This is a genomic window from Myxococcus sp. CA056 (assembly GCF_013336715.1).
Taxonomy (GTDB): Bacteria; Myxococcota; Myxococcia; order Myxococcales; family Myxococcaceae; genus Myxococcus; species Myxococcus llanfairpwllgwyngyllgogerychwyrndrobwllllantysiliogogogochensis.
Genome location: NZ_JABUMT010000001.1, coordinates 399,237 through 514,579, shown reverse-complemented (window position 1 = coordinate 514,579; position 115,343 = coordinate 399,237). Strand labels below are relative to the sequence as shown.

Here is a 115,343-nt window from a genome sequence, read left to right as displayed (position 1 = left end):
GCGAGGCCGCAGGTAGGCCGCGTGCAGCGCGTTGGTGTTGGACACCAGCACCAGCTTCACCCGACCCACCAGGGACTCCACCCGGGGGAGCACCGCGTCGTGGGTGGTGAAGTGGCTGCTCCACAGGGGCGCGAACTCCGCCATGGGCAGCTCCAGGTTGAGCGCCCCGCACACACTGCGGCGGATGCCCTCGGCGTCCAGGAGGCCCTTGTTGGCCGCGGTCCATCCCGCGCCCATCAGCCGCTGGGAGACCTCGTGCGCCTGCATCCGGGCACACGCTCCCAGCCTGGAGAACAGCAGCGCGTTGTCGTGGAAGACGAGGACGTTGCCCAGGTCCAACAGGACCGCCTTCACCGCCGCCATTCATGCTCCTCGTGCCGCGCGGCCCGCGCGGGCCCGGGCGTCGCCCCACCGCTGACGCCCGGACTGCTGTTCCGGAAATTCCGGAAAAGGCCACGCTAGAGGAGGGGAACGCGTTCAGGCAAATCGCGGGCCGGCACGGTGGAGTAGTCGGAGCCCACGTCCAGCAACACCCGCTGTCGGACGCGGGTGCTCAGCGCCTTGCGCAGCCGCCCGAGGAATTCAGGGGGCGCGGCGATGACGAGCTTGTCGAAGGCGTGGCGGTCATGCCCCTTGTCCAGGACGCCGGACAGCTCCCGGGCGAACCGCTCGTGCTCCAACTCCTTGCGGCCATTGGGCTCATTCTCACCGGGGGGCCCGTGCAGGGTGCCGGCGTTGGGGTTGTCTGGCTGGTCGCGCAGGTCATCGCCCTTGGCCCTGCTCTCCTCGTGGTGGAACTCCTCGACCAGACTCCAATCCTTCTCCGCCTTCGCGTCCGTCGCGAAGAGCCTTGCCCGGCTCGCGTTCCCCACAAGAATCCAGAGCTTTGCGTCCGCCATGTGTCACGCCTCCTTAGGATGGGAGATGAGGACCCACGCGACACCCGGCAAGCTTCCGGCCCCGAGCCGCTTCCCCTTCGTGCGCAGGGCAGGCGGCCATGTCGCACAGGGTTGACACCCACCCCCAGACCCACGGTGTCTGGAATCTGACCGATCATTCCGTTGGGAATGGCAAAGGAGTAGAACGGCGGGATGCGCATTCCCGTCGTTCTGCCTGTCGCCATGCTGGCGCTCGCGCTGCTGGCCCGTCCCGCGCGGGCTCAGGAGCAGGGCGGCCTGGGGCTGGACCTCAGCTCAGAGACCTCCTCCCAGGAGTCCCCGTCGGAGCAGCCGGGCGGACAGGACATGGGGTTGGACCTGCGAGCGGAGGACGAGAACGCCGTGTCGCTGACACCGCGTTTCGTCCTGCTCGGGTTGGACACGCCAGAGCGCGCGGGCTCGCAGCAGGCGTCGGTGTGGCTGCGGGAGCTGGCGAAGGGCGCGATGTCGTCCGGCATGGTGGCCTTCGGCGCGGGCCCCCGGGAGGTGCGCGAGCGACTGGAGGCGAACTACGACGCGGCGCTGCGCTGCTCGCAGGCGTCGTGTCTGGCGGAGCCGGCGGAGTCGCTGGACGCGGACCTGCTGACGACGGCTCGGCTGTCGCTGGAGGACGCGGGCTGGACGCTGCGCGCGTGGACGTACGACAGGGACAAGGGCGTGGTGCACGAGGACGTGGTGTCGGGGCGCAACCCGAAGGACGCGGCCTTCCAGCAGGAGGCGGCCACCAAGCTGGGCAATCGGATGATGGCGCTGGGCCGACCGCGCGCGCTGCTGAAGGTGAGCGTCAACGTTCCCACGGCGGTGGTGAAGGCGGGCGAGCGCATCCTCGGTGTGGGAAGCGTGGAGGCGCGCCTGCCGCCGGGCACCGTGCAGGTGGAGGTGTCCGCGGATGAGTATGCGTCCTTCACGCGGACGGTGACGCTCAAGCCCGGTGGGCGCGAGGAACTGGAGGTCCGCATGGAGATCTCCGGCCCGGCGCCGGAGGGTCCCGAGGACGCGGTGGCCCGGCAGGTGGCGAAGCGCGGTCGCGGCACGCCCATCTACAAGCGGCCGGCGTTCTACACCGCGCTGGTGGGCCTGGCGGCGGTGGGCGTGGGCGCGGTGCTGGGCAAGGGCGCCAAGGACGTGGAGGGCCGGGCGAAGGACGCGGATGGAGACGGGATGCTGGATGTGTCCCGCAAGGAGCGGCTGGATGCGCAGTCGCAGGCGAACCTCGCCACGGCGCTGCTCATTGGGGGTGGCGCGGTGACGGCGGGCAGCGTGACGTGGCTCTTGGTGGTGCCCTCGCGCAGCGAGGCGCCGACGCCCGCGGGCACGGTCAGCGCGGGCGCGGCCACGGCGGTCCATGTCGTCGTCGGCGGGAGCTTCTGAGCTTTATGAAGACCTTCAATTCCTGGCTGCGAGCCTTCGCCGCCCTGCTGCTGGTGTCCGGCGCGGCGGGCTGCAAGGTGGAGTTCCCCGACAACGCCGCCTACACCTGCGCGGTGGAAGCGGACTGTGGTGGGGACGGTTATCTGTGTACGGCGCTGCCCAACGGGGGACCCAAGTACTGTTGTCTCCCGGAGCCCGACGAGAAGTGCAACGGCGTGGACGACGACTGCGACGGCGCGGTCGACGAGCTGGAGGCGGCGTGCTTCTCGGGTGCCGCCAACCTGCGCAACGTAGGCGCGTGCCGCGATGGCCAGTCCGTCTGCACCCGTGAAGGCACGGTGGCCTGCGTGGGCGATGTGCTGCCCGCCGGCGAGCGCTGCAACAGCGTGGATGACGACTGCGACGGTCAGGTCGACGAGGACTTCGACCGGATGACGGACCCGTTCAACTGCGGCACCTGCGGCACGGCGTGCACCGCGCAGCAGAACTGCGTGGAGGGCCAGTGTCAGAAGCGCACGGAGCTCGACTGCGGCAACGGCATCGATGACAACCGGGATGGCCCGGCCGACTGCGCGGACCGCGACGACTGTGACAACCAGGCCTGCGGCGCGGGCTGCACCTGCCAGAACGGGAAGAAGACCGAGACCGGCTGCGGCAACGGCGTGGACGACGACGATGACCGGAGCATCGACTGCGCGGACCGCGACGACTGCGACGACCAGTCCTGCGGCGCCGGCTGCGTGTGTGACCAGGGCCGCAAGGCGGAGTCGCTGTGCACGCCCGACAGCGCGGACGAGGATGGCGACGGCCAGCTCAACTGCAACGACACCGACTGCGAGCGCAGGGAGTGCGGTCCCGGACTGGCGTGTCGTGGCATCAATTGTGTCGAGGGCGCGTGCGGCAACGGGAACGACGACGACACGGACGGACAGACGGACTGCGCGGACGTGGACTGTGGCGGTCAGTCGTGCGGCATGGGCTGCACCTGTCTGGCGTCGGCGAAGACGGAGTCGGACTGCACCGACCGCCTCGACAACGATGGCGATGACAAGATCGACTGCTTGGATCCGGACTGTGCCAGCCAGCGCTGCGTGGCCGGTGAAGTGAACGCGGTGTGCATCAGCGAGAAGTGCGCGGAGCAGAACTGCCGCGACGTCACCGACAATGACGGTGATGGACAGATGGACTGCGCGGACCGCGATGACTGCGACTACGTCACCGTGGCCAGCAACGGCGCGACGGTGACGGTGATGTGCACCCAGGGGGCCGCGAAGGAAGTCCAGTGCTCCAACGGCCAGGATGACGACGGCAATGGGGCGATTGACTGCCAGACGGGCAACGCGGACGCCAACTGCGTGAGCGGCGAGTGCGGGCGCGGCTGCAGCTTCCAGAACTGCACGCGCCGGGAGACCCTTTGCTCGGATGGTCGTGACAACGACGGCAACAACGGCCTGGACTGCGCGGACTCCGACTGCAACAACCAGTCGTGTGGCACCGGCTGCGTGTGCAACGGCGGCGCGCGTCGGGAGACCATTTGCAGCGACGGCGTCGACAACGATGGCACCAACGGCATCGACTGCGCGGACTCCGACTGCAACAACCAGTCATGCGGTACCGGCTGCGTGTGCAACGGCACCACCCGCAAGGAGACCGTCTGCGACGACCTCGTCGACAATGACGGCAACAACGGCCAGGACTGCGCGGACACCGCGGACTGTCCGAACAACACGGCCTGCACGCGCATGGTCGGAAGCAACCGCGTGCCGGGTGTCTGTCAGGCGGGCTCCTGCACCTGAGCACCTCCCTGGAGGTGGGGGTTTCCCGGCCCCGCCTCCCGTCTCATCCTTCCTCTCCGCGAGTCGCAGTCGTGATCCTCCCCCTGACGTCCCAAAGCCCGGTGAGCGAGCCTGTCCGGTGGAGGACGGCGCACGAGGCGTGGGCGCGTCCGTGCGGGCTGACTTCCCCTGCGTGGGGAGAGGGGTCTTCGAGGACCTCGGATGCGTCGTCTTCACAGAGAGGGAACGGCGCTGACGTTGGATGGAAGACAGAGGGCCCGGCGTGGGTTGCCGTTGCTCCTGAGCATGGAGAGTTCTTCACACCATGGGCAACGATGACCTCTTCGCGCAGACCCTGCTGTCCGGTCTTGGAGGCTCCATGAGCGGAGAGCCCCGGATGGGCGAGGAGCTGCGGGAGGGCTTCGTGCTGGGCAGCTACCAGCTGGAGACGTTCCTGGGTGAAGGCTCCATGGGGCGGGTGTTCCAGGCGCGTCACGCGCGGCTGGGGCGGCAGGTGGCCTTGAAGGTGCTGAAGCCGGAGCACGCGCGGGACGGCGGCTTCGTGCAGCGCTTCTTCCAGGAAGCCCGCACCGTGAATCAAATCAACCACGAGCACATCGTGGAGATTTTCGACTTCGTGGACGAGGGCGAGGGTGGCCACGTCTACTGCGTCATGGAGCTGCTGCGGGGCCAGGGGCTCGGCGTGCTCTTGAAGCAGGAGCCGCTGTCGCTCGCGCGCATCCAGCGCATCGCCGTGCAGGTGTGCGCGGCGCTGGGCGCGGCCCACCAGGTGGGCGTGGTGCACCGGGACATCAAGCCGGACAACCTCTTCCTCACCCAGCGCGCGGGCCAGCCGGACTTCGTGAAGGTGCTGGACTTCGGTGTGGCCAAGCACCTGTCCTCCGAGGGGGCTCCCACCGGCACGCTGGACGGGACCATCATCGGCACGCCGGCGTACATGTCCCCGGAGCAGGCCGCGGGCCTCTCGGTGGACGCGCGCTCGGACATCTACGCGGTGGGCAACATCTTCTACGAGATGCTCTGCGGGCATCCGCCCTTCCAGGCAGAGGCCTTCGGGCAGTTGGTGGTGCAGATCATCACCCAGCCGCCGCCGCCGCTGCCCTCGCACCTGCCTTCGGGTGAGCCGTTGCCGCCCCAGCTCACGGAGCTGGTGATGCGCTGCCTGGCGAAGGAGCCGGAGGGGCGTCCCCAGTCGCTCGCGGAGGTGACGACGGGGTTGTTGCTGCTGCCCGTCCAGGTGCCCACGTCGCCGGAGGCGGTGGCCGCGATGGAGCTGTCCGAGCGGCCCACGCGGCGGATGTCCGTCGTTGGAGCGGGGCGTCGCCGCGCGGTGATGCTGGCCGGTGGAGGCGCGCTGGCGCTGCTGACGGGCGCGCTGCTGTGGATGGGGCTGGGTGCGGCGGATGCGCCCGAGCTCGCGCAGGCGCCGGTGTCCGTTGTCTCGCCGGAGCGGAGGGTCGAGCCCAGGAAGTTGGAGCTGTTGCCTCCCGCGCCCGTGCAACCCGGTGTGACGCTCACCGTGCACTCCTTCCCGGAGGGCGCGCAGGTGGTTCGCTCGGACACGGGTGAGGTGCTGGGCATCACCCCGCTGGTGCGCGAGCTGCCGCGCCGTGAGGTGCCGCTGAGTCTTCGCGTGGAGCTTGCGGGCTACGTGTCGTCGGAGCGCTCGGTGCGGCTGGATGCTCACACCGAACTGGAAGTGCCGCTCGCCAAGTCCCTCACGGCGCCAAAGCCGGCCGCGAACGCGAAGAAGGCGAGCCGGAACGCGACCGCGCCTCGCAAGGGTGCGCGCGCCGCGAGCGCCGCCCCCGCATCACGTTGAGCGCGGACCGCCGGGCTCCTGCTTCACGCAGCGGCACCGAGGTCTCCCCGCCTCAGCGCGAGGCGGCCGTCTGCGCCAGCACCTGCGCGGCGATGCGGGAGATGCGCTCGTCGAAGCCGCTCGCGTCGTGGAAGGTGAGGCGCACGTCGCCCACTTCCAGCTTCGCGCCCGGACTCAGCACGGTGCCCTCCTCGGGGAGTTCCTGCCCATCCAGCTTCACCGGACGGGCATCCGCCACCCTCGCGACGTGCCAGCCCGCGTCGGGGCGGGGCGTGAGGATGAGCTGCTCCCGCGACACCGTGGCGTCGTTGATGACCAGCGCGTTGTTCGAGGCGCGCCCCATCCGCATGGGGCCTCGCTCGGCCAGGGCCACCAGTTCGAAGCACATGGCGTCCCCGGCGGGCAGGCAGTCCCGCAGGTCCGTCAAGGGCAGCCGAGTGGCACCCACGTTCCCCTCCGTCGTTTCGGGGACGTTCCACGCGCCTGCCTCCCACACCAACCAGGGGTGTGGGTACTTGGCGCGAAACTTCTCCTTGAGAGCCATGTGCTGCCTCACGAGCAGCGAGAGCAGCAGAGCGCGTGCCATGGGTAACTCATAACCTCTTCGGGGCCCGCCAGGCGCGAGAAGGTGGGTTTGGGTGTCCACGAATGGTCGGAATCCAGGCGAGGAGGCCCCTCTCGCGCCCGGGCGGGAGCCTGTAGTACACCCGCGCCCACATATGTCTGGAGGTCCCATGCGTCGCCTGCTGCTCGCCCCGTTGTTGCTCCTCGTCCCCGCCTGCAAGGGTGAAACCGCGAAGGACGTCACTGCCGCGGTGGTGGGCAAGACGGTGGAGGTCGCCAAGGGCGCGGGCAGCGGCGTGGTGGAGGGCATGAAGGAAGGCCGCAAGGGCGCGGTGAGCACGGATGGCTCGCGCACGCTGTCCGCGGCCGACGAGGTCCACGCCAACACGGAGCTGTCCGTGCTGGAAGTGAAGGCGTCCAGCGGGGGCGGGGTGGAGGTGGTGCTGGCCGTGACGAACAAGACGGCCGAGCCGCTGCACCTGCTGGGCCTCCAGGAGGGTGGCGGCGCGCAGTTGCTGGACAAGGACGGCTTCGCCACGCCGCTCCAGGCGCGCTCTCCGGGACAGGCCGCGGACTCCATCAAGGTGCCGCCCTCGGTGAAGGTGAAGGCGAGCGTCTTCTTCGATGGCGAGGCCGACAAGGCCGCGAAGGTGCGGCTGTGGGGGCGCGAGTTCACGGTGTCGGGCACCGCCACCGCCGCCACGCCCCAGCCCTGACGCTGGTTCCCTCCAGCCACTGGAGACGTTGATGCGCCGTCTGTCCGCCGTCCTGCTGTGCGCGACGCTGCTGTCCGCCTGTGATGACTCCGAGGGCGCGGCGTACGTGCCACCTCCGCCCTTCACCCAGACGTATCCGGATGGGGGCGTCTCGCCGGACGGCGGCTCGGGGCCGGAGACCTGGGCCTGTCAGCGCTCGGCGGTGGTGCGCGGCGCGCCCATCTCCCTGTGGGTGAACCTGCAACTGGCGATGAGCCGCGCCACCTCACCCGAGGTCCGCACGGCGGCCATCGACCAGTTCGTGGCGGATGTGGCGGCGCAGGGCGGCACGCCGCTGGTGAGCGATGCGCGCTCGGGCCGGCAGCGGGTGGTCTTCTTCGCGCGTGGCGACTCCGCGCGCGACACGTCCGTGGCTGGCGACTTCAACGAGTGGTCTCCCACCGCCACGCCGCTGGCGCAGGTGCGTGACACGGACCTGTTCGTCGCGGAGGTGGACATCCCGCGCACGGGGCCGCACCCGTACAAGTTGGTGAAGGGTGGAGGCTTCTTCGAGGACCCTCGGGCGAAGCACGTGGTGTGGGACCGCCTCAACCGCAACGCGGTGGGCCAGTTCAACTCGCTCGTCTATCCGGACGCGCAGGACGCGACGAAGGGGCGGCTCACCGCCTGGTACGGCGTGCGCGCCACGGTGCTCGGGGATGCGCGCGACGTGTTCGTCTACACGCCGCCGTCCTACGACGGCCCGGAGTGCCCGACGCTGCCGGTGATGTACGTGCACGACGGCAACGAGAGCATCACCCGCGAGTCCTTCGTGGACGCGGCGGACGCACACTACAAGGCGCGGCCCCAGGACGCGGCGGTGCTCGTCTTCGTGGCGCTTCCCACGCAGGACGTGCGGCTGGCGCAGTACACCTTCGCGCCCGCGCGCGCCCCGGGCTGGCCCGCGCCCAAGGGTGATGAGTACCTGGCCTTCCTGAAGGATGACCTGATGCCTCGCGTGGAGGCGGGCTTCCGGGTGAAGACGGGTCCCCGGGACACGGGCATCTTCGGCGCGTCACTGGGGGGACTCATCTCCGTGTACGCGGGCTTCCAGTTCCCGGAGAAGTTCGGCTTCGTGGGCACCCAGTCGGGGACGTTGTTCTGGCCGCACGACGGTGAAGTGGACCGGGACGACGGCAACGCCATGGTGCTGCGCGCGGGGCAGGAGCCGGTGGTGCCGGTGCGCTTCTACGTGGACCACGGCTCGCCGGCGACGGGCTGCACGGACGACGGCGAGCAGGGCTCCGACGACTGTCAGTCCAACCTCCAGTTCCTCGCGGCGCTGAAGAGCCGGGGCTATGACGTGGCCCACGTGCACGAGCCGAGCGGGCAGCACGACTGGTCCTTCTGGAAGAAGCGCCTGCCGAAGCTGCTCTGCGTGTTCCGCAACACCGACGCGAAGGTGTGCGGCCTCTAGGGCTTCAGAGTCTGGCGGCGATGGCTCGGGCCAGTCGGCCTGGGGCCTCGGGGTCCAGTGACAGGAAGAGGGAGGGCTCGGTGACTTCCACTTCCTGCAGGCGCGTGACGCCTTCGTTGTCAGTGGCCACGTCCACGCGGGCGTAGAGCAGCGGCTGGCCGATGGCCTCCAGCACGCGCTCGGCCAGGCGTGACTCCTCGCGATTGTCGGGCGTGAAGACGGTGGGCTGGGCGAAGCCCCGGGGCGCGGACTTCAGCGTGGGGGGCCGGCGCACCGCGTGGCTGAAGGCGCCGTCGAAGGAGATGTAGCTGCGCTCGCCCTCTGTTTCGAAGGCGGTGAGGTAGGGCTGCACCATGAGCTCGCACTCGGCGGCCAGCTCCGTCACGAGCTGAGTGGCGGCGGCGGCTTCGGCGCGCGGAAGAATGTGTGTCTTGAGTGCGCCCGCGGACACGGCGGGCTTGAGGACGACGGCGTCCCAGCCGCGCGACTTCACCAGGGCGCCGACGTCGAGCGTGCCGCCGCGCTCCACCCAGACGGTGGGCGTGACGGGGATGCCCTTGGCCTCCAGCTCGCGCAGGTAGAACTTGTGCGTGTTCCAGCGCAGCACGTCGGCCGGGTTGTGGAGCTTCGTGAGGCGGCCGACCTTCTGCGCCCAGGCGACGAAGGTGTCGCGGCGCAGGTGGCTGTCCCAGGTGGTGCGCACGACGGCCATGCGCACGGTGCGGAAGTCCACCGTCGGGTCGTCCCACACGACAGGCCGCGCATCCAGTCCCAGCGCATTCAGGGCGGGAAGCAGGGGAGCGTCGAAGGCGTCGAGCTCCGGCAGGTCGGCATAGGTGAGGACGGCCACGTCCATGGTGTGTTGCTCCCGGTGAGGCGTGCGCGCCCTAAGTAGCGCGAAGGTGCCGAGCGCGCAGGGATTTTGAGTGAAGGGGAGGCTGTCGCACGGCGATGCCTGGAGCGTGGTTGCTCGAGCAGGGAGGCTGCGAGCGCGGTGGCGCGATGCTCGGCGGGGGTGGGCCTCGGGGATGGCTGTGCCGGGCGCGGTGGCTGGTCGCGCCTCGACGTGCATCAGGCCGGGCGAGCGGTGGCGGGGGCACGAGGCGGCGCCTGTCCGCCCGCATCACTGGCCTTGTCCTTCTGGTTGCGTTCTTGCGCCTCACGCAACGCGTGCGCGAGCAGCGCCTGTCCTCGGGGATAGGGCGCGGCCTCACCGCCTATCGCGAGCATTTGCTGTCGCAGCAGCGCGCCGCTGGCCGTGCGTTGCTCGGGCCGCTTCTCGAGCAACCCCATCACCGCCGCGTCCAGCTCGGGCGGCACCTCCGGGTTGAAGTGCGAAGGCGGCGCCAGCTCCTGGTCCAGCGTGGCGCGCAGCAGCGCTTCCTGCGTGGAGCCCTGGAGCGCGCGTCGGCCCGTGAGGGCCTCATGCAGCGTCAGTCCCAGCGCGAAGAGGTCCGCGCGCCCATCGAACGGCCGTCCCGCCGCCTGCTCGGGCGCCATGTAGCCCAGCTTGCCGCGCACACTGCCCGCCGCCGTGAGCTGCGAGCGCGCCGAGTCCCGCGCAATCCCGAAGTCCGACAGCTTCGCTTCCCCGAAGCGGGACACCAGCACGTTGGGCGGGTTGAGGTCCCGGTGGACCAGCCGCAGCGGCTGTCCATCCGCGCCCGTGCGGCGGTGCAGATAGTCGAGCGCCGCCGCCAGCTCCGCGCCCAGGAAGGTCACCGCCGCCACCGGCAGCGGCCGGCGCGACAGCCCCCGCATCAGCGAGCTGAGCGGCATGCCATCCACGAACTCCATCGCCAGGAAGTACGTGCCGCCATGCCGCCCCAGGTCGAACACCTGGACGATGTTGGGATGGTTGAGCGACGAGCACAGCTCCGCCTCCCGGCGGAACATGGTGACGAACTCATCGTCGTCCGCGAACGAGGGGAGGATGCGCTTGAGGGCCACCTGCTTCTGGAAGCCACCCTCCGGGCAGTACGTGGCCCGGTACACCTCCGCCATGCCTCCGGCGCCCACGCGCTCGTGCAGCACGTACTTGCCCATGACCTCCTGCTCACGCAGAGCGGACAGCGCCCCCCGTGTCAGCTGGAGGAAGTGCCTCGCCAGCGTGGCGGTGAAGACCCCCGCGGCCACGAAGAAGAAGGCCCGCGTGGCGATGAAGCGCGGCGTCAGCGTGATGAGCGCCGACTCCGGCAACAGCGGCTGGACGAAGAGGAAGTAGATGCCCAGGTACTCGGCGGCCACCAGGATGCCCGCAGCCAGCGCCAGCCGGGGATTGCTGCGCAGCGTCGCGAGCGTAATCAGCGTGGGCCAGATGACCAGCGTGGGCGCCGTGAGCGCGTAGATGGGCCCCTGGAAGCGCAGGTCGAACGCCAGCACCACCGCGGGGATGCTGACCTCAATCGCCACGTTGAGCCAGGGAATCGCCGGGTGGAACGCACCCGAGCGCAGCACGCGCCACAGCGCCGTGTAGTAGAGCGCCAGCACCGCCGACAACCCCATGAGGGCCTGCGTCAAGCCCCAGCCAATCGAGGGCCCCAGCGCCGCGGCCACCACCACCGACGCGCCCGACAGGCCCGCCATGAAGCGCGCCACCGACAGCTCCCGGGCCTGCGCATCGCGTCGTAGGTGTCCGTCCAGGAAGCGGGAGACGGGGCTCGTCAGGGTGTGCGCGGTCATCGGTCGTCCCACTCTACAAAAAGCTGGGAACTCGACACGGCCCCCCAGCCCTCCAGCCCGCATCTGGCTCGTGGGGTCGTCCTGACTACAGGTATTTCGCGGCGGGGCCCCGGGGTCGCCTGTCGCTGAAATGTTTCACGAGCTACTCTCCGCGCGTGTCGAGGACGTACCGCCTCACCCCAGGCCGGTGTCCCCGGGAGACCCACGAGATGCGAAAGTTCCCTCGCTTGCTGCTGGCCGCGCTCGCCGCGGTGTTGCTGTCCCACGTTGGTTGCTCTGGCGACGACAGGCCGGAATGTGAGGGCGCGAGCTGCGTCGCCCCTGCCGTCTGCGGCAACAGCGCCAAGGAAGAGGGCGAGCAATGCGACGACGGCAACAGGGTCAGCGGCGACGGCTGCGACGCGGACTGTACGGTGACGCCCGAGGTGGAGAAGCCCGTCTGTGGCAACGGGAAGCTGGAGGGCACGGAGACGTGCGACGACGGCAACGCGGCGGACGGTGACGGCTGTCAGGTGGACTGCTCGCTGACGCTGACCCGCTGCGCGGCGGCGGACGTACCCCCGCTCGCGGATGGGGCCACGTGCGCGGTGACGAAGGCCGGCAATGGCGCGCGCCTCTTCACGGGCGTCGTGCTGAAGGACGGCGAGACGCTGGTGGGCGGCCAGGTGATGGTGAACCCCCAGGGCGTCATCACCTGCGCGTCGTGTGACTGCTCCACCGAGGATGGCGCCGCTGAAGCCACCCACATCTCGTGCCCGACGGGTGTCATCTCCCCGGGCCTCATCAACCCGCACGAGCACGTCACCTTCCAGAACGGCCCCTACGCGTGGACGGACGAGCGCTACGAGCACCGGCTGGACTGGTTCCGGGGCCTGGGCAACCACACCCGCGTCGCCAACAGCACCCGGTCCGCCGCGGACTCGGTGGGCTTCATCGAGCTGCGCCACCTGCTCTCGGGCACCACGTCCATCGCGGGTGTGGGCGGCGTCGCGGGCCTCCTGCGCAACCTGGACCAGGTCCCCGTGACTCGTCAGGAGGGCATGGACATGTGGGTCGCGGTCTCGGACACCTATCCGCTGGGGGACCAGGAGACGGACCTGAGGGCGGATGACTGTACCTATGCGCGGATGCCGAGGACGTCGAGCCTGTCCAAGGTCGCCGCCTACCTGCCGCACCTGGGCGAGGGCATCAGCACGGAGGCCTACAACGAGATTCGCTGCGTGTCCGTGGCGCCCAATGACGTGCTGCAGCCGCGCACGACGCTCATCCACGGCATCGCGATGACGGCGCGCGAAATCACGCTGATGGCGGACCGGGGCACGGCGCTCATCTGGTCGCCGCGCTCCAACCTCACGCTGTACGGCGACACCGCCATGGTGTCCGCGTACAAGCGGCTGGGCGTGAGCATCTCGCTGAGCACCGACTGGGCCCAGTCCGGCTCCATGAACATGCTGCGCGAGCTGAAGTGCGCGGACACGCTAAACACCGTGCAGTTCGCCCGGACGTTCAGCGACGTGGACCTCTGGAAGATGACGACGGCCAACGCCGCGGAGGCGGTGGACATGCAGAGCCGCGTGGGCCGCCTCGCGCCGGGCAAGCTGGGCGACCTGGCCATCTACTCGCTGCGCACCCACGCCAGCTCGCCGCACCGGGCGGTCATCTCCGCCGAGCCCGCCGATGTCGTGCTGACGATGCGCGCCGGCAAGGCCCTCTACGGCGACCAGACGCTGGTGGGCGCGCTGAAGGCCGAGGCGGAGGCGTGCGACGCGATGGACGTGTGCGGCACCGCCAAGACCGTCTGCCTCCAGTCGGAGCTGGGCAAGAACCTGGAGGCGCTCAAGGCCGCCAACCCCGTGGGCTATCCGCTGTTCGCCTGCGGCGTTCCCCAGGGCGAGCCTGTCTGCGTGCCCCGCCGCATCTCGAACAACCCGGACTTCCCGGCGTCGGTGCGCGGCTCGAACGTCTACTCCGGTGAGAGCAAGGTGGATGACCCGGATGGCGACGGGTTGCGCAACTCCATCGACAACTGCCGCACCATCTTCAACCCCATCCGTCCCATGGACGGCGGCAAGCAGGCCGACTCGGACAACGACGGCGTGGGCGACGCGTGCGACCCGTGCCCGCTGGCGGCGAACACCTCCGCGTGTACGCACGTCGTCGTCGGCGATGATGACCAGGACGGGTTCCCGACGTGGCAGGACAACTGCCCCTTCACGTCCAACCAGGACCAGGCGGACCAGGATGGAGATGGCAAGGGCGATGCGTGCGACGTGTGCGCCGCGACGCCCAACGCGGGCCACCTGGGCTGCCCGTCCAGCATCCATGCGCTGAAGACGCGGGAGGATGGACGCCTGCCCCTGGAAGGGCGGCCGGTGTCGTTCAACGACGTCATCGTCACCGCCGTGGTGAAGGGCGCCGCGACGGTGGAGGGCTACTGGCTGCAGGTGCACCCGCTGCCGTCGGGAGCGAGCGTGGAGAACTCGGGCATCTACGTGTACGCGCCCAAGGGTGACCTCGCGGTGGGAGACCGGCTGGACATCGTCACCGCGACGCTGACCCTCTTCAACGGGCTGCCGGAGCTGGTGGACGTGAAGTACGTCCGGCGCAGCGCTGGCAACCCGCTGCCGGCGCCGGTGCCCGTCACCACGGCGGACATCCGCACTGGAGGCCCGAGGGCCGAGGCGCTGGAGGGCGTGCTGGTGGAGGTGTACGACGTGAGCACCACGAGCACGGTGGACAACTTCAAGCAGTTCTTCGTCAACGAGAGCGGCAACACGTCGCAGCCCGGGCTGATGGTGGACGACCTGGCGTACACCTACGCGGACCCGACGCTGGGGACGCGGTTCGGCGTGCTGCGCGGTGTGCTGACGTTCAGCTTCAGCGACTCCAAGGTGATGCCGCGCAGCATCGCGGACCTGAAGCCGCCCATGCCGTCGTTGACGGGCTTCGGGCCGGGCGACGGGTTCGTCCGCCTGGGCGAGACGGGCGCGGTGAGCACCTTCCCGCAGGCGCTGACGGTGACGCTGTCCGGCACCTACTCGGAGCCGCTCGACATCTTCATCACCTCCAGCGACAGCAGCGCGCTGCGCGTGGCCAACGGACGGGTGACGGTGCCCGCGGGTCAGAGCGCAGTGGAGGTGAAGGTGGAGCCCCTGGCCCCGGCGGCGAACGTGACGCTGACCGCGTCGCTGCGAAACACCACCCGCCAGGCGTCGTTCCGGGTGCTGGGCGCGACGGAGCAGCCCGCCATCACCGGGCTGACGCCTTCCGAGGCGACGGTGGTTCCGGGGGGCTCGGTGAGCTTCGCGGTGGCGCTGGACCGTCCGGCCCCCGCGAACTCCACCATCGCATTGACCGTGAATCCCACGTCGGGCTTCGGCACGCTCACTCCGGTGGATGGGGCGCTGACGGTGGCGACGAACGCGATGGAGGCGACGTTCACCCTTACTGTCGACGAAACGGCCACGGGCCCCACGGGCACCGTGACGGCGGAGCTGGGCGCCAGCAGCGCGAGCTCCACGGTGACGGTGGACCTGGTCTCCCCGAGGTTGTTGGGCATGACGCCCACGGGGCCGGTGGTCGTCCGGTACGGGTTGACGCAGGAGTTCCGGGTGACGCTGTCCTCGGCGCCGACGGCGGACCTCGCGGTGGCGCTAGCCGCCACGCCGGGCGCGGGTGTCACGCTCTTCGGCACGGTGCCGGCCACGGTGACGGTGCCCGCGGGCGCGACGGAGGCCACGTTCCTCTTCACCGCGGATGCGCGGGGTGAGGGCGAGGGCACGGTGTCCGCGTCGCTGCTCGGTGTGCGGCGGACGTCGGCCGTCACGGTGACGCCGCCGCCCGCGCAGCTCGCCTCGCTGACGCCCGAGACGGCGTCGGTGTACTTCGGGGCGAAGCAGGCCTTCACGGTGACGCTGGACCGCAGGGCGGGCGTCGGTGGCGCCGCCGTCACGCTGGCGGTGTCCTCGGCCACGCTGGGGTCGCTGCCCGCGGCAACGGTGACGGTGCCGGAGGGACAGACGAGCGTCCAGGTCCTCTTCACGGCGGGGACCGAGGCCCTGAGTGGCACCGTGTCCGCGACGTACGAGGGCGTGACGAAGACGGCGGCCATCACCACGGTGCCACGCCCGGCCATCAACCACCTGGTCATCAACGAGGTGGACTACGACCCGAAGGGCACGGACACGACCGCGAACAAGGAGTTCGTGGAGATCTACAACCCCACGGCTTCGGCCATCTCCCTGGTGGGGGTGTACCTCGTGTTCGTCAATGGTTCGCCAGCGGTGCCGGCGAGCTACGAGAAGATCGACCTCGCGAGCGTCGTCACGCTGGCGCCGGGTGAGTACCTGGTGGTGGGCCCCGCTGCCATCGTGGATCCGCTCGCGGGTCAGGCGGGAATCAAGACGCTGCTGTCGACGAAGGCCATCCAGAATGGTGGCAGCAACTCCACTCCCACGGCGGACGCGGTCGCCCTCTTCGACAGTGCCACGGAATCCATCCTCGATTCGCTCGCCTACGAGGGGCCCGTCAATCAGGGCACCATCGCGGGCGTGGCGAACAAGCGGTTCGACTTCACGGAGGGGCCGCGGAGCACGGCGGCGTTGGCGGACATCGACACGACGGAGGGGACGCTGGCGCGCGGCGCGGACAGCTCCGACACGAACGACAACCTGGATGACTTCAGGTTCACCACCACGCTGACCCCCGGCAGGCAGAACATCATCACCCCACTGCCGTGACACCCCGCGCGGCGTCGAGCCGCGTGACACGGTGAGAAGTTGCTCGGGCGGCTCCCGCGATGTCGGGGCCGCCCGAGCCTTTTCGAGGGACGTGGATGGCCACGTCGAGGTTCTCAGGGACGAGGCGCGGGAGCGACAGCGCCGCCCCTGGTGGCGCTTCTGGGGTTGAGCAGGGCGCTACGGCGCCTTGCGTACCAGCGCGCCGTCCATCAGCAGTCGGTCCAGCGAGGCGGCCATCGAGTCGTAGTCGAGCGTGGCGCGGAAGAGGTTCTGGTACATCAGCGCGCCCAGGTAGCCACCGAAGACGCCGTGGGCCGCCAGCTCCGTGTCCACGTCCTGACGGAACTCGCCGGTCGTCTGCCCGTGACGGAGGATGCCGCCCAGCACCTTCGCGTACAGGCCCAGCTTCTCGCGGATGGCCTCCGCCACCCGCTCGTTCGAGTCCGCCGCTTCGGCCGCGAGCATGCCGAAGAAGATGCCGTACTCGCGATGCTGGCCCAGGAAGGAGTGCGTGCCGCGGGTGAAGGCCTGGAGTTGCTCGCGAGCGGACAGGCCGCGGTGCTCGTCGAGCAGGTCCACGAAGCCACTCAGGTAGCGCTGGTGCAGCTCCTCGATGGCCGCGAGCAGCAGGTCTTCCTTCGTGGGGAAGTGCCAGTACAGCGCTCCAGGGGTCATCCGGATGGCGCGCGCCAGGTCCGCCATCGTCGTCGCCAGGAACCCTCGCTTCGCGAACAGGGTGATGGCTGCTTCGAGGATGTCCACGCGTGTGCGCGCGGAGCGTTCCTGCTTGAGCTCTCTCTTCGCCGGTTCCTTGCTCATGGCAACGAAAACCATACCCCAGTCCCGCGGCGACACCCGGGCGTCATTCTAACGCGTTGGCGGCTCATGGTGCCCGGAGCGCGCACCAACAGGAGTCAAGGGTTGAACCTGTGTCTGTCTTTCAGGCCGCCAGCAACGTCACCTTGACGATTTCCGGAGGAGCGCCGACGCGCAGGGGCGGCCCCCAGAAGCCCGTGCCCCGGCTGACGTAGAGGTGCTTGTCGCCCTCCTCGAAGTGTCCCGCGTCGTGCTCCCAGATGGCCGACACCGCGAGCGTGAACGGAAAGAACTGTCCCCCGTGCGTATGCCCGGACAACTGCAACCCCATGCCCGCTTGCGCCGCCACGCGCCAGTTGGAGGGTTGGTGCGCGAGCAGCACCGCCGCCCGCTCCGGCTCCCTCCCCGCCACCGCCGCCTTCAAGTCATAGCCCTGCTTCGCGCCCGACAGCCCCGCCGACCAGTCATCCACGCCCACCAGGTCGAACGAGGCCCCCGCGTCTCCAATCCGCACATGGCGATTGCGCAGCACCCGCACCCCCATGCCCTCCAGCGCTCCCGCCCAGGCACCCGGGTCCCAGTAGTACTCGTGGTTTCCCGTGACGAAGTACGTGCCGTGCCGTGAGCGCAGCTCCCGCAGCGCCGCCACCGAGGGCCCCAGCGAGGCGACCTTCCCGTCCACCAGGTCCCCAGTGATGGCCACGAGGTCCGGGCGCAACGCGTTGCACCGCGCCACCAGCTCGTCCATGAACTTGCGCTGGATGACGGGGCCCACGTGGATGTCACTCAGTTGCACCAGGGTGAAGCCATCCAGCTCCCGAGGCAGTCCGGGCAGCCGCACCGCGACTTCATTCACCACCGGGGGATGGAACGCGCTCCACGTCCCGTAGCCCGTCAGGCTCCCCGACGCGAGCAGCGCGCCGCCCGCCGTGGCTCGCGCGAGGAAGCGCCGCCGCGCCACATCCACTTCCGGCACCTCGACCTGACTCGCCGCTCCAGCCGGACTCGTGGAGAGGTCCACGGAGGACGCTTGCGTCATCGCCACGGCGCCCGCACCCCCAAGCGTGGCCAGGCTCACGCCGTCGGCCGTGGCCGCCCGGGCCCGCGTCAGCCTCCGCGACAGGGCGCGCACGCCTCCAATGGCCCACAGTGCGAACAGCAGGTACGTCGCCGCGCCCATCCACATCCACACGGCCGTGGCCACCGCGAACGTGGCGTCCATCGGCAGGAAGCGCGTCACCGACCAGGACAGCACCAGCAGTGCGCCCAGCACCGTCATCACCGCCATGCCCACCCGGCGCCAGCTCCGGTCCTCCGACGTGTCCGCGAACAGGCGCCGGTACAGGTAGATGTGGACCCCCACGGTGATGAGGCTCGTGAGGACCGCGAAGATGATGAAGCGCGCCGGTGAGTCCATGGTCGTCCCAATACTCGCCCGGCCTCGACGCGCCGCAACGCATTCCTCGTGAAGAAACGTGAATCGCCCCGTGCGTGCACCCCGCCTGCCTGGCCGTGGAGGAGGCTCCCGAAAGGGTGTGACTCAGGCGTCCCGTGCGGGGTCTTCCCGTCGCGCCGTCCTCCTCCTGGTGCGCGTGCCCGTGCACGACGCTTCTCATCCGCCAAGGACACGAGGTATGGACGGCCGCTTCTCGCGCTGGAGGCGAAGTGATGCGGATGGACAACTTGAAGGCGGGGCAGAAGTTCCCGCTGGTCTTGGTGCTGAGCGTTCTGCTCACCGCGGGGTGCGAAGGATTTTCCACGCCCGTCGCGCCTGTCGTCCCGACGGAAGCGGTCGCCACGCGCTCGCAGGCCCTGGCGGCCGCGGCCCCCAGGTTGGCGGCGGGCGCGCAGCACTCGCTCTACGTCACGCCGCTGGGCACCGTGTGGGCCTGGGGTGGCAATGCCTCCGGGCAGCTGGGCACCGGCGACAAGTCCTTCCAGCGCGTCCTCGCCGGGCAGGTACCGGGACTGAAGGACATCACCCACGTCGTGGCCGGTGATTCCCACTCCCTCGCGTTGCGCTCCGACCGCACGGTGTGGACGTGGGGCAGCAACTCCTCCGGGCAGCTGGGTGACGGCACCACCGTGGACCGCGCCACGCCGCGCCAGGTTCCCGGGCTCGCAGACGTGGTGTCCGTGGCCGCCGGTGAGTTCCACTCGCTCGCGCTGCGCTCCGACGGCACCGTGTGGGCATGGGGCAGCAACTTCTACGGCCAGCTCGGTCGCGGTAACACCCAGCAGGCGTTGACTCCGGCCCCGGTCGTCGGCCTGACGAACGTGGTGGCCCTCGGTGCTGGCTTCGACTTCTCCCTCGCCGTGCGCGCGGACGGCACGGTGTGGGCCTGGGGCGCCAATGCCTCCGGACAGCTGGGCGACGGCACCTTCACCCAGCGCCTCGCGCCGACGCAGGCGATGAACCTCGGGAACGTCACCGCCGTGTCCGCGGGCATCTACCACGCGCTCGCGCTGCGCTCGGACGGCACGGTGTGGGCCTGGGGTGGCAATGCCTCCAGCCAGTTGGGTGATGGCACCTGGACGGACCGTCCCACGCCGATGCAGGTCGCGGGACTCTCGCGAGTGACGTCCGTGGCCGCGCAGGACGCCGGCTCGCTGGTGCGCGTCGAGGACGGCACCGTGTTCGCCTGGGGCCGCAACACGCAGGGGCAGCTCGGCGACGGCACCACCACCGACAGCAGCTCTCCCGTGCAGGTGCGGGGGCTGGGCTCGGTGACGGCGCTGGCGGCGGGGACGCAGCACGCGGTGGCGCTGCGGGCCGACGGGACGCTGTGGTCCTGGGGGAATGGGACCTCCGGCCAACTGGGCAACGGCAGCTCCGAGCGGCTGCTCTCTCCAGAGGTCGTCACACGCCTGTCCGGAGTCACCTCGGTGGCCTCGGGCAGTTTCCACTCGCTGGCCGCGCTGTCGGACGGCTCGGTGTGGGGCTGGGGGCGCAACTACTACGGGCAGCTGGGAGACGGCACCGCCGCCGAGCGTCACGCGCCGGTGCGGGTGTTGGGCCTCGGCAACGTGCGCTCCGTCACGGCGTCCGGACACCACTCGCTCGCGCTGCGCAGCGACGGCACGGTCTGGGGTTGGGGACGCAACGCGAACGGGCAACTGGGTGACGGCACCACGAAGGACCGTCTCACGCCGGTGCAGGTGGTGGGCTTGAGTGGCGTGACGTCCCTGGCCGCGGGAGGCAGCCACGTGGTGGCGCTGCGCGGTGACGGCACGGTGTGGACGTGGGGCTACAACGGCGTGGGCCAGCTGGGTGACGGCACCACGAAGGACCGCCTCACGCCGGTGCCGGTGAAGGCCCTGTCGAATGTGGTGTCCGTGGCGGCGGGGACCTACTTCTCGCTCGCGCTGCTCGCCGACGGCACGGTGCGGGCCTGGGGTGACGGCTTCGAGGGACAACTGGGGGATGGCGGCGGCGTCCAGCGCGAGTCACCCGTGCCGGTGCTGGGGCTGACGGGCGTGAGGGCCCTGGCCGCGGGCGCGGCGCATGGGCTGGCCGTGCTCGAGAGCGGCGCCGTGTGGGCGTGGGGCGACAACGCGGAGGGGCAGCTGGGCGATGGCTCCTGGGTCGACCGGTTCCGCCCCGTGCAGGTGCCGGGGTTGACGGGGGTGTCCTCCGTCGCGGGAGGTCTGTACCACTCCATGGCGCTGGGCCTGGACGGAACGCTGCGCAGCTGGGGCGCCAACATGTATGGGCAGCTGGGGGATGGCGGAGTCACTTCGCGCGTGGTGCCCGGCGTGGTGCCCGGTGCCTCCGGCATCAAGCTGCTGGGTGGCAGCTACCTGCATGTGCTGGCGGTGCGCCAGGACGGCATGGCGTTGGCGTGGGGCTACAACCGCTTTGGTCAGCTCGGCATCGGGGCGGCGGGCTGGAGCGCGCTGCCCGTGCAGGTGCGCGGGCTGGGACAGGGACGGCGGCTCGCGGCGGGGAGCTCGCATTCGATGCTCGTGCGCGCCGACGGCACCGTGCTCGCGTGGGGACAGAATGCGTCGGGGCAGCTCGGAGATGGCACCGCCACCTACCGCGCATCGCCCGTGCCCACGCAGGGCCTGCCGTGCGCCCGCTCCGTGGCGACGGGAGGTCAGCACTCCCTGGCCCTCGCCTGCGACGGCACGGTGTGGACATGGGGCGCCAATCAGCGCGGGCAGCTCGGGGATGGCACCGTCAAGCCGCGCCTCCTGCCGGCGATGGTGGAGGGATTGTGGGGCGTGGTGGCCGTGGCGGCGGGGGGCGACGCCTCGATGGCCCTGCGCGTGGACGGCACGGTGTGGACGTGGGGCGCCAATGGCAGCGGGCAGCTGGGTGAAGGAGGCCTGGTGGACCGCGCCACGCCCATGGAGGTGAAGCGCTTGTCGGGCATCGCCTCCGTGGTGATGGGGGAAGCTCATGCGCTGGCGGTGGGACAGGACGGCGCGGTGTGGGCCTGGGGCGCGAACGAGAAGGGCCAGCTCGGGGACGGCACCACGACGGCGAGCACGGTGCCGCTTCGGGTGACGGGGCTCGCGGGCGCCGTGAGCGTGAGCGTCGGCCGGGCCTACTCGCTGGCGGTGCTGCACGACGGCACGGTGTGGAGCTGGGGCGCGAACAACTCCGGGCAGCTCGGGGATGGCACCAACATCCCGAGGAGCACGCCGAAGCCGGTGCTCCTGCCGACGAACATCAAGGCGGTGGCCGCGGGCCCGCACCATGTGCTGGCCGTGCGTCAGGACGGCACGGCGTGGGCCTGGGGTGACAACGGTTACGGACAACTGGGCGACGGCACCCACTACCTGCGCTTCACGCCGGTGCAGGTGTTGGCGCTCACGCAGGTCGCGGAGGTGGCCGCGGGCGAGCAGCACTCGCTGGCGCTGCTGGACGACGAGAGCGCTCGCTCCTGGGGCAGCCACGAATACGGCCAGCTCGGCGAGGTGGAGTCGGGGCCGAGGACGGCGCCGGTGGCGGTCAAGCTTCCGACGTCGAAGGACTTCGCTCCCGTGCTGTCCCTGCGGGCCTGGTACCAGCACGCGGTGGCGCTCCTCGAGGATGGCACCGTGCAGACGTGGGGCGGCAATGGCTACGGGCAGCTCGGCGACGGCACCATCGAGAGCCAGGCCATGCCCACCACGGTGCAGGGGCTGCCGAAGATGCAGGCGGTCTCTCCTGGCGCGTGGCACACGCTGGCGCTGGCCGAGGACGGCACGGTGTGGGCGTGGGGCAACAACGTCTTCGGGCAACTGGGTGACGGCACCACCACGCCGCGCCCGCGGCCCGTCCAGGTGGTGGGGCTCGACAAGGTGGTGGCCCTGTCCGCGGGCAGCTACCACTCGCTGGCGGTGCGGGAGGACGGCTCCGTGTGGAGCTGGGGTTACAACGTCTTCGGGCAGCTCGGCGACGGCACGCTGGTGGCGCGTCAGGTCCCCACGCGCATGGTGGGGATGGAGGGCGCGGTCGCGGTGTCGGGCGGTGAGCACCACACGCTGGTGTTGCGCGCGGACGGGACGCTCTGGGCTTGTGGCCACAACGCGCATGGGCAGTTGGGCGAGGGGACGGCCACCAACCGCACCTCACCCTTCCAGGTGCTGGGGCTCGAAGGGGTGAAGTCCGCGCAGGCGGGGGGCTACCATTCCGTGGCGCTGCGCGACGACGGCACCGTCTGGACCTGGGGCAGCAACGACCATGGCCAGCTGGGAGATGGAGGGTTGTCCACGCGCATCTTCGCCTCGCCGGTTCCGGGACTGGCGGGCGTGGTGTCGCTGGGCGTCGGGGCCAGCCACACCTTCGCCGTGGGCTCCGAGGTCTGGGCCTGGGGGCGCAACTCGCACGGACAGCTCGGCACCGGAGACGGCTCCCCGCGACTGGAGCCGACGCGGGTGAAGGGCCTTCGAGGCGCGAACTCCGTCTCCGCCGGCACGGACTTCTCCGTCGCGCTCGACGGTGAAGGGACGGCGTTGAGCTGGGGCACCAACTTCCACGGGACGCTGGGCGTGGGGGTGCCAGGGCAGCGTGCCGTGCCGGGGGCCGTGGCACTGCCCTGAGGCCGCGCTCGGTTCCGGGGCGATGACGGCATGACTGTCTTCGCCCCGGTGTACCGGGCTGCGCGCCGCTCAGAGTCGCAGTCCGGCACCCAGTCGCTTGACGAGCGGGCCGAGCTCGTCGCGGTCCAGGCCCATCTCCATCAGCTCCAGGCGCCGCAGCTTCGGCAGCGCCTTGGCGGTGCGGAACGCGAGCGCGCCCTCTTCGCTCAGGTCGTTCTGCGACAGCTCCAGACGTTCGAGGCCGGTGAGGCCCTTGCTCTTCGCGAGCGCCTCCGCGGCTTCGTCGCTCAGCTCGTTGCGGTTGAGCGTCAGCCACTGGAGCGCGCCCAGGCCCTTCGCGCCCGCGAGCGTCGCCACGCCCTCGTCGGACAGGCCGGAGCCGGACAGGTAGAGCCGCTCCCACACGAGGGTCGCCTTCGCGAGCACCTCCGCGCTCGTGTCCGTCAGCGCGCTGCTGGAGAAGCTGACGGAGCGCAGCGCGGGCAGGGCCTTGCTCTCGACCAGGGCACGGACCGCGGTGTCCTTCGCGCCCGCGAGCACCAGGCCCGACAGGTTTCCGGCCCGAGGTGAGGCCGCGAGGGCCTTCGTCGCCGCATCGACGCCGGAGCCCTCCAGGCGGAGCCAGCGGACCTGGGAGAACCAGGGTTGCTCGGCGGCGTGCTCCAGGCCCTTGCCGTCGCGCGTGTCCACGCACAGCCGGGACACGGGCTCCAGCGCGAACAACTCCGGGCCGTGCTTCGCGAGCCGGTCCTCCGCGAGACTCAGCTCCTCGATGAAGCCCCGGTGGTAGCGCGGCTCATGCACCTTCGCGTCGCGCAGGGGCTTGAGCCAGGCGCGGCCATTCGCGTCCATCAGTTCCCGCACGCGCGACTGGAGCGAGCGGCGTCGAGCCGGGTCCATGCGCCCGGGCAGGGCGAGCTGCACACGGATGAACTCGGCGCGCGCGGCATCCACGGTTTGAAGTGCATCCGCGCACGCCAGCCTCGGCGCGTCGTTGGTGGGGTCCGCCACCACCTTCGCCAGCAGTGCATCGAGGTCGCTCATGAGGTCAGCAGCTCCTTCACCTCGCGCTGCCAGCGCGCGCCCAGCTCCGGATGCACCATGCGCACGTAGGCGGCGTAACCCTCCAGCCAGGCCGGGAAGTTGGGGCGGCCTCGGGACTGGGACTCCACGCCGTGCTTGCGGCAGTTGGCGAGGATGGCCTTGAAGCGGCGGCGCTCCTCGCGAGGGATGGCCACCCGTTGGTTGACGGTGAGGCCCGTCACCCGCTGGCGTCCTCCCTGGCGCATGACGCGGCGCTTGGCGCCGTTCTCGGAGAAGCCCTCCTGCTGGAGGATGGCGTTCACCCACCAGAGGAAGCGGCCGAGCCGCTCCGGAGGACTGGCGAAGGAGAAGGACAGGTCATCCGCGTAGCGGGTGTAGGAAGCGCCCGCCTTCTTCGCGAGCGCGTGCAGGCGCGCGTCCATGCGGCGGCAGACGAGGTTGGCGATGGCGGGCGAGGTGGGCGCGCCCTGGGGAAGCACGCCGGGCCACACCACGGTGCCGTCCGGGAGCTTGGGGCGCCAGGTGGTGAGGCCCGCGAGGGTGGAGGACACCTCGTCGTTGTAGCCGTGGGCCTCGAAGAAGCCCTTCACCCGGCGGTAGTGCACCGTGGGGAAGAAGTCCTCCAGGTCCACGCGCACCACGACGTGGGCGCCGACATGTGCCTCGGCGTTCGTCACCGTGGAGCGGCCGGGCACGAAGCCATGCACGGCGGGGTGCGTGGGCAGGTGCGCGAGCAGTCCCTCGAGCAGGGCACGTTGCGCGGCCTTGAGCTTCGCGCGGGGAGCGCAGATGCGGCGCACGCCGCCGGAGCGCTTGGGCGTCTCGAACTCCACGTAGCCGGAGCCCGCGCCGGAGCCTGGGCGCATCAGCGCGTCCAGCTCCGCGACGTCCACGCCCACCAGCTTCGCCACGTCCTCGCGGGATTGCAGTGGGGGCAGGTTCTCGGTGGCGGCGGGCTTGCGCTTCACCTCGTCGTCGCGCAGCCCCGGGTAGAGGCCGAAGAGCCAGCCCGTGGGGTTCCAGCCTCCCACGGACCTGGGGCTCGGGCGCCTCGGCGGCTCCACGCGGCTGTCGGGAAGCGACACGTCCGCGAGGCCCAGCTTGCGCACGGCGGCGCGCGCGGCGGAGGCCACGCGGGAGTCAGCGTCCTTCACCCGGCGGCGCAGATGTCCGGCGGCGGCGACGCGGGGAAAGAGCAGGGGGATGAGGCGCACGGCCTGGAGGCGCTCGCGGGGGTCCACGCTGCCCAGGCGCCGCGCGACGGTCTCACTCCAGTGGCGGCTGACGTAGAAGCGGGCCACTTCGTATTCGGCGAGCCCCTGGTGACGCTCCAGCAGCTCGGCGATGCGGCTGAAGTGCGCCTCCGGGTCCTCCATCAAGGGCTTGAGCTCGAGGAGGAGTGAGACCAGGTCCATTCAGCGCTCCAGGGCCACCGGTGCGGTGGGAACCACGAGCTCCTGGGGACGCCGCCACCTGCACGGCAGAGGCGGACGAGGTCGGGGAAGCCCGCCAGGCGGACCTCGTACCGCGTCGTCCTTCAATGGGTGTCATCGGCAGCCGCGACGTGACATCGCGGACGAAAGGCTGGCTGCACGCGGCCCCAGGAGCGGAGCGAAGCTCACCACATCCTTCACGTTGAAGAAAGGTCGTCGAACTCCGCGAGCCCATCTTCTTCCAGTAGTGCGAGCAGGGCTTCCCGAGGCCCTCCGGGCGCACGACGCACCAGGGTGTCGAGCTGTCGCCCTTGTGCTCGCACGCGCTCGCCGTGGGCGAGCATGGCGGACAGGGCATCTGGCTCCATCCAGGGGCGGGACAGCACGTCGAGGTTGTGCAGCAGCTCGCGGCGGTTGCGTGGCGCGGTGAGGCTCGCGCTGACGCCGGGTTGGGAGAGCGAGTAGCGGTAGCAGTCCACCGCGGAGGGGAGGGTGGTGTCCTGGGGTGCGCCGGGGACGGGGCGCAGGAGTCGGCCGTAGCAGGTGGTGGTGAAGGTGAGCACGCCGGTGCCCTGGCGCTGGGCCTCGGGGAGGAGCGCGGCCTCGGCGCCCGGGTGCGCGGCGCTGTGGCGGGTCATCACGACGGGCCAGGGCTGTCGCGCGAGTGCGGCGCGGGCGAGGTCTCGCAGGTGCGTGGAGAAGCCGAAGGCGCGCAGTTTGCCTTCGGTGCGCAGGCGCTCCAACGCGGAGTAGTCCTCGTCGGAGAGTCGCTCGGGGGCGCGGACCCAGAAGAGGAGGAAGACGTCGAGCCAGGAGGTGCGCAGGCGCCGCAGCGCGGACTCCACGTCGCGACGGATGGCGCCTGGGCCCGAGTGGTAGGTGCCCGCGACGATGACGGAGCGCTCGCGAGGGCCGCGACCGCTGCGCAGGAACTGGGTCAATGCGGCGTAGCGGGGTTCCCAGAAGAACGTGTTGATGCCGGCCTCATGCGCCTCGAAGAAGGGCTCGCGCGTGGTGAGGTGCGCGCCCGAGAGGACGAGCGGCGAGACGTTCAGGCCCGTGCGGCCCAGGGAGCGGGACGAGGCTCGCGGCGGAGGCGCTGGGCGCGGGGATGGGGTGGTCCGCTGACGCGGGGCGGAGGTGGGGCGGAGACGCGCGAGCTCGGGCTCGGCGGTGAAGCGCGCATCGGGGAAGGTGAGCGACAGCGCTTGCAGATGGGTGACGACGCGAGAGGGCTCGGCGTGGGCGAGCAGGGCGTCACGGAGTCGGGCGAAGGCGTTGTCATCCGCGCGGCGCAAGCGCCAGGTCCATGCGGCAATGCGCAGGTCCGTGTCGCTGTCGGGAGCGGGCTGGCGTGGTGGCACTGCCTGTCGCGTGTCGCGTGTGTCGAGTCGCTCCAGTGGCGAGGCGGGCACTGTGTGGAACTTGTTGGGAGGGCTGTCCGACTCGACGCCTCGCTCCAGTATCGAGGCCTCGGGTGTGGGCAACTTGTCGTGAACGGCTTGGAGCGGTGGAATGTCCGGCCGCGCGTTGGGCGCAGCGGTAGCCGACAATCCCAGCAGGGACTCCAGTCGTGCATCGAGTGTGTCGCAGTCTTCCAGCGGAGAGGCCGCAGCCGTGCGGACCATCAGCTCGGTGTCGCGCGACAGGCGCAGCAGGGCGCGCAGCTCCGCGTCACCGTTCTCGGGACGTAGCTGCTCGGCGGCGCGGGCTCGTATCCACGGGTCGGGAGAGAGGGCGCAACCGAGCGCGAGGGTGGACTGGAACGAAGGGTCCTCCGATGCGAGCGCGCGCCCGTGCGAGAGGGCGAGCTGCAACGCCATGCGCCGCACGCTCGGGTCTGAGTCCGCGAGGCAGACCTGGGCAGCGCTGTCGAAGTCGAGCACGGCGGCGCGCAGCCACGGGTCCTCGTGGGACTCGGCGTGCTGTCGCTCGGTCTCCGTGAGCCAATCCAGGGACGCGAGGGCTTGCAGTGCCACCGCGCGCACGGAGGGGTCCTCGTCTTGAGAGGCGTGGAGGAGTGGCTCGGAGGCTTCCAGGTACGCGGCGGCTGTCGCGACGGCCCGCCGCTCTCGGGGAGAGGTAGCGCGCGGCGCGAAGGCCACCAGCGCCGAGGCGAAGTCCTGGACGGCGGCGGTGGACCGGGGCCGGCGCTCCCATGCGCCGATGACCTCTGCGCGCACGGCGGTGTCCTCGTCGTCGAGAGCCTTCAACACGAGGCTTCGACTGTCCGGGTCGAATACGAGCGCGGAGAGCGCCGCGCGGCGGATGGCGGCCTCGGGGTGACTCGCCAGCGTGCGCACCCGAACGAGGAGTGTCTCGTGTCCCTGTTTCACCGCGACACGCGCGGCCCAGGCCAGTGAGCCCGGACGAGGGAGCGCCGCGAGGACGCGGGTCGCGAGGTCGACCTCGTCCACGTTGAGACGCTCCAGCAACGCGCGCGCTTCGTCCTGTGCGTGTGGTACGCGCGGCTCGTCCAACCAGTGCATCGCGAGGCGCAGCGCTTCCGAGTCCTTGCGCTCGAGGAGTCGCCGACGCGCGAGAACGCGAAGAGGTTCGTGCGGATCTCCCAGCCACTCCACCAGCTCCCGCGCGGAGAGGGACCCGGCGGGTCGAGCCTCCAGTCTCGCGGTGGTGACCGCCGGGTCCTCACTGGTGAGCCCTGCTTCCATCTCCGTGGATGCGGTCGCGTGAGAGTGCTCTGGCGGGCTGGGTGGACCCTCGCTGCTGACCTGACCACCTGATTGCGGAAGCGCCGTCGATGCAGTCGTGTCGCCTGCGCCCGTGTCCTCGGTCCGGGAGTTCGCCGCGGTTCCCACGGCGACGCGCTGCCGTGTCGCGGAGCCCTCTGCTTCAAACGGACGAGGACCCGCTTCACCCGAAGCCACGGCGCGCCACTCGGTCTCAAGCCACGCCACCGCCGAGCGCATCGGACCGTGGGCCTGTTCCCCCGCCTCCGCGGCCCGACGCACCTGTTGCCGCAGGTCCTCGTGCTCCGCTCCCAGCCACGCCAACGCCTGCACCGCCGCATGACGCACGCGCCAGAACGGGTCTTCCAGCGCGGCGAGCAACACCCCCACCGCACCCGTGCCCGCGACGGAGGCCGAGGCCCGCACCATCGCCCGTCGCACCCACCACACGGACTCCTGCCGCACCGCTCGCGCCGCGTGAGGCAGCAGCGCCTCCGCGCCCAATCGCGCCAGCGCCCGCCACGTCCTGTTCCGCACCATCGGCATCGGGTCGTCGAGCGCTTCGAGCAGCGCGGAAACGAAGCGCCCATCCCGCGCATCACCGAGCCGCCGCGCCGCGATGGCCCGGACCTCCGCGTCCTCATCCGTGAGCAGCGCCTGCCTCAGCGCGTAGCGCCCCACCAGCTCGGAGGCATCGACCGCGCTCGCCGCCTCGCGCCGCACCGTGACGTCCTCATCGAGCAACCGCACGGTGGCCAGGTCCAGTTCGAGCATCGCCAGGGACTCTAGGCGCCCTGCTACACTGCGGACATGCCCGACATGCTGGCCATCATCAGCAAGGCGATTTTCGAGAAGGAGGCCACCGGCCTCTCACCCGGCCAGGTGTTGCCGACGGACCGTTACCGCAGCCAGAGCAGGCACCTGTCCCCGCTCGAAGACGGTGGACGCCTCTTCCTCGTTACGGTGCGCCCGCCCAACGAGTCCCTCTGGCTCGTCGCCGTGCTGGAGGGCCTGTCCTCCGATGACGAGGGCTGGGTCGGTCGGAAGAACCGCATCCCCATCACCGACGTCACGTCCGCCATTCCCACGCTGCGCTTCGAATCAGGCAAGGGCCTCCAGGCCGCGAAGGGCGCGCTGGGCATGTCCCTCCAGACGCCTCGCGTCCTCACCTCGACGGACGCGGAGCTCCTGCTCGCGAGCGCGGGAGGTGGCCCCATCAACTTCACCGCGCATCAGGAACACTCCGCGCTGCCCTGCCTGTGCAAGCAGTGCTTCCCCCGAAGCCCCGAGCGCGCGGAGGCCCAGGGCATGCGCTTCGTCCGCGCCCAGGTGGAGACGAGTGGCCGGCTGCTCTACTACTGGCTGCCCGAGGAACTCGCCGGTGACGCGCGCGCCGTCGCCCAGGCCGTTCGAGGCGCGCTCATCGGGCGGCTCGGCGCCTGACACACGTCCACCGTCTCCATGGGCGACTCACCCATGGCGCGAACATTGGTGGAACGTCAGTGGGAAGCTACGGCTTGCTCGGGCCCGCGTCCGACGTGGACAGCTCGGAGCCGATCTGCTGCCACTCCTGGGCGTAGGCGCCCCGGGTGAAGGTGCGCAGGTCGTCGCTCGTCACGGTGCCTCGCGCCATCGCGGTGTCGAGCGCGCGGACGACGGCGGCGCGGTGCGGCTGCTCCACGTAGGGATTGCCCTCGCGGAACACCTCGCCAAACAGCGACTCCAGCCGGCCGTCCTGCTTCAGCCGCTCCACGATTCGCGCCTGCGAGGCGGGCTCGTCCGCGTGCGCATGCAGCATCGCGGAGGCGAGGCCACCCTGGGCGTCGGCATCGGGGAACTCGGAGAGCAGCTCCAGCTCCGCGTCCGCTCCGGCGATGGCCGAAGCCTCCGAGGCGGCGGGCGCCAGCGCGGCGTTGATGGCCGGCGTGGCGCGCGGTGTCGGACGACGGTCCGGCTCGAAGTCGCTGCGTCCCTGGAACGGCCTCACTGCTTGGTGTGCTGGGAGGTCCTTTTTTCCGGGGCTCTGCTGCGCGCCCTTGGAGGCGGAGTCCGGCCGCTCCGTGCTGGAGCGCTCCGAGACGGAGCTCTTCGGCGAGGACGAACGGTTGCCACCATCAATGCGCGACATGAGTGCGCTCCAGGAAGACTGCGAGCCGGTGCGGGCATGGCTCCGGGAAGTCTCAAGGAAGTTATCGGACGCCCCCGGCGCCAGTTGCGTCCAGTGCAAAGGTGAGGTGGCACACGCGCGAGTGCAGCGCTGATGACCGCCAGAAGACACTTGAAGAAGCGCAGCAACTACCGGCGCTTGGCCGCGGGCCGCGGGGGAAACAGCCACTCCAGCCCACGCACCACGTCATCCCGCCAGGCCGGGTAATTGTGCCCGCCGCTGTACTCCCGGTACTCGACCCGGTGTCCCGTGGCCTTCAGCAAGGGCCCCAGTCGCTGGTTGCCCTCCAGGAGCACCTCGAAGCGCCCGCAGCTCATCCACACCTCCAGCGGGCGCCGGGGCACGTGCCGCGCCAGATCGAACACGACGAACTCGTGGTTTTCCACGATGAACGCCCCCGACTGCGACAGCACCCGCCCGAAGGTCTCCGGCGCGCGCAGCCCGATGAAGAGCGACATCAGCCCGCCCAGCGACGAGCCCAGCACCCCATGCACCCCCGGGTTGTGTCTTTCGTCCACCAACGAAAGGTGTTCCCGCGCCAGGGGCAGCACCTTCCACAGCAGCAGGGCCACGGTGTACTCGCTGCACGCGTACTCCACGCCGCGCGTCAGGCCGCCGTTGGAGACGAGCGCGAGGGCGACGGGCTGCATGCGGCCGTCGGCGACCAGCGTGTCCACCAGCTCCGGCAGGCGCACGCGGCGCAGGTAGTCGTCTCCGTCGAGCACGACGAGGAGCGGCACCGGCTCTCGCGTCGGCGGGGCGTACAGGTGCACGGTGCGCTGTCCATCCAGGCCCACGTCGGACATGTCCACGCGGTGGCGGGTGACGCGGCCGCGCGGCACGCCCCGGGGGCGTCGCAGGGGCAGCGAGGGCCCGCCGTCGGGCATGTAGAAGGCGTGGTTGACGTCGCCGAAGCCGTTGTCGGAGACGCGGGTGTTGAAGTCGTCCTTCAGCCGTTGGCCGTGCGCATCGAAGAGGGCGTATTCGACATAGGCGTCGCGGGGCAGCGCCAGCGAGCGCGTCCACAGGCCGGGGGCCACGCGCTCCAGCGCAAGCGGCTCGCCCCTCCAGTCCTGGAAGTCACCCTGGACGAAGACGGGGCCTCGCCCACGCCACACGAAGGTGGCCGTGTCTCCGATGATGACGGGTGTCCCCTCGGCGCGCGCTCTTGCTTCCAGCTCCTTGGCGTCCATCCCGTGTCGCTCCCTGGTGGGTCCAGGGAGCGCGTTCTAGCGCGAGACGGCCACGCGGGCGCGCGCCGTGCTCCGGAGTGTGTGGTGGCCCCGGAGCGCGGGTGGACTCAGCCGACGTTGTCGCGGTGGCGGGCCTGGATGTCACCCGGGAGCGGCTTGCCGGGGACGTGCAGGGGGCCCAGGTCCTCCGCGAGACCGCCGAGCCCTCGCGGGGCGTTCTTGGTCAACGTCAGGATTTCGGCGACCTCGGCCGGGTCCTTCGCGTTGGCGAGCTTCTGGACGAACTCGAACTGGTTCGTCGCCATCTTTCCCGAGTGGCTCTCCCACCGGGACTTGAAGTCGCGGGCGCGATCGGCGAGCTCGGTGAGCTGGTCTCCGGAGAACGTCAGCTCGATGTCCTTCTTCTTGTCGAAGTCGTGCTGGTCGACGTTGTACTGCTGCGCGAACGTGTACTCGGCGCCGCCGGACAGGCCCTCCATGAACATCTTGTATTCGAACTTGTCCTTGTCGAAGACCTCCTTGCCGTCCTTGTCGAAGCTGCGCTTGTAGTCGAGCCGCGTGCCGTCCGCGTCCTTGGTCTCCAGCACCGTGTCCCGCGAGCCATCACCCTTGGTGGTGATGGTGATGCTGCCGCCGTTCTCGGGGACGGCCTGGAACTCCTTGCTGAGGGGGCCCAGCTCCAGCTTCACCTTGGCGTCCGAGGAGAGCTCCAGCTTGTCGACGGTGGCGGAGTCGGAGACGCCCGCGCCGTCCTTCTCCGGCAGCTGCTTCGTCTTCGCGAACTGCTCGAAGGCGTCCTTGCCCTCCTTCGTGTTCACGTCGAACGTGGCGGTGCGCATCTTGTAGTCGGTCAGCTCGGTGCTCCCGTTGAGGGAGACCGTGGCGCCCGCCGCGCCGACGCTGACGGAGGCCCCGCTCTTGATGAGGTCGGTGGGGCCCGCCGTCACGGTGACCTGGCCCTTGTCATCCTTCGAGGTCTCGAAGGAGACGCCACGGCCCTTCTGGATTTCCTCGCCGAGGCCCAGGTCGACGCCCTTCACGTCCACGCTGCCGTTGTAGGAGAAGCCCTTGAGCTCGGCGGCGTCCATCTTCACCGAGGCGCCGTTCGGAATCGTCTCCGGCTTGAGCGGATGCGGCGGCGCGATTTTGCCCTGCTTCAGCTTCTCGAAGTCCTCGTCCTTCATCTTCACTTCGTATGTCTGGGTGTTCGCGCGGGAGACGCCTCCGCCCACGGTCACCTTCTTCATGTCCAGCTCGGCGTTCGCGCCCACCGACATCTCCGCGGAGAGCTCCACGGTGGTGTAGCCGTCCGCCTTCTTGACCTTCTTGTCGAGCTCCGCGCTGAACTCCAGGCCCACCGAGCCGTTCTTTCCCACCGGCACCGTGAGGGGCGGAAGGGGGAGGGAGCCGGTGGGAGCGTTGGCGGCGTCGGGGGCCTGCGAGGGAATGGTCGGGTCGGCGACCATCATCTTCTGCAGCTCGGGTGACACCTTCCCGTCGCTCAGTGCCTGGGCCCGCTCGGGCGAGCCGGCCTCGGTGGCCAGAATCTTCGCGGCGGTGGTGCCCGGGATGGAGCCAGCCTCGGAGTAGTGCGGCTGCTCCTTGAGGTAGCTCTTCATGTCCTCGTAGCTCTTGCCGTTGCTCGGGTCGAGCACGCGCTCACCCTGCCGCACGACGACGTGGCCCGCCTGGCCCTCGGCGCCCGTGCGCGAGTCCTTGAGGAACACCAGGTCCGAGCGGCCCTGCAGCTCCGGCGAACTCTTGCTGACGAAGTCCGCGGCCTTGTCCAGGCAGTTGACCTTGCTGTCCTGGCTGTTCTCCGTGAACAGCGAGGTCGCCGGCGCGGAGCCCTTTCCATCCAGGTTCAGCGTGTTCTTCGCGCCCGCGGCCTCGAAGGTCGACTCGTCCTTCTTGGCTTCCTGCGCCTGGCGCGCGGCCTCGGCGGCCTGACGCGCGGCCTCGGCGGCCTGGCGCGCTGCTTCCGCCGCACGGCGCGCCGCCTCTTCCGCCGCGCGTCGAGCCGCTGCCTCCGCCGCGCGTTGTGCCGCTTCGGACGAACCACCACTGCCTACTCGTTCCACAGTCATCGTCGACTCCTCGAGCCTGAAGGGGGGTGTGGGAAGGCTCAAGTCATGTTGTCTTCTGAATTCTCAGGAGTCGATGTCTGAAGTTGCGCGCGCGTCCCCTTCGGCTCGCGGATGCTTGAAACACACACACCGGGTACATGTGCGCAAGGCGTCAGGTGACGCCTCGGTACGAACAATCGTTCATGCGAGCAGGTGTTTCAGCGCGGCCTCCAGCTCCGGGAAGCGGAAGGTGAAGCCCGACTCCCGCGCGCGCTCGGGCAGCACCCGCTGGCCCTCCAAGACGACCTTCGCCATCTCCCCCATGGCCGCCTTCACCACGAACGCGGGGATGTGCATCACCGAAGGGCGGCCCAGCGCATGTCCCAGCGCATGGGCGAAGGCCGCGTTCGTCACGGGCTCCGGGGCCGTCGCGTTCACCGGGCCGTCTTCCAGGGTCGCGTGCTCCAGCGCGAAGCGCAGCAGCGCCTGGGCGTCCTCGCGGTGAATCCAGCTCACGTACTGCCGGCCGCTGCCCACCGGTCCCCCCGCGCCCATGCGAAAGGGGGGCAGCATCTTGTGCAGCGCGCCGCCGTCCGGGTGGAGCACCACGCCCATCCGCACCACCACCGTGCCGATGCCCGCCCCGCGCGCGCCCCACGCCTCCGCTTCCCAATCCACACACACGCGCGCCAGGAAGTCGTCCCCCGGCGGGCTCTGCTCCGTCAGCGGCTCCGCTTCGCGCGTGCCTCCGTAGTAGCCAATGGCCGACGTGGACACGAAGCGCTTCACCGTGCCCGCCGCCTTCATCGCCTCCACCAGCGTGCGAGTGCCCTGCACCCGGCTGTCATGGATGCGCTGCTTCGCATCCCGGCTCCACCGCTGCGCCACCGGCTCGCCGGCCAGATGGATGACCGCGTCCGCGCCCGCCAGCGCCTCCGGAGCCAGCGCCGTCCGCCCGTCGAAGGGCGCCCCCGTCACCCCCGGAGGCAGCTTCTCCAGCGCCCGGGCCACGTCCCGCGTCAGCACATGCACGCCATGGCCCTGGCTCAACAAACCCTGGACAAGCCCCGTGCCGAGAAAGCCCGTGGCCCCGGTGACGGCCACCTTCATGGCGCGGCCTCCGGGGCCTTGGGGGCCGCGGGCGTGTTGAGGTCCACCCCCACCAGCTGGCTGAGCGCGGAGAAGAACGCCACCTGCTCCTCCGGTTTCATCTTCCCGGAATGCCGGTAGACCAGGGCGCCCTGGGCATCCAGGAGGAGGATGTTGGAGGTCTTCATTGGCAGGCCCCAGGGCGGCGCGCCCAGCGTCCCGTCCATATCCACCAGGATGGGCACGCCCACCTTCTTCTCCTCGTCCCGCACGTAGGACAGCGCAATCTGTCGAGCGGGAAAGAAGTCGAACTTCCTCAGATTCGCCACCGCCACCACCCAGGCGGAGCCCAAGAGATTCCGCTCCTTGCCGCGCGCGAAGAGCTCTTCCTTCATCCCCGCGTTGAGCGTCGTGGAGTCCTTGTCCTCATAAAACAGAATTACCGGTTTTCCGCGCCAGCGAGAGAGGCGGACCTCATCTCCGCTGGAACTCCGTAACGTGGCGTCGAGCGGGCCGTCTGCTGGGCTGGAAGCCAACGCGCCCTGCGTGAGCAGGGCCGCCGCCAGTGTGCTTGTGATCCACATCCTCATGAGGTGACCCCCGGTGGACAAGGTTCTTACAAACCCTGTACATAGCCTTGACAAGCCCTCGACGCAAACGCTACGTCTGGGGGGCAGGAACGTCCTGAATCTGGAGGATCACCCCATGGCACTCCCGCGTCCCGCTGCGCAGCCGTTGCCGGGCGAGGTCCCCCTGGAGCAGGCGTGGCTGGGGCTGGTGCACGCGGAGGTGGAGGCGTCGCTGTCGGAGCTGTTCGAGCTGCCGGACGAGGCGGGCCTGGACGCGCGGTGGACGCGGGCGCTGGAGGAGGCGCGGCTGTACGCGCTGCGGCCCGCGAAGCGGGTGCGGCCGGCGCTGGTGATGGCGGGGCACTGTCTGGCGAAGGGCACGCCGGTGGTGCCCTCGGAGCTGTGGCGCTTCGCCGCGGGGCTGGAGCTGCTCCACACCTTCCTCCTGATTCATGACGACGTGGCGGACCGCGCGGTGCTGCGGCGCGGGAGCGCGGCGTTGCACCACCTGCTGGCGCCGGGCCGGACGGGCGAGGACCTGGCGGTGGTGGTGGGCGACCACCTCTTCGCGCGAGCGCTGGAGGCGATGCTGGAGTCGGAGCTGCCGGGCGTGGCGAAGGTCGTCCGCTACTACCTGTCGGTGTGCCGGCACACGGCGGCGGGCCAGTACCTGGACCTGTCGCTGGAGCGCGCGCCGCTGTCGGAGGTGTCGCTGTTCCAGGTGCTGCGCGTGGCCTATCTCAAGACGGCGCGCTACGGCTTCTGCGCGCCGCTGGTGTGTGGCGCGATGCTGGGCGGCGCGAGCCCCGCGCTGCTGGAGGGGTTGGAGCGCGTGGGCCGCCAGGTGGGGCTCGCCTATCAGCTCCGCGATGACCTCATCGGCCTCTTCGGTGACTCCAGCGTGGCGGGCAAGTCGTCGGATGGCGACTTCACCCAAGGCAAGCGGACCTTCCCGGTGCTCGCGGCCTTCGCGCGCGCCACGCCCGAGGGACGTGAGGAACTGGAGGCGCTCTGGGCCCTGCCGGAGTGTGAGAAGGACACGGTGGCCCTGGCGCGTGCTCGCGCCTTGGTGGAGGCGCATGGCGGCCGTGCCGCGTGCGAGCGGATGGTGGAGCGCGCCTCTCGCGCGGCTCGCCGCACCCTCCAGTCGTTGCCCAACCCCAACGGCGTGAGGGATTTGATGGACGCCCTCATCGCGCGGCTCGCGCATCGCGCGGCCTGAGGAACACATGAGCCCGCGGACACAAGGCAGACGTGTGGTGGTGGTGGGCGCCGGTGTTGGAGGTCTGGCCGCCGCGGCGCGACTGGCGCACCAGGGCTTCGACGTCCAGGTCGTCGAGAAGACGGTAGGACCCGGAGGGCGCTGCAACCGGCTGCGGGTGGATGGCTTCTCCTGGGACATCGGTCCCACCATCGTGCTGATGCCGGAGGTGTTCGAGGAGACCTTCCGCGCGCTCGGCCGCCGAATCGAGGACTACCTGACGTTGCTCAAGTGCGACCCGAACTACCGGGTGCACTTCCGGGACGGCTCGGACGTGACGTTCACCTCCGAGCTGTGCGCCATGGGGCGCGAGCTGGAGCGGGTGGAGCCCGGCAGCTACGCGCGCTACCTCGCCTTCCTGGCCCAGGGGCGTGTCCAGTACCGCACCAGCCTGGACCATCTGGTGGGCCGCAACTACGCGGGCATCACCGACTACCTGTCCCCGCGCGTGCTGGCCCGCATCTTCCAGGTGCGCGCCCACCGGCGCATGTACCCGGACGTCAGCCGCTTCTTCCGCGATGACCGGCTGCGCGCGGCGATGACCTTCCAGACGATGTACCTGGGCGTGTCGCCCTTCGAGTCGCCCGCCGTCTACGGCCTGTTGCCCTTCACCGAGCTGGGCGTGGGCATCTGGTTTCCCAAGGGCGGGCTGTACGCCATTCCGCAGGCGCTGGAGCGGGTGGCCATCGAGGAGGGCGTGCGCTTCCATTACGGCACACCGGTGGAGCGCATCCTCACGGACGGCGGCCGCACCACCGGAGTCCGACTGGAGGGCGGCGAGGTGCTGGAGGCGGACGCGGTGCTGTGCAACGCGGACCTGCCCTACGCGTACGAGAAGCTGCTGGACCCCCAGGCCACCACGCTCAAGCGCCGCGAGTCGCTGCGCTACACCTCCAGCGGCTACATGCTCTACCTGGGCATGCGCCGGAAAATCCCGGGGCTGTTGCATCACAATGTCATCTTCGGCCGCGACTACCGGGGCTCGTTCGAGGACATCTTCAAGCGCTTCCGCGTGCCGGAGGACCCGAGCTTCTACGTGAATGCGCCCACGCGCACGGACGCGTCGCTGGCGCCCGAGGGCAAGGATTCGCTCTACGTGTTGGTGCCCGTGCCGCACCAGCACCCGTCGCTGGACTGGAAGACGGAGGGGCCGGCGCTGCGCGCCAAGGTCTTCGCGCGCCTGGCGGAGCTGGGCTTCCCGCGCCTGGAGTCGGACATCGAGGTGGAGCGCGTCTTCACGCCGGACGACTGGGCGGGGACCTTCAACCTGGCGCGAGGCAGTGCCTTCGGCCTGGCGCAGAACTTCCTCCAGATTGGTCCGTTCCGTCCGGCCAACCAGGACGCGAAGGTGAAGAACCTCTTCTTCGTCGGGGCCTCCACGCAGCCGGGCACGGGGCTGCCCACGGTGCTCATCTCCGCGCGGCTCGTCACCGAGCGACTGGGAGACTGGGCGCGCCAGCAGGGCGTGAAGCTGGCGCCGCGCGCGGCCCCGGTGAAGGTGGCGGAGGCGGCATGAGCGTGTCCGACGAAAGGGCGCTGGTGCGCCGGGGATACTGGCTGGCCCGGCGGGTGACGCGTCACCACGCCAAGAGCTTCTTCTTCGCCTCCTATCTGTTGTTCGGCCAGCGTCGGAAGGCGGCGTTCGCGCTGTATGCGTTCTGCCGACGGCTGGATGACCTGGTGGATGAGGCCGGCTCCGGGATGGAGGAGTTGTCCGTGCGACTGGGGCGGGCGCGGCGCATGGTGGCGGAGCTGTATGTGCCCATGCCGGAGCTGGCGTCGCGGGAGCTGGGGCCGCCGGGTGGGCGGTTGGAGGGCGCGGCGGCGCGCTCGCCGTGGGACGCGGGAGAGTTCGCCGCGCTGGCGCACACGGTGCGCCACTACCGGATTCCTGAGCAGCCCTTCCAGGACCTCATCTCCGGCATGGAGATGGACCTGACGAAGCACCGCTACGACACGTTTGAGGAATTGGACCTCTACTGCTACCGCGTGGCGGGCGTGGTGGGGCTGATGCTGACGCCGGTGCTGGGGTGCTCGGACGAGGGCGCGCTGCAACCGGCGGCGGACCTGGGCCGGGGCATGCAGCTCACCAACATCCTGCGCGACGTGCGCGAGGACCTGGAGCGGGGGCGGGTGTATCTGCCCTCCCAGGAGCTGGCGTCCTTCGGGTTGTCGGAGGACGACTTGCGGCAGGGGAAGGTGGACGCGCGGTGGCGTGACTTCATGCGCTTCCAGGTGGAGCGCGCGCGGACGTACTACGCGCGCGCGGCGCGGGGCGTGCCGTCGCTCACGGGCTTTGGCAGTCAGCGGATGGTGCGGCTGATGGGCGCCATCTACGGCGACATCCTCCGTGACATCGAGGCGCGCGACTACGACGTGTTCAGCGCGCGGGCGTATGTGACGACGCGCCGCAAGCTGTCGCTGGCCGCCGCGGCCTTCATCCGACCCAAGTCCGTGTTGCCCTCGCTTCCGGGCGAGCCGCGAGTGCCACTGCTGCCGAGCGAAGTGGGGGGACAGCGCCATGGGTGACGCGTGTGCGAAGGCCGGCTCGAGGTCGCTTGAGCGCGGGGGTCGATGGAGGAGCGCGAGTGTCCTCCAGGACACCGAGGTGGCGTGGCGAAGGCGGGGGCCATGAGCACGACGCGTGTCGCGGTGGTCGGCGGAGGAATTGGGGGCCTCACCGCCGCGGGTCTGCTGGCGAAGGAAGGCCACGCGGTGACGCTCTTCGAGGGCGGGGCCTCACTGGGTGGCAAGGCGCAGGCCGTCACCGTGGATGGCGTGACGCTGGACACGGGCCCGACGTTGCTGACGTTGCCGGACCTGGTGCGTGGGACGTTCGAGCAACTGGGCGCGCTCGACCTGATGCCGCCCCTCACCGAGCTGGAGCCGCAGTGCTCCTACCGCTTCGGGGATGGGTGCGCCTTCACCGCGTACAAGGACATGGACCGCACCGCGGACAGCGCCGCCGACGTGAAGCCGGTGGAGCGCAGGGGCATCCGCGGCTTCTACGCGGAGGCCGCCGCCATCTGGGGCGCGGCGGGTGAGCCGTACCTGGAGGCGCCCTTCGAGGGCATGGCCGGGTTCATGGGGCGCGTGGCTCGCCGGGGGATTGGCGCGGTGATGGCGGGCATGCAGTTGTCGTCCCTGCACGGGCTGGCGGTGAAGCACCTGCGCACCGAGCACCTCCAGCAGTACGTGGGCCGCTTCGCCACCTACGCGGGCGCGTCTCCCTACGAGGCGAGCGCGGCCTTCGCGCTGATTCCGCACATTGAGCGCGCGTACGGCGTCCACCATGCGCGGGGCGGCGTGGGCGCGCTGGTGAACGCGTTGGGACAGGCGGTGCGCAGGCTCGGCGTCACGGTGCATCTCCAGACGCGCGCCCGCTTCGCGCACACGCGCGATGGCTACCGCGTGGGACCTGGTGAGGACGCCGCGTGCTTCGACAGCGTGGTGGTGAACGCGGACCCGATGGAGTCCCTGAGTCGTGGAGAGGAGCCGTTGGCGCTCTCCGGCTTCGTGTTGTTGCTGGAGGTGGAGGGGCGTCCCGCGCTGCCCCACCACGCGGTGCTCTTCGGGAGGGACTACCGGCGCGAGTTCGACGAACTGTTCAGCGGGCAGCTCGCGTCGGACCCGACGGTGTACTTCTGCAACCCGTCCGCCACGGATGCCACCATGGCGCCTCCGGGACGCACGGGTCTGTTCGTCATGGTGAACGCGCCGCCTTTGCCCGTGGATGCCGCGGAGGCGGACGTGGCGACGCGTGCCTGGGAGCTTCAGGCCGAGCAGGTGAAGGCGCAGATGTTCGAGAAGCTCGTCGCGCACTTCCCGGAGCTGAAGGGTCGCGTGCGAGTCATCGGCCAGCGCTCGCCGGTGGACCTGGCCGCGCAGGGGGCACCGGGTGGGTCCATCTACGGCTTCCTGCCGCACGGCAAGCTGGGGCCGTTTCGTCGTCCGCGCATCCGGGGCAACACGCCGGGCCTGTTCTTCGCGGGAGGAGGGACGCACCCGGGTGGGGGCGTGCCCCTGGTGATGCTGTCCGGCCGTTTCGCCGCGGAGATGGCCTCCGTGCACCTGCGGAGGGGCGAATGAACACCTTGCGAGACATTCCCGCGCTGCCCATCGAGGCGGGGGCCTATCGCTGGTTCTACGCGGACGTGACGGCGGGGCCCTACAGCGCGGTGTGTATCTTCATGCTGGGCTCGCTGTTCTCCCCGCGTTATTCGGTGGCGGCGCGACGGGGCGGCCGGCCCATGGAGCACAGCGCGGTGAACTTCGCGCTGTACCACGAGGGTGTGCGCCGCCTGTGGGTGTTGAGCGAGTACTCTCGCGCGGAGGTGGAGTCGGCGGGGCGGTTGCGGATTGGACGCTCGACGCTGACGTATGGAGAGGGCGGAACGGTGCGCATGGACGTGGAGGACTGGACGGCGCCCTGGGGTCGGCCCGTGAGTGCGCGCCTCACCCTGGAGCCGCTGACGCCGGTGGGCGAGGTGGTGCGGTTGATGCCGGAGCTTCCGCACTACTGGCAGGCCCTGGCGCCTCGAGCGCGTGCGCGACTGGAAGTGTCGTCGCTCGGCGTGAAGGCGGAGGGGTTGGGCTACCACGACACGAACCACGGTGAGGAGTTGCTGGGCGAGCGGCTCGCGGGCTGGCACTGGGCGCGCACGCATCGCGGGGATGCGACGACGGTGGTGGACTACCACCTGCCGGATGGTGTGGCGCCGCTGCGGATGACGGCGTGCGAGCAGAGCGTGCGTTGTGAGCGGGGGCCGGGGCCGCAGACGCGTCCCACTGTCATCACGGGCTGGGGCCTGCGCGTGCCCACGCGTTTGCAGACGGGCAATGTGGAAGTGGGTGAGGCACGGCTTCTGGAGTCCTCGCCGTTCTATGCGCGGCTGGAGGCTCGCAAGGGCGCACTGGACTGCATGGGTGAGGTGGCGGACTTCCGCCGCTTCCACTCGCCCTTCATCCGCTGGATGGCGCACTTCCGGACGCGGCTGGGGACGGCGGCATGAACGCGCCCGTCCTCCTGTGTCTGGGCTGGGCCGTGCTCGCGACGGGCTTCAGTGGCGTCGCGCTTGCGCGCCTGCTGCGCGTGCGCAGAGGCGGCTCGTTCATGGGGGCACGGCCAGCGCAGGGGCTCCGCGGTTCGATGGAGACGTCCTCGCTTCGGAGCACGGAGCAGTCCGCAGCGGTCCTGCGTGCTCAGCCCGCGCGGAGTCACCTGCATTCAGAGGATGTGCTCGCACCTCGGGATGAGGAGCCGCCCACCGAGGACCTGCGCCCTCAATCAGCGAAGAGTCCCCTTCATCCTGAAGAGGCGCTCGCGCTTCGGAGCCAGGACGTGCCTGTCGAGTCCCCGCGCACCACTCCTTCGGTGCTGCTCCTGCGCCCGGTCGATGCGCCTACGCCTCGAGAGCTGGAGAACCTGGCGCTGCCCATCGAGTACGCAGGCGCGCTGGAGCAGGTGGTCGTGTCTCCCTATCGGCCTCGGCTCGCGCCCGGCGTGCGCTGGCTGCCGAGCGACCCGCTCACCCCCAACCGCAAGGTGGGCCATCTTCTCTATGCTTTGGAGACGCTCCCCACCGAGGGCCGCGTGGTCCTCTCCGTCGACGCCGATGTCGCGGTGACCGGCGCGCTGGTGGAGGGACTCGTGGCTCCTCTGGTCCGAGGTGCCGCGCTGAGCACGGCCGCCCCCACACCCGTGGACGTGCGTGACGGAGCCGGCCGCGCCATGGCCGGATTGCTGCGCTACACGCACCACAGCTTCCTCGCGCTGCACGCGATGAGCGCGGGCGCGAAGGCCGTGTGTGGCAAGGCCCTGGGCCTCTCCCCCGAAGCCATGGAATCGCTCAAGTCCCTGGCCGACCACATCGGCGAGGACCTGGAGCTGTCGAAGCGCCTGCATGCCCGCGGTCTGGACGTCGCGCTGAGCGACGCGCCCGCGGTGGTTCCCCTGGGCGACATCGGCGCTTGGGAAGTCCCACTGTCCCGCTTCACCCGCTGGATGCGCGTGCTGGCCAGTCACCGCCCCGCGCTGTACCCCACGGTGCCGCTGCTGTTCACTCCCACCGTGCCACTGGTGTTGCTGGCGGCGCTTCTGGGCTCGCCCGTGCTGTCGCTCGCGGTGGTGTCGCTCGTGGGTGTGCGCTCGCTGCTGGCGCTCCGACTCGCGGTGCTCGGCGCGCCTCGCGCGGCGGGTGTTCGCGACGCGAGCCTGGGACATGCGCTGACGGACTGGCTCCTGGGTGAGATGTTGTTGCTGACGGCCTTCGTCATCTCCCTGGGTCGCCAGGGGATGGTGACCTGGCGGGGGCGCACGTACGCGCTGCTGCCGGGAGGCCGCATGGTCCGGGTGTCGCCGGAGCTGACGGGAGGACCTGGATGACCTACGCGCGTTTCCTCGGGCTGTTCGTCGTACTGCCCATCTTCTTTCTGCTGTGGCGCTACCGCCGCACCTTCACGGCCCGAAGCCTGGCGCCCATGGGCCTGCTGCTCGTGGTCGTCTACGCGGCGACGTCACCCTGGGACAACCTGGCGGTGAAGTGGGGCCTGTGGGGCTTCGATGAGACCCGCATCTGGGGCATCAAGCTGGGCTACCTGCCACTGGAGGAGTACCTGTTCTTCGGCCTCCAGACGCTGCTGGTGGGACTGTGGGCCCGGGCCCGGCTCGCCCGCGCGCTGGCTCGGCCCGTGACGACACCGGCGTCGGCTGCGGAGTCCACGGTTTCCTCCGAGCGAGCCCTGTCCCCGAGCGAGGTGTCCTCATGATGGATTCGCGCTGGGCCTACCTCATCCATCTGGTTGGCTGGACGCTGCCGCTCATCGTGTTCCAGACGGTGGTGCTGGTGCGCCACTACAAGGAACGCTCCGGCGCGGTGCTGCGCGCGGTGCTGCCGCCCGCGTTCATCATCGGCATCTATCTAGCGGTGGCGGACCACCTGGCCATCTCCACGGGCATCTGGAACTTCGGCGAGGGCCTGCACCTGGGCATCTACGTGGGGCTCGTTCCCCTGGAGGAAGTGCTGTTCTTCCTGCTGACCAGCGTGCTCGTGTCGTTGGGCCTGGCCCTCTTCACGGGGCTGGTGGAGCTCTTGACGAAGAAGGAGGCCGGGGCGTCGTGATTCCCGCCGCCAAGGGAGGCCCCTTCGGGTGGGCGCTGGACGCGTACATCGGGTGGAAGTTCCGCTCGGCGTTCCGGGGCCTGTGGGTGCGCGGTGAGCTGCCCGCCGCCGGCCCTGGGAGGCTGGTGTACCTGAACCACGCCAACTGGTGGGACGGCTTCATGCTGCACCAGCTCTCCCGGGTGGCGGGGTGGGACGCCTACTGCCTGATGGACGAAGAGAACCTGCGCCGCTACCCCTTCCTGGCGCGCATCGGCGCGTTCAGCATCCGCCGCAAGGACGCGGTGTCGTCGGTGGAGTCGCTGCGCTACGCGAAGGACCTCCTGAAGCGTCCGCGCGCGGCGCTGTATGTCTTTCCCGAAGGCGAGCACCGTCCCTTCGGCGAGCTGCCGCTGCGACTGGAGCGCGGCGTGGAGCTGCTGGCGCGCGTGGCCAAGGTGGAGTGCGTGCCCATTGGCGTGCGCTACGCCTTCTTCGAACACGAGCGCCCGGACGTGCTGCTGGAGGTGGGCACGCCGCATCCGCCCGGCTCGCTGGCCGTCTTCCAGCAGGGCCTGGAGTCGGTGGTGCGAAAGCTGGCGGCGGTGACGACGCTGGAGGGCTTCACGCGCAAGGTGTCGGGCGCGCGGGGCGTGGCGGAGAAGTGGGATGCGGCCCGGGGAGTGGGGCCATGATGTTGCGCATCCGCACCATCGCCCGGCTGACGGGCATCCGAGAGGCGACGCTGCGCGCATGGGAGCGGCGCTACGGCTTCCCGCGTCCGATGCGCTCGGAGGGCAACAACTACCGCGTGTATTCGCGCGAGGAAGTGGAGGCCATCCGTCGCGTGGCGCGCCTCATCGAACTGGACGGCCTGGCGGTGAGCGAGGCCATTGCCCAGGTGGTCGCCTCCCCCGTGAAGACGATGCCCCGCGCGGAGCGGCACCAGGAGCGCTTCTGGGCCGCCGTCATACTGCTGGACGGGGACGAGGTCTCGCGCGTGCTGGACGAGGCGCAGGAGGCGATGGACGTGGACACCTACTGCGACGGCTTCCTGATGCCGCTCCTGCGGGAGATGAGCGCGCGGCTGGATGTCGCCCGCGAGCACCTGGCGTCCGGGTACGTCCGCCAGCGGCTGCGGCAGGTGCTGTCGAGCCTGGAGAGCACGGCGAACGGGCCCCGCGCGCTGCTGGCGTGCCCGGCGGGGGACTTCCATGAAGGGGGCCTGCTGGGCCTGGGGGTGCAGCTCAAGCGCAAGGGGTGGCGGGTGACGATGCTGGGGGCGGATACCCCGGCTGACGCGCTGCGTGCCGCGTGCGAGCAGCTCCACCCGGACATGGTGGCGCTGTCCTTCGTGCAGCGGCGCGAAACGGACGAATTCGCAACGCTGTTGTCGGATGCGCTGCGAGCCTGCGCCCCCTCTCCGGTCGTGGTAGGAGGGCCCGGCGCGCGCGAGCACCTGAAAACCACCTTCACACTGGGTGCGCAGTACGCGGAGTCCTCGCAGGAGCTGATTGCCCTCTGGAGCCAGGTGCGAACCGCGCATAGTCGCCCCTGACCCGTATCGCCCATGGCCGAGCGCACCTACCGAATCCACGTCGCCGCGGAGCTGTCAGGGGTTCGGGTGGAGCTCATCCGGGCCTGGGAGCGGCGGTATGGCGTGCTCCAGCCCTTGCGCACGCCCGCGGGCTACCGCGTCTACACCGAGCGGGACGTCGCGCTGCTCAAGCGGCTGAAGAAGCTGACGGACGAGGGCGTGGCCATCAGCGAGGCGGCGAAGCTGCTGCCTCAACTGCTCGAGGAGCTGGACGCCGCGCCCACCGCCACCGAAGACGTCCAGGGCTCCAGCACGGGCCTGGAGTTCTGGCGCGACGCCGCGCTGCTCGCCGCGGAGGCGTATGACCAGGGCGGCGTGTCGGCGGTGGTGGACGAGGTGCTGTCCGCGCTGCCCCCGCTCAAGGCGTTCGAGGGCGTGCTGGCGCCGCTCCAGCGCGAGGTGGGCGAGCGCTGGCACACGGGCGAGCTGTCCGTGGCGCAGGAGCACCTGGTGACGCAGGTGGTGCGCGCCCGGCTGGTGAGCCTGCTGCACGGAGCGCCGGACAGCGGGCGACGCCACGCGGTGCTGGCGTGCTTCCCGGATGAGGAGCACGAGCTGGGGCTCTTGGGCGTGGCGCTGCGCCTGCGCCACGCGGGCTTCCGGGTGACGCTGCTGGGACAGAGGGTACCCGCGCTGGATTTGGGGCGGGCGGTGGCGTCGCTGAAGCCGGAGCTGGTGGGGCTGTCCGCCATCACCAATCACGGCGTGGAGGTGTTCCGCGACACGCTCTCCCAGCTCATCCGGGCGCTGCCGGACGGCGTGCCCGTCTGGGTGGGCGGCGCGGCTGCAGTGGCCCACTCGGACACCGTCGTCCGACTGGGCGCGCGCCTGTTCAGCGACGAGGACGACTGGGTGAAGGTGCTGAAGGAGTAGGCAGCGGCGCCCGCACGCGCTGGAGCATCGCGATGATTCCCGCGTCTCCGACGGCCCACACGCGCTTGCCGGTGAGCGACGCGGACACGGCATGGAAGCCCGTGGACCCCAGCGACTGCCAGCTCCGCGCGCCATCCGCGGACATCTCCGAGCCAGAGGGCCCGACGGTGACGAGCGTGGGCCCTGGCGCGCCGTGGACCTGCGCGACGCAGGAGCGGTAGCCCGCGGGCCTCGCTCCCCCGGGCACGCTCCACGTCTTGCCGCCGTCTCGCGTGAGGGCCAGGTTGCCCGTGGCGTCCGTGGGGAGCTTGTGGTTGCCGCCCACCGCGATGCCGTCGCGCTCGCTCCAGAAGACGAGCGAGAACACGCCGCCGCCCTCTCCCGTGGCCAGGGGCGTGGTCGCGACACTCCACGACTTGCCTCCGTCCGACGTGCGGAGCACGCGCGCCGCCGCGCCCCCCAGGCCGAACCACGCCTGCTTCGGTGCTCGCACGGCGATGCTGGTGCCGCTGGCCGCGAAGCCCGCCTCGCCGGGGAGCGCTGGAGGAAACGCCTGGGCGGGCAGGGGCGTCCAGGTGGCTCCGCCGTCCGAGGTCGCGACCACGAGGAAGCGGCCCTCCACCGGGTCGCTGAAAGCGAGGCCATGCTTCTCGTCCCAGAACGCCATGCCGTCGAAGAACGCGCCCGGCGTCGGGTTGGTGAACTGGAGCGTCCAGTGCTCGCCGCCGTCCACCGTCTTGTAGATGCGGGACTTGTCACCCTCGCCGATGGAGAGCAGATACGCGGTGGTGTCGCTGAAGGCATCCACGTCCCGGAAGTCGAGCGTCTCCGCGCCGGGCACGGTGCCCGCCTTCCACGTCTGACCTCCGTCCGTCGTCCGGACGAAGGTCCCCTTGTCTCCGCTGGCCCAGGCCACGCGTCCGTCGACGGCGCTGACGCCTCGCAGGCGCACGGTGGTGTGGCTGTCCTGGGTCACCCACTTCATCTCCGCGCTCCCCAGTGACAGCAGCGCTGTCAGCCAGATGGCTCCCGTCATCATGCCGCGTCCTCCTCGCGGCCCGGGAGGCTAGCTCAGGGTTGGGGATTGGCGAGCTGCTCGTTGGCCAGGGATTTGTTGAAGACGAGGCTCTTGAAGAGCTGCTTCGCCTCCTCGGCGTTGTCGCAGATGGGTGAGCACTTGTACGCGCCCGCGACGTTGTGCGGGTCCCTGCAGTCGTTGATGACGTGGCCGTTGGAGTCCTCGATGGGCGGCTGGAGCGTCACGCAGCCGGCTTGCAGGTGCTTCCAGCGCCAGTGGCTCAGACACGCCGGGCCGCCCGTGTCCCATCCCGCTTCGAACTGCATGCCCGACGGGCCCGAGCCCTCCGTGGGCGGGGCGATGATGTTCGGCGTCAGCGCGTCCCACGGCTGGATGAGGGTGCCATCCTGGGTGAAGGACGCGCCGCTCCCGCAGTAGTCGGCGCGAGCCATCCGGGTGCAGGCCCAGTGGGTCTTCGTCACCACGCCGGGGTTCGCGCCATCCAGCCACGGCTTGTAGCCCCAGCGGTAGCACTTGGCGAGCACGCCCGGGTCGCACGCGAGCGTGAAGGCGTTGGTGCTCTCCTCGCGCTCACCCGCCTTCGAGAAGAGGCCCTCCAGGGGGAGCGTCCACGCCCAGCCCACGGCGGGGTCCGCGCCTGTCTGGCACAGGTCGATGGGCGACCCGCTGGTGGGCCTTATCTGCAAGCGATAGAGGAAGGTGTCGCCGCTGACGTCCCAGATGCCGGGTGACTCGGGGATGGTGACGTTGGCCGCGTTGGTCGCGTCCTTGACTTCCAGGACGGTGCCGTAGCCGGACGGCGACGAGCTCAGCATCCGCGCGCCGATGAGCTGCTCACCCCTCAGGTCCTTCACCGTCACCGGGAAGCGGCCGGCGGTGGAGCGCAGCGTCACGCTCGCGCTCTGCGTCGTCGTATAGGGGCCCGTCAGCACGGTGAAGATGCCGCTCTTGGGGCAGGTGAACTTCACGGCGGGGCAACTGGACGTGCTGCACTGAAGGTCGGGCCCCGCCGTCCCCACGCCCGAGCCCAGGTAGCCCGTGCGCTCGAACTCGCAGGGGCTCTCCCCCGAGCAGACGCGCAGGATGGGGCGGCCCGTGCAGCTCCCCGGTGCTCCCGAGCATTCGCCGCTGGAGACGGTGACCAGCGTGTTCGGCGAGCAGGTGCCCTGGCCCTCGACGCTGAAGCCACAGGTTCGGTCGGCGCCTGTTCCACGCAGGAGGCACGGGACCAGGCTGGGCGTGGCGCCCGTCACCGACAGGTTGATTCGGGCGACCAGCTCACCCTTGTAGATGCGCAGCGTCGCCGCGCGGCGGACGCCGTCGTGCAGCACGGACGCTCCCGTGTAGGCGGCGGACGGGATGTGCGAACCGTGGAGCTGCGTGCCCTGGGAATGGGAGTCGTCGTTTCCAGCGGAGAAGGCCTGGGACTCCAGGGGAGGCGTCGCGTCCTCGGGGGCCAGCGGCCCGCATGCGGCGAGGAGACAGAGACAGAAACTGGGTAATAACAGTCGCGAGATGGCGCTCATGTGAGGGACCTCGGTTTCGTTCAAGGCAGACCCAGGTCCCTAGAGCATGTCGTATGCCACGGACACGTCCGCGCACACCTTGGGGGGAGGGTGGGCGGGGCCTCGGGGAGTGGGGTGAAGTGGCGGTTCTGGCCGGCAAGACTTGCCGGGGTCCGGCGAGGGTTGCCGTTTCAGGGGCGCGGCGTGGCGCAGACGCGCAGGCCGATGAGGGCCTCGCGCTGTGTGGGCTCCACTCGGTCCCGGTTGGCGGAGTGCGCGGTGAGGTCGCTCTGGTACCAACTGCCGCCCTGCGCGGACGGCTTGGTGGGGTCCACGCTGGAGCGGGTCCACTCCCAGACATTGCCCGCGAGGTCGTCCACGCCGAAGGGGCTGCGCGAGCGCGGGTGGCTGCCGACCTCGTCGGGTCCGAAGCCTCCGGGCTCTCGGCCGTACGTCACGTCGTGGTTGGCGTCGTCCGGGGACAGCCAGTCGCCCCCCGGGTAGCGTCGTCCGTCGGCGCCCCGGGCGGCGCGTTCCCACTCGTGCTCCGTGCAGATGCGCGCTCCGGGGACCTGGCCGGTGTGGTCCAGCCAGGCCACGTAGGCCTCCGCGTCCACGAAGGAGATGGCCGACACGGGGAAGCGCAGCCAGTCCTGTTCGAGACGTCGGTCTCGCTTGCCGTAGCGCAGGCGCTCTCCGTCGAGCACGCTGTAGCTGGCGGAGGCCGGCCGCAGGTTGAGGCGCCACCGTCCGTCCGGCTCCTGGGCCAGGTCCACCACCGTGAGGCGCCGCCGCGAGCCCGGCATGCGCGCGGTGCGCTCCTCGGGCGAGAGGGTCTCCAGGAAGGTGATGTACTGGCCGAACGTCACCTCGTGCCGGGCGATGAGATAGGCGCCGGTCTCCAGCTCGTGCAGCGGGGGCGAGAAGAAGAAGGCCCGGCGCAGGAATTCGCTCTCGGATGCGCCCTGGAGGAAGCGGCCGGGGGGCACGTACACGAAGCCCTCGGGGACGGCGGAGGCTTCGGGCAGCGCGAGGTCCAGGGAGAGGGTTTCGCCCGGGCGCACCAGGATGGGGGCTCGCACGGGGAAGCGACCCGGTGCCTCCACCAGAATCAGATGAGAGCCCGCGGGAAGCTCCAGCTCACGCAACGGCGTCTGTCCCAGGTCTTGTCCGGAGGATGCCGGTGGCGCAGGTGAGTCCGAGGGCCGCGCCGTGTCGCTCGTTGGAGAGATGTCGGGGGTGGCTTTCAGCAGTCGCACCCGTGCGCCCGGAGGCGAGGTGCTGATGGAGACGCGCGCGGGTGCCACCAGCTTCTGTTGTCGCAGGCCCGATGTGTCGTAGGCGGCGAGGCGCGTGAGCAGTTGGGTGCGCAGCTCAGGCTGTCGCTGTCGGTCGGCACGCTCCGCGCGCTCCGCGAGCAGGTCCGCGAGGGGCTCGTTCACCCGAGGGCTCCCCGGGTCCAGGCCCCAGGCCGTCTCCAGCGCGGCCTGGGCTCGCAGCGAGAGGGTTTCGACTGCCTGCTCCTCGTCTCGGACGCGCGCCCACAGCGTCTCGGCGGCTTCGCGCCGCTCGGGGCCCGGCGTGTCGAAGAGGGCGAGGGACTCCTGGCGCAGTCGCCGCGCCGTCGCGTCCTTCTCGCGGGCATCGTCGTGGTGTCTTCGTGCTTCGTCGAGGTGCTGCGCGATGCGGGCTTCCAGTTGCGCGCGCGACTGCACGCGAGTCACCGCCACCACCGCCAGTAGCGCGAGCGGCGCCGCGATGGCCACCGTCCAGCGTGCGGCCCGGCGACGACGGGCCGTCTGGTGCGAGCGGGCGAGGAAGTCCTCCTGGCCTGCTCCCTCGGGAAGCACTCCGGCGGCGCGCGCCTCGGTGAGCTGTCGCTCCGCGTAGAGCAGCTCGGAAGGTTGGCCCAGTCGTGCCCATTCGGTGGCGGCGCGAGCGAGGCGGTGCCGTATGGCGCGGCGCTGCTCATCCTGACCCAGCCAGCCGCGCAGCGTGTCCCAGCCCGTGAGCAGGCTTTCGTGCGCGAGCGTGTAGACACCCTCGCCGCTCTCGGCCTCGCCCGCCGTGAGCAGGCGACCGCGCACGAGGCCATCCAGCACCGCGCGGCCGTTGTCATCGTCGGGCCCTCGCAGCAACTCCTCGCGAGTGCGGCGCAGTCGCGTGCCCTCGGGAGTGACCAGCTCCAGCAGCAGCTCCCGTGCGCGGGGACGCTGTTCCGGTCGGAGCTTCTCCACCACCGCGTCCGCATGACGGGCCAGCGCGCCCTCCACGCCGCCGAGTGACGCCAGCGCCTCGGCGGGAATGGTGCCTCGCGCGACGTCGCGTGCCTCCCACAGTGCTTCCAGCGCGAACTGCAACAGCGGAAGTCCGCCGTCGGCTCGCGCGGCGGAAGTCACGAGTGTGTCGACCAACGCGGGGGACTCGAAGCGAACGCCGAGTGCGCGGGCGGGACCTTCCACGGCCTCGCGCAGTCCTCGCTCGGACAGGGCTCGTACGAGGTACAGCGCGCGGGGAAGCTCGTCTCCCAGGCCCGGCAAGGCGACCAGGCGGGTGAGGCAGTCACTGCGCGCGGTGGCCAGCACGCGGATGCGCGGAACCCGGTGCAGCGCCAGGGCCAGCTCCTCGGCGAGCCGCGTGGCCTGGGTGGGCTCGGAGAAGGTGACGAGTTCCTCGAGTTGGTCGATGAAGAGGAGCACCGGTGGGGCGCCCGAGGGGCGACGGCGCAGGGCTCGGGCGAGGGCTCCGGGTTCCTCGGTGGCCACTTGCGAGAGGAGCGCATCGGGGCCTTCCTCGAGCACGGGCGCCAGGGCTTCGGCCAGCGCCTCCAGTGGGTGCCTTCCGGGAGTCCACGAGACGATGGTCCACGCGGGGTTGTCGTCGCCACGTCCGGCGCTGGCGATGGCGGGCAGCACTCCTGCGCGACACAGCGACGACTTGCCGACGCCCGAGTCTCCCGCGAGCAGGACGAAGCGCTCGCCGCGCAGCCGGTCCAGGACCTCACCCAGCTCCGTCTTGCGGCCGAAGAAGACGCCCCGGTGCTCGGCCTCGAAGGTGCGAAGTCCCCGGTAGGGATTGCCGGAGGGCAGGGGAGAGGTGTGAGCGGAGTGGGCCAGGGCTTCCAGGGCCTCGCGCAGCGCGTCTCCGGATTCGAAGCGTTGCTCGGGGGCCAGGGCGAGGCAGCGGTCCACCACGGCGGCCAGTCCGGGAGGAAGGTCAAGGTCCTGCTCCACGAGCAGGCGAGGGCGCTGCTCCAGCACTGCGCGCCCGAGGTCGGACAGGGGCACGTCTTCGTGGGGCGCGGTGCCAGTGCACAGCTCGTGGAGGAGCACACCCATCGCGTAGATGTCGCTGGCTCGGCTGGCCTGCTCACCGCGCCAGAGTTCGGGTGCGAGATAGAGCGGCGTGCCGGGCACGGTGAGCGGGAGGGGCGAGGGTCCTCGGTGCGCGGGGGGCACTCCGTCCCAGGGCCCACCGGGAGACGAGTCGTCGCGAGGGCTCGCGACCTCGCGATGGTCCGTCGTCGGCCGTGGTGCTCCGCTTCGTTCTCCGTGCGCCGAGGGAGCCGAGTCTTGCGACGTGCTTGATGGATGCTCGTTCGCGAGAGCATCTCGTGCATGCGGCGCTGACGGAGCGGCGAGTCGCGGGCGCGTCTCCGCTGGTTGCCCTGGCGCGATGTCCTCGACGGGAGGCCCTACTGGACGCGTCTCCGCGGGCTGCCCATGCGCGACGTTCTCGCCAAGAGGCGCCACTGGACGGGTCTTCGCTGGCTGTCCTGGTGCGACGTTCTCGCGAGGAGGCGCCATGGGACGCATCTCCGCTGGCTGTCCTGGCGCGGCGTTCTCGCCAAGAGGCGCCATGGGACGCGTCTCCACCCGGGACGTTGGCGAGGTGGCGTCGCCAGGAGGCGTCATGGGCCAGGTCTGCACCAGCGCGTTGAGCGGGGTGGCGTCGCCAGGTGGCGTCATGGGACGCGTTTGCACCTGTGCCTTCGGCGTGGTGCCCCCGCCAACATGTGACACCAGGCGCGTTTCCACATCGGGCTCCGTGCCCCCACGCGCATCCTCCCGGCCAGCTCCCCGTCCCGTGTCGAGCGTCTCGCGAGGTGCCTCTCGTTGTCCCGTGTCGCGCGTCGCGCGCGGTGCCTCTCTCCGTCCCGTGTCGAGCGGCGCCTCTCGTCCCTCGTCACGCGCGTCTCGAAGACCCGCTGTGCTCGCGCCCCCCGTCCACACCAGCGCGCGAGGACCGTCCTCGCCCGTCCACGACTCCGCGAGCCCGAAGTCGAGCAGCTTCACCTCACCTTCTTCGGAGAGGATGGCGTTGGCGGGCTTGATGTCGCGGTGCAGGACCCCGCAGCGGTGCGCCGCCGCGAGCCCGCGCGCGAGTCCAATCCCCAGCACCAGCACCTGCCGCCCGTCCATCGGACGCCGCAGCGTGTCCAGCGGCTCGCCTCGGATGAGCTCCGACACGAGATACGGCTGGCCGCGCACCTCACCCACGCGGTGGATGGCCACCACGTTGGGATGCTGGAGCCGGGCAATCGCCCGCGCCTCCTGGAAGAACCGCGCGCGTGCCACCGCGTCCGGCAGTCGCCCCGCGGGCGTCGCGATGAACTTCACCGCCACCAGCCGGTCCAACAAGGTGTCCCGCGCGAGAAAGACCTGTCCCATGGCGCCACGCCCCAGGGGGCGCAGCACCTGGTACTCCTCGAACTCGCGGGGGGGCTCCAGCAGCCCGGGTGGCGCGCTCATTCCGGCGAGGTGCCTCGGCGCGCGGAGCGAGGTTGCAGTCCCAGTTGCTTCAGCTTGAACGAGAAGGTCCGGATGGGCATTCCGATGAGCGCCGCCGCGCGCGTCTGCACGCCCTCCGCCGCCTCCAGCGCCTCCTGCATCCTGCGTCGCTCCAGCTCCCGAATCTCCTGCGCCAGCGGCAGCCGGGGCCGATGCGCCGGAGCCAGCGCATGCTCCGGTTCCGGCTCCACCACCTCCGCCTGCGCTACCGTCCGCCCGCTCGACATGCGCGCCGGCAGGTGGTGCGGCTCCACCACGTCGCCCGTCACCGCCGCCGCCACGTAGTCCATCAGGTTGCGAAGCTCGCGCACGTTGCCCGGCCAGGTGTGCCGCGACAGCGCATGCAACGTGCCCGACGCCAGCTCCAACTCCCCACGCCCCAGCGCCACACAGGCCCGCTCCAGGAAGTCACGCGCGAGCATGGGCACCTCGCGAGGCCGCTCCCGCAAAGGAGGCAGCAGCACCGTGGCCGCGCCCAGCCGGAAGTACAGGTCCTGCCGGAAGCGCCCCGCCGCGACTTCCGCCTCCAAATCCCGATGCGTGGCGGCCACCACGCGGATGTCGATGGGCCGCTCCCGCGTATCTCCCACGCGGGTGATGCGACGCACCTCCAGCGCGCGCAGCAGCTTGGCCTGCGCGGACGCGGGCAGCTCGCCCACTTCATCCAGGAACACCGTGCCGCCCTGCGCGCTCTCCAGCAACCCCGCGCGCGACGTGGTGGCACCCGTGAACGCGCCGCGCTCGTGGCCGAACAGCTCGCTCTCCACCAGGCCTTCGGGAAGGGCCGCGCAGTTGACGGGCACGAACGGACCGGAGGCGCGACGAGACCAGTGATGCACCGCGAACGCGGCGTTCTCCTTGCCCGCGCCCGTCTCTCCGCACACCAGCACCGGCAGCTCGCTCGCGGCCAGCCTGCGCAAAAGCGCGTAGAGCTGCGCCATCGCCGGGTCCGCCACCAGCACCGTGCGCTCGCCCAACGACACCCGGGTGATGTCCTCCGCCGCCGAGGCGAAGCCCCCCGGCGCCGCCGTCCGCGCCGCCGTGCGCGCCGCGGCCACCAGCGTCTCCGCGTCACAGCCATCCGACGGACACGTGGCGGAGCCCAACCGCGCGCGAGGGCACGCACTCAAGAGCGCCTCCACGCGCTCCCCCATCCCCTCCTCGCCTGGATCTCCCGACACCTCGGGCAACAGCCACAGCAGGTGCTCACCGTCCAGCCAGCCCGCCGCCTCCGCGGGCCCCGCGTCCGAGCCCAGCACCGCCTCCACCGCCTCGCGCTCGGAAGCGCCCTGCTCGGCCAGCGCGAGCGTCAGCACCGTGAGCGGCCGGCCATAGCGCAGCGCGCGTTCCACCTCCTCGCGCAGCTGCCCCATCAACCGGTCCGCGTCGAGCGCCCTGCGCGCGGGCATGGGCCGGCGCTTCGCCCGCACCACCGCCACCACCGCGCCGAAGGAGAGCACATCTCCCGACAACAGCGGCCGCGCATCCTCGAGCTGGCGGCCGTTGATGGACGTCCCATTCTGGCTGCCCAGGTCCACCACCCGCGCGCCCTCGTCCGTCACCAGGATGCGCGCGTGACGGCGCGACACGCTCTCGTCCTTCAGCTTCAGGTCCGCCTTGTCGTCGCGGCCCACCAGCACCACGCCCTCGGCCGGCAGCGGGAAGCGCCACGACGACTCGCCCTCCAACACCAGCAGGTACGCCGCGCCCGTCCCGGAAGGCTCCGAGGGGGTGCCGATGGGGCGGGTGTCTCGAGCACTGGGAGGCGGAGCGGACATCGAGCGGTCGTCCATGCTGGCACGCCCGCGTCGAGTCGAGCAACCCAGGGGTACCCAGGAAACAAGGAGCCGCTTGGGACCCGAGCGAAGGATGCTCACTTGCGCAGCGTCATGGGCAGACGCTCTCCCGCCCGGGAGAGGTAGACGCGCGAGCTTCGGCGGCCCCCTTCGTTCTGGGGACGTACGACGGCCTGCCCCCGCAGGCCCTGTACGCGCAACAGCGAGGTCAACAGCTCCGCCTGGGCATCACCGTTGTCATGCTCCACCTCCAGCGTGCACAGGTGGGTGCGGCACTCCACGCGGGTGAGCCGCGAGCCCGTGAAGTCCGGGCCCTGAAAAGACCTGGTGACGAGCGACTCGGTGGGGACCGCCCACTGCGTGTCCCGAGGCTCCGTGTTCGCGGCGGCCTCCAGCTCCGCGTCCAGCTCCATCACCCGCTCCCGCCGACGCTGCTCCTGCGCCGCCTGCTCGGCCTCCTTCGTGGGCGCGGTGTCCGGGCCCTCGGAGCCCTCCTCCTTCGCGGTGACGCTCCCCCCCGGAGGCGTCGCCGGTACATGGGGCTGCTGCTCCAGGCGGCCCTGTGCGCGGCGCAGGGCCTCCAACTCCGCGCGCAGCGCGCGCACTTCCTGCTCCAGGTCCGCTGGAGGTCCGGTGTGAACTTCCGCGACGGCCGGAGGTGTCGCGCCCTGCATGGGCACATCCCCCCTCAGACTCCACACTCCGGCGACGGCCACGGTGGCTCCAGCCAACCCCAGGACTCCCCAGCGGACCTTGGACATGGTGGCTACTCCGAGATGTAGAAGCTGGAGAGCGTGGACTGGAAGCCGGAGTAGGGGCCCGGCAGCTCGCAGCGCAGGGCGATGTAGCCGTTCACGGACGCGAAGGCCGTCGCCAGGTTCAGCGAGATGGTCTTCGGGTTGGCGGTGTCGGCGCCGGCGGTGCAGCCGGAGTCAGCGGTGATGGCCGTCCCGTCGGGCTCGGTCAGCGTCGCGGTGCAGCAGACGTTCTCGGTGAGGTGCGGGTCTCGCGCGGTGATGAGGAAGGAGACGTTCTCGTTGAACGAGGGGGCGACGACGTTGCGCTGCACGGGACAGACGACCTCGATGGCGCCGCCGGTCTGGTTGATGAGCCGGCCGCTGCGGAAGATGCTGGGCGCGGCGAAGCCCGACACGGACGTGCACAGCGCGCCCGCGTAGGTCGCGGGACCGGCGACCGCCGGCAGGGCACCGAGCAGCGCGAGCGCCGCCACCGACTTCTTGAACGTGTTCTTCGTCATGGGATTTTCCTTGTCCTGCGCGCCACCCCCGAGATGTCGCGTCATGCGCAAACCCGGGTGGCGTGCTGGGACAGGGAAGAGCAACGAAGATGCCAGCGCCTGTCGGCCCGCCTTTCGAGGGAGGGGACGCGCGCCCCCGGCAGGAGTTGCCGCACGGCGCGGTCTTCGGACCGGCAAGGCTTGCCGTCCCCGGCGAAGCTTGCCGGGGTGTGAATGACGAAGCCCCGGCCACCCTACGGGCGCCGGGGCTCAGGCTCACGACAGGGGTTGTCGCGCGCTACTTCGCGGCGTCGAGCTGTGCGACCTTGCTCTGCGTCTGCAGCGCCGGGGGCGAGGCATTCAGCGTGCCCAGGTACAGCCGCCCGTGGAAGCCGTCCGGCCGCGCGGCGTCGAAGAGCTGCACGCCCTCGTTCACCTTGGAGAGCTGCAGCGCTTGATTCGTCGGGCTGATGGCGAAGACGTTGCACTCCACGTCCTCCCAGACGCTGTAGCGACAGGCGAACTGGGTGCCGCGCTTGAAGCCCACATCCAGGGCGCGCACGGACGAGGGCAGGGCCCGGGCCACGCGCGCGCCGAACGGCTCGAAGTCGCCGTCCCAGCCCACCTTCGCGGTGCGCGCGTGCACGCTGCCGGTGAGCACCAGCGTCCAGGACTGGGCGCGCTTGGACTGGAAGGCGAGCAGGTGTTTGGCCATCTGCGCCTCGCGCTCGTTGCCCTGCACCTTCTCCCCGTCGATGGCGGCCAGGGCCACGTCCTTGCCGGAGACGCGCAGGCGGCGCACCTGCTCGACGAGCCAGAGCATGGCGCGGCTGCTGCGACCGTCCTGGTACACGCGGCGCCAGAAGGCGCTCTCCGACAGCAGCTCCTGCGCGTCCTCGGACGTGCCCTCACTGGCGAGGTAGCGCTCCAGCAGCGGCTGCTCGGAGATGGGCGCCGACAGGGCCAGCGTCACCGGCAGCCCCTTCGACGTGGCCTCGCACAACATCCGCAAGGCGGTGGACGGCACCTCCTGGGTGCCCAGCGGGTCCGCGACGAACAGCACCTGCCCCGCGGCCAGCAGGGGGCTTGCGCCCTCCACGGGCTCGCCGCACTCCGCCGCGCGGACCGTGCCCGCTTCGCCCGTCTCTCCCCAACCCTCCATCATCACCGAGCGCATGGGCACCGGCGCGTTGCCGCCCACCAGCTCCAGCGCCGGCACCATCTCCAGCCGCTCGAGGAGCTGCCGCTCGATGCCCAAATCGCGCACGCCGTGCACCATCCGGAAGCGCTCCATGCCCGGCGCGTTCGGGAACGGGTCCTCGAGCGCGACCTGCCGGCGGAAGCCCTGCGCGTTGGTCTCGGTCCGGAAGGCCTCCAGCCGCGCATCCAGGGGGTTCGAACTCTGGTCGGAGAGCAGGTCCCTGTTTATCGAGCCCGCCACGCGAGGCCCCTGCTCCACGACGTTCTCCATCTCGTTGTAGCTGAGCCGGAAGACGCGGACGAGCGTCTTGCGAGGCCCCAGTCGCTCGCCCTTGACGTAGTAGCGCTCGAGGGTGCGCAGGTTCTTGTTGTTCTTCCCGGGCTCGTGCGCGGAGGAGAACAGCTCCAGTCCGCCGTCCTTCTCCAGCACGTCGTAGCGCTCCGACTCCAGGATGCGCCGGGCCGTCATCATCGCGTCCTCGACGGGCACCAGGTACACCGTCTCCTCGACGGGGGTTTCGAACTGGCCTGTCTCCGGGTTGATGTTCGACCCGAGCGGACGGGTGAGCGACGCACACCCCGTGAGCATCAATCCCAGCAGCAGTCCGTACCGGCGCATCTTGGCTCCCTGTTCCAGGCGTGAGCTGCCCGGCGCGTCACTCCCACGCAAAACGCCCGGTGGCCGGCGAGTATATCGCGGCCTCCCGCACGGCTCAGTGCGTCGCCCGCGCGGGTGTGTCGACAGGGGCACGGGCCTGGGCGTGCAGTGCGGGCGGCGACGCACTCAACGCGCCCAGATACAGCCGGCCGTGGAATCCCTCCGGAAGGGGCGCGCCGAACAGCTCCAGGCTCGCGGGCTGGCCCACGGGGTGTCGCGTCTGTTTCGAGGGGCTGATGGCGAAGACGTCACACTCCACGTCCTCCCAGACGCTGTAGCGACAGGAGAACTGGGTGCCGCGCTGGAAGCCGATATCGAGCGCCTGGACGGAGGGCAGCTGACCTGCGAGCCGTGCGCCCAGCGGCTCGAAGTCGCTGTCCCAGCCGACCTTCTGCGTGCGCGTGTGTGTGCCTCCGGCGAGCACCAGCGTCCACGCGGGGGCGTGCTGGCGCTGGAAGTCGAGCACGTGCCGGGCCATCCACGCCTCGCGCTCGTTGCCGCTCGCCTTGTCGGCGTCGAAGGCCACGAGCGACACGTCCTTGCCGCTGGCGCGCAGGCGGCGCACCTGTTCGATGAGCCACAGCATGGCGCGGCTGCTGCGGCCATCCTGATACACGCGTCGCCAGAAGGAGCCGTTGCCCAGGAGCGTCTGCGCGTCGCTCGCGAGTCCGGCGCTGGCCAGGTAGGCGTCGAGCAGGGCCTGCTCGGTGGAGGGAATCGACAGGCCGAGCACCACGGGAAGTCCCTTCGCCGTCGCGTCACAGACCAGCCGCAGCGCGGCCGAGGGCACCTCGCGCGTTCCCAGGGGATCCGCGAGCAGCACCGTGGCGCCCGCCGTCATCACCACGTCCGTGCCGGCCAGGGGCGCGCCGCACTCGGGTTCGGGGACGGACGCCGGGGCTTCCTCCGCCCACTCCTCCATCATCACCGAGCGCACCGGCACGGAGGCGTTGCCGCCCACCAGCTCCAGGGAGGGCACCATCTCCAGCCGCTGGAGGAGCGTGCGCTCGATGCCCAAATCCCGGTTGCCGCGCGCCAGGCGATAGCCCTCCACCTGGGGCGCTCCGGCGAAGGGGTCTCTCTTGAAGGGATTGTCCACGCCGTCCGCGTTCCGGTGCGCTTCTTCCCGGACACCGGCGGCCAGGGGCGGCGTCTCCGCCACGGTGTCGATTTCGCTGTAGGAGAGTCGGAAGACGCGGACCAGCGCCCTGCGCTCACCCAGCTTCTCGCCCTTCACGTAATAACGCTCGAAGTTGCGGGAGCCGGCGCTGCCCTTGCCGGGCTCATGGGCGGAGGTGAACAGCTCCAGGCCGCCTTCCTTCTCGAAGACGTCGTAGCGCTGCTCCTCGAGGATGTTGCGTGTCATCGCCAGTGCATCGGCGAGGGGGACCAGGTAGACGGTCTCCTCTTTCGGCGCGGGTTCGCCCGCCTCGTCGATGGGGACGCCCAGGCCCCGCGAGAGGACCGCGCACCCCGAGCACACCAGCCCTAGCATCACCGCCATCCAGCGCATGGGAAGCCTCCATGGGCGCCCGGCCGCTCGCGACTCCCGGCCGCTCGCCTGTCACTCGACACGGAACGCTCCGGCGCTCCGGCTATATCGAGACGCGAGGGGGTGGGTTGGTGCCGGGGCCGTGGCTGTAGTGAACTGCGGTCCGTGCCCGCTCCCCTCGCTGTCTCCGCCGCGTCTCAGGAACGGACGGTCGGTCCGCTCCAGCTCCTCGCCCTGGGCGTCAACGGCATCGTCGGTGTCGGCATCTTCTTCGCGCCCGCGGAGGTCGCCGCGACAACGCCGGGCATGGGCGCGGTGCTGGCCTTCGCGCTCACGGGGCTCTCGCTGATTCCCGTGGCGCTGGCCTTCGCGGTGCTCGGTCGTCGCTTCGACGCGGATGGGGGGCCCGTCGTCTTCGCGAGGGCGGCCTTTGGCGAGCGCGTCGCCTTCCTCGTCGGCTGGGTGGCCTACGTCAGCGCGTTCCTGAGCACGGCCGCCGTGGTGGCGGGACTGTCGCAGGCGGTGGCGCCGTCGCTGGGGCTGGAGGGGCCGGTGGGGCAGCGCCTGCTTGCCTCCGCGCTGGTGACGGCGCTCGCGGCCATCGTCGCCTCGGGCATCCAGGTCTCCGCGCGGACGTGGACGTCGCTCACGGTGCTGAAGCTGCTGCCGCTGGCGGCGCTGCTCATCGCGTTCTCACTCGCCTCGGGGCCCCGGCCCGTCATCGCGCCCACGTCGGGGCTCGCGGATGGCGCGTGGCTGCGCGCGGGGCTCACGGTGATGTTCGCGTACCAGGGCTTTGAAATCGTGCCGGTGATTGCCGGACAGGTGCGCTCGTCGGAGCGCAGCGTGCCGCTGGCCACGGTGGGCTCGCTCTTGGGCGCGGTGCTCTTGTACGTGGGGCTCGTCTGGGCGTGTGTCGCGGCGCTGCCGGAGCTCGCGACGAGCGCCGCGCCCCTGGCCGCGGCGGCGGGCGTGTGGGGCGGGACGGGCCTGTCGAGGGTGGTGTCGGCGGGCACCAGCGTGTCCGCGCTGGGCATCTGCGTGGGGATGATGGTGACGACGCCGCGCTACCTGTCCGCGCTCGCGTCGGGAGGCCGGTCGCTGTTGGGACTGGAGGGCATGTCACCCCGGGGCGTGCCCCTGCGGGCGCTGGCCGTCACGTGGGGCGCGGTGCTGCTCTTCGTCAATCTGGGGAACCTGTCGGAGCTCTTCGCGCTCTCCAGCATCGCCGTGCTGATGCAGTACGGCGTCACGGCGGCGGCGCTGGCGTGGCTCTCGTGGAAGCGTCAGCGGGGCCTGCGGCCGGTGCACGCGATATTGGCGGTGCCCACGCTGGGGCTCGGCCTGACGCTGGTGGCGTTCGGCGCGAGCCTTCGGGAGGCCGCCACCACCGGAGTCGCGGTGGTGGCGGGCCTGGTGCTGCTGGGGCTGTCCAGACCGAGGGCCTAGAACTGGCTCCAGAGGTACTGGTTGGTGATTTCGTGGTGGAACTGGATTTCGGACGTCTTCACGCGGGCGCCCAGCTGCTTGGGGCAGCGCTCGGCGGAGGCCGTCTTCAGCTCCGCGAACTTGGACTGCACGTTCTCACCGAGGATGTTGGCGATGAACGAGCTGCCCTTGAAGAGGCGGATGGCGTCGAAGATGTTGTCCGGCAGGAAGCGGGTGCGGCTGCGCTTGGACTCCGCGTCCTCCTGAGGCTGCGGGCCTTCCAGGCCGGTGCGGAGCAGGGAGTAGAGCACCAGGTAGGGGTTGGCGTCCGGGGCGACGGAGCGGCACTCGACGCGCGCCGAGCGCTCGTTGCCGTAGGGGATGCGCACCATGGCGCCGCGGTTGTTGGCGCTGGCCTTGATCTGATTCGGGGCCTCGTAGTGCGGGTCCAGGCGGCGGTACGCATTCACGCTGGAGTTGAGGACCAGGCAGATGTCGTTGGCGTTGGTGAGCAGCCGGTCGATGAACTCCCAGCCCATGGGGCTCAGGTTGTCCTGGCCGGCCTTGTCGTAGAACAGGTTCTTGTTGTTCTTCGACAGCGACATGTTCATGTGCATGCCGTTGCCGTTGACGCCCGTCACCGGCTTCGGGAGGAAGCTGGCGGTGGTGTCCATCTGCGCGGCGACCTGGCGGCACAGGAGCTTGTAGAGCTGAATCTGGTCCGCGGAGATGAGCGCCTCGCTGTACGAGAAGTTCATCTCGAACTGGCTGGGGGCGACCTCCGGGTGGTCCTTCTCGTTCTGGAAGCCCATGGCGCGCTGGGCCTCGGCGGCCTTGTCGATGAAGGCGCGCAGCGGGTCTCCGGGCAGCGAGTGGTAGTAGCCGCCGGTGGAGATGAAGTCGAACTTGCTCGTCTCGTGGTAGTGGCGCTCGGCGTCACGGCCCTTGAAGAGGAAGCCTTCGACTTCGGGCGCGGCGTGGAAGACGGTGCCGTCCTTCTGGTACAGCGCCTCGGTGATGCGCTTGAGCTGGCCGCGCATGTCCGCGTGGTACGGGCTGCCGTCGCGCTCCAGCACTTCGCTGAACACCAGCACCTTGCCGGGTCCGAAGATGTCGGAGGGCAGCCAGTAGAAGGAGCCCCAGTCGATGTTCAGCCGCAGGTCGCTCTCCGACTGCTGGGAGAAGCCGCGGATGGAGGAGCCGTCGAAGGTGAGGTTGTCGGCGCTCTTGAGCAGGAACTTCTTGTCGTAGTCCAGCATGTGCAGCCGACCCTCGAGGTCGGTGAAGCACACGGTGACGGCCTTCAGGTTGCGCTCGTCGGTGAGGTACTTGATGCGCTCCTCGCGGACCTTGTCGGCGGCCACGTGCTGGACGCGCTGCTCCTTCACCTTGAGGTTGCGCTCCTCCAGCTCGTCGTAGGGAATCTCCAGGAAAGTCCGCAGCCCCTTCGTCTCCATGTGTCCGTGCCTCCAGGCCGGTGACCGCCGTCAAACGGCGGCAGCGAATCCGTGGGCGCAGGTATTTACATTTGGCGACGGGAAATCAAGCCTAAATTTAGGCGAGTGAAGGCTAAATCCTTGGTCTAAAAACGTTTAAAGCCCGTTTGGCAACACTTGGGAGGGCCTCCGGGAGGGTGGGAGTGACGTCCGAAGGACACTTGGACGCCCTGGGAGCTTGCCTGCCCGGGAGGGCCATGGACGGGGTGGAGCCAAGCTACAGTCGGCTGTCTTCGGGGACAGGTGGAGGTGGAGGGGCGGGATGTTGGGTCCAAATGACATCAAGGAGCAGCTCAGCATCGCGTACGTGCATGCCGTCGCGGCCCGGGCTGGCTGCTCGGTCGAGCGGGTGGGCGTGGATCGGGACAGCATCGACCTCAAGGTCTGCGCCCGGGGGCTGCTGGGCGCCCACGCGGTGCTCACGTCGCCGGAGCTGGCCATCCAGCTCAAGGCCACGGCGAAGGCGTCCGCCATGGCGGAGGCTGACGAGGGAGGTTTCTCCTTCCCCCTGTCGCGGAAGAACTACAACGACCTGGTGGCTCCCTCGCTGGTGCCGCGCATCCTGGTGGTGTTCGTGATGCCGGAGGCGCAAGACGAGTGGCTCACGCTGACCCCGGAGTCGCTCACGTTGAGGCGGTGTGCCTACTGGACATCGCTGCGAGGCCAGCCCCTCACCGCGAACGAGACGCGGAAGACCGTCCTCCTGTCGCGAGAGAAGCGCTTCACCCACGACACGCTCCGGGAGTTGCTGGAGAAGGTGGCCCGCGAGGAGGATCTCCACCCATGAGTGGCGAGCCACTGCTTCGGCTGGGAACCCGGGTCGACTACCTGGATGTGAGGGCCTACCTGGAGGCGCGTGGCTGGAGTCGCGTGCCTTCGCGGCGCCCCTATGCCGCCATCTACCGGAGCGCCCACGAGCCCCTCGTGGAGGTTCAGGTCCCCCTGGACCGTGACCTCGCCGACTACGGCGAGGCGATGGTCGTCATCGCCCGGCGCGTCTCGGAGTGGGAGGGGCGGTCCGTCGAGTCCGTCCTGCATGACCTGCTGCAACCTCGAAGGGACCTGCTGCGCTTCGGGCTGGAAGGCGACACCACACGAGACGGCGGCGTGAGCCTGGCGGATGGTCTGGACCTGGCGAATGGCGTGCGCAAGGCACTGCTGGCCAGTGCGTGCAGCGTGAAGCGGCCCAGGGCCTTCCACCCGCGCATGGGGCTGGCGGAGGCGGAGAGCTTCGTCCGCCAGTGTCGTCTGGGGCAGACGGAGGTGGGCAGCTTCGTGCTCACGGTGGAGACGCCACTCGACATCGGGCTGCAACAGTCCTCGGGTGTCGAACCGTTTGGTCGGCAGACGGCGTCGCTCCTGCTGCGGTCCGTGGCCCATCTGGCGAGGTGGGTTCGCGCGGGAGAGCCGCAGCGGATTCTGGAGTCCGAGGAGGGCGCGCCGAGGGTGAGCGCCAACCTCTGCGAGGCCCTGGTCGAGATGATGCCCTCCGACGAGTCCGCGGACCTGCGCTTGCGCGGCTCCTGGTCCCCGCTCCTGCCCGTGGCTCCGGACATGCCGTCTGAAGTCCATGTGGACCGGAACATGTATGAGAGCCTCGAGCGCATCGCGCATCAGCTCCGGCCCACGCGAGAGATGCAGCCCGCCCAGTTCGTGGGACAGGTCAGTGAGCTGATGGGCGCACCTGGGGAGCAGGGCGGTGTCGAGGGGCCGGTGGTCCTCCAGGTGCAGGTGGATGACGAGCTGCTCAAGGCTCGCGTCATGCTGGGCGCGGTGGAGTACCGACAGGCCGCCGCCGCGCATCTGGAGCAGCGCTACGTGACGGTGCGCGGAGTTCTCCGACGAGGACCGCGCATCCATTGGATTGAAGCCGCGTCGGGCTTCGGAATCGTCGGTGGCCCATCTGGAGGGGTGGCATGAGCTCGCTGTGGATTCTCGAGGAGGCGCCTCCCGCGCCGGATGCACGCATCAGCTATGGCCCGGGGCCGCACCACTTCGGGGAGTTGCGGCTTCCGTCGGGTCCGGGGCCTCATCCCGTCGTCGTGGCCCTCCACGGGGGCTTCTGGCGCGCGAAGTATGACCTCGCTCACCTGGGCCACCTGTGCGCCGCGCTCACCGCGAGCGGCTTCGCCACCTGGAGCCTGGAGTTCCGACGCATCGGCCACGAGGGCGGTGGCTATCCCGGCACGTTGGAAGACGTCGCGCTCGGCGCGGACTTCCTGCGCACCCTCGCGCAAGCGCATCCCCTGGACCTCTCCCGCGTCGTCTTCCTGGGACACTCCGCGGGCGGCCACCTCGCGCTGTGGCTCGGGGCACGTCACCGGATGCCCGTGGGAAGCGCGCTGCGCCGCGAGGACCCGCTGCGCCCTCGCGGAATCGTCTCCCTCGCGGGCCTGGCCGATTTGACGCGCACCTACGAACTGGGGCTGAGCGACCGCGCCGCGGAGCTCCTCCTCGGCGGCTCCCCCTTGGAAGTACCCCTGCGCTACCAGCGCGCCTCGCCCGCCGCGCTCCAGCCCCTGGGCGTTCCCCAGGTCATCCTCCACGGCTCCGAGGACGACACCGTCCCCGTGGCGATGAGCGCGGACTACTGTGCCCGGGGCCGCGCGCATGGCGACGACGTGCGCTGTGTCGTGCTGCCCGGCGCGGGCCACTTCGAGGTCGTCGACCCACGCTCACGCGAGTGGCCCCAGGTGGTGGACGCCGTGCGCTCGCTGCTCTGAGCGCCGTCGTCCCCAGGCCCATCTGGAGTCGAGCGCGCCCTCATCGCCTTGTCGGCATGAGCGGCGCGCCCTGTCCCGCCGCTAGTTCACGTCACCGAAGACGAGGCCGTAGCCCACCGAGTTGGGCGTCCCACCATCCGGGCCTCCGGTGCCCGTGGTCATACACGTGAAGGTGCTGGTCGCGTCGTCATACGCATACGTGTACGCGGTGGGGCACGCCTTCTTGAGGAACGCGAGCCACGGCTGGACGTTCTGCGCCCACGTGGTGTTGTTGTTGATGCACTGCCCCTGGGCTTGCTGGGCCGGGTTGTTGCCGGCCTCCAACGTGGTGGGCCAGAAGCCGCCCGCGGGGTTGCCGGGGAACGTCGGGCAGCCGCAGCAGGAAGGGGTGTTGCCCGCGCTCGAGTTGTAGCAGGACTGGCCGAAGTTCCCCGCGCACTGGAAGAGGTTGTTCAGCGTGTCCGTCACCGTGCCCGCGCTCATCGGCTGTGCGCAGTTGAGCGGGCCGTAGCTGAACGGAGGCATCGCCGCGCAGAGGTCCTCGTAGGACCACCAGCCGATGGACTGGCCACACGTCTGGATGAGCGGCGTCATGGTGTTGACGCCCGGAAGGAAGGCCGTACCGCACGTCGGCGTGCCCCCGTCATCCAGGCCCGCGCAGTCGCTGTTCGACGCGCAGGTGCTGCAATAGCCGGCGGCGGGGTTGTTGGGGTTGCTGCACACCGCGTTGCCCGCGCAGTACGGCTCGGTGAGGGCGCACTTCGTCAGCGTGGGCTGGCACACGCCGCTGATGCAGGTGGTGCCCGCTCCGCAGTCGCTGTTCTGGCCGCACGTCGGCAGGGTGATGGCGCGCAGCAGGGTGGAGTAGTCGGCCGAGAGCCCGGCCGTCGTGTCCGGAGTGAATTGCCACGAGCACGCCTCCAGTGTCCCCGCGTCGGGAACACTCTGGGCGACGCGCGAGCCCGCGGTGCCACAGTTGTAGGGCGACGGCTGGGACGCGGGCGCGAAGCCGCCGTCATTCGTGGGGCCCATCTGGATGCTGACGTTCGCGCCGTTGATGACGGTGACGTCGTAGAAGTCGGACGCATTGGGTTGGAGGGTGAACTCCGCCGCGGCGAAGGGATTGGTGCCGCCCTTGCCGAGCGGACACGGCATTCCGGGCCCGTTGCCGCAGTCCGCGCTCTGGCACTTCGTTCCGTCAGCCTGACACCCCGTGCGCCCGAAGATGCCGCCGCTCCAGCCGACGACGGGGCGACACAGGCACGCGGTGGAGCCCGCGTCCTGGGGACAGTCCGTGGGCGGGTTGGTGATGTCGGGGCCGCTGGCCACCAGGCAGCGGTTGCTCTGGCATTGCGAGTCCTGGGTGCAGGCCGTCAACTGGGGTTGGAGGTTGGCGTAGGCGGGCGGAAGCGAGGACGGCATGCACAGCGTGGCCGTCTCCTGGGGCGTCAGCTCCAGCGCATCCAGGGGCACGCCGCCATCCGTGCGCGAGTACTGGCACAGGCCCAGCTCCACGTCGCACGTCTGTCCCGTCGGACACGTGGTGTTGCCCGAGCCGCAGGCCTGGTTCTCACCGGGGACCACCTGCTGGAAGTAGCAGGTGCCGCCGTTGGCGAGGCTGCACTCCTGTACGGTGTTGGCGCACGTCGTCCCGGTGGGGCACACGCCCTGGCCACCCGTCGCGCAGTTGCACAGGCCCGTGGTGGAGTCACAGCCCTCGGAACCGCAGCCCGCGCAGGCCGCCACCTGTTTCGCACCCGTGCACTGCATGGAGGGAAGATTGACGGTGACGATGGGCGCGCCACCGTTGCACGCGCTGCCAGTCGCCACCATGCACTGGCCCGTGTTCGTGTCACACATGTTGCCGGCGTTGCAGTCGGCGCTGCTGGTACAGCCCGGGTTGTTGCACTGCTGATTCGGACCACAGTCCGTGTCGGTGGTGCAGGCGAAGGGCGGAGGCGCGGCGCCCGCCGTCTGTCCAATCCACACCGTCTGGCTCGCCTGGTTCGTCAGCGTGAAGGGACGGAAGCCCGGAGGGCATGTCACGGGCGGCGAGGAGTCCGCGTTGGTGCGAAGTCCGGTGCCCGTCGTCCTGCAGCCATTGCCCACCGCGAGCACCAGCACGAGCGCGGACAAGCTGAGCGACACCACGGGTGCAACCAATCGACGCGAAACCATGAAGGGGGACTCCGAGGCAGGTTCGCCCAGGGACCGTACTGCGGGTGAAAAGGCGCACCAAGGATTCGGCGCGTCGGATGCGCGCATGCTCCAGGGCGTACCCGCCAAGGGAGTGCTCCCGAGCTTTGTGCGGAGCGCTCGCGAAGTCCCTCGGCGCACGAGCACGCGGGCCGTCGTCGCGGCCCCGCCGTGCGCGCGTTCTGTCGCGAGGGACTTGCGCGCGACAGCGACCTTGATTATCACTGAACCATATGGTTCAGTTTAATTCGCAGCTCGATTTGGCCTTCGGAGCGCTGGCGGATGCCACGCGTCGGGGCGTGCTGGAGCGGCTGGGACGTGGCGAGGCGTCCATCAGCGAGCTGGCCGGGTCCTTCGACATGACCCTGACGGGCATGAAGAAGCACGTGCACGTGCTGGAAGAGGCGGGGCTGGTCTCCACCGAGAAGGTGGGGCGGGTGAGGACCTGCAAATTGGGACCGCGTCGCCTGGAGGACGAGGCGGCGTGGATCGCCGGCTATCGGCGGATGCTGGACGCTCGGCTCGACAGGCTGGGCGAGTTCCTCGCGCGAACGAAAGATGAGGAGGAGTCATGAGCAAGTCTTCACAGCAGACGTCCAGGGATGCCGTCGTCACGCAGCCGTCCGACCGGGAGATTCGCACCGAGCGCATCTTCGATGCCCCGCGCGAGCGCGTCTGGAAGGCGATGACGGACCCGAAGCAGGTGGCCCAGTGGTGGGGCCGTGGCAACAAGCTCGTCGTCGAACGGCTGGAGGTCGAGCGCGGAGGACACTGGCGCTTCGTCGAGCACGCCGAGGGCGACGCTCACGGCTTCGAGGGCCGGTTCCGCGAAGTCACGCCGCCCGAGCGGATGGTGCAGACCTTCGAGTGGGATGGCATGCCGGGCTACGTCATCCTGATCACGACGACGCTCGAGGACGTGGGTAACGGCCGCACGAAGCTGGTGGCGACGTCGCTCTTCTACACGACGGAGGAGCGCGACGGCATGGCGTCTTCCGGCATGGAAGGGGGCCTCAACGAGAGCTACCGCGCGCTGGACGCGCTGTTGGCTCGGGAGGCGTAGGCGCCGTGACTTCCGAGGGGATGAGCCCTGCCCGCTCATCTCCCTCGGAGCCTTCGTCGCTTCAGAACCCGCGCTGCGCGCCGCCGTCGACGACGATGGACTGGCCGGTGATGTACGAGGCCTGCTCGGAGGAGAGGAACGCCACCAGCGAGGCCAGCTCCTCGGGACGACCCAGGCGCCGCGCGGGAATCTGCGGCGCCACCTTCTCGTCCGTGAGGCCCAGCTGCGTCATCCGCTCCGTGGCGTGGAAGCCCGGCAGCACCGCGTTCAGCGTGACGCCGTGCTGCGCCACTTCATTGCTCACCGTCTTCACCAGCCCGAGCAACCCGGCGCGCAGGCCGTTGGAGATGGTGAGGTTGGGCATCGCCTCGCGCGCGGCCAGCGACGTCACCAGGACGATGCGGCCCCACTTGCGCTCCTTCATCCCCGGCAGCGACGCCTGGATTCCATCCACCGCCGCCATCCACAGGCTCTGGAAGCCGAGCTGCCACTGCTCCGCTGTCAGCGACTCGAAGCCGCCCGCCGGAGGCCCGCCCGTGTTCACCACGAGCACGTCCACGCCGCCCAGCTTCGCGACAACCTCGTCTACCAGTCGCTTCGCCGCGCCTGGCTGGTTCAAGTCACACGGCACCGCGAGCGCCGCGCCCAACTCCTTCGCCGCGCGCTCCAACTTGTCGCCCCCGCGCGAGCAGATGGCCGCCGTGGCGCCTTCCTTCACCAGCGCCTGTGCCGTCGCGTAGCCCAGCCCCGCCGATGCGCCCATGACGAGCGCGCGCCTACCCTTGAGTCCGAAATCCATCCGCGTGCTCCTTCATGAATGGCACCAGTCGCTCCTGGATGAGCTGCTTCGCCCGCCCCAGGTCCACGTCCTCGGCGCGCGTCAGCCCCTCGGACAACTCGGAGACGATGCCGCCGGCAATCGCCCCCACTTCATAGGCCAGCCGGTACGGCACGCGGCTGAAGCTCACCATCGAGTAGCGACTGACGAACTCGCCCGGAAAGGCATTGAGCAGCGCCTTCTCCACGGCCTTCTCCAACAGGAAGCGCGGGCTGCCGGTGCTGTCGCGCATCTCCACGAAGTTCTCCACCGCCATGTCCGCGATGGCATCCGCGTTCGTCTTGCGCAGCCGCTCCAACGTCCCGAAGACGTCCGCCCACGTGCCGTGCTGCTCCAACAGCCCATCCAGCACCGTGCAGTCCTCGAAGCCGCAGTTCATCCCCTGGCCGAAGAAGGGGACGATGGCGTGCGCCGCGTCGCCCAGCACCAGGGCCTTGTCGCCCACGCGCCAGGGCGCGCACTTCACCGTCACCATGCCGCCCGTGGGCCGCGCGAAGAAGGCCTCCGTCAAATCCGGGATGAGCGCCTTCGCGTCGGGGAACTGCTCCTCGAAGAACGCCTCCAGCTTCGCGGGCGAGTCCAGCGACTCGAAGCTCACCGGCCCCTTCCACGGCAGGAACAGCGTGCACGTGAAGCTGCCATCTTCATTGGGCAGCCCGATCAGCATGTACGTGCCACGCGGCCAGATGTGCAGCGCGTGCTTCTCCATCTGGAACGCGCCGCCCGGGCCCGCCGGAATTGTCAGCTCCTTGTATCCGTGCCCCAGTTGCTCCTGCGTCGCCGCGAAGCCCGGCACCTGCTCCATCGCCTGCCGCACCGCCGAGCCGGAGCCGTCCGTGCCGAACAACACTCGGCCCGCTTCCTGGCGCTCCTGCCCCGAGGCCTCGTCCAGCACCGTGAGCGAACCCGTCGCGAGGTCCGCCTGCGTCACCCGCTGATTGAAGCGGATGCGCACCTTGCCGGTGGCCTCGGCCGCCGACATCAGGAACTTGTTCAGCCACGCCCGCGACAGCGAGTTGATGTGCTGCGAGTCGTCCTTGCCATAGGGCTGGTACGCCAGCGCCCCCTTCGGCGGGTGAATCATCCGCCCGCGCATCGGGATGGCGTGCTTCAGCGCCTCTTCCTCCAGCCCCACCTGCCTCAGCGCGTACAGGCCGCGCGTGGAGATGGCGAGGTTGATGGAGCGGCCCGCGTCGATGACCTCGCGGCGCATGTCCGGACGGCGCTCCAGCACCTCCACGGAGTAGCCCCGGCGCGCCAGGAACACGGAGAGCAGCGAACCCACGAGGCCCGCGCCCACCACGGTGACGGCTTCGTTCCGCTCACCCACGGGCATGGCCCTCCAGCGTCTTCACGAAGCGGTAGACATCGGTGAAGTTGCAGTACAGCGGCGCGGGCGCCGCGCGGATGATGTCCGGCTTGCGGAAGTCGCAGACGATGCCCGCATCCGACAGTCGCTTGAGCATCCCCTGCGCCTCGCCCTTGAAGCGCAGTGAGAGCTGAGCGCCGCGCTGCTTCGGGTCCCTCGGCGTGGTGATGCGCACGAAGGCCGGCGGCAACTTGTCCAACAGGAACTCCAGATACCCCGTGAGCCGCTCGCTCTTCGCGCGCAGCGCCTCCATGCCCGCCTTGTCGAACAGCTCGAACGACGCGCGCAGCGCCGCGAGCTGGAGGATGGGCGGGTTGGACAACTGCCACCCCTCCGCGCCTGGAATCGGGTCGAAGTCGGGCCCCATCTGGAAGCGCGTCGTCTTGTCGTGCCCCCACCAGCCCTCGAAGCGGGGGATGTCCCGCGAGCGCGAGTGACGCTCGTGGACGAACACGCCGCCCAGGCTCCCCGGGCCCCCGTTGAGGTACTTGTACGAGCACCACACCGCGAAGTCCGGCCCGTCGTCGTGCAGCGACAGCTTCAAGTTCCCCGCGCCGTGCGCCAGGTCGAAGCCGACGAGACACCCCTTCGAGTGCGCCGTGCGCGTAATCGCCGCAATGTCGAACGCCTGGCCCGTGAGGTAGTTCACGCTGCCGAGCAACACGAGCGCCACCTCATGCCCGTGCTGGTCCAACGTGGCGAGGATGTCCTCGGTGCGCAGCGTCTCCTCACCAGGGCGCGGCTTCAGCTCCAGCACCGCTTCGCGCGGGTCATACCCGTGGAAGCGCGCCTGGGACGCCACCGCGTACTGGTCCGACGGAAACGCGCCGCCCTCGACGAGGATTTTGAACCGCTCGCGCGTGGGCCGGTAGAACGACACCATCATGAGGTGCAGGTTCACCGTGAGGGTGTTCATCACCACCACTTCTTGCGGCTTCGCGCCCACCAGCCGCGCGGCCTGCTCGGTGACGAGCTCGTGGTAGTGCAGCCACGGGTGTCGCCCCTGGTGGTGCCCCTCCACGCCCAGCTTCGCCCAATCCTCCAGCTCCTCCTGCACGTAGCGCGCGGCGTTGCGCGGCTGGAGCCCCAGCGAGTTGCCCGCCAGGTACACCACCGGCTTGCCGTCCGGGGCGGGAGGGAAGAGGAACGCGTCGCGGAAGGTGCGCAGCGGGTCCTCCGCGTCGGCGCGGCGCGCGAAGTCCTCGGAGTCCTCGTAGGGAAGCGTCGTCGTCATGGTGCGAAGTCCTCGCGAGAGCGCCCCAGCCACGCCAGGGCGTTCTTCCAGAGCAGTTGCTCGCGCGCGTCGGGCGCCAGCTCGCTCATCGATTCGATGAGAGTGCCCGGGCGCAGCTCGCCCAGGGGGAAGGGATAGTCACTGCCCAGCGCCACCTTGTCCGCGCCGAACAGCTTGACGATGAAGCGCAGCGTCTCCGCGTCGTGCACCAGCGAGTCCACCCAGAAGCGGCCCAGGTAGTCGCGCGGCGGCACCTTGTTGTCCACGGCCACCAGGTCCGGACGCGCCTCGAAGCCGTGCTCGATTCGCCCCAGCGTCCCGGGGAACGAGCCGCCACCGTGCGCGAAGGCGAAGCGCAGCCTGGGCAGCCGCTCCAGCACGCCGCCGAAGATGAGCGAGCACATGGCCAGCGACACCTCCGCGGGCATGCCCACCAGCCACGGCAGCCAGTACTTCTGCATCTTCGCCTCGCCCATCATGTCCCACGGGTGGACGAAGATGGACGCGCCCAGCTCGCTCGCGGCCTCGAAGAACGGGAACAGCTTCTCGTCGGAGAGGTTCCAGTCGTTGACGTGGCTGCCAATCTGCACGCCCGCCAGCCCCAGCTCCTTCACGCACCGCTCCAACTCGCGAATCGCCAGCTCCGGCGACTGCAGCGGCACGGTGCCCAGGCCCACGAAGCGCTTGGGGTGCTCACGCACGACGGAGGCGACGTGGTCGTTCAGGAAGCGCGACAAATCCAGCCCGTGCTCCGGCTTCGTCCAGTAGCTGAACATCACCGGCACGGTGGAAATCACCTGGACGTGCACGCCCGCCGCGTCGCACTCCTCGATGCGCTTCACCGGGTCCCAACAGTTGCTCTCCACCTCGCGGAAGAACTTCCCGTCGTCGCGCAGCATCCGCGCGCGGCACGGCTGGTGATGGTCCAGCGTGATGAAGCCGCCATAGCCATAGCGCTCCGCGAAGCGCGGCAGCTTCTCCGGCAACAGGTGCGTGTGGATGTCGACCTTCAACGCTTCGGCCCTTCCTTGGTGACCTTCGTCCCGCACTTCTTGCACGTGCAGTTGTCCGGGTTGCCGTAGAAGTGCTCGAAGATGGGCGGCAGCTGCGTCACCAGATTGGTGACGTGCACGAACTCCTCGTAGAGCTTCTCGCCGCACGTGGGGCACAGCCACATGAAGCCATCCAGCTCTCCGGGAAGGCGGCGGCGCTCCAGCACCAGGCCCACCGTGCCGGCGGGACGCTGCGGCGAGTGCGGCACCTTGGGCGGCAACAGGAAGATGTCCCCTTCGGAGATGGGGATGTCCACGGGCTTGCCGTCGTCGAGCACGCGCAGGTTGATGGTGCCCTCCAACTGGTAGAAGAACTCCTCGCCCTCGTTGATGTGGAAGTCCGTGCGCGAGTTGGGGCCGCCGACCACGGTGACCATGAACTCGCGGTCTGCCCACACCTGCTGGTTGCCGACGGGCGGCTTGAGCAGGTGGCGGTGCTCATCAATCCACTTCTTGAAGTTGATGGGGGTCAGGCGGCCCATTCAGTCGTCTCCGATGGTGGCGATGCACTTGAGCTCGATGGCAATGGGCGTGGGCAGCCGATTGATTTCGAGCGTCGTCCTGCACGGCGGGTTGTCCTTGAAGTACTCCGCCCACAGCCGGTTGTAGGTGGGGAAGTCCTTCTTCATGTCCGTCAGGTACACCGTGACGTCCACCAGCTTTTCCCAGGACGAGCCCGCGGCCTCCAGGATGTAGCGGACGTTGCGGAACACCGAGTGACACTGCGCCTCGATGTCGTACGAGGTGATGTTGCCCTCGGCGTCCAGCTCCACGCCGGGAATCTTCTTCACCCCGCGCTCACGCGGGCCCACGCCCGACAGGAACAACAGGTTGCCCACGCGGCGCGCGTGGGGGTACAGGCCCACGGGCTCCGGGGCCTTCTGGGAATCGACTCGCTCACTGGTGCTCACGTCGTGTCTCCGTCCAGCGCGTCACAGCTTGATGCACACGTTCTTCGGCTCGGTGAAGAAGCGCAGCGCTTCCCACCCGCCCTCGCGTCCCACGCCCGAGTCCTTCACTCCGCCGAACGGCGTGCGCAGGTCTCGCAGCATCCAGCAGTTCACCCAGACGATGCCGCTGTGCAGTCGGGACGCGAAGCGGTGCGCCCGCGTCACGTCCTTCGTCCACACGCTGGCCGCCAGGCCGTACTTCGTGGAGTTGGCCCACGCGAGCACCTCGTCCTCCTGGTCGAAGGGGATGATGCTGGCCACAGGTCCGAAGATTTCTTCCTGGTTGGTGCGGCACGCCGCGTCCAGGCCCTCGATGAGCGTGGGCTCCACGAACCAGCCCTCGCGGCAGCGGCCGGACAGGCTCGCGCGCCGGCCTCCCGCGAGGATGCGCCCGCCCTCCTGCTTCGCCAGGTCGATGTAGCCCATCACCTTGTCGAAGTGCTGCTGTGACACCAGCGCGCCCTGCTCGGTGCCGGCCTCCAGCGGGTCGCCGACCTTCAGCGCCCGCGTGCGCGCCACCAGCGCGTCCCTGAAGCGCTCGTAGAGGGGGCGCTGCACGAAGATGCGCGGGCCGCACAGACAGATTTGCCCCTGGTTGGAGAACGACGAGCGCACCGTCGTCGCCAGCGCCTCCTCGAAGTCGCAGTCCTCGAAGATGACGTTGGGGTTCTTCCCGCCCATCTCCAGCGACAGCTTCTTGAAGTGGGGCGCCGCCACGCGCGCAATCTCCGAGCCCACGCGGGTGCTGCCCGTGAAGGAGATGGCGGCGATGTCCGGATGCTGGCTCATGGCGGCGCCCACCTTGGGGCCCAGGCCATGGACGACGTTGAGCACGCCCGGCGGCAGGCCCACTTCGCGGCAGACCTGGGACAGGAGATACGCCGTCATCGGTGTGACTTCGGAGGGCTTGGCCACCACGCAGTTGCCGATGGCCAGCGCGGGCGCGAGCTTCCACGTCAGCAGGTACAGCGGCAGGTTCCACGGGGAGATGCAGCCCACCACGCCCAACGGAGAGCGCAGCGTGTAGTTGAGCGCCACGCCGTCGGTGGCGTGCGCCTCACTGGAGAACTGCGTCACCGCGTCCGCGAAGAACTCGAAGTTGAGGATGCTGCGCGGAATGTCCACGCTCGACGCCACGGACAGCGGCTTGCCGGAGTCGATGGACTCCGCGCGGGCGAAGTCGGCCAGGCGGCCCCGGATGGCGTCGGCCAGGCGACGAATCAGGCGGGAGCGCTCGGCGGCGGGCGTGGCGGACCAGGCCGGGAAGGCGCGCGTGGCGGCCTCCACCGCGTGCTGGATATCCGTCGCGTCCGAGTCGGGCACCTGGGCGTACGTCTTCCCCGTCGCGGGCTCCGGCTTGTCCAGCCACTGGCCACCGCGGGCGGGCAGCAGCTCCCCACCGATGTAGTTGAGCACCTTCTCCATGGCTGGACCCTCCGTGCGTGCCCGCACCACGAGTCGCTCACGGGCGCCCGCCTCCTCGGTTGCCGAGAGGGAGGGGGACCGCGGGAACCCCGGTCGAACGGCGCGCAATGTACGCAACCGACGGAGCCGTCACCAGCATCACGGCAGGCGCACCCCACCATGTCGTCCGCTCGCGTCAAACGCCTGACGGCCCAGGCTGTCCGGAGGGCAGGGGAGCAGTGAAGGCCCACGGGTGGCCGGAGGGGGTGAGGGGCCGGACGGGGTTGAACCCAAGGGGAGTCGAACATGCCGATGGAACCTGTCGCGCCCATGTCGCTGGAAGAGGCTCGCGCGGCGGAGGATGCGGACTCGAGGCAGCTCCTGTCGGCCGCGACCGTCGAAGAGGCGCTCGCCGTGCTCGTGGAGATCGCCCGCCGTCTGACGCGCGCCCACCAGGCGACCGTGGTGATGACGCCCACCGTCGGGAAGACGCGGGGGGCGAGCGTCACGTCGCTCTCACGGGCCTACGAGGTCTGGGGTGGCTACGCGGTGCCCTCCAGCGACGAGCCGGGTCGCACGGCGAGGGAGCGTCGCAGCGCGCGCGCGGAGCCCCGCGGCCGAATATCCGCCTCGCTGCCCTCGGACGCCGGCGTGCTCTACCTCTTCGACCGGGAGGTGGGCGACTTCAGTCGCGAGGACGAGTTGGCCCTGCATCGACTCGCCCGGCTGGCGGGACTGGCGCTGGAGTCCGCGCGCCTGTTGCGTGAGGAGCAGCAGGCACGCTCGGAAGCGGAGGCCGCCGAGCAGCGCGCGGCCTTCCTCGCCGACGCCAGTCGCCTCCTGGCGTCATCCTCGCTGGACCCGAAGGCCACGCTCGACACGCTGGCCCGGCTCTGCGTGCCCATCCTCGCGGACTGGTGCTTCGTCGACATCGTGGACGAGTCGGGCACCGTGCAGCGCACGTCGGTGGCGCACGCCGAACCCGGCCTGGACGCGCTCGCCCGGCGCGTGCGGGACTTTCCTCCCGGGCCCGAGGGCAGCGCGCACCCCACCACCCGCGTGGCCCGTCAGGCCGAGTCCCTGCTCGTGGACAACATCGACGACGCGTGGCTGCGCGCCGTCTCCGTGAGCGAGGCCCACTTCGAGACGATGCGCGAGGTGGGCTTCCACGAAATCCTCGCCGTGCCGCTGCTCGCGCGAGGCCGCTCACTGGGCGCGCTCACCTTCCTCGCGGTGCGCCCCTCGCGCCACTACAACCCGACGGATTTGGAGACGGCGCAGGACCTGGCCCGCCGCGCCGCGCTCCTCGTGGACAACGCCCGGCTGTACCGCGAGGCGCGCCGCTCCGTGCGCCTGCGCGACGAGTTCCTCGCCGTGGCCAGTCACGAGCTGAAGACACCCCTCACCCCGCTCCAACTGCGCCTGCAGTGGCTGCGGCGGCAGACGCGCAAGGACCGGCCCTTCCTCCCCACGCCGCTGGTCGTCTCGCAGCTCGACGTCGTGCAGCGCCAGGTAGACAAGCTGTCGGGGCTCGTCCACGGACTGCTCGACGTGTCGCGCCTGTCCAGCGGTAGGCTGACGCTGCATCGCGAGGACGTGAATCTGGAGGCCGTGGCGCGCGAGGTGAAGGACCGGCTGGCGGTCCCCGCGAGTCAGGCCGGAAGCCCCGTGTCGCTGTCCCTCCAGGGCGACCTGCGCGGGCACTGGGACCGTGTCCGCCTGGAGCAGGTGCTCACGAACCTGCTCGCCAACGCGCTGAAGTACGGCGCGGGCCAGCCCGTGCACATCGCGCTCCGGGGAGAGGCGGACCGGGTGCTCTTGCGCGTGGAGGACTCGGGCATCGGCATCGCGCGGGAGTACCAGTCGCACATCTTCGAGCGCTTTGGCCGCGCCGTCAGCGAGCGCCACTACGGGGGACTGGGCCTGGGGCTCTACATCACCCGGCAGATTGTCGAGGCCCACGGCGGCGAAATCGGCGTGCGCAGCGAGCCGGACATGGGCAGCCGCTTCGAGGTCAGCCTCCCCCGGCACGAGAGCACCGCGTGAGTCCTCCCGCGCTCGGCTATAAAGGCGCTGGGAGGAAAAAACATGTCACGCAAGGTGGCCCTCATCACCGGAGCCTCGGCTGGCCTCGGAGTGGATTTCGCGCGGCGCTTCGCCCGGGACGGGCACGACGTCATCCTCGTCGCGCGCGGAGCGGCGCGGCTGGAAGCGCTCGCCGCGACGCTGGAGAAGGAGCACGGGGTGAAGGCCCACGTGCTGCCCACGGACCTGTCCCAGCCGGACGCGCCCGAGCAGCTCTTCGCGCAGGTGGCCGAGCGCGGGCTGGAGGTGGAGTTCCTCGTCAACAACGCGGGCTTCGGCTCCTCGGGCCCCTTCCTGGACCAGGACGTGAAACGCGAGGCGGAGATGGTGCAGGTGAATTGCACCGCGCTCCTGACGCTCACGCACCTGTTCGCCCGACCCATGCGTGAGCGCGGCCACGGGCGCATCCTCAACGTGGCCTCCACCGCCGCCTTCCAGGCCGGGCCCTACATGTCCACGTACTACGCGACGAAGGCGTTCGTCGTGTCGCTGTCGGAGGCGCTGGCGTACGAGCTGAAGGGCACCGGCGTGACGGTGACGTGCTCCTGCCCCGGCGCGACACACACGGAGTTCGCGCAGAAGGCGGGCAATGACAAGAGCCGCCTGTTCCAGCGCTCCGGCGTGGCGAAGCCCGAGGACGTGGTGGAGCACGCCTACAAGGCGATGCTGCGCGGGCGGGTGCTGGCCATCCACGGCGCGCTCAACGGGCTGGCCGCCTTCATGGTGCGCTTCAGCCCGCGCTCCGCCGCGCGCGCCATCGCCGCGGGGCTCAACCAACAGGCCTGAGCACACTCACGCCGATGGAGGGGCCGTGACACTTCCGCGAAGCGGCGGCGTCACGGCCACCCGTCCCACGGTCAGTTGAAGGTGGCGGTGAAGAGCAGCGAGAAGTGGGTGACGTTCCAGTCGTCCCCATCATCGTTGTCGCTGCGGATGCGGCCCAGCGCCACCTCGCCGCCGATGCCCACCGCCCAGTTGTTGCTCACCCACCACTCCTTGCCCAGGCCAAAATGCAGGCCGACGCCGGAGTCCGTCTCCGCCTCGCGCTCGCCGTCCTGGGTGATGCTCAGCTGGTTGGCCACCACCGCGCCGGAGATGTAGAGGTTGACGGGCATGAAGTAGTACGTGGCGCCCACGCCGAGCGCGGCGTAGTTGCTGCTCACGTCGCCGTCGTCGTCACCCTCGATGGTGGTGTCGCCAAACTGGATGTCCGGGTTCGGCGTGGAGGTGCCGAAGAGCTTCCCGTAGATGATGAAGTTCTCGATGAGCGCGTAGCCCAGCTCCAGGTTGATGGTGGCGCCGGCGCCCTTGAGCGCCAGGTCAATCTCCTGCGCCTCGGAGTGGGTGTAGGCGATGCCGAGCTGACCGCGCAGGTAGAAGCCGTCGTGGGTGTGCCGCCCTGGGGTTTCGTCCGCGAACGCCGCCGAGGTCGGAAGAAGCACTGCCGCGAAGAGCCAGAAGAGTCGCATGATGGGAGTCCTTGCTTCGGAGGCCCGCCCCGGCCGGGGGGCTGGAACCGGGGTTATGCAGCACGTCGGCCCGGTGAATCCAGTCCCCGGAAGCCCCGTGCTTCCGGTGCGCGCGGCTAATACCCCGACGCGGGACAACCTGCGCATCAGCCGCCTCGCCTGGGACCCCTGGCCGTGCTCTGCTGCGCCGCCCGGCGCGTCTGTCCGCGCTGAACCGACCTGGAGAGGGATGCAATGACGCAGACCGTGGACCCCTCGGAGCTGGCCCGACGCCTCGACGCCGCGCGGCGAGAGCGGCGCGAGGTACCGCCCCTCACGAACGAGCTGCCGAAGCTCACGCTGCCGGAGGCGTACGCCGTCCAGGAGGCGGGCCTCCAACTGCGCCTCGCCGACGGTGAGCGCGTCGTCGGCCTGAAGATGGGCCTGACGTCCGAGGCCAAGCGCCGGCAGATGAACCTGGACTCGCCCGTGTACGGCGTCCTCACGGACCGGATGCGCGTGGCGGCGGACGGAGTCATCGCCCTGGGCCAGGGCATCCACCCGAAAATCGAGCCGGAGATTGCCTTCCGCACCGCGCGCGAGCTGCGCGGGACGGTGACGCGCGAGGAGGCGCTGGACGCGTGCGAGTCGGTGTTCGCCGCGATGGAAATCCTCGACTCGCGCTACCGCGACTTCAAGTACTTCTCCCTGCCGGACGTGGTGGCGGACAACTCGTCCTCCTCGCTGTTCGTCCTCGGGGAAGAGGAGCACCCGCCGCGCTCGCTGGATTTGACGCGGCTGGAGATGAAGATGTCGGTGAACGACGCGCTGGCGCAGTCGGCCCGCTCGGACGCCATCTCCGGGGACCCGGTGCTGTCGGTGGTGCAGTTGTGCGAGCTGCTCGCGCTGCGCGGCCAGGTGCTCCCCGCCGGCAGCATCGTCCTGGCGGGCGCCGCCACGGCCGCGCACATGCTCCAGCCCGGAGACCGGGTGCGGCTCATCGTGGAGGGCCTGGGCTCCGTGGCGGTGTCGGCCGCGTAGCTCAGTGCATCCAGGACGACACGCCCGCGCTCGAGTGGCGCGGGCTCGTGTCGGCCTCCTCCCAGCGCACCGGGTAGCGGTCCCCGTGCTGGCGCAGGAACGCGTCCAGGCGCTTCAAGTCCAGCCGCTCCGGCATCGGGTAGCGCGCGGCCATCGCCTGCTTCACCGCGGGGTGGTAGCGGACGACGGCGGCGAAGTCGCGCGGATACTCCTGCTCGTCCACGCCCAGGAACTCACCCCGGTCCAAACCCCGGGAGAGCAGCTCCCGCCAGCGTTGCAGCGGCGCAAGGCCAATGGACTCCACGCCTCGGGAGCAGAGCATGAGGTACAGCGCTTCCCACGGCTCGGACGCGTCCAGGTAGTGCTCCAGCGCGCGCGCCGAGGGCCGCGTGTTGAGCACCATCCAGAACGGCACCGCGCCGCCGCGCAGCGCCCACCAGGGCTCCATCAGAATCGACGACTCCACCAGCAACCGCCCCAGCGGCATGTGTCTGTCGCGGTACCAGTGCCGGTACAGGTCCGCCACCAGCGGGCTGAGCGCCTCCGGCTCCGGATAGACGATGCGCCGCAGTCGCCAGCGTCGCTTGCGCGCCAGCCGCTGGAGGTCCTCGCTCAGCGCGGGCTCGTAACCCCACTCCGCTTCCGGGCTGTCGCTGTCCGGAGGCGGCGTGGGCCAGCGCGGACGCGGCGATCCCTGGCGCCGCAGGTACTCCTCCACGCGCGGGCCGCCCAGGTAGTACTCGTCAGGGCTCGCGCCGCCGAGCGCCCCGTGCTGGAAGACGTGCCGCTCGCCCTGTCGCAGCGTCGGCCAGCGCAGCTCGCACTCGGACACGAAGAGGGTGGCGCCGGGCTCCAGCACGTCCTCCAGGAAGCGGACGTAGGCGATGCCCAGGCGTCGTCGCTTCACCCGGAAGTGCGTCAGCCCTCGCAAGAGGAGCCGGTCGTGGTTGGCGTCGTGCGTGTGGTGCAACTGGAGGTCTGGATGGGACTCCAGCAAATGGCGCGCGGGCTCTCTCGCGAAGTCCAGGTGCTGGAGCGGCTCGTCCACGGGCACGCGCCCGTCGTGACGCACGGCGAGCAGTTGCGTCTGGGGCAGCCACGGAATGCCCAGCGCCGCGCACAGGTGGACCAGGGCGCCGTTGGAGGAGCCCACCACGGCGGCCGGATAGCGTTGGCGCGGATAGCGGGCCACCACCCAGCGCGACAGGGCCTCCGCATCGAAGTGCGTCAGCGCGCGCGGCGTGAGGGCCTCGGCCAGTCCACTGCGGACATAGGCGGCCTCGCGCCTCGGCACCGGGAGGCGGTTGACGACGGGGAGCAGCGCCTCGAACAGCGGGCTCGTGTGGCGGTGCGTGCCCAGGGCGGGGAAGTCGCGGCCGTGCAGGAAGCCCGCGAGCGCGCGCAGCATGGCGGCCGACGAGTCGAAGTCCGCGACGAAGCGGCGCGCCATCATGGCGGCCCCGCTTCACACCCGGAGCGCTTCGGCGGATCCCAGCCGGGACTCCTCGCGTGCGGCAGGTCCATTCCCCCTCCAGGGCGATGACGCGTCCATCAGGAAGGTAGGCCCTGAAGGGCACCCGAGCAGGCCGCCGACACCGGCCTGCCCGCCCGAGGGCCCAGGAGGCGTCCTGGCGTCGCTCAGGGCTTGGGCTGGCGCGCGGTGAGCGGCGGGTCCGCGGTCACTCGCAGGCCGTGGGCCGCATGGGCGCGCGAGCACGGCTGGAGCCGGGCCTCCGTGGGGCCCAGCGTCTCGAGCACGAAGGAGGAGTCCTTGTGCCGGGGCGGCGACTCCGGCCAGTGGCCCCGCTCGGCGCGCGCCAGGTCGACCTCCGCCAGGGTGATGAGCGCGTCGTGCTGGAGCTTGCGCAGGTCCAGCCGCTCGGCGTACTCGCCGTAGGTGGCGACGTGGGGCCCGTGGATGGAGCCCAGTTGCTCTTCCTCCTCGCTGGCTTCCATGAGGGCGAAGGCCCGCCGGCGCGCCGGAGTGGGCAGGTCCGCCGCGGTCGTCAGCGCGTCGAAGCCCTCCACCAGCGTCCACCACGCGCGTCGCGCCGCAAGGGGGCCGTCGTCGGAGGCCTCCGCGTCCCGCAGCTCCGGCGGCACGCAGTCCTGACTGCCCGAAGGCAGCGCGGCCAGGGCCTCGTCGGACAGCAGCCCCCGGAAGTGGACCAGCTGCACCAGCGCCGACTCGTGCCGCAGCGTCATGGAGAAGGGCGCGAAGCCCTCGGCCAGCTTCACCAGCTGCGAAATCGCCAGCCGCTTGCGCTCCGTCGGCGCCGCGTCCAGCGCGTCCGCGCACGGCCGGTAGAGCACGCCGTGGCCCGTGGCGGAGAGCAACTGCCCCTCCATCCCCCCGCCCAGCTCCAGCTCCCGGCTCAGCGCCAGCGCGTCCAGGCACGTGTCCAGCGCCGCCAGGGGCCGCCCCTCGGCGAGCTTCAGCCGCGTGTCCAGCGCGGCCAGGTTCACCACGTACATCAACGCGAACCTGCCGTTCGCGCGCGCCTGGGTGAAGGGCGCGAGCACCCCCAGGCTCCGCGGCAGCCCGCCGACCTCCGCGTGGGTCGCCGCCAGCACCTGCTCCAACAGGGGCCGCGCCCGCTCCAGCGTCTCGGCGCACGCCGAGGACAGCGCCGACGTCGGCAGCTTCCCGTCCGCCACGTCCCGGCAGGACTGCCCCAGCGTGGAGTCCGGACCCGTGCCCGACTTCTGTCGCTCCTGGTACAGGTGCAACACGTCATCCAGCAGCGGCTCCAGGTGGCGGGCGAAGGTGCCCGGCCTCGGCGGATGCGCGTGCGAGGGCCGCGCATACCGCGCCTGCGTCAGCTCGTTCACCTCGCGCACCAGCCGCGCTTCCAGCGGCCCCGTGCGCAACTTCACGTACGCCAGGCCCCCCGCGCAGGCGAGGAGGACGGCGAACACGCCTCCAGCGACTGTGACGAGAGAGCGGTGAGAAGTCATGAGGGGGAGTAACGCGGGCCGAAGCCTCGCACGAAACCCCGGCTCCAGGGATTTCCACCCATCCTTGGATAGGCTTCACTGCCAGTCCGGGCTCAGCCGGCGCTGCGGCGGGGGGCGACGAAGCCGTGGCCCAGGCGTTTGAGGAGGTGTTCGGCCAGGGCACGGGCCTGGGTGCGAATCTCCGGCACGGCCGTGGTCTCCCACAGCTCTCCGCGCCGCAGGGGGCCCAGGGTGAAGAGGCGGCCCCCGGCATGTCCGCGCGCGTCCAGCAGCGCCCCGTGGCGGTCGGTGTCCAGGCCCAGGCCGAGCGCATCCGGGCGCACCCGGCCCGCCTCCGCCAGGTGCTTGAGCAGCGGGTGGCCATGGCGGGTGACAGAGCCCTCCGGCCCCGTGCAGTTGACCACGTGGTGGACCTGGAGCTGCTCCTCCCGCCGCTCGCCCCGGCGCCGCACGCTCACCCGCACCGTGCCGGAGTCGTCCAGTTGGAAGCCGCGCACCCGGGCCGCGGACAGCGCGAGCCGGCCCTGGGCCCTGAGCCGCTCCACCCCGTCGCCGACATCCGGCGCCATCCGGTGGCGGTGCACGTCCCAATAGGCGCGCAGGTGCCGCAGGAAGCGCTTGCGCTCCCCGTCATCCAGCCGCTGCCACAGGGGCACCGTCACGGGCCGCAGCGCGTCCACCACCGCGCGCCAGCTCGCCCCGGCCTGGGTCGCCAGCCGCACCTCGTGGCGGAGGACGCGCAAGAGCGCGCGCACCCTCACGGGGATGGGATGGGAGGGCTCCGGAGCGCGCAGTCCCTCGTGGCGCAGCGCGCGCAGCACGTCGCGGATGCCGGGCGACGCATACGTCCCCGGGGCCGTCGCGCGCGGATGACGGTGCGGCAGGAGCCCGTGCCGCGACAGCGCGTGCAGCGGGCCCTGGTGCCCCATCTCCTCCAGCGACAGCACGGCGTCCACCATGGTGAGGCCCGTGCCGATGAGCAGCACCGCGTCGTGCTCGCCGATGCCCGCCAGCGCATCCGGTGCCCACGGCGAGCGGTGATAACGCGGGCTCGCATACAGTCCGCCGTCCGCCACGCGCAGGTCCGCGGGGCTCGCGTTGCCCAGCGCCAGCACCACCGTCCGCGCGACGAGCTCTCCGCCGCTCCGCGTCGACAGCGTCACCAGTCCGCCATGCTCCCGGGTGGACGTCACCTCGCCTGCCAGCGTCTCCAACTGGACGCCCGGCGGAGCGCGCGCGACGGTCTCCTTCAGCACGGCCTCCAGGTACTGGCCGTAGCGCAGGCGGGGGACGAAGTCGCCAGCCTCCGTGTCGGGAGTCTCCTGGCGCAGCCAGCGCAGGAAGTGCTCGGGCTCGTCCGCGAAGGCGCCCATCCGCGAGGCGGGGACGTTGAGCAGGTGACGCTGACTCCGGGTCGAGTAGGCAAGCCCCTGTCCCACCCGCCCGCCGCGCTCCACCAGGAGAATCCGGAACGGCGCGCGTGCTTGCCGCAAGAGGTGGATGGCCAACAACGTTCCGCTGGCCCCGCCCCCCACCACGGCCACGTCCCAAGGGCTGCTCTGAACTTGCACGCCGCAATCCTATGTCTGCTCCCGTCCAGCGGCATCCGTGGATGTGCGTGGACAATCGAATGCCAACCCCTGGTCGCGGTACGAGAGCGTGTCCACACTCCCACGCACATGCCGGGAGGAGCCATTGCGCGAGCGCCCCAATGAAGACTGGGACGGAGAAGTCCCGGACGCGAGAAGCCTGCTGGGCTGGCCCCTGCCTGAGCGACGCGGGTCCATTCCCTCGCTGTCGTGGCTGGTGGAGAGGCTTCGCGACAGCCGGCCGGACTGGAGGCTGCTGGAGTCGTTCGTCGAGTTCGACCCCGCGCGCTACGTGCGCAAGACGCTGGCGAAGACGCGGGCGTGCGAGCTGCTGCTGGTGTGCTGGGGCCCGGGCCAGGGCTCGCTCGTCCATGACCACGGAGGCTCGTCGGGTGTGTCCCTGCTGGTGCGAGGCGAGCTGCGGGAGACGCGCTACGCGTGGGCTGGAGACAGGCTGGTGCCCGACGTGTCCGTGCGCGCGGCGGAGGGAGACCTGCTGCTCGAGGAGTCGGACACCATCCACCGCGTCCTCAACACGTCGCGACACGGCGCCGTGTCACTGCACCTCTATGCGCCGCCGATGGAGGGCATGACGCCCTACGACGACCAGGTGGCGTCGCTCAAACCGCCGCGTCCAGCTGACGTGGGGGCTGGGCGAAGGCGCCGGCCACGGGCAGGGTGACGCGGAAGATGCTGCCCTGACCGGGCGCGCTCTCCACCGTCAGCGTGCCGCCCAGGGACGTGACGATGCCGTGGCACACCGCGAGGCCCAGGCCGGTGCCCACGCCCAGGGGCTTGGTGGTGAAGAACGGGTCGAAGATGCGCTCGCGGTGCTCGGGGGAGATGCCGCAGCCGGTGTCTCGCACCTCGACGGCGACGCGGCCGGGCATCGCCTCGCGCGCCACGACGCGCACCTCGTTCACCTCCACCTGACCGGGGACGATGGCCTGCGCCGCGTTGAGCAGCAGGTTGAGGAACACCTGCCCCAGCCGCGAGCCGTTGCCCTGCACGGGCGGCACGCCGTCACACTCGACGACGAGTCGCGCGCGGTGCCGCAGCTCATGCATGGCCATCTTCGCCGCCGTGCGCACCACCGCGCCCACGTCCGAGGGCCCGCTGCCCACGTCCTCCGAGCGCGACAGCGTCTGCAAATCACGCACGATGAGGCGGATGCGCTCGGCGCCGTCGCGCGTCTCCGCCAGCGCCTCCAGCACCTCCTGGCGCTCGCGCTCGGGGAGCTGCTCCTTCTGCTGGAGCTCCTGGTGGATGTACTCCAGGTTGCTGAGGATGAAGGCGAGGGGGTTGTTGATTTCGTGCCCGACACCCGCGGCGATGCGGCCCAGGGCGATGAGCCGGTCCGCGAAGAGCAGCTGAGCCTGGGTGGCGTGCAGCTGCTCCAGGCTGCGGGACAGCTTCGCGTTGGCGGCCTCCAGCTCCGCGGTCCGCTCCCGCACCGTCTCCTCCAACCGCCTGCCCGACTCGCCGGCCTCGCGGGTGAGGTCCGTCCCTGGACGCTCCGCTCCGTGTGGAAATCCCGCGCGAGTCTGGAAGGCGCGGCGCAGCGTGCCGCGCCGTTGCGCCACCGCTGACATCAACAGCACCCTGGCTCGTAGCGTCATCACGTCGCGGTCCCGGCGTCAGGTGTCCGTCCCGAGTGCTGCGCGCGGAGGCGGAGCGGACCTTCCCAGTCAACACCGCCGGGCCGTGTCGGGCAAGGAGCCGATGTCGGCCCGCGCGAGGGTGGGTGCCCGTCCAGATGGTTAGTCGACGCCCGCGCTCCCGGCGGACTCCGACAGCGTTGGCGAGTGGAAGGTCCGCGTGTCACCGCGCCGGTGTGGGTGCTTCTCGGAGGTGGGGATGGGAGGCCCCGCTCTGCTCCGGCGCTCGCGCGCGACTGCTCAACGTCACCGCGAGCACCGAAGGCAGCCAGCGCCGCGCCCACCACCCCACGCCGCCCACCAGGCAGACCCCCACGCCCAGTGCCAGCAGGGCGCGCGGTAACTCGATGGCGCGACGCGTCCGCGTCACCGGCCGCGCCCGGACCACGAGTCTTGGCGGCTCCGCTTCGGCCAGGGGCTCGACGGTCTGAATCGCGGGCAGCCTCCCGGAGTGGCTGGAGCGCCGTCCTCGCGACGGGGTCCGCGGGCTTGGGCCGTCGGGTGGGAGCTCGGCGGCGTCCGGGAACAGCGGCTGCTCCCACGCCGCGTCGGCGCTGGCGAGCGCGGTCTCCAGGGCCTCGCACCAGGTTCTCGCGGTGCCCCGGCGCCAGGGCTGCTTGGAGAGCAGCCGCAGACACAGCTCGCTGAGTTCCCACGGCACCCGGGGGTTGAGCACGTACGGTGTCACCGGAGGGTGGTGGATGACGGCCAGTTCTCCCTCGGGTGTCTCGACCTGCTCGAAGGGGTAGCGCGCGGTGAGCATCCAGTAGAGGACGACTCCGAGCGCATACAGGTCATCCGCGCTGGTGGCCGGGTACACGCCGTCGCGGCCCTCGCGGCGGAAGGCCAGGGCCTCCGGGCTGCGGTAGCGCGGGGTTCCGGGGGGCAGCACGCCGCGCGGCAGTCGGGGCGCTCCGGAGTAGTCCCCCACGCCGAAGTCCATCAACACCGGCGTGCCGTCCTCCTCGCGCACCACCACGTTGGCTTCCTTGATGTCGCGGTGGAGCACCTGCGCCGCGTGCGCGGCCTCCAGTCCTCGCGCCATCCCCAGCGCCAGCCGCGCCGCGCTCCGTGCCCCGGGGTTCTCCTCTTCCACCCACTGGGCCAGCGGGCGCCCGCGCACGTACTCCATCGCCAGATAGAGCCACTCGGGCGCCTCCGGCGGGAACAGGCCGCCGTCGCGGAAGCCCACCACGTTGGGGTGCGCCAGCCGCGTCAGGATGGCCACCTCGCGCCGGGCCCAGCCGCCCAGCTGCGCCAGCGACTGGAGCTTGAGCGCCACGGCCTGTCCGTCGCGAGTGGCCCGATACACCACGCCGCAGCCGCCCGCGCCCAGCAGTCCTTCCACCGTGTAACCGGCGATGTCCGTGCCCTCGGGCGCGTCCAGGACGTGAAGACCGTTCATGCCACCTCCCGTGTCCGGCCCGACCTCGGGAATGGGGAGAGATTAACACCACCCATTGGGATGTCCCCACCGGCGGGGGCCCGGGGGCCCGACACGCCGGCGCGGACTGTGTCGTGGAAGACCAACGGTCCGCCCTCAGGGGCACGTGCCACAATCCGCGCGGCAGCTCAACGCGGTGGTGTCCGTGCCGCAGCGCTCGGTGAACTGACAGATGCCGTCGCCGCAGCGATAGATTTCCTGCGAGCGAATCCGCGCGGTGATGGGGCGGTACGACTTCCCGTTGTACGCGCAGCTCTCGTAGTAGGGCTGGGGCGTGGTGCCGACGACCGCGGGCTGGCACAGCGTGGCGCACATGCCCACGTGGGTGATGGGAGGGCACGCCTGCGTGGGGCCCGACGCCAGTCCACACGTGCGCGGGGTGCTCTTGTCCGCGGACAGGTAGGGCTGGTCATTGGCCGCGAAGACGCCGGTGCCGTCGAACAGGTTGCCGAAGAAGCACGCCTCCTGCTGGTTGTACGTGGCCAGCTCCTCCGCCGTGTAGGGGATGGGCGCGTTCGTTTCGGACGTGGTGAGGCCCAGCACGGAGATGGGCACGTGGAGGCCGTACTTGTTCGCGTGCGCCGCGAGGCAGGCGGAGACCACCTGCTGCTCCACCTCCGTCGCCGGCAGCCCCGAGGCCCAGCGCGGCGCCAGCCCCAGCGCTCCGAGCCACATGTGTGTGATTCCCGTCACCGGATTGGTGAACTGGCGCGCCACCCCCGCCTGCACCGCGCACGTCACCACGTAGGCCATCACCGAGTCCGCCGTCGCCGGATCCTGGTTGAACCAGGTCACGAAGCCATTCGTGGACAGGCCATTTGTCGACAGGCCATTCGTGGACAAGCCATTCGTGGACAGGCCATTTGTCGACAGGCCATTCGTGGACAGGCCATTTGTCGACAGGCCATTCGTGGACAGCTGGCCTTGTCGCAGGTGCCCGAGGTCATCTCCCACCGGTTCCACCCCCACGCCACAGGCCCCCGTTCCAAGCGCCAGACTCAGGAGCCCCGCGAGCCATCCCCGGGCGTGGAGTTGGAGAGCGGTGGTGTGACGACGCGACGGCGAAGCTGGTGTGCGGTGCATGCTTTTCCCCCGTGTGTGGCAGTCAGCGTTCGCTGACCACCTTGCCGCCCACCTGTTTCAGCACTCCCAAAGAATGCCGCTGTAACTGATGGGTTCGACAAGATTTGCCGGGGTTTCAGGCTTTTGCATGCCGCATGGGAAATAATTTTCCCATGGAAGCTGAATCACAACAGTCAGGCTGTAAGGTCCAGGACTCAGGCAGTCCTGGATGAAATGGAATCAACGGATGTCTGTGATTTCCGGGAGGCCTAGATTGGTTCCGGGAATTCCAGGGACAAGGCCGCCGCGGGGGTGAGGGCGAAGCCCTCGGGTCCGCGCAGTCGCCAGGCGCCCACGTCGGTGACGGGGCCTCCCACGACTTCGGACTCTCCGGTGTCGCCGCGCGTCTCGGCCTGGCCCAGGTGCAGGCACAGGTGGACGCGGGCATCCACGGGGTCGGCGAGCTTCTGCGCGGCCTGCTGGAGGATGCGCAGGGAGCGCTCGGCCTCGCGCAGGTACGCGGTGCGCTCCGGCGTGGGCGCCCCGTTCTCCAGGGGGCGCACGGCCAGCAGGGTGGTGCCGGACTGGAGCGCGAGCAGGAAGCCGCCGCCGCGCAGGCCCTGCTCGAGTCCGTCCAGCACATCCGCGAGCACGGCGTACATCGCGTCGTCGTCCTGGGCGGCGGAGGGCAGCATCACCTCCGCGTGGACGGCGAGCGCCAGCCGGGAGCGGTTCGCGGGCTGCACGGGCTCCTCCGCGGCGTCGGCGAGCGAGGCGAGGAAGGCGCCCACGCTGCTGAAGCGCCGGCTGGCGTCCTTCTCCAGACAGCGCAGCACCACCGCGTCCACGGCGGGGGACACCGGCGCGATGGCGCTGGGCCGGGGCGCGGGGGCCTCCAGGTGCAGCCGCTCCAGCTCCATCCGGTCCTCGCAGAGGAACGGGTAGCGGCCGGTGAGCAACTGGTGCAGCAGCACGCCCAGCGCGTAGATGTCCGTGTACGGGCCAATGGTGGAGCCGCGGAACTGCTCGGGCGCCATGGCGTGCGCGGTGCCCAGCCGCTGGCCGGCGATGGTGAGGCCCTCCTGCGAGGGCTCCGCGTGCATCAGCTTGGCGATGCCGAAGTCGAGCAGCTTCACCCGGGGCTTCTCGCCCTCCTCCACGACGAGGATGTTGCTGGCCTTCAAGTCGCGGTGGACGACGCCGGCGCGGTGCGCGGCCTCCAGCGCGCCGCACACGGGCTCCAGGTAGGCGCGCGCGCGGGACGCGGAGAGCCGGCCGCGCTCCTGCACCACCTGGCCCAGCGTCCGGCCCGCGAGCAGCTCCATGACGTAGTAGGGGCTGCCGTCCGGCATCAGCCCGAAGTCATAGACATCCACGATGTTGGGGTGGCGAATCTGGTTCACCACGCGGGCCTCGCGCACGAAGCGCTTGAGCATCTCGCCCTGATCCGCCAGGTGCGGATGCAGCACCTTCACCGCGGCGCGGCGGCCCAGAATCCGGTGCTCGGCTTCGTAGACGCTGCCGTGTCCACCGGAGGCGAGCAGGGCCTTGAGGATGTACTCGCCCGCAAGCGTGCCAGGGCCCCGTTCACCTCGGCCCGCATCGCCACGACCTCGCTCGGAGCCATGCAGATCCGCCCGTGCCTGGATGCGGAACGTGCTCTCGGAGTCGGCCGCCATGTGTGGTCAGCACCCTACCACCCACCCTGGAGCCCTGCTGCATGCCCCGGGCCCGAAGCGACCGCCGCGTCGCGCCAATCCCCGCCATGCGTTCACCACCCATCACCTCGGGTGGGGTGCGCGGGGGCAGATGTTGCCTTGCGAATGCTCGGACGCCCCAACACCCCGGGTGGTTGGACGCCGTGGCTGGGGACTGCTGGATTCTCGGGACGTGACATCACGCGTGCGAGTCGGGGCAGGTCGGGTGGACGGAAGCGGCGCGTGGTGCCGGGGGGCCTCTTGATGACGACATTGGATGACCTCACGACCTGCGCCGGCATGGCGCTGGCTCCGCCTTCCTCGACGGGTGCCTGCCTCATCCTCATCAGCACCACCACGCCCGCGGCCATCGGCAAGGCGTACCGGCTGGAGCCCGGCGAGCACATCATCGGCCGAGGCTCCGAAGCCACGGTGCGCATCGACGACCACGGCGTCTCGCGAAAGCATGCCCGCATCATCCGCGCGCTCGACGGGGGCTGCCACGTCACGGATTTGGAGTCGACCAACGGCACGCTGCTCAACGGCACTCCCATCGCCACGGCGGAGCTTCAAGAGGGAGACCGGCTCCAGATTGGCACCGTCACGGTGTTCCGCTTCTCCAAGCGGGAGCTCCTGGAGCAGCGTGAGGAGCAGCTGCGGCAGGCGTTGTCCGCCGCGCGCGTGGGCATCTGGGATTGGAACGCGCAGAGCGGCCGGGTGACGTGGAGCGAGCAGGTGGACCGGCTGTTGGGGCTGGCGGTGGGAAAGCTGTCCGGCCGCGCCATGGAGCTGGAGGAGGTGGTGCACCCCGGCGACCTGCCGCGCGTGCGGGAGGCCCTGTCCACCGCGCTGGAGAAGAAGACGCAGGTGGATGTGGAGTACCGCATCGAGCCGCAGGGCAGCGGGTGGCGGTGGATTTCCTGCAAGGGTGACGTGCTGTGCGACGCGTCGGGCATGCCGGCGCGGGTGACGGGCACGGTGATGGACATCACCGCGCGCAAGCAGGCCGAGCAGGAGCTGAACCGTCAGGCGCTCATCTTCGAGAGCATCTACGACGGCGTGGTGATTACCGATTTGGGCGGCGGCATCATCGACTGGAACGCCAGCGCGGAGCGGATGTTCGGCCGCAACAAGACGGAGGCGCTGGGACAGACGCTCTTCCGCGTGCTGCATCCGGAGGAGCCGGACCGGCTCACCGGCATGGTGCTCGCCGCGCTGGAGAAGCAGGGGCGGTGGACGGGGGAGCTGGAGTTCAAGCGCCACGACGGCACCACCTGCTGGTGCGAATCCGTCGTCGTGCCGCTGCGCGACAGCGAGGGGCGCACCATCGCCAACATCATGGTCCACCGCGACACGTCGGAGCGAAAGCAGCTCCAGGCGCACCTCGTCGTGGCGGACCGGCTGGCGTCGGTGGGCACGCTGGGCGCGGGCGTGGCGCACGAAATCAACAACCCGCTGGCCTACATGCTCGTCAACCTGCACCTGGTGCGCGAGGGGCTGGAGCGGATGGAGAGCCAGGTGCCCGCGGCGGCCATCGCCTCGCTCCAGCAGTTGGTGCGCGAGACGACCGAGGGCGCCGAGCGCATCGCCACCATCGTCCGCGACTTGAAGGTCTTCGCGCGCGGCGAGCAGGAAGTGCGGCTGATGCCGGTGGACGTGCGCCGCGCGGTGGAGCTGGCGTGCAAGATGGCGGACAACGTCATCCGCCACCGCGCGCGGCTGGTGACGGAGTTCGAGCCGGTGGCCCCGGTGGAGGCCAGCGAGTCGCGGCTGTGCCAGGTGTTCCTCAACCTGCTGCTGAACGCGGCGCAGGCGATTCCGGAGGACCGCTCGCCGGAGCACGAGCATGAAATCCGCGTCGTCATCCGCGCGGGAGACCGCGGCCGGGTGCTGGTGGAGGTGCGGGACACGGGCATGGGGATGTCGCCCGAGGTGATGGACCGCATCTTCGACCCGTTCTTCACCACGAAGCCCGTGGGCGTGGGCACGGGGTTGGGGCTGTCCATCTGCCACGGCATCATCGAGTCGATGGGCGGCTCCATCCATGCGGAGAGCGACCCGGGCAAGGGGAGCACCTTCCGCGTGGTGTTGCGCGCGGCGACGCGGGAGCTGGAGGTGTTGCCGAGGCTGACGGCGGTGGTGGCCGTCAATGCGCGGGCGCGCATCCTCGTCGTGGATGACGAGCCGAACGTGACGTTGGCGCTCCAGCGCTCGCTGGCGGCGGACCATGAGGTCGCCACGGCGAACAGCGCGCAGGCGGCGCTGAGGTTGCTCAACGAGGGCAGCCGCTTCGACCTCATCCTCTGCGATGTGATGATGCCGGGGATGACGGGCATGGACCTGTACCACGAGCTGGGGCGCAGCGTGCCGGAGCAGGCGGGCCGCATGGTGTTCATGACGGGCGGCGCCTTCACCCCGCGCACGGTGTCCTTCCTGCGCGACGTGCCCAACCTGAAAATCTCCAAGCCGTTGGACCTCACCCAGCTCCGGGAGTTGGTGGGTCGTTCAGCGGAGGCGGGCAGATGAGCAGCCCCCTGGAGCCCATCGTGTCCTCCACTCCTGTTGTTCCCGAGGTCGCCGGCGAGACGCGTCTGGCGGTGGTCTCCGATGAAGCACCGTCCCCTGTCCGCGAGCCGAGGGAGGGGACCGCGCGTGCGCTGGGGATGGGGCTCGTCGTCGGCGCGCTCCTGGCTGTCACCAACGTGTCCATGGGGTTGAAGTTGGGCTGGTGGGAGAGCGGCTCCGTCACGGCGGCGGTGCTGGGCTTCGGTGGCCTCGCGGCGGTGTCTCGCAGGCGCGGCTCGCCGTACACGCCGCTGGAGAACAACCTCACGCAGGTGACAGCGGTGTCGGTGGGCGCGATGCCGGCGGCCGCGGGGCTCCTGGGGCCTTTGCCCGCGCTGATGCTGCTGGGGTTGGACGTGCCCGGCGTGGGAGTAGCGGTGTGGAGCGTGGCGCTGGGGGTGCTCGGTGTGCTGGCGGCGCACCTGTTGCGGCGGCGGTTGATGGAGGAAGAGGCGCTGGCCTTTCCCACCGGCATCACCACGGCGGAGCTCATCACCGCGATGCATGCCTCTGCGCCCGAGGAGAATCGCGGGCGCGGGGTGTGGTTGGCGGTGGCGGCGGGGGTGTCCGCGGCAATCACGGCGGTGCGCGATGTGCTCCAGAAGCTGCCCGGTATGGTGGCGGCGCCGGGCTCGGTGGGCGGGGTGTCGACCGCGTCGCTGACGTGGGGTCTGGCGTGGAGCCCCATGCTGCTCGCGGTGGGGATGATGGCGGGGTTGCACCTGGGCTTGAGCATGCTGGCCGGGGCGCTGGTGGGGTGGGGCGTGCTCGCGCCGTGGCTCTTGAATACGGGCGCGGTGAAGGACGCGACCTATGACTCCCTGCTTGGCTGGCTCACGTGGCCGGGCGTGGGGTTGCTGGTGGGCTCGGCGGTGGTGTCGCTCGCGGCGCAGGCTCGGGACTTCTGGGGCGCGGCGAAGGATTTGGGCTCACTGAAGCGGAGTGGAACGCTCCCTCGGTGGGCGTGGCTGTGCGGCGGCGCGGCGGCGGTGGTGACGCTGGCGCTGGGCGTGGGCCTGTTTGGGATGAGCGTGCCGCAGGTGTTGCTGGCGCTGGTGGTGTTGCTGCCGCTGTGCGCGGTGTGCGCGCGTGGCGCGGGACAGGTGGATGTGTCGCCGGTGACGCAGGTGGGGCAGCTCTCGCAGGTGGCGGCCGGGGTGCTGCTGCCTGGGGCGGTGGCGCCGAACATCGCGGTGGGCGGTGTGGTGTCCGGGGCGGCGGCGCAGACGGGCGTGAGCATGTGGGCGCTCAAGGCGGGGCACCTGCTGGGGGCCTCGCCACGGAGGATGCTCGGGGCGCAGTTGGTGGGAGTGCTGGCGGGTTCGCTGGTGAGCGTTCCGGCGTATCTGCTGCTGACGCGAGCGTATGGATTGGGCTCGGAGGCGTTGCCCGCGCCGTTCTCACATCAGTTCCGCGCGGTGGCGGAGCTGGCGGTGAAGGGGCTCGCGGGCCTGCCGCCGAACGCGGCGCTGGCGGGAGGCGTGGCGGCGGGTGTCGGCGCGCTTTTGACGCTGTTGGCGCGCGGTCGGGCGGCGCGGTGGATGCCTTCACCGGTGGCGATGGGAATCGGCTTCATCCTGCCCGCCTACTTCGCGGTGACGCTGTGCCTGGGTGGAGCGATGGCGGCGGTGGCGCGGTGGCGTTGGCCGCACGCGACGGGGCGCAATGTGCCCGCGCTGGCGGCGGGAGCGATTGCCGCGGAGTCGCTCGTGGGCGTACTCATCGGCGCGCTCAAGTTGCTGGGCTTCATGGCGTAGCGGACACTTCACGTCGGAGGGGCGTTGTCCCGAGCACGCTCCAGCGAGCGGCGGATGCGCGCTTCCATGAGATTGGGCAGCCGTGAGGCGAGCTGAAGCGCGTCCGTCAGGATGCGGATGGCTTCCTCTCGCTCACCCCGGCGCAGCGCCGCCAACCCCATCATCTCCAGCACCTCGAGCGGCTCCTGCTCCACGGACACCTGGGCGGACCACTCCCGCAGCGTGTGCCATGCCTCCGCCGTGGCGTCGCGCGTGGCCAGTTCCACCATGGCGAAGAGCACCTCCTCCGACGGACTCAGCTCCACCCCATTGCGGCCCTCCGACAACACCTGTCGCACCTGCGCGAGCAACTCGCGGGCCCGCGCCTGCCGTCCCAGCCACGCCATGGTGCGCGCCTGGAGCAGCAGTGCCCACGGACGTGGCGCCACCTCCGGGTGCCGACGCTCCAGCGTGATGGCCCGGGTGATGTGCGGCGTGGCCGCGTCGACGTCTCCCGCCTGGTAGTGCAGCTCACCCAGGTTGTGCTCGGCGAAGTACTCCCAGCCCACCATGCCCAGCTCGCGTCCCAGGTGCATGAAGCGCTCCTGGTCCTTCAACGCGTTGGCCAAATCCCTGCGAGCCACCCACAGGTTTCGGCGGTTGTTGATGGCGCTGCCCAGGTGGAACAGGTCGCCACGCTCGGTGCACGCGGCGACGACCTCCGACAGCACCCGGTCCGTCTCGTCGATGTCGCCCAGGTTGGGGAGCATCACGGCCAGCAGCAACTGGGACACCACCTGTGTCTCATAGCCCGCGTCGCCCAGGCGCCGGGCAATCTCCGCCGCCGCCTCCAGGGGCTCGCGGGCTTCCTGCCACTCGCCCTTGCGGAACAGCGCGCGGCCCACCGCCAGGAGCAGCCGGCCCTGCACATAGGCCGAGCCCACGCGGGCCGCCTTCGCCTGTGCCTCCAGCGCGCGAGCCTCGCTGGCGGGATAGTCATTCACCCAGTCCAGCGCCATGGCCTCGTCGAGCAGCAGCTCCACCTCCGTGCGCGTGTCACCCAACCGTTGGGCCCGCTCCCGAGCGGCGGCGAAGTCCGCCAGCGAGTCGTCATACCGACCGATGCGGATGCGCATCAGCCCGCGTCCTCGCAGCGCGGTGAGGCAGCGCAGTTCGTCTGTGCTCTCCAGCAAATCCAACGCGCGCGTGTACATGGCCTCCGCGTCGAGGAACGCGTGGCGTCCGCGTGCGGACTCGGCCAGGTCGATGGAGAGCGCGGCGGCCTCGTCGCGCAGGTCCGCGGCGGCGGCATGCAGGGCCAGCCGAGGCAGGCGCTGCCGCTCGCTGGCCCCGGTGGGGCCCAGGAAGTAGCGGTACGCGGCGCGGTGGATGCGCTGGCGTTCGGCGGCGGGGAGGGTGGCGGCGACCGCGTCGCGCAAGAGCTCGTTGCGGAAGCTCAGTCCTTCCAGGCGGTGGGACACCAGCAGTCCGGAGTCGAGCAACCGGCGCGTCGCATGGCCCGCATCCAGCGGGAAGCCACCGGCCGCGCCGTCGCGCTCCAGCTCCCGCACCACGCCCTCCGCCGTGGCGGCGGTGAAGTCCGTGCCCAGCAGGGCGCACAGCCGGGCATGCGCGGCCAGCGTCGGCGGCAGCGCCCCCAGCTCGCGGTCCGCCAGCCACTCCACGAGCCGCAGCTCGGGCACCTTCTCCACGCCGTCCGTGACGAGGTACCAGCTCCCGCCCGGAGCGCGCTGGCGCACCAGTCCCTGGCGCTTGAGGCCGCGCACCAGCTCCACCATGTAGAGCGGCACGTGCTGGGCGCGCTCGACGATGCGGTCCACCGCCTGCGCCGGCACGTTCTCCACCGGCTTGAGGAGCATGCGGCACAGCTCCTGCGCCTGCTCCGCCCCCAGCGCGCGCAGGGTCACCGTGGACTGTCGGGCCGCGCGAGTGCCCCACAGTGGCCGGCTCTTCTCGAACCCCGGGCGCGCCAGCACACACACCCAGATGGGGACGCTCGCCTCGGCGAGACACGCGTACTCCAGCGCATCCAGCGCCGTCTCCTCCGCGAAGTGCGCGTCGTCGATGACCAGACACAGCGAGCGCTCGCGTGCGGTGGCGGCCAACAGCTCACCCGTGGCGCGCATGGCCAGGGAGCGCAGCGCACCCGGCGCCGCCGCCCAGCTCTGCAGCTCCGGCCCGCCCGGCGCATACCACCCCAGCGTCGCGGCCACGCCCGGCCACAGCTCCGTGCCGAGCGTGGGCCCCAGCCGCTGCATGATGGACGCGCGGCCCTGCTCCTCCGTGTCCGTGTTGTCGCTCTCGAAGGCGTTGAGCGCGCAGCGCAAGAGCGTGCGCAGCGTACCGTCCGGGTCGCCCTGGACCGGCTCGCGTGAGCGCGTGGTGTAGATGCGAGTCAGTGGCAACTGCATCTGGAGTTCGCGAGCGAGCGCCGCGGCGAGGTGGCTCTTGCCCAGCCCTCGCTCGCCCATGACGGTGACCAGCGTCGGGGCCGCTTCGCCCACCGCCGCGCGGGCGCTGTCCAACAGCGAGGTCAGCTCCGCCTCGCGGCCGACGAGCACCTCGCTGCCCAACTGGAGCACGGTGATGTCTGGGCGAGGCGCGGCGCCAGGGGACGCGGGACGCAGCAGTCCGGGATGGCCGGGCACCTCCGTGCAGGGCACCTCCGGCACGGCCTCCGCGGCGGCGGGAGACAGCAGGAGACCGTGGGTCTCCGGGCCAATGGGGTAGCGGTCCGCGCGGGAGAGGATGGCGCCCAGGTAGCGAGGGGTGCCGGTGGGACGGCGCTGGACGGTGACGGCGGACACGTCCACCAGGGCGCTTGCGGCGAGTCCCCGGTCGGCCAGTCCCTCCGCGGCGCGCATGGCCCGGCGCACGGGATTTTCTCCCACGTCCGGGTCGAACACGGCGGCGATGCGCGGCCCATCCGTGAAGGCCAGATGCCCACCGTAGGAAGCGAGCCCCTTCTGCAGGCTGACGGGGTTGGCGCGGGACGTCAGGAAGAGCACGGCGACCGAGCGGCGCACCTGCGCGGGCCGAGGCTCACCGGGCGCGGTGGGCCGGGGCGTGACGGGCTCGTGGGGACGGTGCGCGTGGGTGAAGGCCTCGCGCAGCGCGGTGCCGAGCGCCGTGGCGTCCTCGGGTCTGCGCGCGCGCTCCTTGGCCAGACACCGCAGCACGACTTCCTCCAGCGCCGGAGGCACGGGCGCGAAGTCGGAGGGTGGAGGCGGGCGCAGGGCCAGGTGTGCCTGGAGCACGTCCGGCGTGGGGCCGAAGAAGGGCGGCCGACCGGTGAGCATCTCGTAGAGCAGCACACCCAGCGCGTACACGTCCGTGCGCGCGTCCACGTCCGAGTTTCCCGCGCACTGCTCCGGCGCCATGTACTCCGCGGTGCCGGCGAAGCCAGACGAGTCGCTCGTCGTCGCGCCCTCACCGGGCAGGGCCGAGCCCTCCAGGGGAGAGGTTCCGCGCACCAGGCCGAAGTCGAAGACACGCACCTGCCCGCCGCCGTCCTCGTTCAGGAAGAGGTGCTCGGGCTTCAAGTCGCAGTGCGCCAGCCCTCGCGCGTGGACGTGGGCCACCGTGTCCGCCACGGACAGGGCCAGGGCGGCCAGCTCCTGGGCCGGCACGGGCCCCGCGGCGCGCGCCAGCCGCTCCGCCAGGGTGGGCAGCGGGACGTGCTCCATGACGAGGAAGCGAATGCCTCCGGAGAGCACGCCCACCTCGTACAGCGCGGGCACGGTGGGCGGCCCCAGGGTGCGCAGCGCCTCCGACTCCCGGACGAGCTGCGCGCGGGCCAGGGCATTGCCGGTGCGGGCCAGCTTGATGGCCACGCGTTGCTGGTCCGTCTCACGCCGGGCGCCCAGCAGCACGCCGAAGCCGCCGCGCGCCAGCACCCCTTCGACGAGGTAGCCGGGGATGAGCGGTGGAGGGGGCTCGGCGGACGACGCACGTCCCGCCCCGTCGACAGGTGAGTTCGGCGGGCACGGCGCGTGGGAGCCTTCCCAGCGCCGCCCACATGTCTGGCACCGCGGCACGCGGCAACTCTACGCCAAATGCAATGGGGATTCAGGACACCCCCTGGAAACCCCGGGGGTCGGTCTCGCATCACCTGGACTCCAGGGCCTCTTGCTGGCGCGAACGCACGTTCATTGCCCCGCCCGGGTGGCGATGCTGTCATGCCGCCTTCCCCGAGGAGGACCGCGTCGCGTGGGTGGCGTATCCAAAGGCGGGGCAGCTCGACACGGACCTCAACCGGGACATCCTCGCCAGGCGCCTGGAGCAGGAGGGAATCCAGGCCGTGCGACAGGTGGCCATCGACACGGTCTGGAGCGCCCTGCGCTTCCGCCCGGGGACGTGAGCGCGTCGCGCCGAGGTGTCGGAATTTCGTCGTGATGAAGGGATGCTTCCCGTGGCGCGAGGAGCGGCATGTTTGACTGACCGCTCTTCTCGTTCCTGGAGGTTGTCATGCCCTACGTCGATGGATTCGTCCTGCCAATGCCCACGAAGAACCTCGCCGCCTACCGCAAGATTGCGCGCAAGGCCGGCAAGATCTGGCGCGAGCACGGCGCGCTCCAGTACACCGAGTGCGTCGCCGATGACATCGCCGAAGCCCCGCTCGCCCTGTTCGCCAAGAGCGTGAAGCGCAAGCCCGGGGAGACGGTGGTGTTCTCCTTCATCGTCTATGCGTCGAAGGCCGACCGCAATCGCATCAACAAGCTGGTCATGAAGGACCCCCGACTGAGTGGCATGCAGAGCATGCCCTTCGACATGAAGCGGATGATGTACGGCGGCTTCAAGCCCATCGTCTCGCTCTAGAAAACCTCAGCGGCGTCCGGCGGGTGGGAGGGAAGGCCCGCCGGACACCGTGAGGGACTACGGAATTTCCAGGGCGCGAAGCACCGTGGATTCCGAGTCCGGGGCTCGCACGCGCAACAGGAGCGCGGCGCCCGACTTCACAGAGGACAGGGTGTTGGCCGCGTCAGACGCGCTGGACACCTTGTCGTCACCCACCTGCACCAGCACCATGCCGGGCATCAGGCCCGCGCGCTCGGCGGGGCTGCCGGGCTCCACTTCCATGATTTGAGCGCCGCCGCCTTCCGCGTCACGCAGGCTGATGCCCAGCTTGCGCGTGGCGGGAGCGGTGAAGTTGCGCGGCGTGACTTCCTCCTCGCCGCGCTGGGCCGGACGCGTTCCGAGCGTCACCTCCAGCGACAGGGGCTTGCCACCGCGCACCAGCTCCACCTTCACGCGGCTGTCGGGCTTGAGCAGCGCCACGGCGCGGGTGAGCGTTCCGGCGGACTCCACCGCGCGGCCACCGACGGAGGTGATGATGTCCTCTTCCTTGAGGCCCGCGCGGTCGCCAGGGCCCCCTCGGCTGATGCCGGACACGACGGCACCCTTGGCCGCGTCGACCTTGAGAGCGCGCGCCAATTCCGGCGTGAGGTCCTGGATGGCCAGGCCCAGGTAGCCACGGCGCACCGCGCCCGTCTCCTGGAGTTGGGGCAACAGCGCGCGGATGAGGTTGCTGGGCACCGCGAAGCCGATGCCGCTGGCGCCGCCGATGATGGCGGTGTTCATGCCCACCACTTCGCCCTTCATGTTGAAGAGCGGGCCGCCGGAGTTGCCGGGGTTGATGGCGGCGTCCGTCTGGAGGAAGTCGTCATAGGGGCCGGAGTGGATGTCGCGAGCGCGTGCGGAGAGGATGCCGGCGCTGACGCTGGAGTCCAGGCCGAACGGATTGCCGATGGCCATCACCGCGTCGCCCACGCGCACCGCGTCCGAGTCACCCAGCGGCACGAAGGGCAGGTTGTTCGGCGCGCCCTTGAGCTTGAGCAGCGCGACGTCGGTGAGCGGGTCTCTGCCCAGCACCTCCGCGTCGAACGAGCGGCCATCCTCCAGCTTCACGCGCACCGCGTCCGCGCCCTCCACCACATGGTTGTTGGTGAGGACGGTGCCCGTCGCGTCGATGATGAAGCCCGAGCCCAGGCCCTGGCGCGGCTGCGGATTGCCCTGCATGCCCGGCGGCATGCCGAAGCGCTCCGCGAAGCCCGGAGGCAGGCCCTGCATGCCCGACATGCGCTTGGGGCGGGCCTGCACTTCGACATAGACGACGGAGCCCTTCACCGAGTCGACGAGTGGCGCCAGCGAGGTGACGGTGCCGGACGTCGCGGGATTGAAGCGCGCGGGCTGCACGGGCGCGCCGGAGGGCGTCGCGGCGGCCGTCGCGGTGGCGGCGACCGTGGCGGTCGCTTGAGAGGAATTGGAGGCACCCAGGGCCTGGGCCTGTCCGCACGCGAAGCCCAGCGTCGCGGCGGGCAGGAGGGCCAGGGCACCGAGGAAACGGCGAGAGGGGAGCGAGCAGGCCATCGTTCGTTCTCCGTGAGGCCGGAGGCGTTCCGGCCAGGAAAGAGTGTTTGAGAATCGGCCCGGACGTGGGGAGGACGCGGAGCGGCTCCCCCTGGAGGTGGAAAGGTGTGCCGCTGGTCGTCCCCCGACTCCCGACGGCTGCCATTGCTCGGGGCTCGTTCCGCGAGTCCCCACATCCGAACCGATGCCAGACACCTGTGCACGTGCCGGGCCAGGGCTCCGCGCGGGGGGCTCTCCTCTGAGAGTGGGAGCCGCGGGGCAGGAAGCGCGGGGCAATGTGCCCCGCTCGGGGCAAATGTCCCCGGGGCGAAGTGCCTCCTTCTCCTGGGGAATGAAGTGGCACGTCGAATGCTCTGCCCGGACCCGCTCGCACCCACGTTCCGGCCTTCATCGTGGAGGCTGGAGAGAGGGCGGGCAGCCCACCGCGCTGGAAGGAGTCGACCTTTGATGGGGCCAGACGAAGAGCAGGAGCAGCAATCAGGAGCGCGGCCGTGGCCGCTCCTGGACCCGGAGCGAGGGCAGCGCCCGCGAGTGCTCGTCGCGGAGGATCAGCCGGAGATGCGCGCGTTGTTGCGCAGGGCGCTCAAGCGCCAGGGTTATGAGGTGGTGGAGGCGGCGGACGGGCCTGGGTTGGTGAAGGCCATCATCGATGGCCTGCTCGCGGACCAGACGCAGGTGCCGGACCTCATCATCACCGACGTGCGCATGCCGGGGTACTCGGGGCTGGAGGTGGTGGCGCGGCTGCGGCGTGAGGGCTGGACGACGCCGGTCATCCTCATCACCGCGTTTGGAGATGCGCAGCTGCATCGGGACGCGGAGCTGTTGGGCGCGGCGCGTGTGTTGGACAAGCCCTTCGCGATGGAGGACTTGTGCGCCACGGCGGAGGCGCTCGTTCCGCCGGTCCGCTGAGCGCCTGCCTGCCCGACGCGGGCGGGGATGGAAGCAGGTGTGCACTCTCGAAGGGTGCTCTCTCGAACCGCGTTGAGGCGAGCGCTCCTCGCCTTGCTCCCCCTGGTGCTGCTGGCGCTGGCGTTCATCGTGATGCGCCACGAGCTGCATGAGTTGCGAGGGGTGGACGTGGCCGAAGGGCTGGCGTCGATTCCTCGCGAGCGCATCGTGTTGGCGGTGGTGTGCGCGGCGTGCAACTACCTGGCGCTCACGCTCTATGACGTGCTGGCGCTGAAGCACCTGGGGCGCAGGCTGCCCTATCGGCAGGTGGGGTTCACGGCGTTCGTGGGCTACGCGTTCGGCCACAACATCGGCATGTCGTTCCTCACGGGAGGGGGCGTTCGCTACCGGCTGTATTCGGCGCGGGGGTTGACGGCGCTGGATGTGGCGCAGGTGGGGACGTTCAACGCGCTGACGTTCTGGGTGGGGTTGTTGGCGGTGGCGGGTGTGGCGCTGGTGGTGGATGCGGGGCAGGGGGCCATGGCATCGCTGTCGCTCTCGCCCGGGGTGGCGCGGGGGCTGGGCTTCTCGCTGCTCGGGGTGTTGCTGGGCTACCTGGTGCTGTGCGCGCGGATGCGGCGGACGCTGAAGGTGGAGCGCCTGCATCTGGAGGTGTCGCTGCCCACGCTGAGACAGGCGTTGGAGCAGCTCGTGGTGTCGTGCCTGGACTGGTCGCTGGCGGCGATGGTGTTGTGGGTGTTGTTGCCGTCAGGGGTGGGGATTTCGCCGCCGAGCATGGTGGCGTTGTTCGCGGTCGCGCAGCTCGTGGGCATCGCGAGTCAGGTGCCCGGAGGGCTGGGCGTGTTCGACTCCATCATCCTGGCGGCGCTGACGCCGGAGGTGCCGGCGTCGATGGTGCTCGGCACGCTCGTGGTGTACCGCATCGTCTACTACCTGCTGCCCTTCGCGGTGGCGGTGGTGATGCTGCTGGGGCACGAGCTTTCGCAGCACCGTGGCCACCTGTCGGAGCTGCGAGCGCGACTGGGACGGCGACGACAGGAGGGGTGAGGCGCCCTGCCTGGTTCGGGACGGAGCAGACCTCGCGCGTGTTGTGCCGGCCCGTGTTTCCTGCTTCCGTGGCCCACTCGATGCGAGTCCATCAAACAGCGTGGGTGTCGGCGCTCTGTGTCCTGGGCATGGGGCTGGGCAACGGCTGTAGCTGTGGCCCCGCGCAGCGGCGCATCACCCCCGAGGGCGCGCCGACGCGGAAGGTCGCGCACATCGTCCAGGAGTATCCGCACTCGACGGACGCCTTCACGCAGGGCCTCGTCTTCCACCAGGGCCGCTTGTTCGAAAGCACCGGCAACCAGGGCACGCTGCGCGAACTCTCCCTGGAGTCCGCCACGCCGCTGTGGATGGAGCCGCTGGGCAACATCTTCACGGAGGGCCTCGCCAGTGACGGCGAGCGTCTCTACCAGCTCACCTGGACCGAGGGTCTGCTCTACACGTGGAGCGGCCTGCCCCCCACGCGTGAGCGCACCACGCGTTACTCCGGTGACGGCTGGGGCCTGTGCTACTGGCAGGGCCGCCTGGTCCGCAGCGACGGCACCTCCATGCTGACCTTCCACGCACCCGACACCTTCGAGCCCGTGGGCTCCGTGGAAGTCACCCTGCAAGGCCTCCCCCAGGACCAGCTCAACGAACTCGAGTGCGCCAACGGCGTCATCTACGCCAACGTCTGGCACTCCTCGAGCGTGCTGGAAATCGACCCCGCCACGGGCCACGTCACCGCCATCATCGACGCCTCCGCCCTGTCGCGCGCCGTGTCTCCCCAGCTGAACAGCCGCGAGGCCGTCCTCAACGGCATCGCGGTGGAGCCCGGCACCGGCCGCATGCTGATGACCGGCAAGCTCTGGCCGAAGCTCTTCGAAGTGCGCCTGGAAACCGTCGACTGACGCTCAGGGCTTCTTCGCCTCGTCGTCGCGCTCCAGCTTCCGGTACAGCGTCTTCCGGTCCACGCCGAGGATGCGCGCCGCCAGCGTCCGACTGCCACCCACCGCCTCCAGCACGCGGTGGATGTAGCGCCGCTCCAGCTCCTCCAGCGTCACCAGCTCCGACGGGTCCGTGTTCTCCGGCACCACCTTCGGCTGGCTGTAGTTCCGGATGCGCTCGGGCAGGTCATCCACCGTGAGCTGCTCGAACGACGTGAGCGCCACCGCGCGCTCCATGCAGTTCTGCAGCTCCCGCACATTCCCCGGCCACCCATAGGCCAACAGCCGCTGCGCCGCCGCCGGTGACAGTCCCACCACGCGCTTGTTGTTGCGCGCCGCGAACTGCTCGATGAAACGCTGCGACAACAGCAGCACGTCATTGCCCCGCGCCCGCAGCGGAGGCAGCTCCACGCCGATGACGTTGAGCCGGTAGTACAGGTCCTCGCGGAACCGGCCCTCCTCCACCGCCAGCTCCAAGTCCCGATTCGTCGCCGCCACGATGCGCGCGTCGAACGGCACCTCCGTGTCCCCACCCACCGGCCGCACCACTCGCTCCTGGAGCGCGCGCAAGAGCTTGGGCTGGAGCGTGAGCGGCAATTCACCCACTTCATCCAGGAACAGCGTGCCGCCATTGGCCTGGACGAAGAGGCCCGTGCGCGTCGCCTTGGCGTCCGTGAAGGCGCCCTTGGCGTGGCCGAACAGCTCGCTCTCCAGCAGCGCCTCCGGCATCGCCGCGCAGTTGAGCGCCACGAACGGCCCCGGCGCGCGCCGCCCCCGCGTGTGCACCGCGCGCGCGGCCACTTCCTTGCCCGTGCCGCTCTCGCCGGTAATCAGCACCGTGGAGTCCAGGTCCGCCACCCGGTCGATGAGCGCATAGGCCTGCTGCATGGCGGGGCTCTCGCCCACCACCGCGCCGCTGTCCTGCTGCCGGCCCAGCTCCTGCCGCAGCCGGCGCACCTCGTCGCGCAGGGCCCGGTGCTGCACCGCGCGCTCCAGCACCAGCACCAGCGCGTCCAGGTCGATGGGCTTGGTGACGAAGTCGTACGCCCCCGCGCGGATGGCGGCGACGGCCGTCTCCAGGCTCCCGAACGCCGTCAACACGATGACGGGGATGTCCGGCCGGTTGAGGACGATGCGCTCGCACAGCGCCAGCCCATCCATCCCGGGCATGCGCAGGTCCGTCAACACCACGTCGAAGTCCTCGCCGGACAGTCGCGCCAGCGCCTCGTCGGCGGACCCGAGCGCCACGGGCGTGTAGCCCCGACGGGTCAACCCCTTCTCCAACATGGCGCGCATCTCGCGCTCGTCCTCGACCATCAGGACGCGGCCTGGCATGTGTCCCCTCCGCTCGGCAGGTAGATGGAGAAGCAGCTACCGCGTCCCAGCTCGCTGCGCACGGCAATCCAGCCGCCATGGTCTCTGACAAGACCATACGAGACGGACAGCCCCAGCCCCGTGCCCTCGCCCACGTCCTTCGTGGTGAAGAAGGGCTCGAAGACATGGCCCAGCACGTCCGGGGGAATTCCGCCGCCCTCGTCCTCCACGTCCACCCGCACGTAGCTGCTCTCCGCGCCCCCTACGTCAGTGGGCGGCGTGGCGCGGGTGCGCGTCGCGTGGATGCGCACCGTTCCGGGCTTGTTCATCGCCTGCAGCGCGTTCATCACCAGGTTCGTCAGCACCTGCTGCACCTGTCCTCCATCGGCCTCCAGCATGACACCCGGGGGCACGTCGTCCACCAGGGTGATGCTCTTCTTGGAGGCCATGGGCTTGAGCAGCGACAGCGAGCGGTCCACCAGCTCCCGCACGTCCTCCGGGGCCCGGTGGGGCGCGCGGCGCCGCGCGAAGTCGAGCAACTGCCGGATGATGCCCGTCATGTGCTGGGCCTGCTGGCTGATGATGCGAGCGCACTCGCCCACCTCCTCGCCCTCCGCTTCGCCCGAGGAGATCATCTTCGAGCGGCCCATCACCACGTTGAGCGGCGTACCCAGCTCGTGCGCCACGCCGGAGGCGAGCTTGCCCACGGTGGTGAGCCGGTCCGCGTGGCGCAGGTGCTCCACCGCGGACAGGCGCGCGACAGTCTCCGAGGACAGGCGGGAGCGCGTCTCCTCCAACTGCTCGCCCATGCGGTTCATCGCGTTGGCCAGCATGGTGATTTCATCGCCCCGGCGCCGGGTCGGCAGCCGCACGCGGGCCGTCAAGTCGCCCTGACCGAAGCGGTTCGCCAGTTGGACCAGCTCGTCCACGGGCTCGCCGACGAGCTTGCGGCCCATGGCCATGGCGGCGATGAAGAAGGCGAAGGTGATGGTGCCGGTGGCGACGATGGTGCCCACCACCGTGACGAAGACGTGCTGACGCTCCTCGCCCAGCGACTCGGTGATTTCGATGGCGCCAAAGCGCTGGCCCCGGCCGATGAAGACCGGCGTGTAGGAATGCAGCAGGCCAGGGTCCGGGCTCGGGTCCACCATGGAGCCGTCCTTCCCCTGGCGCAGCGTGGCCAGCAGGCGCGGCGGGAATCCGACGAGCGACGGAGTCCCCGGGCCACCATCCAGCCAGACCCAGCGCAGGTGGACCTGCCCCTGGTAGCTGTTGGACTGATTCAGGATGGTGAGGGCTTCACGCTCACCGGCGAGCTGCCACGCCTTGCCGATGGCTCCGGCGAGCGTGTGACCGAGCAGCTGGTGGTCGTGTTGCATGTCCAGCGCCGAGCGCTCCAGCTCACGGCGAACCTGGATGACCTGCAGCCCGGCGATGACAGCCACGGCGAGCAGGACGAGGGCGAGGGTGAACTTGCGAGCGAGTTTCACGGGAGGTCGAGGCTATTCCGGTCCATGCACCTTGGAGGGGTCGAATACGCATGGACCGGAAGGAAGTACTCACAACGTACCGCGAGTGCCGCGAGAAGAGAGCAGTGCGTCGTGCCGGAGTCCTTGGAGGGAGTGGGAGCGACCTTCGTGCGTCACACGGAGGCCTAGAGCATCCGCCATGCCAGGGCGGTGCTCGGAGCGGCTTGCCTCGGAGGAGGGTGTCTCGGCGGGGCGGGATGACCCGCCGAGACCGGGGCACATTGCCCCGTGGGGGCGAAGTGCCCCCGCCTCAGAACCCCTTGGGCAGGGCCACCACGTCGCTGACCAGCGAGAAGCCACTCGCGGGGCAGGCGGCGATGGCGGGCTCCGACGTGTCCAGGAGTCCCCTGCGCTCGACGAGCGTGCTGCCCACGACCTCGTGGACGAAGATGCGCCCGCCGTTGGTGTCGCCCAGGTAGGTGCGATTGCCGACCACGGCGAAGCGGCCGGCGGCGGGAATCGGACAGGAGCCGATGCCCGGCGAGCACTGGATGGGCGCGGTGGACACCACGCGGTCCTGTGCGTCGAGGAGCACCAGCGCCGAGCGCTCCACGGACAGCAGCTTGAAGTTGGTGTCGTAGACGGCCTTGCCGCCGCAGCTCACGAGGAGTTGCTCGCCCACGGGAGCCACGGAGCCCGGGTTGAGGCAGCCGTCGCCCAGGTCGATGAGGTCCACCGCGCGGCTCGTCGGGTCGATGCGTGCGAGCAGGCCAGGCCCGCCGGGGCTGTACGTGACGGGGTTCAGGTTGTTGAGGGTGACGTACAGCTTGCCGTGGTGTTCGGTGATGCCGGTGGGCGTGGACAGCGTCGTGTTGTCGGGGAAGGGCCTCAGCGCGGCCCCCGAGGGCAGCACGATGGTGTCCACCACGACGGGCTCGTTGTTGGCCAGTGAGACGCGCACCACGCGGCCCCCGGCGGACGGGTCTCCCAACAGGTTGCCGTAGAGCGTGACCCAGAGGTCGTGGGTGCCCGTCCTCGTCATGGCGAAGGGATTGGTGTTGGCGCCGAAGCTCACGCTCGCGACGTTGGTGAAGGTGATGCCGTTGGGGAAGCGGGAGCCCGGGGGACCGGGAGGCAAGGGGTCTCCTTCGCGACGGAGCACCTGGAGCGTGTTGTCGGACGAGTTGAGGATGTAGAGGTACGGGTCCTGGACCAGGACCTGGTTGGGAGCGCGGCCCGTGTCGTTGCTCGCGGGCAACACGCCGTAGTCGCTCAGTCGCGCCTGGACGAGCTTGCGCGTGGAGTCGAGCACCAGCAGCACGTCCAACATCCGCGCCGCGCTCTGCGGAGACGAGGCCACCAGGGTGTTCGGGCCCTTGAAGTCCGAGCCGGACTGGATGCCCACCACCTGCCCGGTGTTGAAGCACGTGGCCACCACGTCATAGGTGCACACGCTGCCCCGGCAACTGCGGGCGTCTCCGCAGACGTTGCCGCAGGCGCCACAGTTGTTGGGGTCGGCCTCCCCGTTGATGCACGCGTTGCCGCACTGAAGCATGCCCCCGGCGCAGCTCCCCTGGCAGTCGCCGTTCATGCACACCTCGAAGGGTTGGCAAACCTTGCCGCCTTCACCCGCGCAGCCGCCGCAATGCTGGGGCGAGGACTGGGTATCGACGCAGGCGCCGCCGCAGGCCGTGGCGCCCTGCTGACAGCGGCACGCGCTCTGCGCGCAGAGCTGTCCGGTGCCGCAGGTGTTGCCACACTCGCCGCAGTTCGCGGACTCGCTGGTGAGGTCCACGCAGGTGTCCCCGCAGCGGGAGAGTCCCTCGCTACAGACGACGCCTTCGTCGGGGCAGCCCGTCAGCAGCAGGCACGACAACAATGAGACCAGGGCAGCGAGGTGTCGCCCGGGAGGAAGTGACGCGGCATTGTTCATGGGGTGTCCGCCTTTCGATGCGAAGAGGGAGAAACGTCGAGCGCCATCGCCACGGAGGCGAGCACGGCGCGGCCCGGCAGGGGATAGCCGTCGAAGTCCTCGACGAAGGTGTCGAAGACGTTCTTGAAGTCGAGGGAGAACGTCAGCGCGGGCCGGCGCCCCACCGTGCTGGACACCCCCGCATGCAGCAGCGCACGCGCTGGCAGCATCAGCTCTCCGGTGCGGTTGCGCAGTTGCGAGGACTGGGCCCGCAGCTCCACGCGTCCCGTCAGCCACGAGGGGCCCGCGGCCACGCGCGCGGACAGCGTGTGGCGCGGGCGGAGCGGTATCTCCTTGAGGTAGTAGCGCGGGTCATCCCGGAGGTTGCGGGAGACGAGGAGCGTGTACGCCAGGGAGCCGGACAGGAACGAGGTGGGCCGCGCCTCCGCGTCCACTTCCAGTCCCGAGATTCGCGCCGAGGCGAAGTTGAAGGGCTTGGCGGCGAACGGGGGATACGCCTCGTAGGCGATGAGGTCTTCGTAGAGGCTGTGGAACCCTCCCACGGACACGAGCGAGCGCTCCGTGCGGTGCGCCAGGGCCACGTCCGCGGACACGGCCCGCTCGGCGCGCAGGTCCGCGTTCGGCAGCAGTGTGCCCTGGCGCACGTACAGCTCCAGCAACGAAGGCGCGCGGTGGGCCTGGCCCACGTTGGCGCGCAGCTCCAGGCGCGCGGGCAGGGACACCCGGGCACCCAACTTGGGTGACCACAGCGTGTACGGGCCCACGCGCTCCAGTCGCAGCGAAGGTGTCACGTGAAGGCGCCCTGTGAGGAACGCGATATCATCCATCGCCATGACACTGGCGCGCAGCCAGGAGGTCCGCTCTTCCGTCGGCGTGGCGACGCCCCGTGTGGACAGGCCCTCTCCGCCCACGCTCGCCAGCGCGGAAACGACGTGCCATTCACCCAGGGGCAGCCGTCCCTCGAACTCACCTCCGCCGGCTCGCAGCACCTGCACGCCCTGTTGTGACACCGGGCCACCCGACAGCTCCAGGCGCTCCTGCCGGAAGTGCGCGCGCGCCGACACATCGACGCGGTTCGCGAGTGAGCCGAGCACGCGCAGGCTCAGCACGCCCCGGCGGCTGGACTGCCGCGCATCCGCGACGGGGTTCTGCGCCGTGCCCGCGAGCCCGCGACCTTCCAGTGAGCCCTCGCCCATCGCGTCCACCACCACGCCCGGGGCCAGTCGGTGCCGCACGCGCAGCAATGCCCCCGCGCCGCGTGCATCGTTGTTGTCACGTCGCCGCGTCTCGGGCGCGTCTCCCGCCAACGTGGGCGTGGTGTCGAAGGGGTAGGAGAAGCCGCCGGAGGAGGTGCCTCCGTGCACGAGCAGGAGCAGCTCACTGTCCAGCAGCGGGCCGGTGGCGGCGAGCCAGCCCGTCGCGGTGTCCCAGCTCCCATAGCTCACTTCGCCGGACAGGCTCAGCGTGTCGCCGGGACTTCGGGTGACGATGTTCACCACGCCGCCGAGTCCACCGCTGCCGTAGCGCGCGCCCGCGCTTCCGCGCAGCACCTCGAACTCGCGTGCGAGCGCCAGGGGGATGCGCGACAGGTCCGCGCTGCCCCCCGCGCCATTGAGGGGAATGCCGTCGAGCAGCACCAGCGTCCCGTTCGACGAGGCTCCCCGGACGACCAGGCTCTTGCTCTGTCCGTACCCGCCAGACTCCTGGATGGCGACACCCGGTGAGGTGGCGAGCACCTCGGCGGTGTCGCGGGCCGTGCCGCCGCGCTCCTCCACGGAGATGACGGTGACGACGCTGCTGGGGTCTCGTTGCGACGCGCGGTCCATCGGCTCGGGGTCGGGCACCTTGCCCACCACGTCGATGACCTCGGACATGGGAGGTGTTCCCGCGTCCTCGGTGGACTGGGCCCATGCCGGCGCGCACGCCAGCAGCGCCAGACTCAAGAGCCACCGCGTGAGTGCCGTCTTCACGCTCCTGTACCGGGAGCGAGTCCCGGACCGAAGCCGAGGATGGAGGCGCGGCGCAACGAGCCGAGCATCCGCAGCAGTCGCGCTTCGTCCAGCGTGGAGTCCTCGCGAGAGGCGCGCTCCAGCAACTTCCAGCCCGTCATTCCGGGCTCGACCTTCGTCACCAGCTCCGAGAGCGTGAGGGAGACGAGCTGGAGCACCGTGCCCCACGGTGTCCGCACGCGGAACGCGCCACAATGTCTCCACCCGCCGGTCATCTGGCGCGCATCCTCCAGGGCGCGACCTTCCGCGTCCAGAGCGAAGCCCAGGGGCTCCTTCAACAGGTGCCGCAGGTCCGTTTCACCCGTGAATCCGGAGGGCTCGGGCGCCAGTCGCTCTCCGAGCACGAGCAACTCCAGGTCCAGCAGTGAAGCGTAGGCCGCCTGCTTCAGCACCAGGTGCTCACCGAGCACGCAGCCGTCGAGCCCCGTGGACAGCAGACACCAGAGGGCGTCCTCGGGTGTCTCGACGATGGGCTCTCCCGCGACGTTGAAGGAGGTGTTGAGCAGGACGGGCACGCCGGTGCGCGCATGGAACGCCGAGAGCAGCGCGTGCAACAGAGGGATGTGCTCCGCGCGGACCGTCTGGACGCGGCCCGTGCCGTTGACGTGGGCGACGGCGGGGACGCGATGACGCTGGGCCTCGCGAAAGCGCCACACCCGGAGCATGAAGGGACTGTCGTCGGAGGCTGTGTCGTCGAGGTCGAACCACTCGCGTGCATGCTCCGCGAGGATGGCGGGCGCGAAGGGACGGAAGGCCTCGCGGAACTTCACCCGGCTGTTGAGGACGTCCTTCATGTCGCCGGGACGTGGGTCGCAGAGAATGCTCCGCTGCCCGAGCGCGCGAGGGCCCAGCTCCGAGCCTCCCTGGAACCACCCGAGCATCTTTCCTTCCACCAGCAGGTCGGCAACGGCGGGCACCACCGAGGGCAACCGACGTGACACGACAGCGGGCGTCGCCTGGATGGCGCGGTCCACCCAGGAGGAGGGATACGTCCTGCCCACGCTGTCCTGCTGGAGCCGTCGAGTCGACTGTCGCCCTGTCAGGTGCCAGAGCCCGTGATACGCCGCGCCCAGGGCCGTGCCGCTGTCCTCGGCGGCGGGCATGACGTAGACGTCGCGGAAGCCCGCCTCCGTGAAGAGTCGCTCGTTCGCCACGCTGTTGAGCGCGACACCGCCCGCGTAGCAGAGCCTGTCGCACGACGTGCTCGCGCGAAGGCGTCGGACGATTTGCAGCAGCCCTGCTTCCAGTGCCGCCTGGGCGGAGGCGGCCAGGTTCCGGTACTCCTCCTGGCGCGCGGGCCATCGCTCGTTGTGTGAGAAGCGCCGAGGCACGGCGTCGGAGAAGACGAACCGTCCATCGACGATGTCGAAGAAGTCGGTGATGGGGATGTCGGGCACGCCGTAGGGCGCCAGCCCCATGACCTTGCCCGGACCTTCGAGCACGTCGGAGAAGAGCTGTCGCCCGACGGCGGAGTACAAGCCGCCGAGGCTGCCGAAGCGCGGCATCCCATGGAAGCGCTCCAGCTCCGCGGAGGCGGTGACCTCCAGGAAGGTCCCCAGGTGCTTCTCCAGCGGGACGAAGCCGTCGCGCGCCGCGCGGTAGACGGAGAGCGTCTCTTCTCCTCGCCGCTCGGAGACGACCGCCGCCAGCTCCGTTTCGGACAGGTCCTGGACGTTGGAGCCGAAGCCGTCGGCGACGAGCACGAGGGCCTCATCGAAGCCGGACGTGGCGAAGGCGCCGACGGCGTGTCCCAGGTGATGCGAGAGGGTGAGCGAGGGCACCCCCGTCCTGGCGAGGGCGAGGTCGGGGTTGGCCCGCACGTCGAAGAGGGGTCCGCGAGGTCCCATCAGCGAGCAGCACGCGACGAGGCTCAAGTCCTCGGGTTGGATTCCCGCGTGCTCCAGGCAGTAGCGCACCGACAGTGACGCGAGGCCGCCAGGAATCCACGCCCGCTTGCGTCGCAGCAGGCGTTCTTCCTGGATGGCCACGACCAGCTCGTCGCCGCGCAGCAGACACGCGGCGCCGTTGTGGTTCGACGCGCCAATGCCCAGCACCCACGGAGCGCTGTGGCCTGACATGGCGGTGCCTCAGTTCGCCGGGGCGGGCTCGGGCCTCAAGGAAGGAGCCTGGGGCGGAGCCACCTTGGGGGCCGCCTGCTTGCGAGGCGCGGGAGCGGCGGGCGCGGGCGCGGCGACGTTGAAGAGGTTGACGAGCACGCCCACGGCCGCGAGCTGGGACGTGGTCGGGTTGTAGTCAATGGCCTCGCCGATGGGGAAGTCCACGGAGCTGGAGGCCTGGACCTGGAGCTGGCCGTCGGGGGTGACGAGGACGGTCCACAAGAGGCCCTCCTGCGTGGTGGCGAAGACATACGGCTGGCCGCCGACGCGGGCCATGGCGGCGCGGAACGCGAAGGACTGGGGCAGGGCCAGGTTCTGCTTCAGGTCCACGGAGCCCTGGGATTGGAACTCGGCGGGGCGGACGCGGAAGAGCCACGTGTTCTTGTCCGCCGGGCCCACGGAGCAGGCCACGGCGACCAGGTGGTCATCGAGGATGGCCAGGCCGTTGATGCCGCGCTGGGCGGCCGGGTTGTAGCGCTTGCGGGCGAGCACGTTGCCCTGGGGGAGCTGGAGCATCACCAGGTCTCCGTCCTCGGCGCCGGTGATGACGATGCCGTCGCGCCACGCGACGATGTCGCGCACGTTCCAGAGCTGGAAGGGGCTGGGGATGGGGTCGGGAGAGCGGACGTTGAGCTTCTTCAGCACCGCGAGCTGGCGGCCGTTGCGCGAGACGTTCCAGATGAGGACGAAGCCATTCTCATGGCCCGTCACCAGATACTCGCGATTCGCGTGGACGACGAAGACGCCGCTGTTGGCGGTGCCCACGTCCGCGTCGTAGGCGAAGTTCTCGAAGCGGAACGCGCGAGGGAGCCTGTCCAGGTGCGCGGGCTCCGCGTCCTCTTGCAGCGCGGTATCCCGCTCGCGCCAGAGGGTGATGGTGGTGCTGTCATTGGAGGTGACGAAGGTCCGCTCGTCGCGGACGGCCATCATCTCCACGCCCCGGTTGGCGGGGGTGCGCAGCACATCGGTGAGCATGGGTCCCCACTCGGTGGGGCCCGGAGGGCGGAAGAACGTCATGGAGCCATCCAGCCGTCCAACGATGAAACGGCCCGAGTCCAACCACTGCAACTGCTGGGTGTAGGGATACGTGGTGCCCACGGGTGTGAGCACCTGGGCGGCGAGGTTGCTGTCGGCGGTGCCGGCCTGGGCCTGTTCCTGGGCATGGGCGTCGTGCTGACAGGCCATGACAAAGAGCAGCACCAGTCGTGGCAGGACGCGAACGAATCCATCGAGCTTCATGTTGAGCCTCCTCCTACATGCGCTTCAGTCGGGAATCCCCAAGCGCCCCCCTCGGCAGGATGGAGTCAGGCAAACGTTGTCATGTGCTCGGCCAAGGCGGCTGCGAGGCGATTATAACTTTCCTCCCGACGGGTGTCATGGTTGCACAAGGGGGCTGTCAGGACTGGCAATCCCTTGCGCTGGCGCAACGTGTTGATGAATGCCCGACTGAGTCGGGGATTCTTGAACAGGTCATGGATGAACGTGCCAAAGATGGGCAGTCGCTCATGCACGGCGCCATCGACTCCGCCCGCATGGGCGTACAGCGGCCTCGCGCTCGCATACCTGACGAGTCCGGAGTGAATCTCATACCCTGACACCTCGCCCGCGCTCGCGAAGGGATTGTCGGGCGTCGGCGTGTAGTGACGATTGAAGACCGTCTTGCCAGGGAGGAACTCCACGTCGATGTCCAACAACCCCAGCCCCGTGGTGCTGCCGTGCTCGGACTCGCGGCGGCCCTCGTCGAGCAACTCGCGCCCCAGCATCTGAAAGCCCCCGCAGATGCCGACGATGGGCGTGGTGGTGCTCAAGTCCTGGAGCACCCGCTCGAAGCCGATGCGCCGCAGGTGGAGCAGGTCTCCCACCGTGTTCTTGGTGCCGGGAACGATGATGGCGTCCGGCGCGCCAAGCTGGTCCACGGAGCGCACGAAGCGCACGCGCACGTGGGGCTCCTCCTGGAGATAGTCGAAGTCTGTGCTGTTGGAGATGTGCGGCAGATAGAGCACCGCCACGTCGATTTCAGGCGCGCCGTGCATCCGGGGCTGGACGCGGTCCTCTTCCTCCAGCGCCAGGGAGAGGTAGGGCATCACCCCGACGACGGGCCGCTTCGCGTGGTGCTCGATGAAGTCGACGGCGGGCTGGAGGACCTGCCGGTCTCCTCGGAACTTGTTGATGATGAACCCGGCGATGCGCTCGCAGTCCTCGGGCGCCACCAGCTCCAGCACCCGCAGCGTGCCGAGCAGCTCCGCCGCGATGCCGCCCTTGTCGATGTCCACCGCCAGGTACACGCGCGCGTCCAGCCGATGGGCCACCTCCATGTTCACCACGTCGAACGGACGCAGGTTGGGCTCCGCGCAGCTCCCCGCGCCTTCCGCGATGACCAGGTCGTAGTGCCGCGTCAGGTGGTCGATGGACTCCTGGATGGCGGACAGCTTGAGCGCGCGGTGCGTGTCGGAGAGGAAGTACT

At 70.3% G+C, this 115,343-nt stretch carries 85 protein-coding genes (2 of these 85 cut by a window edge); 36 read left to right on the top strand and 49 right to left on the bottom strand.

The window, feature by feature from the left end; translation table 11 throughout:
* Together HUA76_RS02045 and HUA76_RS02040 are read right to left on the bottom strand one after the other, a co-directional pair.
* Window positions 1-363 carry the 5' portion of an HAD family phosphatase gene (locus HUA76_RS02045; protein ID WP_174459843.1) on the bottom strand. Its footprint begins 237 nt before the window's first position, so the window shows 363 of its 600 coding nt (coding positions 1-363); its start codon is at window positions 361-363; its stop codon lies off the left edge, out of view.
* Window positions 364-458: 95 nt separating this feature from the next.
* Window positions 459-899: a host attachment protein gene (locus tag HUA76_RS02040; RefSeq protein WP_141640951.1), complete on the bottom strand. Its 441-nt coding sequence runs from the start codon at window positions 897-899 to the stop codon at window positions 459-461.
* Window positions 900-1,091: 192 nt separating this feature from the next.
* Between HUA76_RS02040 and HUA76_RS02035 the strand changes: the two genes are divergently transcribed.
* The 3 genes from HUA76_RS02035 to HUA76_RS02025 all read left to right on the top strand — a co-directional run bounded on the left by HUA76_RS02035 (window position 1,092) and on the right by HUA76_RS02025 (window position 5,927).
* A complete protein-coding gene (locus HUA76_RS02035; RefSeq protein ID WP_174454412.1) occupies window positions 1,092-2,309 on the top strand; it encodes a hypothetical protein in 1,218 nt (405 codons plus the stop codon).
* Between the two features lie 5 nt (window positions 2,310-2,314).
* Window positions 2,315-4,105, top strand: a complete 1,791-nt coding sequence (locus HUA76_RS02030) for a hypothetical protein (protein ID WP_174459842.1) — start codon at window positions 2,315-2,317, stop codon at window positions 4,103-4,105.
* A gap of 304 nt (window positions 4,106-4,409) precedes the next feature.
* On the top strand, window positions 4,410-5,927 hold the full coding sequence (locus tag HUA76_RS02025; protein ID WP_174459841.1) for a serine/threonine-protein kinase: 1,518 nt from the start codon (window positions 4,410-4,412) through the stop codon (window positions 5,925-5,927).
* Between the two features lie 52 nt (window positions 5,928-5,979).
* On the opposite strand, the gene HUA76_RS02020 is transcribed toward HUA76_RS02025, so the two are convergent.
* Window positions 5,980-6,513, bottom strand: a complete 534-nt coding sequence (locus HUA76_RS02020) for an FHA domain-containing protein (RefSeq protein ID WP_141640948.1) — start codon at window positions 6,511-6,513, stop codon at window positions 5,980-5,982.
* A 148-nt stretch (window positions 6,514-6,661) separates the two neighbouring features.
* On the opposite strand from HUA76_RS02020, the gene HUA76_RS02015 reads away from it, so the two are divergent.
* Complete coding sequence (locus HUA76_RS02015; RefSeq protein ID WP_141640947.1) at window positions 6,662-7,207, top strand: hypothetical protein; 546 nt, start codon at window positions 6,662-6,664, stop codon at window positions 7,205-7,207.
* 31 nt (window positions 7,208-7,238) lie between these two features.
* Complete coding sequence (locus HUA76_RS02010; protein ID WP_174459840.1) at window positions 7,239-8,663, top strand: esterase family protein; 1,425 nt, start codon at window positions 7,239-7,241, stop codon at window positions 8,661-8,663.
* Window positions 8,664-8,667: 4 nt separating this feature from the next.
* On the opposite strand, the gene HUA76_RS02005 is transcribed toward HUA76_RS02010, so the two are convergent.
* Both HUA76_RS02005 and HUA76_RS02000 read right to left on the bottom strand, forming a co-directional pair.
* A complete protein-coding gene (locus tag HUA76_RS02005) occupies window positions 8,668-9,519 on the bottom strand; it encodes a RimK family alpha-L-glutamate ligase (protein WP_174459839.1) in 852 nt (283 codons plus the stop codon).
* Between the two features lie 215 nt (window positions 9,520-9,734).
* Complete coding sequence (locus tag HUA76_RS02000) at window positions 9,735-11,345, bottom strand: serine/threonine-protein kinase (protein ID WP_174454418.1); 1,611 nt, start codon at window positions 11,343-11,345, stop codon at window positions 9,735-9,737.
* Window positions 11,346-11,554: 209 nt separating this feature from the next.
* On the opposite strand from HUA76_RS02000, the gene HUA76_RS01995 reads away from it, so the two are divergent.
* Complete coding sequence (locus HUA76_RS01995; RefSeq protein ID WP_174459838.1) at window positions 11,555-16,084, top strand: amidohydrolase family protein; 4,530 nt, start codon at window positions 11,555-11,557, stop codon at window positions 16,082-16,084.
* A 177-nt stretch (window positions 16,085-16,261) separates the two neighbouring features.
* On the opposite strand, the gene HUA76_RS01990 is transcribed toward HUA76_RS01995, so the two are convergent.
* Window positions 16,262-16,903: a TetR/AcrR family transcriptional regulator gene (locus HUA76_RS01990; protein ID WP_141640941.1), complete on the bottom strand. Its 642-nt coding sequence runs from the start codon at window positions 16,901-16,903 to the stop codon at window positions 16,262-16,264.
* Between the two features lie 121 nt (window positions 16,904-17,024).
* Window positions 17,025-18,317 carry a metallophosphoesterase gene (locus HUA76_RS01985; protein WP_174459837.1) on the bottom strand — a complete coding sequence of 431 codons (1,293 nt, stop codon included), beginning with the start codon at window positions 18,315-18,317 and terminating at the stop codon, window positions 17,025-17,027.
* 251 nt (window positions 18,318-18,568) lie between these two features.
* On the opposite strand from HUA76_RS01985, the gene HUA76_RS01980 reads away from it, so the two are divergent.
* Window positions 18,569-22,933, top strand: a complete 4,365-nt coding sequence (locus HUA76_RS01980) for a chromosome condensation regulator RCC1 (protein ID WP_174459836.1) — start codon at window positions 18,569-18,571, stop codon at window positions 22,931-22,933.
* A 69-nt stretch (window positions 22,934-23,002) separates the two neighbouring features.
* Here the strand turns inward: HUA76_RS01980 and HUA76_RS01975 are convergent, their stop codons facing one another.
* From HUA76_RS01975 to HUA76_RS01965, 3 genes are all read right to left on the bottom strand, one after another.
* Window positions 23,003-23,977 (bottom strand): TIGR02996 domain-containing protein, encoded by a 975-nt coding sequence (locus tag HUA76_RS01975; RefSeq protein ID WP_174459835.1) that lies wholly within the window; start codon window positions 23,975-23,977, stop codon window positions 23,003-23,005.
* Window positions 23,974-25,392: a reverse transcriptase family protein gene (locus tag HUA76_RS01970; protein WP_174459834.1), complete on the bottom strand. Its 1,419-nt coding sequence runs from the start codon at window positions 25,390-25,392 to the stop codon at window positions 23,974-23,976. Before HUA76_RS01970 ends, HUA76_RS01975 begins: the two co-directional genes overlap by 4 nt.
* A 215-nt stretch (window positions 25,393-25,607) precedes the next feature.
* Window positions 25,608-28,874 carry an aldo/keto reductase gene (locus HUA76_RS01965; RefSeq protein WP_174459833.1) on the bottom strand — a complete coding sequence of 1,089 codons (3,267 nt, stop codon included), beginning with the start codon at window positions 28,872-28,874 and terminating at the stop codon, window positions 25,608-25,610.
* 36 nt (window positions 28,875-28,910) lie between these two features.
* Between HUA76_RS01965 and HUA76_RS01960 the strand changes: the two genes are divergently transcribed.
* Complete coding sequence (locus HUA76_RS01960; protein WP_174459832.1) at window positions 28,911-29,543, top strand: hypothetical protein; 633 nt, start codon at window positions 28,911-28,913, stop codon at window positions 29,541-29,543.
* Between the two features lie 67 nt (window positions 29,544-29,610).
* Here HUA76_RS01960 and HUA76_RS01955 read toward each other — a convergent pair whose 3' ends face one another.
* The 5 genes from HUA76_RS01955 to HUA76_RS01935 all read right to left on the bottom strand — a co-directional run bounded on the left by HUA76_RS01955 (window position 29,611) and on the right by HUA76_RS01935 (window position 35,010).
* Complete coding sequence (locus tag HUA76_RS01955; protein WP_141640934.1) at window positions 29,611-30,228, bottom strand: hypothetical protein; 618 nt, start codon at window positions 30,226-30,228, stop codon at window positions 29,611-29,613.
* Window positions 30,229-30,395: 167 nt separating this feature from the next.
* On the bottom strand, window positions 30,396-31,460 hold the full coding sequence (locus HUA76_RS01950) for an esterase family protein (RefSeq protein WP_174454426.1): 1,065 nt from the start codon (window positions 31,458-31,460) through the stop codon (window positions 30,396-30,398).
* Between the two features lie 107 nt (window positions 31,461-31,567).
* Window positions 31,568-33,547, bottom strand: coding sequence for a hypothetical protein (locus HUA76_RS01945; protein ID WP_174459831.1), 1,980 nt, complete (start codon window positions 33,545-33,547; stop codon window positions 31,568-31,570).
* 180 nt (window positions 33,548-33,727) lie between these two features.
* On the bottom strand, window positions 33,728-34,636 hold the full coding sequence (locus HUA76_RS01940; protein WP_174459830.1) for a TIGR01777 family oxidoreductase: 909 nt from the start codon (window positions 34,634-34,636) through the stop codon (window positions 33,728-33,730).
* Window positions 34,633-35,010 carry a hypothetical protein gene (locus HUA76_RS01935; protein ID WP_246137697.1) on the bottom strand — a complete coding sequence of 126 codons (378 nt, stop codon included), beginning with the start codon at window positions 35,008-35,010 and terminating at the stop codon, window positions 34,633-34,635. The genes HUA76_RS01940 and HUA76_RS01935 overlap by 4 nt, the downstream gene beginning before the upstream one ends.
* A 310-nt stretch (window positions 35,011-35,320) precedes the next feature.
* Here HUA76_RS01935 and HUA76_RS01930 point away from each other — a divergent pair, with 310 nt between their 5' ends.
* The 11 genes from HUA76_RS01930 (at window position 35,321) to HUA76_RS01880 (ending at window position 46,015) form a co-directional block, all read left to right on the top strand.
* Window positions 35,321-36,406, top strand: coding sequence for a polyprenyl synthetase family protein (locus HUA76_RS01930; protein WP_141647704.1), 1,086 nt, complete (start codon window positions 35,321-35,323; stop codon window positions 36,404-36,406).
* Between the two features lie 7 nt (window positions 36,407-36,413).
* The gene (locus tag HUA76_RS01925) at window positions 36,414-37,961 is read left to right on the top strand and encodes an NAD(P)/FAD-dependent oxidoreductase (protein WP_174459829.1); all 1,548 of its coding nucleotides are present in this window, start codon (window positions 36,414-36,416) and stop codon (window positions 37,959-37,961) included.
* Window positions 37,958-38,974 (top strand): phytoene/squalene synthase family protein, encoded by a 1,017-nt coding sequence (locus tag HUA76_RS01920; RefSeq protein WP_174459828.1) that lies wholly within the window; start codon window positions 37,958-37,960, stop codon window positions 38,972-38,974. Before HUA76_RS01925 ends, HUA76_RS01920 begins: the two co-directional genes overlap by 4 nt.
* Window positions 38,975-39,076: 102 nt before the next feature.
* Window positions 39,077-40,534, top strand: a complete 1,458-nt coding sequence (locus HUA76_RS01915; RefSeq protein WP_174459827.1) for an NAD(P)/FAD-dependent oxidoreductase — start codon at window positions 39,077-39,079, stop codon at window positions 40,532-40,534.
* Window positions 40,531-41,457 carry a carotenoid 1,2-hydratase gene (locus HUA76_RS01910; RefSeq protein WP_174459826.1) on the top strand — a complete coding sequence of 309 codons (927 nt, stop codon included), beginning with the start codon at window positions 40,531-40,533 and terminating at the stop codon, window positions 41,455-41,457. Before HUA76_RS01915 ends, HUA76_RS01910 begins: the two co-directional genes overlap by 4 nt.
* Window positions 41,454-42,830 (top strand): glycosyltransferase, encoded by a 1,377-nt coding sequence (locus tag HUA76_RS01905; protein WP_254613963.1) that lies wholly within the window; start codon window positions 41,454-41,456, stop codon window positions 42,828-42,830. The genes HUA76_RS01910 and HUA76_RS01905 overlap by 4 nt, the downstream gene beginning before the upstream one ends.
* Window positions 42,827-43,213, top strand: coding sequence for a lycopene cyclase domain-containing protein (locus tag HUA76_RS01900; protein ID WP_141647699.1), 387 nt, complete (start codon window positions 42,827-42,829; stop codon window positions 43,211-43,213). Before HUA76_RS01905 ends, HUA76_RS01900 begins: the two co-directional genes overlap by 4 nt.
* The gene (locus HUA76_RS01895; RefSeq protein ID WP_141647698.1) at window positions 43,210-43,566 is read left to right on the top strand and encodes a lycopene cyclase domain-containing protein; all 357 of its coding nucleotides are present in this window, start codon (window positions 43,210-43,212) and stop codon (window positions 43,564-43,566) included. Before HUA76_RS01900 ends, HUA76_RS01895 begins: the two co-directional genes overlap by 4 nt.
* Window positions 43,563-44,240: a lysophospholipid acyltransferase family protein gene (locus HUA76_RS01890; RefSeq protein ID WP_174454433.1), complete on the top strand. Its 678-nt coding sequence runs from the start codon at window positions 43,563-43,565 to the stop codon at window positions 44,238-44,240. Before HUA76_RS01895 ends, HUA76_RS01890 begins: the two co-directional genes overlap by 4 nt.
* Window positions 44,237-45,103, top strand: a complete 867-nt coding sequence (locus HUA76_RS01885) for a MerR family transcriptional regulator (protein ID WP_174459825.1) — start codon at window positions 44,237-44,239, stop codon at window positions 45,101-45,103. The genes HUA76_RS01890 and HUA76_RS01885 overlap by 4 nt, the downstream gene beginning before the upstream one ends.
* A gap of 12 nt (window positions 45,104-45,115) precedes the next feature.
* On the top strand, window positions 45,116-46,015 hold the full coding sequence (locus tag HUA76_RS01880) for a MerR family transcriptional regulator (RefSeq protein ID WP_174459824.1): 900 nt from the start codon (window positions 45,116-45,118) through the stop codon (window positions 46,013-46,015).
* On the opposite strand, the gene HUA76_RS01875 is transcribed toward HUA76_RS01880, so the two are convergent.
* From HUA76_RS01875 to HUA76_RS01840, 8 genes are all read right to left on the bottom strand, one after another.
* Window positions 45,975-47,054 carry an oxidoreductase gene (locus tag HUA76_RS01875; RefSeq protein WP_174459823.1) on the bottom strand — a complete coding sequence of 360 codons (1,080 nt, stop codon included), beginning with the start codon at window positions 47,052-47,054 and terminating at the stop codon, window positions 45,975-45,977. The genes HUA76_RS01880 and HUA76_RS01875 overlap by 41 nt on opposite strands.
* Before the next feature lie 32 nt (window positions 47,055-47,086).
* Window positions 47,087-48,580, bottom strand: coding sequence for an ADYC domain-containing protein (locus HUA76_RS01870; RefSeq protein WP_174459822.1), 1,494 nt, complete (start codon window positions 48,578-48,580; stop codon window positions 47,087-47,089).
* A gap of 170 nt (window positions 48,581-48,750) precedes the next feature.
* The gene (locus HUA76_RS01865) at window positions 48,751-53,310 is read right to left on the bottom strand and encodes an SUMF1/EgtB/PvdO family nonheme iron enzyme (protein WP_174459821.1); all 4,560 of its coding nucleotides are present in this window, start codon (window positions 53,308-53,310) and stop codon (window positions 48,751-48,753) included.
* Complete coding sequence (locus tag HUA76_RS01860) at window positions 53,307-55,142, bottom strand: sigma 54-interacting transcriptional regulator (RefSeq protein ID WP_254613962.1); 1,836 nt, start codon at window positions 55,140-55,142, stop codon at window positions 53,307-53,309. The genes HUA76_RS01865 and HUA76_RS01860 overlap by 4 nt, the downstream gene beginning before the upstream one ends.
* Before the next feature lie 80 nt (window positions 55,143-55,222).
* Window positions 55,223-55,906 (bottom strand): hypothetical protein, encoded by a 684-nt coding sequence (locus HUA76_RS01855; RefSeq protein ID WP_174459820.1) that lies wholly within the window; start codon window positions 55,904-55,906, stop codon window positions 55,223-55,225.
* Between the two features lie 5 nt (window positions 55,907-55,911).
* The gene (locus HUA76_RS01850) at window positions 55,912-56,403 is read right to left on the bottom strand and encodes a hypothetical protein (protein WP_141645141.1); all 492 of its coding nucleotides are present in this window, start codon (window positions 56,401-56,403) and stop codon (window positions 55,912-55,914) included.
* 277 nt (window positions 56,404-56,680) lie between these two features.
* Entirely contained in the window at window positions 56,681-58,201 is a 1,521-nt protein-coding gene (locus tag HUA76_RS01845) for a hypothetical protein (protein ID WP_141645140.1), read from the bottom strand.
* A gap of 94 nt (window positions 58,202-58,295) precedes the next feature.
* On the bottom strand, window positions 58,296-59,753 hold the full coding sequence (locus HUA76_RS01840; protein ID WP_174459819.1) for a hypothetical protein: 1,458 nt from the start codon (window positions 59,751-59,753) through the stop codon (window positions 58,296-58,298).
* A 144-nt stretch (window positions 59,754-59,897) separates the two neighbouring features.
* Here HUA76_RS01840 and HUA76_RS01835 point away from each other — a divergent pair, with 144 nt between their 5' ends.
* The gene (locus HUA76_RS01835) at window positions 59,898-61,181 is read left to right on the top strand and encodes an APC family permease (RefSeq protein WP_141645138.1); all 1,284 of its coding nucleotides are present in this window, start codon (window positions 59,898-59,900) and stop codon (window positions 61,179-61,181) included.
* Here HUA76_RS01835 and HUA76_RS01830 read toward each other — a convergent pair.
* The gene (locus tag HUA76_RS01830; RefSeq protein WP_174459818.1) at window positions 61,178-62,617 is read right to left on the bottom strand and encodes a glutamine synthetase family protein; all 1,440 of its coding nucleotides are present in this window, start codon (window positions 62,615-62,617) and stop codon (window positions 61,178-61,180) included. The genes HUA76_RS01835 and HUA76_RS01830 overlap by 4 nt on opposite strands.
* A gap of 301 nt (window positions 62,618-62,918) precedes the next feature.
* Here HUA76_RS01830 and HUA76_RS01825 point away from each other — a divergent pair, with 301 nt between their 5' ends.
* From HUA76_RS01825 to HUA76_RS01815, 3 genes are read left to right on the top strand one after another with little or no spacing between them, the layout of a single operon-like run.
* On the top strand, window positions 62,919-63,443 hold the full coding sequence (locus HUA76_RS01825; RefSeq protein ID WP_174459817.1) for a DUF4365 domain-containing protein: 525 nt from the start codon (window positions 62,919-62,921) through the stop codon (window positions 63,441-63,443).
* Complete coding sequence (locus HUA76_RS01820) at window positions 63,440-64,576, top strand: hypothetical protein (protein WP_174459816.1); 1,137 nt, start codon at window positions 63,440-63,442, stop codon at window positions 64,574-64,576. The genes HUA76_RS01825 and HUA76_RS01820 overlap by 4 nt, the downstream gene beginning before the upstream one ends.
* Entirely contained in the window at window positions 64,573-65,379 is an 807-nt protein-coding gene (locus HUA76_RS01815; RefSeq protein ID WP_141645136.1) for a S9 family peptidase, read from the top strand. Before HUA76_RS01820 ends, HUA76_RS01815 begins: the two co-directional genes overlap by 4 nt.
* An 81-nt stretch (window positions 65,380-65,460) precedes the next feature.
* On the opposite strand, the gene HUA76_RS01810 is transcribed toward HUA76_RS01815, so the two are convergent.
* Window positions 65,461-67,557, bottom strand: a complete 2,097-nt coding sequence (locus HUA76_RS01810; protein WP_174459815.1) for a thaumatin family protein — start codon at window positions 67,555-67,557, stop codon at window positions 65,461-65,463.
* A gap of 251 nt (window positions 67,558-67,808) precedes the next feature.
* Here HUA76_RS01810 and HUA76_RS01805 point away from each other — a divergent pair, with 251 nt between their 5' ends.
* Window positions 67,809-68,150 carry a helix-turn-helix transcriptional regulator gene (locus HUA76_RS01805; RefSeq protein ID WP_141645134.1) on the top strand — a complete coding sequence of 114 codons (342 nt, stop codon included), beginning with the start codon at window positions 67,809-67,811 and terminating at the stop codon, window positions 68,148-68,150.
* Window positions 68,147-68,638, top strand: coding sequence for an SRPBCC family protein (locus tag HUA76_RS01800; RefSeq protein ID WP_174459814.1), 492 nt, complete (start codon window positions 68,147-68,149; stop codon window positions 68,636-68,638). The genes HUA76_RS01805 and HUA76_RS01800 overlap by 4 nt, the downstream gene beginning before the upstream one ends.
* A gap of 61 nt (window positions 68,639-68,699) precedes the next feature.
* Here the strand turns inward: HUA76_RS01800 and HUA76_RS01795 are convergent, their stop codons facing one another.
* The 7 genes from HUA76_RS01795 to HUA76_RS01765 are packed head-to-tail and all read right to left on the bottom strand — an operon-like array spanning window position 68,700 to window position 75,506.
* Window positions 68,700-69,437 carry an SDR family oxidoreductase gene (locus tag HUA76_RS01795; protein WP_174459813.1) on the bottom strand — a complete coding sequence of 246 codons (738 nt, stop codon included), beginning with the start codon at window positions 69,435-69,437 and terminating at the stop codon, window positions 68,700-68,702.
* Window positions 69,415-70,812, bottom strand: coding sequence for an NAD(P)/FAD-dependent oxidoreductase (locus tag HUA76_RS01790; RefSeq protein WP_217439185.1), 1,398 nt, complete (start codon window positions 70,810-70,812; stop codon window positions 69,415-69,417). The genes HUA76_RS01795 and HUA76_RS01790 overlap by 23 nt, the downstream gene beginning before the upstream one ends.
* Complete coding sequence (gene kynU / locus HUA76_RS01785) at window positions 70,799-72,079, bottom strand: kynureninase (protein ID WP_174454445.1); 1,281 nt, start codon at window positions 72,077-72,079, stop codon at window positions 70,799-70,801. The genes HUA76_RS01790 and kynU overlap by 14 nt, the downstream gene beginning before the upstream one ends.
* Entirely contained in the window at window positions 72,076-73,092 is a 1,017-nt protein-coding gene (locus HUA76_RS01780; protein ID WP_141645129.1) for an amidohydrolase family protein, read from the bottom strand. Before HUA76_RS01780 ends, kynU begins: the two co-directional genes overlap by 4 nt.
* The gene (nbaC, locus tag HUA76_RS01775) at window positions 73,089-73,613 is read right to left on the bottom strand and encodes a 3-hydroxyanthranilate 3,4-dioxygenase (protein ID WP_141645128.1); all 525 of its coding nucleotides are present in this window, start codon (window positions 73,611-73,613) and stop codon (window positions 73,089-73,091) included. Before nbaC ends, HUA76_RS01780 begins: the two co-directional genes overlap by 4 nt.
* A complete protein-coding gene (locus HUA76_RS01770; RefSeq protein ID WP_141645127.1) occupies window positions 73,614-74,042 on the bottom strand; it encodes a RidA family protein in 429 nt (142 codons plus the stop codon).
* A 21-nt stretch (window positions 74,043-74,063) separates the two neighbouring features.
* On the bottom strand, window positions 74,064-75,506 hold the full coding sequence (locus HUA76_RS01765) for an aldehyde dehydrogenase (protein WP_174459811.1): 1,443 nt from the start codon (window positions 75,504-75,506) through the stop codon (window positions 74,064-74,066).
* Window positions 75,507-75,791: 285 nt separating this feature from the next.
* Here HUA76_RS01765 and HUA76_RS01760 point away from each other — a divergent pair, with 285 nt between their 5' ends.
* The gene (locus tag HUA76_RS01760; protein ID WP_174459810.1) at window positions 75,792-77,531 is read left to right on the top strand and encodes a HAMP domain-containing sensor histidine kinase; all 1,740 of its coding nucleotides are present in this window, start codon (window positions 75,792-75,794) and stop codon (window positions 77,529-77,531) included.
* A 42-nt stretch (window positions 77,532-77,573) separates the two neighbouring features.
* Window positions 77,574-78,356 (top strand): SDR family oxidoreductase, encoded by a 783-nt coding sequence (locus HUA76_RS01755; RefSeq protein WP_174459809.1) that lies wholly within the window; start codon window positions 77,574-77,576, stop codon window positions 78,354-78,356.
* A 71-nt stretch (window positions 78,357-78,427) separates the two neighbouring features.
* Here the strand turns inward: HUA76_RS01755 and HUA76_RS01750 are convergent, their stop codons facing one another.
* A complete protein-coding gene (locus tag HUA76_RS01750) occupies window positions 78,428-79,039 on the bottom strand; it encodes an outer membrane beta-barrel protein (protein ID WP_174454450.1) in 612 nt (203 codons plus the stop codon).
* A 234-nt stretch (window positions 79,040-79,273) separates the two neighbouring features.
* Here HUA76_RS01750 and HUA76_RS01745 point away from each other — a divergent pair, with 234 nt between their 5' ends.
* The gene (locus HUA76_RS01745) at window positions 79,274-80,059 is read left to right on the top strand and encodes a 2-keto-4-pentenoate hydratase (RefSeq protein WP_174459808.1); all 786 of its coding nucleotides are present in this window, start codon (window positions 79,274-79,276) and stop codon (window positions 80,057-80,059) included.
* 1 nt (window position 80,060) lies between these two features.
* Here the strand turns inward: HUA76_RS01745 and HUA76_RS01740 are convergent, their stop codons facing one another.
* The 3 genes from HUA76_RS01740 to HUA76_RS01730 all read right to left on the bottom strand — a co-directional run bounded on the left by HUA76_RS01740 (window position 80,061) and on the right by HUA76_RS01730 (window position 84,588).
* The gene (locus HUA76_RS01740) at window positions 80,061-81,512 is read right to left on the bottom strand and encodes a hypothetical protein (protein ID WP_174459807.1); all 1,452 of its coding nucleotides are present in this window, start codon (window positions 81,510-81,512) and stop codon (window positions 80,061-80,063) included.
* 185 nt (window positions 81,513-81,697) lie between these two features.
* The gene (locus tag HUA76_RS01735; RefSeq protein WP_174459806.1) at window positions 81,698-82,978 is read right to left on the bottom strand and encodes a hypothetical protein; all 1,281 of its coding nucleotides are present in this window, start codon (window positions 82,976-82,978) and stop codon (window positions 81,698-81,700) included.
* A 131-nt stretch (window positions 82,979-83,109) separates the two neighbouring features.
* Window positions 83,110-84,588 carry an FAD/NAD(P)-binding protein gene (locus HUA76_RS01730; RefSeq protein WP_174459805.1) on the bottom strand — a complete coding sequence of 493 codons (1,479 nt, stop codon included), beginning with the start codon at window positions 84,586-84,588 and terminating at the stop codon, window positions 83,110-83,112.
* Between the two features lie 124 nt (window positions 84,589-84,712).
* Between HUA76_RS01730 and HUA76_RS01725 the strand changes: the two genes are divergently transcribed.
* A complete protein-coding gene (locus tag HUA76_RS01725; protein ID WP_174459804.1) occupies window positions 84,713-85,288 on the top strand; it encodes a cysteine dioxygenase family protein in 576 nt (191 codons plus the stop codon).
* On the opposite strand, the gene HUA76_RS01720 is transcribed toward HUA76_RS01725, so the two are convergent.
* The 4 genes from HUA76_RS01720 to HUA76_RS01705 form a co-directional block, all read right to left on the bottom strand.
* Window positions 85,227-86,225 carry a sensor histidine kinase gene (locus tag HUA76_RS01720; protein WP_174454839.1) on the bottom strand — a complete coding sequence of 333 codons (999 nt, stop codon included), beginning with the start codon at window positions 86,223-86,225 and terminating at the stop codon, window positions 85,227-85,229. The genes HUA76_RS01725 and HUA76_RS01720 overlap by 62 nt on opposite strands.
* Window positions 86,226-86,427: 202 nt before the next feature.
* Window positions 86,428-87,669: a serine/threonine-protein kinase gene (locus HUA76_RS01715; protein WP_174459803.1), complete on the bottom strand. Its 1,242-nt coding sequence runs from the start codon at window positions 87,667-87,669 to the stop codon at window positions 86,428-86,430.
* Between the two features lie 135 nt (window positions 87,670-87,804).
* A complete protein-coding gene (locus HUA76_RS01710) occupies window positions 87,805-88,791 on the bottom strand; it encodes a hypothetical protein (protein ID WP_174454457.1) in 987 nt (328 codons plus the stop codon).
* A 248-nt stretch (window positions 88,792-89,039) separates the two neighbouring features.
* Window positions 89,040-90,449: a serine/threonine-protein kinase gene (locus HUA76_RS01705; RefSeq protein ID WP_141647411.1), complete on the bottom strand. Its 1,410-nt coding sequence runs from the start codon at window positions 90,447-90,449 to the stop codon at window positions 89,040-89,042.
* A 282-nt stretch (window positions 90,450-90,731) separates the two neighbouring features.
* Here HUA76_RS01705 and HUA76_RS01700 point away from each other — a divergent pair, with 282 nt between their 5' ends.
* Both HUA76_RS01700 and HUA76_RS01695 read left to right on the top strand, forming a co-directional pair.
* Entirely contained in the window at window positions 90,732-92,993 is a 2,262-nt protein-coding gene (locus HUA76_RS01700) for a PAS domain S-box protein (RefSeq protein ID WP_141647412.1), read from the top strand.
* Window positions 92,990-94,789: an OPT family oligopeptide transporter gene (locus HUA76_RS01695; RefSeq protein WP_174459802.1), complete on the top strand. Its 1,800-nt coding sequence runs from the start codon at window positions 92,990-92,992 to the stop codon at window positions 94,787-94,789. The genes HUA76_RS01700 and HUA76_RS01695 overlap by 4 nt, the downstream gene beginning before the upstream one ends.
* 8 nt (window positions 94,790-94,797) lie before the next feature.
* Here the strand turns inward: HUA76_RS01695 and HUA76_RS01690 are convergent, their stop codons facing one another.
* The gene (locus HUA76_RS01690; protein WP_141647414.1) at window positions 94,798-98,826 is read right to left on the bottom strand and encodes a serine/threonine-protein kinase PknK; all 4,029 of its coding nucleotides are present in this window, start codon (window positions 98,824-98,826) and stop codon (window positions 94,798-94,800) included.
* Window positions 98,827-99,002: 176 nt separating this feature from the next.
* Here HUA76_RS01690 and HUA76_RS01685 point away from each other — a divergent pair, with 176 nt between their 5' ends.
* Together HUA76_RS01685 and HUA76_RS01680 are read left to right on the top strand one after the other, a co-directional pair.
* Window positions 99,003-99,149 carry a hypothetical protein gene (locus HUA76_RS01685; protein WP_174454460.1) on the top strand — a complete coding sequence of 49 codons (147 nt, stop codon included), beginning with the start codon at window positions 99,003-99,005 and terminating at the stop codon, window positions 99,147-99,149.
* A 107-nt stretch (window positions 99,150-99,256) separates the two neighbouring features.
* Window positions 99,257-99,607, top strand: a complete 351-nt coding sequence (locus HUA76_RS01680; RefSeq protein WP_141647415.1) for a DUF1428 domain-containing protein — start codon at window positions 99,257-99,259, stop codon at window positions 99,605-99,607.
* Window positions 99,608-99,664: 57 nt separating this feature from the next.
* On the opposite strand, the gene HUA76_RS01675 is transcribed toward HUA76_RS01680, so the two are convergent.
* Window positions 99,665-101,158 (bottom strand): Do family serine endopeptidase, encoded by a 1,494-nt coding sequence (locus HUA76_RS01675; protein WP_174459801.1) that lies wholly within the window; start codon window positions 101,156-101,158, stop codon window positions 99,665-99,667.
* A gap of 447 nt (window positions 101,159-101,605) precedes the next feature.
* On the opposite strand from HUA76_RS01675, the gene HUA76_RS01670 reads away from it, so the two are divergent.
* The 3 genes from HUA76_RS01670 (at window position 101,606) to HUA76_RS01660 (ending at window position 104,001) form a co-directional block, all read left to right on the top strand.
* Entirely contained in the window at window positions 101,606-102,067 is a 462-nt protein-coding gene (locus HUA76_RS01670) for a response regulator transcription factor (protein WP_141647417.1), read from the top strand.
* A gap of 54 nt (window positions 102,068-102,121) precedes the next feature.
* Window positions 102,122-103,114: a lysylphosphatidylglycerol synthase domain-containing protein gene (locus tag HUA76_RS01665; RefSeq protein WP_217439183.1), complete on the top strand. Its 993-nt coding sequence runs from the start codon at window positions 102,122-102,124 to the stop codon at window positions 103,112-103,114.
* Window positions 103,115-103,194: 80 nt separating this feature from the next.
* Window positions 103,195-104,001: a glutaminyl-peptide cyclotransferase gene (locus HUA76_RS01660; protein ID WP_254613961.1), complete on the top strand. Its 807-nt coding sequence runs from the start codon at window positions 103,195-103,197 to the stop codon at window positions 103,999-104,001.
* A 3-nt stretch (window positions 104,002-104,004) separates the two neighbouring features.
* On the opposite strand, the gene HUA76_RS01655 is transcribed toward HUA76_RS01660, so the two are convergent.
* From HUA76_RS01655 to HUA76_RS01625, 7 genes are all read right to left on the bottom strand, one after another.
* On the bottom strand, window positions 104,005-105,372 hold the full coding sequence (locus HUA76_RS01655; protein WP_174459799.1) for a sigma-54 dependent transcriptional regulator: 1,368 nt from the start codon (window positions 105,370-105,372) through the stop codon (window positions 104,005-104,007).
* Window positions 105,354-106,841 (bottom strand): sensor histidine kinase, encoded by a 1,488-nt coding sequence (locus HUA76_RS01650; protein WP_141643455.1) that lies wholly within the window; start codon window positions 106,839-106,841, stop codon window positions 105,354-105,356. The genes HUA76_RS01655 and HUA76_RS01650 overlap by 19 nt, the downstream gene beginning before the upstream one ends.
* A gap of 289 nt (window positions 106,842-107,130) precedes the next feature.
* Window positions 107,131-108,753 (bottom strand): MXAN_6577-like cysteine-rich protein, encoded by a 1,623-nt coding sequence (locus tag HUA76_RS01645; protein WP_174459798.1) that lies wholly within the window; start codon window positions 108,751-108,753, stop codon window positions 107,131-107,133.
* On the bottom strand, window positions 108,750-110,723 hold the full coding sequence (locus HUA76_RS01640; protein ID WP_371823417.1) for a TonB-dependent receptor plug domain-containing protein: 1,974 nt from the start codon (window positions 110,721-110,723) through the stop codon (window positions 108,750-108,752). Before HUA76_RS01640 ends, HUA76_RS01645 begins: the two co-directional genes overlap by 4 nt.
* A complete protein-coding gene (locus HUA76_RS01635) occupies window positions 110,720-112,840 on the bottom strand; it encodes a carbamoyltransferase C-terminal domain-containing protein (protein WP_174459797.1) in 2,121 nt (706 codons plus the stop codon). The genes HUA76_RS01640 and HUA76_RS01635 overlap by 4 nt, the downstream gene beginning before the upstream one ends.
* A 9-nt stretch (window positions 112,841-112,849) precedes the next feature.
* Window positions 112,850-114,118 (bottom strand): hypothetical protein, encoded by a 1,269-nt coding sequence (locus HUA76_RS01630; protein WP_174459796.1) that lies wholly within the window; start codon window positions 114,116-114,118, stop codon window positions 112,850-112,852.
* Window positions 114,119-114,183: 65 nt separating this feature from the next.
* Window positions 114,184-115,343: the 3' portion of a cobyric acid synthase gene (locus HUA76_RS01625; protein WP_174459795.1), read on the bottom strand. It continues 313 nt past the right edge of the window; only the last 1,160 of its 1,473 coding nucleotides appear in the window; its start codon lies beyond the right edge, outside the window; its stop codon occupies window positions 114,184-114,186.

What these genes read in the sequence shown, in the direction of transcription:
- HUA76_RS02035 (WP_174454412.1), top strand. Translation starts at nt 1,092, where the DNA reads ATGCGCATTCCCGTCGTTCTGCCTGTCGCCATGCTGGCGCTCGCGCTG.
- HUA76_RS01935 (WP_246137697.1), bottom strand. Translation starts at nt 35,010, where the DNA reads ATGAAGGAAGAGCTCTTCGCGCGCGGCAAGGAGCGGAATCTCTTGGGC.
- HUA76_RS01970 (WP_174459834.1), bottom strand. Translation starts at nt 25,392, where the DNA reads ATGGACCTGGTCTCACTCCTCCTCGAGCTCAAGCCCTTGATGGAGGAC.
- HUA76_RS01680 (WP_141647415.1), top strand. Translation starts at nt 99,257, where the DNA reads ATGCCCTACGTCGATGGATTCGTCCTGCCAATGCCCACGAAGAACCTC.
- HUA76_RS01795 (WP_174459813.1), bottom strand. Translation starts at nt 69,437, where the DNA reads ATGGATTTCGGACTCAAGGGTAGGCGCGCGCTCGTCATGGGCGCATCG.
- HUA76_RS01980 (WP_174459836.1), top strand. Translation starts at nt 18,569, where the DNA reads ATGCGGATGGACAACTTGAAGGCGGGGCAGAAGTTCCCGCTGGTCTTG.
- HUA76_RS01895 (WP_141647698.1), top strand. Translation starts at nt 43,210, where the DNA reads ATGATGGATTCGCGCTGGGCCTACCTCATCCATCTGGTTGGCTGGACG.
- HUA76_RS02020 (WP_141640948.1), bottom strand. Translation starts at nt 6,513, where the DNA reads ATGGCACGCGCTCTGCTGCTCTCGCTGCTCGTGAGGCAGCACATGGCT.
- HUA76_RS01880 (WP_174459824.1), top strand. Translation starts at nt 45,116, where the DNA reads ATGGCCGAGCGCACCTACCGAATCCACGTCGCCGCGGAGCTGTCAGGG.
- HUA76_RS01870 (WP_174459822.1), bottom strand. Translation starts at nt 48,580, where the DNA reads ATGAGCGCCATCTCGCGACTGTTATTACCCAGTTTCTGTCTCTGTCTC.
- HUA76_RS01660 (WP_254613961.1), top strand. Translation starts at nt 103,195, where the DNA reads ATGCGAGTCCATCAAACAGCGTGGGTGTCGGCGCTCTGTGTCCTGGGC.
- HUA76_RS01655 (WP_174459799.1), bottom strand. Translation starts at nt 105,372, where the DNA reads ATGCCAGGCCGCGTCCTGATGGTCGAGGACGAGCGCGAGATGCGCGCC.
- HUA76_RS01850 (WP_141645141.1), bottom strand. Translation starts at nt 56,403, where the DNA reads ATGACGAAGAACACGTTCAAGAAGTCGGTGGCGGCGCTCGCGCTGCTC.
- HUA76_RS01830 (WP_174459818.1), bottom strand. Translation starts at nt 62,617, where the DNA reads ATGGAGACGAAGGGGCTGCGGACTTTCCTGGAGATTCCCTACGACGAG.
- HUA76_RS01825 (WP_174459817.1), top strand. Translation starts at nt 62,919, where the DNA reads ATGTTGGGTCCAAATGACATCAAGGAGCAGCTCAGCATCGCGTACGTG.
- HUA76_RS01720 (WP_174454839.1), bottom strand. Translation starts at nt 86,225, where the DNA reads ATGACGCTACGAGCCAGGGTGCTGTTGATGTCAGCGGTGGCGCAACGG.
- HUA76_RS01670 (WP_141647417.1), top strand. Translation starts at nt 101,606, where the DNA reads ATGGGGCCAGACGAAGAGCAGGAGCAGCAATCAGGAGCGCGGCCGTGG.
- HUA76_RS01915 (WP_174459827.1), top strand. Translation starts at nt 39,077, where the DNA reads ATGAGCACGACGCGTGTCGCGGTGGTCGGCGGAGGAATTGGGGGCCTC.
- HUA76_RS01800 (WP_174459814.1), top strand. Translation starts at nt 68,147, where the DNA reads ATGAGCAAGTCTTCACAGCAGACGTCCAGGGATGCCGTCGTCACGCAG.
- HUA76_RS01675 (WP_174459801.1), bottom strand. Translation starts at nt 101,158, where the DNA reads ATGGCCTGCTCGCTCCCCTCTCGCCGTTTCCTCGGTGCCCTGGCCCTC.
- HUA76_RS01745 (WP_174459808.1), top strand. Translation starts at nt 79,274, where the DNA reads ATGACGCAGACCGTGGACCCCTCGGAGCTGGCCCGACGCCTCGACGCC.
- HUA76_RS01760 (WP_174459810.1), top strand. Translation starts at nt 75,792, where the DNA reads ATGCCGATGGAACCTGTCGCGCCCATGTCGCTGGAAGAGGCTCGCGCG.
- HUA76_RS02025 (WP_174459841.1), top strand. Translation starts at nt 4,410, where the DNA reads ATGGGCAACGATGACCTCTTCGCGCAGACCCTGCTGTCCGGTCTTGGA.
- HUA76_RS01875 (WP_174459823.1), bottom strand. Translation starts at nt 47,054, where the DNA reads ATGATGACGGGAGCCATCTGGCTGACAGCGCTGCTGTCACTGGGGAGC.
- HUA76_RS02010 (WP_174459840.1), top strand. Translation starts at nt 7,239, where the DNA reads ATGCGCCGTCTGTCCGCCGTCCTGCTGTGCGCGACGCTGCTGTCCGCC.
- HUA76_RS01755 (WP_174459809.1), top strand. Translation starts at nt 77,574, where the DNA reads ATGTCACGCAAGGTGGCCCTCATCACCGGAGCCTCGGCTGGCCTCGGA.
- HUA76_RS01860 (WP_254613962.1), bottom strand. Translation starts at nt 55,142, where the DNA reads ATGGACGACCGCTCGATGTCCGCTCCGCCTCCCAGTGCTCGAGACACC.
- HUA76_RS01645 (WP_174459798.1), bottom strand. Translation starts at nt 108,753, where the DNA reads ATGAACAATGCCGCGTCACTTCCTCCCGGGCGACACCTCGCTGCCCTG.
- HUA76_RS01635 (WP_174459797.1), bottom strand. Translation starts at nt 112,840, where the DNA reads ATGTCAGGCCACAGCGCTCCGTGGGTGCTGGGCATTGGCGCGTCGAAC.
- HUA76_RS01865 (WP_174459821.1), bottom strand. Translation starts at nt 53,310, where the DNA reads ATGAGCGCGCCACCCGGGCTGCTGGAGCCCCCCCGCGAGTTCGAGGAG.
- HUA76_RS01900 (WP_141647699.1), top strand. Translation starts at nt 42,827, where the DNA reads ATGACCTACGCGCGTTTCCTCGGGCTGTTCGTCGTACTGCCCATCTTC.
- HUA76_RS01940 (WP_174459830.1), bottom strand. Translation starts at nt 34,636, where the DNA reads ATGAAGGTGGCCGTCACCGGGGCCACGGGCTTTCTCGGCACGGGGCTT.
- HUA76_RS01885 (WP_174459825.1), top strand. Translation starts at nt 44,237, where the DNA reads ATGATGTTGCGCATCCGCACCATCGCCCGGCTGACGGGCATCCGAGAG.
- HUA76_RS01975 (WP_174459835.1), bottom strand. Translation starts at nt 23,977, where the DNA reads ATGAGCGACCTCGATGCACTGCTGGCGAAGGTGGTGGCGGACCCCACC.
- HUA76_RS01700 (WP_141647412.1), top strand. Translation starts at nt 90,732, where the DNA reads ATGACGACATTGGATGACCTCACGACCTGCGCCGGCATGGCGCTGGCT.
- HUA76_RS01920 (WP_174459828.1), top strand. Translation starts at nt 37,958, where the DNA reads ATGAGCGTGTCCGACGAAAGGGCGCTGGTGCGCCGGGGATACTGGCTG.
- kynU (WP_174454445.1), bottom strand. Translation starts at nt 72,079, where the DNA reads ATGACGACGACGCTTCCCTACGAGGACTCCGAGGACTTCGCGCGCCGC.
- HUA76_RS01945 (WP_174459831.1), bottom strand. Translation starts at nt 33,547, where the DNA reads ATGACTGTGGAACGAGTAGGCAGTGGTGGTTCGTCCGAAGCGGCACAA.
- HUA76_RS01695 (WP_174459802.1), top strand. Translation starts at nt 92,990, where the DNA reads ATGAGCAGCCCCCTGGAGCCCATCGTGTCCTCCACTCCTGTTGTTCCC.
- HUA76_RS02005 (WP_174459839.1), bottom strand. Translation starts at nt 9,519, where the DNA reads ATGGACGTGGCCGTCCTCACCTATGCCGACCTGCCGGAGCTCGACGCC.
- HUA76_RS01990 (WP_141640941.1), bottom strand. Translation starts at nt 16,903, where the DNA reads ATGAGCAAGGAACCGGCGAAGAGAGAGCTCAAGCAGGAACGCTCCGCG.
- HUA76_RS01810 (WP_174459815.1), bottom strand. Translation starts at nt 67,557, where the DNA reads ATGGTTTCGCGTCGATTGGTTGCACCCGTGGTGTCGCTCAGCTTGTCC.
- HUA76_RS01740 (WP_174459807.1), bottom strand. Translation starts at nt 81,512, where the DNA reads ATGATGGCGCGCCGCTTCGTCGCGGACTTCGACTCGTCGGCCGCCATG.
- HUA76_RS01630 (WP_174459796.1), bottom strand. Translation starts at nt 114,118, where the DNA reads ATGAAGCTCGATGGATTCGTTCGCGTCCTGCCACGACTGGTGCTGCTC.
- HUA76_RS02030 (WP_174459842.1), top strand. Translation starts at nt 2,315, where the DNA reads ATGAAGACCTTCAATTCCTGGCTGCGAGCCTTCGCCGCCCTGCTGCTG.
- HUA76_RS01925 (WP_174459829.1), top strand. Translation starts at nt 36,414, where the DNA reads ATGAGCCCGCGGACACAAGGCAGACGTGTGGTGGTGGTGGGCGCCGGT.
- HUA76_RS01905 (WP_254613963.1), top strand. Translation starts at nt 41,454, where the DNA reads ATGAACGCGCCCGTCCTCCTGTGTCTGGGCTGGGCCGTGCTCGCGACG.
- HUA76_RS01710 (WP_174454457.1), bottom strand. Translation starts at nt 88,791, where the DNA reads ATGCACCGCACACCAGCTTCGCCGTCGCGTCGTCACACCACCGCTCTC.
- HUA76_RS01820 (WP_174459816.1), top strand. Translation starts at nt 63,440, where the DNA reads ATGAGTGGCGAGCCACTGCTTCGGCTGGGAACCCGGGTCGACTACCTG.
- HUA76_RS02040 (WP_141640951.1), bottom strand. Translation starts at nt 899, where the DNA reads ATGGCGGACGCAAAGCTCTGGATTCTTGTGGGGAACGCGAGCCGGGCA.
- nbaC (WP_141645128.1), bottom strand. Translation starts at nt 73,613, where the DNA reads ATGGGCCGCCTGACCCCCATCAACTTCAAGAAGTGGATTGATGAGCAC.
- HUA76_RS01965 (WP_174459833.1), bottom strand. Translation starts at nt 28,874, where the DNA reads ATGCTCGAACTGGACCTGGCCACCGTGCGGTTGCTCGATGAGGACGTC.
- HUA76_RS01715 (WP_174459803.1), bottom strand. Translation starts at nt 87,669, where the DNA reads ATGAACGGTCTTCACGTCCTGGACGCGCCCGAGGGCACGGACATCGCC.
- HUA76_RS01765 (WP_174459811.1), bottom strand. Translation starts at nt 75,506, where the DNA reads ATGGAGAAGGTGCTCAACTACATCGGTGGGGAGCTGCTGCCCGCCCGC.
- HUA76_RS01705 (WP_141647411.1), bottom strand. Translation starts at nt 90,449, where the DNA reads ATGGCGGCCGACTCCGAGAGCACGTTCCGCATCCAGGCACGGGCGGAT.
- HUA76_RS01805 (WP_141645134.1), top strand. Translation starts at nt 67,809, where the DNA reads ATGGTTCAGTTTAATTCGCAGCTCGATTTGGCCTTCGGAGCGCTGGCG.
- HUA76_RS01955 (WP_141640934.1), bottom strand. Translation starts at nt 30,228, where the DNA reads ATGTCGCGCATTGATGGTGGCAACCGTTCGTCCTCGCCGAAGAGCTCC.
- HUA76_RS01950 (WP_174454426.1), bottom strand. Translation starts at nt 31,460, where the DNA reads ATGGACGCCAAGGAGCTGGAAGCAAGAGCGCGCGCCGAGGGGACACCC.
- HUA76_RS01930 (WP_141647704.1), top strand. Translation starts at nt 35,321, where the DNA reads ATGGCACTCCCGCGTCCCGCTGCGCAGCCGTTGCCGGGCGAGGTCCCC.
- HUA76_RS01855 (WP_174459820.1), bottom strand. Translation starts at nt 55,906, where the DNA reads ATGTCCAAGGTCCGCTGGGGAGTCCTGGGGTTGGCTGGAGCCACCGTG.
- HUA76_RS01910 (WP_174459826.1), top strand. Translation starts at nt 40,531, where the DNA reads ATGAACACCTTGCGAGACATTCCCGCGCTGCCCATCGAGGCGGGGGCC.
- HUA76_RS01815 (WP_141645136.1), top strand. Translation starts at nt 64,573, where the DNA reads ATGAGCTCGCTGTGGATTCTCGAGGAGGCGCCTCCCGCGCCGGATGCA.
- HUA76_RS01790 (WP_217439185.1), bottom strand. Translation starts at nt 70,812, where the DNA reads ATGCCCGTGGGTGAGCGGAACGAAGCCGTCACCGTGGTGGGCGCGGGC.
- HUA76_RS01960 (WP_174459832.1), top strand. Translation starts at nt 28,911, where the DNA reads ATGCCCGACATGCTGGCCATCATCAGCAAGGCGATTTTCGAGAAGGAG.
- HUA76_RS01995 (WP_174459838.1), top strand. Translation starts at nt 11,555, where the DNA reads ATGCGAAAGTTCCCTCGCTTGCTGCTGGCCGCGCTCGCCGCGGTGTTG.
- HUA76_RS01845 (WP_141645140.1), bottom strand. Translation starts at nt 58,201, where the DNA reads ATGCGCCGGTACGGACTGCTGCTGGGATTGATGCTCACGGGGTGTGCG.
- HUA76_RS01750 (WP_174454450.1), bottom strand. Translation starts at nt 79,039, where the DNA reads ATGCGACTCTTCTGGCTCTTCGCGGCAGTGCTTCTTCCGACCTCGGCG.
- HUA76_RS02000 (WP_174454418.1), bottom strand. Translation starts at nt 11,345, where the DNA reads ATGACCGCGCACACCCTGACGAGCCCCGTCTCCCGCTTCCTGGACGGA.
- HUA76_RS01840 (WP_174459819.1), bottom strand. Translation starts at nt 59,753, where the DNA reads ATGCGCTGGATGGCGGTGATGCTAGGGCTGGTGTGCTCGGGGTGCGCG.
- HUA76_RS01985 (WP_174459837.1), bottom strand. Translation starts at nt 18,317, where the DNA reads ATGGACTCACCGGCGCGCTTCATCATCTTCGCGGTCCTCACGAGCCTC.
- HUA76_RS02015 (WP_141640947.1), top strand. Translation starts at nt 6,662, where the DNA reads ATGCGTCGCCTGCTGCTCGCCCCGTTGTTGCTCCTCGTCCCCGCCTGC.